Below are 115,343 nucleotides of genomic sequence, written 5' to 3'. Positions count from 1 at the left end.
AGAATAAAGGGTAAAACCGTCGTTTCGATGTTGATCCCCCCAGCATTTCCGCATAAAAAGGCACCGCCGCCGTAACGGATTTGCGGCAATAATGCGGAAAGAAGGGAACCACCGACGGTATCAATAACTGCCGCTACTGTCTGCTTCGCCAGCGGTTTGATTTTTTCTGGTTGCCAATCAGCTGGATCAGTGATTTTGGTTGCTCCTAGTGCCAATACCCAGTCTGCCTCTTTTTTACGAGAAAGTGCGACGATGTTTGTATAGCCTAACTTATGCAACAATGCGATGCTGATACTTCCGACACCTCCGGAAGCTCCGGTAATGACGATCGGCGCTTCTTTTTCAAGGGCAAGTTTTTCAAGTTCGGTGACAGCCAGTGCCGCAGTAAAGCCAGCAGTACCATAACGCATACTATCTTTAGCCGATAAGGTTTCTGGTCGTTTGATCAGCCAATCAGCCGGTACCCGTTGGTATTGGCTGAAGCCACCGGGATGAGAAACACCTAGGCCGTAACCTGTCAGCAGTACTTGGTCGCCGGTTGAAAAATCCGGACTTTGACTTTCAATGACTTCACCAGCCAAGTCGATGCCTGGTGTCATCGGATAAGTACGGATAACACCGCCATTTTCTTTAGCTGCTAAAGCATCTTTATAATTGACATCGGAATAAGCGACTTTGACAAGAACGTCTCCCTCAGGTAAATCTGTCAGTTTGCAGGTCTTTAAAGTGGCAGTAAATGTTGGTTCATTTGTTACGATATAAGACGAAAATTCTGTCATTCAAGGCAACTCCTTTAATGGTTTGAACTCATGATACCATAATCTGGTTGATTTTTAATCATTGTTGCGAAACAGATGATTATTCATGAGCCAATTTCTTCGTTAGAATGAGAGAAGAGCATTGAGAGCTACTGAATGAAAACGGCTAAATAAAGGCATTATGTGACAGCTGCCCATTGGCTGCAGCTCATTTAGTCAATAAGAAAGCTTCGAAAAATTCTCTTCAAAAAAGGTAAAAAAAGACTTGTTTTTTTTAGAAAAGTTTGTATACTGGAAAAAGTGAAATTAAACTTGAAGTTTACTATTAGCAAACTTTTTTGTGGGAATTTTTTACTATATTTTTGATCGAGGGGGAATGTAGATGGAGATTGGCGAGAAGCTCCGCAATTTGCGGGTCCAAAAAAATCTGACACAAGAAGAATTAGGGGAACGAACCGATTTATCCAAAGGGTACATCTCCCAATTAGAAAGGGATTTAAGTTCACCTTCAATGGAAACTTTTTTTACGATTTTAGAAGTCCTTGGAGTGACCCCGGAAGAATTTTTCCGTCAAGAAAATGCAGACCATCAAGTGGTCTATCGAGAAGAAGACAGTACGAGTTATTACGATGAAGAAAATGGCTATGAACTGCGGTGGCTGATTCCAGACTCGAATGAAAAAGAGATGGAGCCAGTCGTGTTGACTTTTGAGAAAGCCGGCGAGTATAAGACATTTGAACCTTCTTTAGCGGAAACATTTATTTATGTTTTGGAAGGAACGATTGCACTGAGCCTCGGGGAATCAGAATACAAAGCACGTAAGGGACAGTCCATTTATTACCAAGCAACAGAACCGCATCAATTGAGAAATATCGGCCGGCAAAAAAGTCGCGCCTTGATCGTTGTAACTGATTCTTATTTATGATTTAGGGGGAAAAAGTGTGGGAAAAACAATTATTTCGTTCAATAACGTGGTCAAGCGATTTGATGACGATGAAACCGTCTTGAAAAATGTTAGTTTTGATATTGAAGAAGGGCGTTTTTATACGCTTTTAGGTCCTTCAGGATGTGGGAAAACCACGATCTTACGGATCATTGCCGGATTTTCCGAAGCAACAGAAGGCGATGTTTACTTTGATGGCCAGCGTATCAACGATGTTCCGGCAAATCAGCGACAAGTTAATACTGTCTTTCAGGACTATGCGTTGTTTCCACATATGAACGTGTTCGAGAATGTGGCTTTTGGCTTACGGATCAAGAAGCTGCCGAAAGACGAAGTCACAAAGAAAGTCAAAGAAGCATTGCGATTGGTCCAACTTCCAGGTTACGAAAATCGTGAGATCAGTGAAATGTCCGGTGGACAGCGTCAACGGGTGGCGATTGCGCGAGCGATCGTCAATGAGCCGAAAGTTTTACTCTTAGATGAGCCTTTGTCAGCTTTAGACTTGAAATTACGAACAGACATGCAGTACGAATTGCGGGAACTGCAGCAGCGATTAGGAATTACCTTTATCTTTGTGACCCACGATCAAGAAGAAGCATTAGCGATGAGTGATGAGATCTTCGTCATGAATAAAGGAAAGATCATTCAAAGTGGGACACCGGTAGACATTTATGACGAGCCGATCAATCATTTTGTGGCGGACTTTGTCGGCGAAAGTAATATCGTGAATGGCACGATGATCGATGATAATTTAGTCGAGTTTGTCGGCAAACGCTTCGAGTGCGTGGATGGCGGTATGCGGGCGAATGAACCCGTTGAAATCGTGATCCGCCCAGAAGATCTAAGTTTGACCACCGCTGAGAAAGGGAAATTGATCGTTGAGGTAGACACGCAATTGTTCCGCGGCGTACATTATGAAATCATTTGTTACGATGAACAAGGCAATGAATGGATGGTCCATTCGACTAGAAAAGCCAAAGAAGGCAGCAAGATCGGTTTGTTTTTTGAGCCTGAAGACATTCATGTCATGCGTTTCAATGAATCAGAAGAAGATTTTGATGCTCGTTTAGAGAGCTACGAAGATTAGGAGGGAGCACATGACGAAAATGCGTCGTTTCTATGCAATACCCTATGTCTTTTGGTTATTGCTATTTGTTATCGCACCAGTATTATTGATCGTCTATCAGTCCTTTTTCGATATGGATGGGAATTTTTCACTGGTCAATTATCAAAGTTATTTAGGTTCCGGCAAGTATTTGATCATGACATTGAACTCCGTGTGGTATGCCTTTTTGATCACATTGATCACGTTGGTCATCAGTTATCCTACGGCTTACTTTTTGACAAAACTACGTCATAAAGACTTATGGTTACTGCTGATTATTTTACCTACATGGGTCAATTTGCTGTTAAAAGCCTATGCCTTTATTGGTATTTTTGGAATTCATGGCAGCGTCAATCATTTTTTGGAGATCATGGGTGTCGGACCAAAACAGATTTTGTTCACCGATTTTAGCTTTTTAACGGTAGCGGTCTATATTGAGCTGCCCTTTATGATCATGCCGATTTTCAATGCACTAGAGGAGATGAATCCTTCATTGATTAGTGCGAGCCGTGACTTAGGAGCGAACAGCTATGAGACTTTTCGCCGGGTCATTCTGCCTTTGTCATTGAACGGCGTCAAAAGCGGCATACAAGCAGTTTTCATTCCTTCTCTTTCACTCTTCATGCTGACACGTTTGATTGGAGGAAACCGTGTAATCACGTTAGGAACTGCGATTGAGCAGCATTTCCTTGTGACACAAAACTGGGGCATGGGTTCGACGATCGGTGTGATTTTGATTATTGCTATGTTCTTAGTGATGCTCCTGACAGGTGAGAAGAAAAAAGGAGGACAACGAAAATGAAAAAATTCCGCTGGTCAAATCTTTATCTTGTCGTTGTCTTTATCCTATTGTACGTCCCAATTTTTTATTTGATTTTTTATTCCTTCAATGATGGCGGTACAATGAATGACTTTACTGGGTTTACCTTTGAACATTACCAGTCCGTCTTTCAAGATACACGTCTGATGATCATTGTATTGAATACCTTTATGCTGGCATTTTTATCCGCCCTTTTAGCAACAGTGATCGGCACGTTCGGTGCGATGGGGATCTACTATACGAAAAAACGGCGAACACGAACAGCGTTGTTAAGTTTGAACAATGTCTTACTGGTTTCTCCAGATGTCATCATTGGTGCCAGTTTTCTGATTTTCTTCACGATGATCGGAAATTTGTTCCGCGGCTTTAGCCTAGGTTTTTTTAGTGTGTTACTGTCTCATGTGGCCTTTAGTATTCCCATCGTTGTTTTGATGGTTTTACCAAAGCTACAAGAAATGAATGATTCCATGATTGATGCCGCTCGTGACTTAGGTGCCAATAATCTGCAAGTCATCAAGAACATTATTTTGCCGTTTCTGACACCGGGGGTCATTGCCGGCTATTTCATGGCTTTCACTTATTCACTGGATGATTTTGCTGTGACGTTCTTTGTAACAGGGAATGGCTTTAGCACACTTTCTGTAGAAATCTATTCTCGTGCCCGTCAGGGGATCAGCCTAGAAATCAATGCCTTGAGCACATTGGTCTTTTTATTCTCAATGATTCTAGTCGTAGGGTACTACTTTATCAGCAAAGAAAATGTGTCGAAAAAACTACGTAAAAATCGGCGAGCGGAGGTGGCAAATCTGCGATGAAAAGATTACAATCTTTGGTCATAGGAATTGTCGCCATCATTTTGGTACTGCTGTTTGGTGTACGGGAGTTGGAACATTCTTCAGGAATGGCGGGCGCCAAAGTTTTGAATATCTATAACTGGGGTGATTATATCGATCCAGATCTTTTGAAGAAGTTTGAGAACGAGACCGGCTATAAGGTCAATTATGAAACCTTCGATTCCAATGAAGCGATGTTTACGAAAATTCAGCAAGGAGGAACGTCCTATGACATTGCCATCCCAAGTGAATATATGATCCAAAAAATGATGGAAGAGCACTTGCTGAAACCTCTTGATCACAGCAAGATCAAAGGGCTAGACAATATTGATCCCCGCTTCTTGGATTTAAGTTTTGATCCTGACAACCGCTATTCGATCCCATATTTTTGGGGGACTCTTGGTATCGTCTATAATGATAAATTTTTTGCTGAAGGTGAAATCAAGGAATGGGATGATCTGTGGAAACCAGAACTAAAAGACAGTATCATGCTGATCGATGGCGCGCGGGAAGTCATCGGTCTAGGGTTAAACAGTTTGGGATATTCATTGAACAGCAAAGACGACAAACAGCTTACAGCAGCCTTCAACAAATTGCGCAAAATGACGCCAAACATCAAAGCAATCGTAGCAGACGAAATCAAAATGTATATGGCAAACGAAGAAGCCTCTGTCGCTGTGACTTTCTCGGGAGAAGCAGCCGATATGATGTATGAGAATGAACATATCCATTATGTGATCCCATCCGAAGGATCCAATCTTTGGTTTGATAATATGGTTATTCCCAAAACGTCAAAAAATGAAGAAGGGGCCTATGCATTTTTGAACTTTATGCTTGAACCAGAAAATGCTGCTCAAAATGCTGAGTATATCGGTTATTCCACACCAAACAAAAAAGCACTCGCGTTATTGCCAGATGAAATCACGCAAGACAAACAGTTCTATCCTTCAGATGAGCTGATGAAGCATTTGGAAGTCTATGAAAATCTAGGCGCCCAATATTTAGGCATTTATAATGACCTATTTTTGGAGTTGAAGATGTACAGGAGATAATGGTAAAACTCAGTAAGAATGGGGATTTATCAACGTTCTAAAGAGCTAAAAATCGTCCTTTTTCTATCTGAGTTTTCCAATTTTCTACCAAAAGCGGCTTTTCAGCCGCTTTTTTTGTGTTATTTTATTTTTTCTACCACGTTTTTCTACCAGAGATACTTTGCTAGAAAAGCTTTGCGATAGAGATTTTTACCAGACGATGTTGAAAATAAAAAGACAGAAACGCTTGACCGTATATAGACGTTCATCTATATTGTATATAGATAATTATCTATATACAATTCAATAGGAGGTCCTCCATGGAAAACTATGAACAGATTGCTACCATCATGAAAGCCTTAGCTGATCCAAAAAGGCTGAAAATTGTTGACTTACTTTCTACAGCTGACTCTCTTTGTGCATGTGAAGTGTTGGAGCATTTTGACTTTACTCAACCGACATTATCACACCACATGAAGCTTTTAGAGAAGGCAGGAATTGTCAAAGTAACGAAAAAAAGTCAATGGCATCATTACGCTTTACAGGAAGATTTTGTTGAGGATTTCCTAGTAATTTTGAAGGAACTTCTTATCAAAGAAAAATCAATTAGCTAGTAAACGATAGGAGTCTTATGAATGAACAATGTATCTACGGAAGTAACTGAAAAACCTGCAATAAATTTTTTCGAGAAGTATCTAACAGTTTGGGTATTGTTATGTATGGCAGCAGGCATGCTAATCGGAAAGTTTTTACCTAGTGTCGCAGACCGATTAGAAAGCTATCAAGTATTAAATACAAATATTCCAATTGCCGTTTTAACTTGGGTTATGATTTTCCCAATGATGATGAAAATCGATTTTAAATCAATACTGAACGTCCGAAAAACATATCAGGGGATTATGATCTCTAGCATTACAAGCTGGCTAATTAAGCCGTTCTTGATGTTTGGCTTAGCCTCTTTCTTCTTTTATGTTGTTTTTAGCAATTTTATCCCAGCAGACTTAGCAAAAGACTATGTGGCTGGAGCGGTTTTGTTAGGGGCAGCGCCATGTACCGCTATGGTATTTGTTTGGTCAAACCTTACAAAAGGTGATCCAGCACATACCTTGGTTCAAGTATCAATTAACGATTTATTAATCATTGTCCTATTTGTACCAATTGTTTCTTTCCTTTTAGGAGTAAATAATGTGTTTGTACCATGGAATATTCTCTTTGCTTCTGTACTACTATTTGTGCTAGTACCGTTAGTTGGTGGGGCATTGACGAGATACTTCATGATAAAACGTAAGGGAATTGATTACTTTAACAATCGCTTCTTACCAAAGTTTGACTCCATTACAACGATTGGCTTGTTATTGACATTGGTAATCATTTTTACTTATCAGGGGGATATTATTTTAAACAATCCGTTTCACGTTCTCATGATTGCCGTGCCTTTAGTCTTACAAAATATTATTACCGCAAACTTTGCTTATTTTACTTGTAAATGGACAAAACAGCCTCATAATGTGGCAGCTCCAGCAGCTTTGATTGGTGCTTCAGACTTTTTTGAGTTATCGGTTGCCGTAGCAATTACGCTTTTCGGTGTCAATTCACCAGTTGTGCTAGTGACAACAGTTGGTGTTCTGACAGAAGTGCCTGTTATGTTGTTATTAGTAAAATTGATCAATGGAACGAAAGATTGGTTCCCGACAAAAGGAGAAAATGAATGAAAAAAATCTATTTCTTATGTACGGGCAATTCCTGTCGAAGCCAAATAGCGGAAGGATTTGCTAAAAAATACTTAGATGATTCTTGGGAGATTCGAAGTGCTGGCGTTGAAACTCACGGCTTGAATCCTAGAGCGGTGGCTGTAATGGAAGAATCTGGAATCGATATTTCGAATCAAACATCTGACTTGATTGATTTGGACTACTTTAATCAGTCCGATATGATTATTACTCTTTGCGGTGACGCAGCAGATAAGTGTCCCATGATTCCAAAGGAAAGCACACACCTTCATTGGGATTTAGTAGACCCTGCCAAAGCGAAAGGATCTGAGGCAGAAATTAGAAGTGCCTTTCGAAACACAAGAGATGAAATCAAAAAGAGAATGATTGAATTATCGCAGCAGTTAAATGTGTAATTCAAAAAGGGAGCGGGGTAAGGTATGTGGACTTGGATTAGCGACCAATTACTAAAAATGGTTTGGCTAAATGATTTGATGGGGAAATTAATTGAGCGTTTTGGGCTTTCGCTAGACATGTTGCATTTCTAATTGAGCAGAATATTCAACCGCTATCTATTCAAGAACGATTGGGCCATGCGAATATTCAAATTACTTTAGGAACTTACGGTCACTTATATGCAAAGTCAGATCAACAAGTAGTTAACGCGATTGATAATGTTCAAGAGGGCGCTATTCTTTCGAAAAATGACGATTTATTGCCAGTCTGAGTTTTCCACTACGCTACCAGAAGACAGACAAATGCTTTCGTACCAGTGTTTTTGGTTGAGTTGCTCCTGTTGAAGATGTATCGAAAGTAAGTATGCAGCTGATTGACTGATACAAGGGAAGGAAGCAAGTTTCAAAAATATCTTTCCCCATTATGTTTTAAAATAGTTACAGCTTCCTAGCGACCTGTAGAGAGACAGCAAAAGTCTTTGTCTACAGGTTTTTTGTCTTAGAAAAGAGTCGCTGAGACAATTGGAAGCAGCTGCCCTGCAGAAGAAATACTAAGCAGTACTAGGTCGAAACAAGAAATAGTCCCAAACAAAGCGCTATCCTATAAAAACTAAAAATACAATGCGTCAGTTACAGTAACTTTTTTTGAAAAGGGTCATGGGTTTATAGCCGTAGTTTTTAGAATGAATCAGCTAATTCGAAGATAATAATATGGAATTTTTCTAGAAATTATCGCATGAAATGACCCTTGATTGAGAACGCCATGAAAGGTGGGAGAAATGCAGTTGTGTATATAAGCGAAAGCTGTCTCTTCTTTCCAAAGAAGACTGGATGATTTTGGAATCTGATTTTCTTTGGCTTAAAGGGTAAAATAGTTTGTTTTTTTGGGAGATTAAATTTATACTAATTTTTATAGCTAATTTAGTGACTTGTTAAGTAGATACGAAACAACTCCTGAATTAGAAAACAAATGAATGGGAAAGCGAATGTTTGATGACAGCTATCATTCGCTTTGCTGAACCGTTTGCCTAAGGAGTGGAATGTTGTGCCAGATTTAGTAAAGTTTGTATTGGTTATCTTAGTTATTTGGGTTATTTATCAATTGGTTACTTCTGTTTTATTTAGCTTGTCGCAAAAAGCCGTTAAAAAACGACTGAAGAGTAATAAGATGACAGATCAACAACTTGTAAACTTGTATCATTCTGTTGCAAAGTCAAATCAATATAATACGATGCAAGCCATATTTTCTTATGGAATTTTTTACAAAAGTCATGAAAAACAAAGTAATGAAGTGTACAAGTTGTATCGAGATGAAATGGAAAAAAGAAACTTGCTATAAAAGAAATTTTAAGGTCACTTATTTTTCTGATAAGTAACATCAAACATAGATATGGCTAAAAATAGATCCTTCTTTGCAATTTTGTGAGGAGGGCTCTATTTTTTTGAGCAAACAAAATAAATAGGTGAATAAAAAGGGACTCTTTTTTTGATGGAACATCGTCTCTGCGTTTCTACTGGTAATAGTAGTGTAACAGTAGAATTTTTAAAGAGTCTAGCTAGATATGCAATGCTGCTTATCAAAGACAGGATTTCATAAAAATCTATGAATCTAGTTTGTTTAGGGGTATTATAAATATAGCAACAAAGTGGATAAACAATCTGGAGGAGGAAGCATGATTCAACAATTTTTGCAAAAATTTACACGAAAAACTGGGAAAGTAGAACAATCATTCGAAGTAGTATCTAAAGAACACAGAGAAATAAAAGGGCTTTCTTTTGAACAAAACGAAGATGAATCGATCGTTATGGACTTTTTGAATCATATGGACAGAGAGTATGACACAACACCTGCAGGACGGAAACAGCAAGGGGATGCCTTTGAGCAATTTTTGGCAGCGGTCTTTCGGCTAGCAAACTACGATGTTGAGATCACCAGAAAAAGCTATCTGCAAGGCAAACAGGTCTACACTGGTGATGACAATGTAGACTTGATTTTAAGCAAAGATGCGGAACGGATTGCTGTTCAAGCCAAACATTACCGCTTGAACACGAAAGCACCCAACTTGATCACGAAAGAGTTTGTCAATAAATATTCAGGAATCTCAGATAAAAATTGGACAAATAAACTTTTTATCACAACATCTTTATTTAATCCCCATGTTTATTTAGAGATCGAGAAGAATGAAAAAGCACAAAACATTGAATGGTATGACAGGTACGGGTTATTGCAGTTGTTGAACACATTGATCCCAGAAACAATGGAAAAGCACATGTTTTTAAATAGTTTGCCAGAACAAGTAGTCAAATGTCCGGAATGTGAATCAGGGTTTATTGTCCAAAAATGGAATAAGCAAAAATATAGCTATTTCAAAGGATGTACGATGTTTCCAGAGTGTGCCCATACGGAAAGTGTTTCATTCAGGCACACACGTAAAAGTTTTACTACGTCCTCAAAAGAACTAGATAATAGCATTTCTTCTTAGGATAACTGGTACTCTAAAAAGCTCATTTGTTGAACGAATCAGACACTTAGTAGAAGAAAGGAATGAAAAGATGTTTAATCTCGCTGTTCGTGGCCACGACTTAACCAAGGTTTGTGATCCACAAGATCTCGCTTGTCAAATCGCTGAAAAAGGCATCAAAAATGTTCAATTTGCACTAAATGCTTCATTTCCGGAACTTAGTGCTGCTGCCCAGATCAATCCGGGAATGGGGACTTTTTTTAAAAATGAATTTGGGCAACAGAATGTTCAAGTGGCATTGTTGAGCTGCTATAGTAATTTGATTCATCCAGATCCTCATGAACGAGAAAAGATTCTGCAGAAATTTGAACGCTATCTTTTTCATGCACGCTATTTTGGGGCGTCAATGGTTGCTTCGGAAACGGGTTCCGTTATTCCCACACTTGGTTACAGTGAAGAAAATTTCACAGATGAAGTTTTTGATGAGCTTGTAACTGTTGTCCAGCGGTTGGTAAAAACCGGGGAACGTTATCAAACAATGGTTGGGATCGAAGCGGGATTAAATCACCCCCTATTTTCCAATGACCGAATTCAGGAATTGATCGCAAGAGTTCCTTCTGATTTTCTGGGCATCGTCTATGACCCTACCAATCTCATCACTCCAGAAACGGCAAGTAAACAAGTAGAAATCGTTGCAGAGGCCTTTGAGAAGTTTGGTGAACGAATTGTCTGTCTCCACTTGAAAGACTACGTGATTGAAGAGGACCGCATTGTTTCTGTCCCTTTAGGAGAAGGAATCATTCCTTATCAAGCCATTTTACAAATCGTTGACCAATACAAACCTTATTGCTATGTCGTATTGGAGGGAACAAAAGACGAAGAAATCAAACGGGCGGTTGCTATGATAGAGGGGCTAAGCTGAATCGAATGAACCCATTGGCAAAAAAATCATTTGACGTCAAAGAAGTGATTGCCTCTAATCGCGAACACATTTAGAGAGCACGCTTATTTAAAAGAAGCGACAGCATAAGTTAGAATGGGACAAACAGACACTAGCGCATAATCCTGCCAATATTCTGAATTAACGCTCAAAATATGCGATGAGGATGTTTGTGTTCTGTCCCGTTAAACGTTAATCTGTCGCTTCTTTTTTTGTTGGGAATGATACGTTCTAATTGAGGCTGTTTTATTCGTTGATCTGCCAATGACGAATCCTATGGATCAGCTGTTCTTTCTCTTTTTCACTGGCAAAGGAATGGCGGGCGGCGGTCTCATTCAATAAGCGCAGCTCACTTTCCGACATTTGGCAGTGACGGGTCATGTGTATGTATTCATCAGTTAATGTTGTTTTAGAAACGGTGCGATTATCTGTGTTTAAGCAAAAATGGACCCCAGCTGTCAGCCATTCCCTGAAAGGATATTGGTGATAATCCGTGATGGCTTTGGTATGCACATTACTAGTAGGACAACCTTCAATACAGATTTGATTGCGGGAGACAAAATCTTGGGCTTTCTTATCCCCTTTCAAAATGATACCGTGGCCAATGCGTTTTGCACCGCTTTCGATTGCTTGATAAACATTACGGATACAGCCGCATTCACCGGCATGCAATGTCAATTGCACGTTTTGACCGTCTATGAAAAGTTGGTAAGTTTGCGCTAATTTGGGAACATAGTCATCTTCTTCAGGACCAGCTAAATCGATGCCAACGACTTTCTCTTCAGAAACAGACTCCGAAAAAATCTGGGAGATTGCAGCAGCAGACTCTTGCCGCATCCCGATGATCAAGATATTCCCTTTTAGCGGATAGATGGACTCCGCACGAGCGATTCCTCTAGCTACTGCTTGAATCGTTTGTGGGCAGGAAAGACCCTGTTCCATTGACTGACTAGGAGCAAAGCGGATTTCGATATACGCGACACCATCTTCAAACGCTTGTTCCATGACATCAAACGCTGCGGCTTCTAATGCAAATTCACTTTGGAGATAAGGAAGAACGAAATCAAAGCGTTCCAAGTACTCATTAAGATCAGAACAGTCTTGGGGGGCTTGCATCCGTTCTTCAAGGATCGACAGTTCTTGTGGGATAGGCAGATTTTGCTGATTGGCGATCTTAAGTAATGTTTCTGGACGAATCGATCCATCCAAATGGCAGTGCAATTCTACTTTAGGGAAGGCTTGGATTTGGCTTTTCGTTAACACGTCATTCCTCCTCGCATACGCAGGGTACGCTGAATTTTTTTATGTATGAATATAGCATAGATACGGGTTATGTGCTAGTGAAAAAAGGAAATTCTCATGATAAACACTCTCCCTCTCAAAAAAGCTTCTATAAAAAGCCTCTATAAAAAGCCTCTATAAAAAGCCTCTATAAAAAAGCTCCGGTCAAAAAAGCTCGTATCAAAAAAGCCGCTGCCATGGGAGGATTGTCCCATGGCAGCGTACGATTTTGTTGAGTTGGCACTTTTTTGCTGAGAAAACTAAATCAGCTCTGAGAGTTCGACGGCATCGATCGCCAGATCTTGTGCGGCTTCCTTCAACGTGAAGTGACCGTCAAATGCGATGACACCACGCGCCAGTGCAGCGTTTGTTCTTAATGCCTTTTCAGGATCGGCAGCCAATTGTTTAGCGTAGGGTAATGTGGCGATACTCAATGCCAATGTAGCAGTCTGTGGAACTGCGCCAGGCATATTGGCAACAGCATAATGGATCACATTTTCTTGGATGTAGGTAGGATCGTCATGAGTAGTGACACGATCTTCTGTCTCAAAAATGCCTCCTTGATCAATCGCAATATCTACAATCACTGATTTTTCTGCCATGGTTTTCACCATCTCACGAGTTACTAGATTTGGCGCTTTTTTGCCTGGCAGCAAGACGGCGCCAATCACCAAGTCTGCTTGTTGAATAGCGGCTTCAATGTTGAAACGATTAGAGAAGAGTGTCTGAACTTGTCCGTCAAATAGCTGGTCTAATTCTTGTAAGCGTGGGATGGATACATCGAGAATTGTGACTTGCGCACCAAGCCCTAACGCCATTTTCGCGGCATTGGTTCCGGCAACGCCACCGCCAATAATCGTGACCTGACCTTTTCGAACACCCGGAACACCGGACAGGAGGACTCCTTTGCCGCCATAGATTTTTTCTAAGAATTGTGCGCCGATCTGAACTGCCATTCGACCAGCAATTTCACTCATTGGAGAGAGGAGAGGCAGCGTCCCATTAGCCAGTTGGACATTCTCATAGCCAATCGCTCGAACCTTGGAGAACATGAGCGCTTTTGCTAATTCTGGATTGGCAGCAACATGTAGGTAAGTAAATAACAGCAATCCCGCTCTTAAGTAGGAATACTCTTCTGGCAGCGGTTCTTTGACTTTCATCACCATGTCAGCCGCCCAGACGTCTGCAGCGTTAGCAACGATCGTTGCGCCGACTGCTCGATAGGCTTCGTCTGAAAAAGTTGATCCGATACCTGCATTTGCTTCAACCAAGACCTCGTGCCCTTCTTGAACCAATTCATAGACGCCAGCTGGCGGCAAAGCTACACGATTTTCATTGTTCTTGATTTCTTTAGGAATTCCGATTTTCATATGCGTCACACCTTTCTTTCTTCTATTATAAAGGAAAGCGGATCCATTGTAAGGAGAAAGCGAAGATTTCTCAAGGTAGCCGTCAAGAGGCGCGGTCATTATCAACATGCATTGATGAGGACTATTTATAAAAAAACTACCTATAGAGTGTCAAGAAAGAGGTAATCGTGCTTGATCCTTCCTGACAACTTATAGGTAGTTTCTTTTTTATAAATTAGTACTTTCGTCCTCTGTAAATGTCCAAAAATGTAAACTTTGAGCAGCGATTTCTTCCAATGAATAGGACGTTAAATAATGTTTTTTTTCCGGCGTATCGTTTGGATCTAAAACAACCACATTTTCGTCTTGCATAGCAGCCAACACCATGATATGACCAGTATCTGTGAAATCTCCACTGGTCACAGAGACGATCACTGGCTGTCCAACTGCCAGATAATTGGCTACTTGCGCTGTGTCTGTGCCCAAATCGTGATACGAGTAACCAAAGGAATCCGCAAAATCAGAGAAAATCCGCCAATCGGTTCCTTGCCCATCGACATAGTAGCTATCTTGTGCCCAATCCAAAACTTCAAGCGGCGAAACATTATCCTCTCGCAAATAAGCGAGTACCATTGAAAGAGAGAGCAGGGCACAGCCATTATCGCTTAAAGTTTGCGTACCATCTGAACCATAGGAATAATCAGCCCATTCTTCATTTGTTTGTAGGTAAAGAGGCGTAGTCACTCCATTTTCTTGTAAATACTCGTTCGCTTGTTCATTGTAAGCTGCTTGATCAAAATCCATTTCATCCATCATGGGATATTCTTCATAATCTTGGCTGGAATAGCTCACATGAGAAAGTCGGATAAATGCAGCAAAAATCAATAATAAACCCAACAAAACAAGAAAAACATAACGCTTTCTTTGTTTCCCTTTTTTCTTCATAGCTTCCCTCCTGAAGTAGCGTGCCTTTTTTGCCTTACTTCAAGTAAAGCAGAGGGAATGAAGGTTGTCATCCGCCTGTGGACTGATTCGTGTCAGTTGTTTCTAGTTCTTCCAATTCCAGACTCGTGTTTTCCCAAGCTTCCATCAGCTGTTCTTGGGTGGCTTGGACAGTCTCCATTGCTTGATTCAGCGAAGACAAACGGACGTGGTCGTTCAATGCGTCAGGACGAGTCATCGCTTGTTCGATTTCTTCAAGCTCTGTTTCGGTTTTGGCTAGGTCTGCTTCAATTTGAGTGACTTTACGCTGCAATGAGCGAATGGCTTTTTGTTGTTCTTTGCTCTGGAAGAAAGATTGTTTGCCTTGTGAGATGGCTTTCTCTTGAACATCAGATTGCTGCATCGCAGCTAGTTCTGTTTCTTCCAGTTTTTTCTCCACGTAATAATCATAGTCCCCTAAATACAATTTGCTGCCGGTTTCAGATAATTCAATGACTTTGGTCGCGATTCGATTGATAAAGTAGCGGTCATGAGAAACAAAAAGCAATGTGCCTTCATAATCAATCAAGGCATTTTCGAGTACTTCTTTGCTGTCGATGTCCAAGTGGTTAGTCGGTTCATCTAAGATCAGGAAGTTGTCATGATCCATCGCAAGTTTTGCTAAAGCGACCCGTGCCTTTTCGCCGCCACTGAGCAATGTGATTGGTTTTTCAACATCTTCACCAGAAAAAAGGAAACTTCCTAAAATTGTGCGGATCTCTACTTCTGGCGTAGTGGGGTGCTCATCCCATAATTCTTTCAAGATTGTTTTTGTTGAATGGAGATCTGATTGGGTTTGATCATAATACCCAATTGAGACATTGGCACCTAGATGAACGTCACCGCGAATCAAAGGAATCTTGTGGATCAGTGATTTTAATAATGTCGATTTGCCAATTCCATTAGGGCCGACTAATGCAATGGCATCTTTCCGGCGAACATCCAAATCGATCGGCTCGGATAGAACAGTCTCTTGATAACCGATGGCTGCGTTGGCTACTTGCATTACCACATTGCCAGAAGGTTTACTGATTGAAAAAAGGAAATTTGCGGATTTTTCATCTCCTTGAGGCCGATCGAGCCGCTCCATTTTTTCTAATTGTTTGCGCCGGCTTTGCGCCCGTTTAGTTGTGGAGGCACGAACTAAATTACGCGCTACAAAGTCTTCTAATTTATTGATTTCTTCTTGTTGTTTTTCGAAAGCTTTCCATTCACTTTGCAGCTGCTCGGCTTTCAAAACCAGATAACGACTGTAATTCCCTTTGTAATGGTGCATTTTCCGTCGGCTAAGCTCATAGACCTCATTGACGACTTTATCTAAGAAATAACGGTCATGAGATACAATCAAAAGAGCACCGGCATACCCTTGAAGATAGTTTTCAAGCCAAGACAATGTCTCAATATCCAGGTGGTTAGTCGGTTCATCCAAAATCAAAATATCTGGCTTTTGCAACAGCATCTTTGCTAGTGCTAGACGAGTTTTTTGACCACCAGACAATGTTTCAATGGATTGCTCATAAAAAGTGCCGTCGAACTTAAAGCCGTGTAGAACAGAACGGATCTCATTTTCATATCCGTAGCCGTTTTTTTCGGCAAATTCATGTTGTAGCTGGTCATATTCTTTTAATAGACCATCATAATTGACTGCTGTCGGGTCTGTTTCTGAAATGGCGACTTCTAATGAGCGCATCCGCTGTTCCATCTGTCGAATGCCGGCAAAAGCCGTCAACATTTCTTCCCAGACTGTAGCAGTACTGTTTAAACCAGTGTCTTGGGCAAGATAACCTAGTGTCGCAGTTTTATTTTTGGCGATCGTTCCTTTATCGGGGCTTTCGATCCCGGCAATGATTTTTAACAGGGTCGATTTTCCGGCGCCATTTCTTCCCACAAGCGCGATCCGGGAATGGCTGGCAATCTCTAGGTTGATATTCTCAAATAAAACTTCAGCGCCAAATAGTCTGGCGATTTGATTTGCTTGTAATAGTATCATATGTATTCATTCCTATTCTTGAAGTCACTTGTCTCCTTGGTTGCAATACTATCAGTCTATCACATTTTGTGATAAACAGCGATTATGAAAAAAGAATGATTGTATCATTAAATAAAAAAAATTTCAAATTGTGAGCAATCAAATTGATTTTTGAGCAAACTATTTGATATGATAGCTACATCACACGTGAATTTTTCACAATGGGGGAGTATTTCTTGAAAGATCATCAAATTCCAAAGGCAACAGCGAAACGTTTGCCTTTGTATTACCGCTATTTACGCATCTTGCACAATGCTGGAAAGTTGAAGGTTTCATCTACTGAATTAAGCGAAGCTGTCCAAGTGGATAGCGCAACGATTCGTCGCGACTTCTCTTATTTTGGGGAATTGGGAAAACGCGGCTATGGCTATGACGTGGAAAGCCTGATGCAGTTTTTTGCTAAAACGTTGAATGAAGACCATATGACAAATGTCGCGCTAGTAGGTGTTGGTAATCTAGGTAGCGCACTGTTAAAATATAAATTCCATCAGAGCAATAGCATTCGGATCAGTGCTGCATTTGATGTGAATGAAGATATCGTAGGACGAATCGTGGATGGCGTTCCTGTCTATCCAATGAGCGATATGAAAGAACAAGTGAAGATCCAACAGATCGATGTCGCGATCTTGACGGTTCCCGCACAACATTCGCAAGACTTAGTCAATGAGCTTGTGAAAGCAGGGATCAAAGGAATCTTGAACTTTACGCCTGCGCGCATCACTGCACCAAAAGGTGTGCTGATCCAAAATGTTGATTTGACCAATGAATTACAAACACTGATTTATTTCTTGCATTCTGGCAACGTCTTAACGACAGATCAACCGGAAAACCACGAAACGACTGAATCAGAATAAAACCCAAAAACACTGTCTTTCCATCAACCTTCGCGTCTAGTAGGTGATGGAAAGACAGTGTTTTTTTATTTCATCAGTTGATCAAAAAGATCGTCATAAGAGATGGTCTCGGTTTTGGTCAAGGCAGTCCTATAGCGATCAATAATAGCAGCCAGCCTATTAAAATCAATGATTCGTGCTTCTCTGTGGCGTTCATCTCCTTGAAAATAAAGAAGGACGACAGGAGCAGTCAATGCTGAAAATTGGCCAGCCGCCTCTGGGACTTCCGCTACATTGACAGCATAAAGTGGAACATGCTTTTCTAAAGCTAATTTATTAAGACGAGGTTTGTCTGCTAAGCAGACACTGCAAGCCGGCTGTGAGAGATAAATAAGTGCCAATGGGGTTTCTTTTATCTTCGTCAGCAGTTCATCTAATGTATTCATTTGTATCATGCAAATTCCTCCAAGCAGATTCTCTGTCTAATGTACGTTTTGAGGGACAACTTGTCAAAGAAACTGCTGGAAAAGAATAAAAACTAAAGCAAGCTTTAAGGTGCCAGCAAAGACTGTAAAAAACATTGTGCATTGAGGCAAAAAAACGTATAGTAGTTCCAGCGCAATTATTTTTTTATAAAGAAGGTTGAATATATGTTACAAAGCTTACCTAATTCTGTTTTGCAGATGAGCGTGATCTTTCTCTCCATCGTCATTGAAGCCTTGCCTTTTGTCTTATTAGGCTGCTTGATTTCAGGGGCGCTGCAAGTTTTTCTGACGCCAGAACGAGTGACAAAAATCCTGCCAAAGAATAAATTGGCCTCCATTGCAATGGGGTGTGGTTTAGGCGTTTTCTTCCCGTCTTGTGAATGTGGAATCGTTCCGATCGTCAATCAATTCGTCAAAAAAGACGTACCAGTCTACACGGCTTTTGCTTTTATGCTGACAGCCCCTATTGTGAATCCCATTGTAATTTTTTCGACATTCATCGCATTTGGCAATTCAGCGAAGTTTGCCTTTTTGCGAGTACTTGGCAGCTTGTTGGTGGCAATGGTGGTAGGTGTTTGGCTGGCTTATTTCAGTAAGCGAGAGATTTTGAAAACCCAATTGATCACAGCTTCAGAGGATACCCATCAAGGACATCACCATGGGCATGCTCATGATACAGGTTCTGAGAAACGAAAATGGTCCCATCAAATACGGCATTTGTTGCAACACAGTATTGATGAATTCTTCGATACTGGTCGGTATTTGATCATTGGCGGATTGATTGCAGCAGCGATGCAGACGTATTTGCCAACGGGAATGATGTTGACTTTGGGTTCTACGAAATTCTTGGCGGTATTGGTCATGCTTGTTTTGGCATTGACGATGTCGCTGTGCTCTGAAGCAGATGCGTTTATCGGTTCTTCGCTGCTTAGTCTGTTCGGCGCCGGTCCAGTCGTGGGTTTTCTGGTCTTTGGTCCTATGGTGGACATCAAGAATCTTCTGATGATGAAACGATATTTTACCGGTCGTTTTATTGCAACAATGGTGGGATTAATTGCTGTTGTAGTCTCAATTTATGCATGGGTGGTGTAAACAATGATCCGTTTTTTGATTTTATCTGGATATTTTGAGTTGATGATGTACTTGCAGGTATCAGGAAAACTGAATCAGTTCATCAATGTCCACTATCGTTATCTAGCGATTCTTTCGATGATTGTCGCTTTATTTTTGGCATTAGTCCAGTTGTATTTTTGGGTCAAACAAACGCCTGATGAACATGAAGATGAGCATCACCATGGACTCGAAAAAAAATCTCAGCGCATCATTGCGTATTTCTTATTAGCATTGCCAATCATTGTTGGTTTGTTTTTCCCAACAGTCAGTCTGGATACGACCATTGTTGAAGCAAAAGGGTTTAATTTCCCGCTGAGTGAAGAGTCTGTCGGCGATCCCGAAATGAATACCCAATACCTTAAACCAGATACTAGTCTTTATTACAATAAAGATGATTATGACGAGCAAATGACGACTTCGTTAGCGAAGTATGCCGATAAACAAACGATTGCTGTCACCGATGAGAATTATTTGGAACTCATGGAATTGATCTATACGTATCCAAGTGAATTTATCGGGAAAAAAATCAGCTATGACGGTTTTGTTTATCATGCAGCGCAAGATGATCGTAATGAAATCTTTCTGTTTCGTTTTGGGATCATTCACTGTGTAGCGGATTCAGGTGTTTTTGGATTACGTGTTGAGTTACCTGAACAAACGGTTACCGAGAATGACCAATGGCTGCACATTGAAGGAACCATCCAGTCGCAATACTATCAACCCTTTAAACGAGATTTGCCAATGGTAGTCGTTGACCAAGAACAAACCATCGAGGCACCGGCTAACCAATATGTTTATCGATCATTCTAGCGAAATGAGAGAAATATCGGTTTTTTTGAAAAAGTTCACAAAAATATCATAAAGCTTTGTTATAATAAAGATAAACTAGTGCAGATGTTTGTAGTTTTACAAAACGTCGAGTACAATAGAAACGTACAATGTGCTAAAAAACAATATAAAGAGAGGTGTCGTGAAATGGGTTTTACAGATGAAACAGTACGGTTTGATTTTGATGATAGCCGCAAGAAAGAAATCAGTGAAACACTGGCTATCGTGTATCGTGCATTAGAAGAAAAAGGTTATAATCCAATCAATCAAATCGTCGGTTATCTCCTTTCTGGCGACCCGGCTTACATTCCTCGTTATCGGGATGCCCGGAACTTGATTCGTCGTCATGAGCGCGATGAGATTTTGGAAGTTTTGATTCGTTATTACTTAGGAAATCACGGGATCAACCTATAATGAGAGTCATGGGTTTAGATGTCGGTTCACGAACAGTTGGTGTAGCTGTTAGTGATCCTATGGGATGGACTGCGCAAGGGATCGAGATCATTCGAATCAACGAAGATGAAAATGACTTTGGCTATGATCGTCTTGGAGAATTAGTCAAAGAGTATGAAGTGACTCGTTTTGTGGTGGGACTGCCCAAGAATATGAATAACACCATTGGTCCAAGAGCAGAGGCTTCACTAGCTTACGGCAAGGCCATCGAAGAACGTTTTGATTTGCCTGTTGACTACCAAGACGAACGCTTGACGACTGTTCAAGCAGAACGAATGCTAGTTGAACAAGCCAACACATCTCGTGCCAAACGTAAGAAAGTCATTGACAAATTAGCAGCAGTAATGATTTTGCAGAATTATTTAGATGGTGCTGGAAAACAACTGTTTTAGTTTACAGAAAAGAGGAAAAAAAATGTCAGAACATACGCATGATCACAATCATGATCACAACCACGACCATGAAGGTCACGAACACATTACATTGGTCGATGATCAAGGCAATGAAACATTATACGAAATTCTTTTGACAGTAGATGGACAAGAAGAATTTGGACGCAACTACGTGTTGCTTTATCCAGCTGGAGTCCCAGAAGAAGAAGATGTCGAATTACAAGCCTATGCCTACGTTGAAAACGAAGATGGTACAGAAGGCGAATTAGAACAAATTGAAACAGAAGCTGAATGGGACATGATCGAAGAAGTCTTTAACACATTCATGGCTGAAGAAGAATCTGAATAAAGAATTGATGGCTGAACCTTTGATAGTCAAGGGTTCAGCTTTTTTATCTAAAAAACCGTCAGAAATGAAATAGCTCATTTCTGACGGTTTTTTTTTTGAATTTTACCACAGCCAGTTTTACATAAATCAGTTAACTAGAAAACAAAGTTTGTAGTTTTTGATGATGGACTTCTAGAAGGCGTTGATATAAATCAGTTTCGAAATCACTGTAATGGCAATAATCAAGGACCGTATATTTAAAAGGATCTAGGCCCTTCGGAATCAGCAAAGGTGACCCCAAGATGATAAAGTCATATTCTTCAGTGATTGGAAGTGTCAGCTGTTCGATAGCAACAAATGGGATCTTTTTGCCTAGGTTTAAGATCTCAGCGGAAATCAGATGCTCAGAAACATTGACAAAACCAACTTTCAACTTATAGTTTTCGTCGATTTCTGAATAATACGGATAAAGCAAACAAGCTTGGATGAAAGCTAATTCACTTACACAAGATTTCAGCCACGTATAATTTTTCCGTTGGGAAAATTTTTTCCAGAAGCCTTCGATTTTGATTGTCAAGATATGTAAGAGTGGGTACTTTTCTTTGATATACGAAGAAATAAACAATGTGGTCAAAGGGATTTTTTGTTTGAACAAGCTAAAGTTACCAATCGATAGGTAGATGTTCAAATATAGAGCTGGCTCATTTTCAAAATGAAACGTACCGATAAACGTCTGACAATGGTCTTGGAATTCGTCCAAAATCTCCTTGGGGTCATTACTTGGTTGCTGATAAGAATGTTGGATGATCGGCAGACGAATGTCTTGGTTGGAAGTCAGAAACGGCCAATAATAAAACAAATAGAACAAAGAGTTTACCTCCAAGAGGTCTAAACGCAGATTGGCGATCTTGAAGAAATCGTAAAAGAAGTTGAGGTCTGTACCACTTGGAATGAAAGAATCCCTTGATAAGTGATAGATATCAGTAAAGTGGCTGTTTTTGATCCTCAGCAAACAAATCAGACAATGGAGACTGGCTTGTTTTTTTCCTAAGTCAAACTTGTTCTTATGCTGTGCTTCTTCATGTTTATAAATCAATGCTCTCACTTCTTGGCTATAAGGAACTATGTCCAAACTTTCACCTAATGATACAAACCAAAAGAAATTAAAAAAGAGGATACGAATCAACATTTCGGAACCTGACAAGGTCAGATTCGATAAATTCAAGTTGATATTGTATTCCTTCAAATATTCAACCAGCTTTTTTGTTTGACGAAAACAGGTCGAGCGACTGATATAGTGCCGGTTACAAAAAGCAGCGAGATCGTCGTCCTCTTCTATTAGCATACTGAGCAACAATTTATAAGGAACACTTTCAGTTGAAAGGTAATGTTGGTATTGGGTGTATTGAACAAGTTGTTCATTGACGGTTAACTTATTTTTACTATGTAATAGCTTGATGGGAGTAAATTTTTCTAAATCATCTTGGATTGCGCTCAAGATTTTTTTGAAGCGTGCAGGGCCGTAATAAAAATCCAAGTTTTTCCGCACCTGATCTATGCTGTATTCCCCGGGTGAGAGTGTCATCAACTTGCCGTAGACACTCAATTTCGTTCTGGCATGATCATCTAACAAAATTTTTTCAATCAATTGATCACCTTCCTTTTTTTGTAATTATTATTATTAGCGTATTTAATTTCTCTTGTAAATACGTGTCTCAGATTTCTAACAAGTCTATACAAGGTTTAGAAATATTTCTATTTCACTTGTCTCAAAAATAGCGTTCAGCGAGTATGTTTTTTGAGAGAAAAGAAATAACCCACAATTTTAAATAACGATATCAATATTTTTTTTGCTTCCTTGTTAGCGTGTTTAATGGATATAAATAACTATAATTGAATATTTAGAAGCTGAAGGGGAAAGAATTAGAAATATTAGTGAATCTTTTCTTTTTTTTTATTATCTATTTGAATTTTAAAAAAATTTCGAAGGAGGCACTAAAAATGAAAAAGGGAAAGCATCTTGTCCTTCTTAGTTTGTTGGCCATCTTTTTCATCGCTTACTTATATTCTCAACACATAAACAAGGTAGTAGCAAATGATGAAGATGTTGTTGATGTAGTAGAGGTGTTGAAAAATGATTATGGAGAAGTGAGTATCAAGCAAACAGATGATCATTTGATCCTCTTTTATCGCTTAAATGAGTCAACACAAGAAAGACGATTTTTATTTCAGCTGCATGCCAAGGATGCAGCTGAAAACAATTTGCTTACTTCTTACACTTCTCAGGAATACCAAGAATATACAGATGAGAAGCAACAGAAATACATGGACGTCAGACAAATCAAAGGCGAAACACTTTGTCAGCGGCAATCGTTATGAAATAGGAGAAGAGGACTTTGTCGAGAGTGCTGCGGCTAAAGGACAAATGATCGTCGCTGGTTTAGAGGTCGGAGAGTATGTATTGGAGGAAGTCAAAGCGCCTGAAAATGCTGAGATGATTGCCGACCAAACAACTACGCTATTTACCATCATTTCAGGAAGTCAAATGCCTGTAGCAAAGACGGTAAAAAATGATACGACTAAAGTAGAAAAAGACACGCCCCAATTAGAAGGACAAGATGTAGCCATCGGTGAAGCAATCAACTATGAGATCACTGTCAATATACCTGATGGGATTGCCGATAAAGAGGAGGAGAGCAACAAGTATACCTCATTCAAATTGATCGATAGCCACGATCCTGCATTGACATTTATGAATCAGTCCAAGGGAGAAACAAGCTATGCACTCTATGATGGTGAACGTCTCATTGATACTAATAATTATCAGATCACTGAACATGCCAATGGTTTTACAGTAGCAATTGCGCCCACATATATCCCTTCCCTGACTCCAGGTGGAACGTTGCGATTCGTTTATTACATGTATTTGAATCAACTAGCAGATCCGACGAAAGGTTATAAAAACGAAGCAAATGTCGATAATGGTCACACGACAGATCAAACACCACCGACTGTTGAGGTTCTGACAGGGGGAAAAAGATTCATAAAAGTAGATAAGGCAGTGATTGAGCTACGGCCATTGGCAGGTGCATCGTTTGTCGTACGCGACGAAAATTCGGCGACCGCGAACTATTTGATCATTGATCCAGTCACAAAAGCAGTGGCGTGGACGAATTCTCCGGAGAAAGCAACAACTTTCAATACAACGAACGATGGATTAGTAGACATTACAGGATTAGCTTATGGAACCTACTATTTGGAAGAAACCAAAGCACCGAATAGCTATATCAAATTAAATGAACGAATTGCTTTCAAAGTAGATGCACAATCTTATGCGGTGGCGAATGAATTGGTTACTCCAGAAAAAGTACCAAACAAACAGAAAGGAACATTACCAGCAACTGGCGGCGAGGGAGTTACTTTGTATATTGGTTTAGGTGTCGTTTTATTGACGATAGTAGGTGTCTACTGGATAAAAAGATATAAGGCTTAGTGTCAAACGAAGAACGAATGGATAGCTGAGGAGAATGAAATGAAGCAAAAAAAAGGCATACTTTAGATCTAATCATGCTATTGGTATTTTTTATCGGTATCCTCAGCTTGGCGTATCCCTTTGTTAGCGATACATTGAATGACTATCTCGATCAACAAATCATCAAAAACTATCAGAAAAAAGCAAAATCTGAACATGCGTCAGTGATTGCTGAGTTGAACAAGCAGATGCGTGAAGCAAATGAAAAAATGGCATCAAATGAACCTAAGACAGAAGCAGACCCATTTTCCAAGGAAAAAAAGGAAAAGCAGAACTCGCTGAAATCTTATATAGAAGCACACACGATAGGTGTTTTGACGATCCCAAAAATCAATGTCAATTTACCAATCTTTGATCAGACGACAACAAAACTATTGGAGAAAGGGGCCTGTCTGCTCGAGGGAACTTCATATCCAGTCGGAGGAGTATCGACGCATGCGGTACTTTCTAGTCACCGAGGATTACCACAAGCAAAACTCTTTACAGATCTACCTCGGTTACAGATAGAGGATCGCTTTTATATCGAAATCAATGGTCAATATCTTGCGTATCAAATCGATCAAATACAAACTGTCGCGCCGACAAAAACAGAAACACTTCAGATCCAAGATAACCAAGACCTGGTCACACTAGTTACTTGCACCCCTTATATGATCAATAGTCACCGTTTGCTGGTTCGCGGACACAGGGTCGCAGTTGAGCAAGAGGAAATAAGCGCGTCATTGTCAAAAGTGCAGCAAGCAAAACGAACGACCTTTTTACTCGTGACTGGTTTGATCGTTGTCCTTTTGATGCTGTCTTTGGTGATGGTGATAAAACATTTTACAAAAGTTAAAAATACATGTAGTTTTAAAAACTAGATGAAAAAGTTTTGGTAATCAGATAGTTTTTCGAGTATAATGGAGTCGAAGAAATGAAACGGAGTGGATCAAGATGGAGATAGAATTTAGTCGAAAGTATCAAATCATCAATGAAGTATTAAATGCAGTGACCCATGGGATCGCAGCGTTGTTAAGTTTGTTTTGCTTTAATTTGCTGATGGATCGCGCCCATACCACCTTAGATTATGTCGCTTTTGCGATTTATGGAAGTTCGCTTTTTCTGCTTTTCTTTTCCTCTACGTTATTTCATAGCCTGATTTTTACGAAGGCAAAGAAAGTTTTCCAAGTATTCGATCATTGCTCGATCTATCTCTTGATCGCTGGTACGTATACCCCATTTTGCCTCTTAGTCGTACAGGGAATGGCTGGGTTGATCTTGCTTAGTGTCATTTGGACCACCGCAGTAATAGGGATTATTTACAAATCTTTGAGGTTGACAAAAATGAACAAAGTATCGAAAGTTTCAACGATCATCTACAATGTGATGGGGTGGGCAATCATTGTTGTCTTACCTAAGCTCTATCAGAATATCGATTTGACCGGATTACTACTGTTAGTTGCTGGAGGAATCGCTTATTCTGTAGGCTCGCTCTTTTATAGTATGAAAAATAGACGATTCACCCATGTAATCTGGCATTTGTTTGTCATGTTAGGTGCAGCATTGATGTTTTTTGCGATTTACGTAAGTAATTAAGACGTTGTGCATGATGAAATAAGAATGAACAAATTGTTGGGACATAGGTTCGTTACACTCTCAAAAAAATAGAAGCACTCGAAAATGGTTTATTTTTCGAGTGCTTCTTGTTTGAAAAGGGAATGCGAGGAAATCCTTTATGACTAAAGCAAAAACGTGCCGAGCAATTTAGCTCAGCACGTTTTTTTACCTTATTCTTCTACTATTTTAGCTGATGCAGGCAAGCAGCGGTTGACGGCAATCGCAACGGCCATCCCAATGAAACTATCGATCACCCGGTTAAAGGCATAAAGATAGGATTCAGTTTGGGGAACCATAAATAAAATCGTCAATAGGGTAGCACAGGCACCGACCGTTCCTTCGTGATAGTCGAATTTCACTAATAATGCGATCATCAGCATGATAACGAAAGGAATCGATAGCAGCTGAACAAGGTGTGTGTAGCCAAAAAATTTAAAAATTCCGATACAGATGATCGATGCTAATGCGCCAAAGGTATTTCCAGCAATCCGATGCCGGCCGTATTTGACAGTAGTCCCATGATCTTCTCTTAAGGTAAAGACAGCGGTGATCGTTGAAACAACGTATGTCTCACGCTGTAGAAGAAAACTTAGAAGAATACAAATGAAGACGCTGATCCCCGTTTTTAGATTTCGCAAACCAAATTTTAATCCGAATAGATTCAATAATGCCATCCTTTCATAAGAAATCATCTTAACCCTTTCAAACGAATCATATCATACCATAAGCTGTATTTGCTAGTGAAAAAAAGTCCGAAAGGTTGCTGCAAAGGCTTTTCTTTGTGAAAAACCTTCGTGGCTCTCCTGGAGAATACGTCAATTAGCTTGAGAGTGATCAAAAAAGAGTGAATACCATCGTTGGAGCGAATCAGTTGCTTGGCTGACCAAACAAGCGTAACATAATATTGTAAACGTTATCTTATTGGAGAGCAGGGATAGGGATGGAAAAAATTTATCAAGCAAGTACGGCAGAAGGCGCAGTCGATTTTATCAACATGCGTGATTTAGAAGAGGCAGCAAAAGAAGTGATTCCCAAAGGAGGCTATGGCTACATCTCTAGCGGTGCGGGAGATACCTTCACTTATCGAGAAAATGAACGCGCATTCAATCATAAGCTGATTATTCCTCATGTCCTCAAAGACATTGAATTACCAGACACCAGGACTAATTTTTCCGGTGATACATTAAATGCACCGATTATCATGGCTCCGGTGGCCGCTCATGGCTTGGCCAATGTCAATGCGGAGAAAGCCTCGGCAAAAGGAGTTGCGCGCTTCGGTACAATTTACACAGCTAGTTCTTATGCTTCCTGTACGCTAGAGGAAATTCGGGCAGCCGGCGGAGAACAAGCACCTCAGTGGTTTCAATTCTATATGAGCAAAGATGATGGCATCAATCGGGATATTTTGGCGATGGCGAAACGCAATGGTGCCAAAGCGATTGTTTTAACGGCGGATGCCACAGTTGGTGGCAACCGAGAAACGGATCGCCGTAACGGCTTTACCTTTCCATTGGCTATGCCAATTGTGCAAGCTTATCAGTCTGGAATCGGACAAACAATGGATGCGGTATATGGCTCCTCCAAACAAAAACTGAGTCCTCAAGATGTGGCGTTCATTGCGAAGGAATCTGACTTACCTGTTTATGTCAAAGGGGTTCAATCAGAAGAAGATGTAGCACGTGCGTTAGATGCTGGAGCACAAGGGATTTGGGTCTCAAATCATGGTGGCCGTCAGTTAGATGGTGGACCAGCTGCTTTTGATTCTTTACAGATCGTAGCAGATGCCGTCGCTGGCAGAGTTCCGATCGTCTTTGACAGCGGTGTTCGCCGTGGGCAGCACGTCTTTAAAGCAATCGCCTCTGGTGCTGATCTAGTGGCGATTGGACGTCCAGTGATTTACGGATTAGCGTTAGGCGGTTCAACAGGCGTTCAGCAAGTGTTCGATTTCTTCAAAAAAGAATTAGAGATGGTAATGCAATTAGCAGGGACTCAAACGATTGCAGATATTCGCCAAGCGAAACTACGGGACAATCATTATATGTAATAAAAAATAGTAATAAAAAGAGCCTTCCTCTGCCGCACGCAGCCAGAAATTCAAAGAACTGAAACCTTTGAAAGCCACGGCAGCGGGGCTTTTTTTATGGCTTTTTTGTATCTGGGTTGATTATAGGAAATCACCGGTATCAAGAACGAACTGCTACGATTTATTTGATAGTAACAGTGTATATGATTTTGAAAAGGAGAGAAAACCCTGTACACTTAAATTAACGAAATCAAAAAGGAGAGGGGAAAATGATTCCAAAAATCATTCATTATTGCTGGTTTGGGGGCAATGAATTAGGGGAAAGCGAACAGAAATATATCGAAACCTGGCGCAAATTTTGCCCAGACTATGAGATCAAACGCTGGGATGAATCAACGATCGATCTTTCAAAATTTGGTTCTTACTTACAAGAAGCCTACAAACAAGAAGAATGGGCCTTTGTTTCTGACGTTGTTCGTTTGTATGCATTAGTGACAGAAGGCGGCATTTATATGGATACCGATGTCGAAGTGGTGAAACCATTAGATGATCTATTAAACTATGAGGCATTTATGGGATTTGAGATCGAAACCAAAATTTCCACCGGTATCATCGGTGCAGTGCCTCATCATCCTTTCATGGAAGAATGGTATCATGACTATGATGATCGTGAATTTGTGCGAGCAGAAAAAACGGAAGATGTAGTAACCAACGTCATTCGAGTCACTGAATTGTTGCAGGAATATGGTCTGCAACTAAACAATCAGCGTCAAACGGTTAAAGGGGTAGAAATTTTCCCGCAAATGACTTTCTCGCCAAAAAGTTATATTACCGGCGAAGTTGAGGAAGATCCAACTACTATGGTGATCCACCAATTTTCCGGATCTTGGCTATAAACAGTTTTTTACTGATCCGATAGTTCGTCAAGCAGAATCCCAGCAACAGTTGAATGGGCGCCTGCTGACGAACTATTTTTTATTGTCTTTGGCAATGAATTATGCCACAATAGAACGAAATGAAATGGATCGGAGTGAGAGTTTATCATGGGAATTATCCAATGTACACCGGCTGACCTTGTTGAGTTGAAAGCCATCAGTATTGAGACGTATCAGGACACATTTGCCCCATATAATACGGAAGAAAATATGCAAGCTTATTTAGAGGCTGCTTATCATTCAGAAAAGTTGCACAAAGAACTGAAAAATCCGCAGTCTGCTTTTTTCTTTTTGCAAGAAGAAGCAATTGCTGGTTATCTAAAGCTTAATTGGGGAACAGCTCAAACTGAGCCGATTGCACCAGAGGGACTTGAAGTTGAGCGGATCTACATCCGAAGTGACTACAAACGCCGCGGCTATGGTCAGCAATTGTTGTCTTTTGCGGAAGAGTTTGCCAAGGCAAAACAAAAGACGTCTTTGTGGTTAGGCGTATGGGAACACAATGCCAATGCATTGGCTTTTTATAACAAGATGGGCTTTCGACGAGTAGGCAGTCATTCTTTCTTCATGGGGGATGATGAACAGACCGATTATTTAATGGAAAAACAAATATGAAGAGAGTCACTCTTCTTAGATTCGTTGTTGTTGAAAAATCAAAGTCGAAAACCTGTCGATGAGAGATGCCATTAGTGACTTCGAAAGAGGGAGCAAGAGGAGGATGAAAATTCCTTTTCAATTAATAGAGCTTCCAGTATAGTAGTAAATGACTAACTAAAAAATGAAAATTATGGTGACAGATGAAGGAGACAAGAATGGGACAACAAAAAACTGAAAGTGTATTATCACGATTTTTAAAAGGAGTCGTTATTGCTTTAGGATTTATTTTGCCGGGGGTCTCCGGTGGAGTTCTAGCAGCAATTTTAGGGATCTATGAACGAATGCTGCGTTTTATGGCACATTTAACGAAAAACTTCAAAGAAAATCTGCTCTTTTTCTTGCCAGTAGGGATCGGCGGGATCGTTGGGATCGGGCTTTTATCGAAACCGTTAGAATGGCTGCTGCAAAATTATCAGATTGTCGTCTTATGGGGATTTGCCGGAGCCATTATTGGTACATTGCCTGCACTTGCAAAAGAATCGACTCTTAAAAGCAAACGAACTATGGGGGATTTGTTTTGGTTCTTTGGTACAATGATCATCGGTTTCTTATTTCTTTATTTCATGGGTGATATTCTAGGAACGATCCCAGCAAACTTTTTAGGATTTGTTTTGGCCGGCGGATTGATTGCATTAGGTGTGTTGGTGCCTGGATTAAGCCCATCTAACTTATTGCTCGTATTAGGTTTGTATGATCCGATGTTGAAAGGCTTCAAGGGGTTCGACATTTTAGGCGTCTTCTTGCCGATCGCAATTGGTGGTCTACTCGTGATGCTGCTGTTCTCAAAATTGATGGAGTGGCTCTTGGAGCATTATCATTCGAAAGTCTATCACTTTATTTTGGGAATTGTGATTGCATCAACAGTATTAATCGTCTTGCCACCAGTGGCTGATTATAGCGGATTTACTTGGCTGACTGCGGTCAGCGGTGTGATACTGTTTGTTTTAGGGTACTGGTTAGGGGCTTGGATGAGTAAATTAGAAGAAAAATATAAATAACCACTGCGTGGACAAAAAAACAATCGGTCAGATGATCGATTGTTTTTTTATGGAATAGAAACCGAGGCAACCTTTGTCTGAATAGCGACGTTCACACGTACTATCCTCACTCCCCCTTGGAAGATAATCATGAAACGTCGCTGGAAAAAGGGGACAGGATCGAACGGGACAACTTACATCTGATCGCTAAGCGCCCAAATTTAAAAAAGGATATATATATAAAAGAGGTATCGGACGATCCTGCCCAATACCTTTGTCATAGTGAAATAAGCAGACCAAAGCGTGTTGATTTACCTAAAAAGAGGTAGAAATCACCCAGAAAATTGGGTACAATAAACACGTTGATGTACTGCATTGACTATGGCAAACTTGATGGTCAGTTGCTGCTGACAAATCAAGGCCCTATTCCTTAGTTGCCGCTAAGGGATGGGGTGCCTTTTTTGGTTTCTATTCGCTTTTATTTTATAGAAAGCGAGGGTATAAATCAAGGGAACGTTTCCATATTTAATGAAAAAATGCAAGTGTTTTATTAGAAAAACGTGAAAAGATAACAGAATTCTGTGAGATTTGTCAATAAAAGTCAATATTTATTTATTGATATGAGAAAGACTGAAAAAAAAAATTTTTTCCTGGGAGAGCCAAGCCATCAAAGTGATGATTTGGCTCTTTTTTGTCGCTTTTTTAAGGGGGGCACTTACGAGTCCTTTATTGTGTTAGGCGCAAAAGTTTACCAACTTAACATGAACTTTTCATAACGCTTACTGGATGTTAACGATTGCTTGATAGGATGGAGTAAATGAGTAATGAGGTGAAAAGATGAATCATGATAGGCTAAATGTACTTATTGAAAAGAGACTGCCCCATATCCCTGCAAGGGATTGTAAACGAAACACCTCCAAAAGCAAACGGATTTTGGATCCTCAAAAAAGTATCCGGTTCCAACGTGGACTTGCTAAGAAAAAGATGCTAAATGGGCTAGCTATAATAGTAATTAGGAAATGGCTTTTGAGAATCAGCAAAGACCGACAGATGGGGGTGACAAGCTATGTCTATTAAATCGCAAATAACCGAAAAGCTGCTTTTACTGGTTTTGGATGGCTGCCGATACGATACCGCGGTTGAACAGATGGGGATCTTGAATCATCATGTGGATTATAAACAAGCACAACTGATCAAAGTCCATGCTGAAATGCCTAGCAGTGCTCGGCCATTGTATGAAGTGTTGGCTACTGGTGTACCAAGCTACCGGAATGGGATTCTGACCAATGCTGATGGTCAACATTCCAAAGAACTCTCGATTTTTGATCTTGTCAAAGCTGCCGGCGGAAGTACTGCAGCTGCAGCACATTATTGGCAAAGTGAATTATTCAATCAAGCACCTTATGAAATCAAACGAGATCGTATTCAACACGACCACAAAAAAAGTATCCAACATGGAATCTTTTATAGTGAAAACCAGTATCCCGATTCACATGTGTTTGCAGATGGACATTATTTACTGCACACGTATCAGCCGAATTTGTTACTGATACATTCCATGAATATCGATGCCGCGGGACATCGTTATACGGCTGTTTCAAAAGAATACCGAAAAGCCGTAAACCAAGCAGACCAATTGATTGGCCTGTATTTGCACGATTGGTTGGCTGCAGGTTATCAAGTGATTGTTACTGCGGACCACGGGATGGATGAATATGGGTTGCATGGCGGAAGCATGGCTGCTCATCGCGAAGTCCCCCTCTATATTTTTTCAGATATTTTTCCGCCAGACTGTGGGATCGAAAAAATGAATCAATTAGAGTTGGCACCACTGATTTGCAGTTTATTAAAAATCGATACTTCTGAACGCATGCAGATTGGGCGCAGCTGATTTGTAGAAACGAACAAAGCCGCTAAAGTCAGGTGCTCAAATTAGGGCATCATTGCTAGAGGTCTATTTGGTTTGGCTTAACGGGCATAAATAGATGGCTTATATCAGATGAATAAGCAAAAAAGTAATCGATTGTTGTTCCGCTACAGAGAACTGTGCCATGAGTGAAAATAAACGGACATTGTAAATGAGAGAAAGTGGCTGCCGCGTCTTGGAAACTGTGAGAGTGCCTAGGTACTATAGCAGCAGTTGCGATCGTTAGAATTTATTGGGTTTTGTTTAGATCCGGTCGTTCCGTCTGTTTGTTGACTGTTTATGGGACCGTCTTTTTTAATTAGAACAAGGCAACGAAGTGCTGCTATTCTTTGCACTTTTAGACAAACGACTTTATTTGTCTAAATCTGTGAAAAATAGCGGTTGTTATTTTTGTCACAAATAGAAGATACTGCTACCATGGATTTGTACCAATATTAGGAGGGGATCATATGAGATATACAAACGGAAATTATGAAGCTTTTGCAAGAAGCAGAAAACCGAAAGATGTCGAAAAGAAACAGGCCTATATTGTTGGTGGCGGATTAGCTGGATTAGCAGCAGCAGTCTTTTTGATTCGTGACGGACACATGGAGGGAAAGAAAATCCATGTGCTGGAGGAGCTGTCTCTTTCAGGCGGCTCACTCGACGGCAAATTTATTCCTCATGATGGCTTTGTCACTCGAGGCGGCCGTGAAATGGAAAATCATTTTGAATGTTTATGGGATTTATTCCGTTCGATTCCATCATTGGAGGTAGAAGATGCCTCCGTCTTAGATGAATTTTATTGGTTGGATCATGACGATCCAAACTCATCCAATTGTCGGATCATTCATGATCGTGGCCAACGAGCAGCAGATGACGGAGAATTCACTTTATCAGCAGCAGCCCAAAAAGAGTTGGTCCAACTATTTATGACTTCAGAAGATCAGCTTGTTGGCAAACGGATCGAGGATGTTTTTGGAGACGAGTTCTTTGAATCAAACTTTTGGCTTTATTGGTGTACGATGTTTGCTTTTGAAAAATGGCATTCTGCCATCGAAATGCGTAGATATGTTTTAAGATTCATTCACCATATCAATGGATTGCCTGATTTCACGGCTTTGAAATTTACTCGTTACAATCAATATGAATCGTTAGTTAAACCATTATTAGCTTACCTTGATGCACAAGGTGTCGATTTCCAATATGAAACCAAAGTCATGAATATTGACGTGAAGATCACTGAAGGAGAGAAAATCGCCCAAAGTATCACACTGATGAAAAATGGCAAAGCCCAAGAAATCACTTTGACAGCAGATGATCTGGTGTTTGTAACAAACGGCTCAATCACGGAGAGTTCGACTGAAGGGGATCACCATACACCTGCCCCTATTACTCATGAATTAGGTGGCAGTTGGAATCTTTGGAAGAACTTGGCTGCTCAATCTCCTGAATTTGGTCGCCCAGAAGTCTTTTATGACAATCTGCCAGCAGAAAGCTGGTTTGTATCAGCGACAGTCACATGGCAAAACTTTGATATTGAACCTTATATTTCTCGTTTGACAAAACGGAAATTACGGACAGGAAGAGTAGTGACCGGTGGGATCGTCACTATCAAAGATTCAAATTGGCTGATGAGTTTTGCGACCCATCGTCAACCTCATTTCAAAGAGCAAGGCGATCAACAAACGGTGACTTGGGTTTATGGTCTATTGTCTAATACACCAGGAAATTATATCAAAAAACCGATTGAACACTGTTCCGGACAAGAAATCGTTCAAGAACTATTGTATCACTTAGGTGTTCCAGAAGATGAAATTCTACGGATCTCTAATGAATCATGTTCAGCGATCCCTGTGTATATGCCTTTCATCACTTCTTACTTCATGTTGCGGGAACCTGGAGATCGTCCGCTTGTGATACCGAATGGTTCACGAAACTTAGCCTTCATCGGCAACTTTGCCGAAACGCAACGTGATACCGTCTTTACGACTGAATATTCTGTACGAACGGCGATGGAAGCTGTCTACCAATTGTTAGCTATTGAACGAGGCGTTCCAGAAGTCTTTGCTTCCGCCTATGATCTGCGTACATTGGCCAATGCGATTTACTATTTATCGGACAAGAAAAAATTGACTGAGATGGAGCTGCCATTTATCGAACGCAAATTAGTAGAAGGATTTGTTAAGAAGACGAAAGATACCTATATCGGCGAAATCCTTGAAAAAAATCATTTAGTTTAACACACTTGAATGCTGTGACATCCGTTACTTAAAGACAGGATACCCGAAAGAACCAGAGAGGCCATTAAACGGCCTCTCTTTTCTTCGAGGTTACGTATGTCTGACGGATGGCACTGTTTTTTTGGGAACGATTTCCATGCTGTAGACCCCCCTGTGTGATGTACACAAGAGTAGCGAAAAATAAGGGAACCGCTATCAAACAAATTGCTTCTTTTTAATAATACAGAGTGTTATTCTGTTATATTTCTATTGAACTTTTTCACTCTGTTTGGTATATTGGTTGTTAATTAAAAGCTTTTTTTGCTTTTAGTACAGAAGCTATAATTGTTACGATGAAAGGCGGGAGATTTATGGAAGATGCGACCTATTGGGCAGAGCAATTAACGCAGAAGAAAATCAGTTTTTCGGAATTGACAGCTAGGATCGAAGAAAAAATTCAGCAAGTTGAGCCAACGTTAAATGCGCTTGTTTCTTTTGATCGGCAAGCAGCAATTAAGCAGTATGAACAAAATCCGCAAACAAAAGCGGCTTTATTCAGCGGGCTGCCAATACCACTTAAAATATTGGGTCAAAGTAAAGCGGGGTGGCCGGCCACATCGGCGGCTGCATTGTTTGCAAATGCAAAAGCAGAGCAGACGAGTGCATTTGTCAACGGGCTGGAACAGCTAGGATTGATTCCTTTGGGACAAACCAATGCTCCGGAATTTGGTTTCAAAAATGTTACCGATCCAGTATTGTACGGTCCAACACGCAATCCGTGGCAGTCCGCCTATTCGGCAGGGGGATCCAGCGGTGGAGCGGCGGCCGTCGTAGCGGCTGGACTATTTCCATTAGCTGCTGCTAGTGATGGAGGCGGTTCCATTCGTATCCCAGCTTCTTTCAACGGACTAATTGGGTTAAAACCGACGCGAGGAACTATGCCAGTGGGACCTCAAGAATGGCGTAGTTGGCAAGGTGCTTCGATCAATTTTGCATTGACGCTTTCTATGAGAGATACGGAACGTTTGTTTTATGGATTACGAACGTCTCAACCGGCGGCTCCCTATCAGGCACCTAGAATCGAATGGAAACATCATGGACCCAGTCAGAATCGAACACTGAGAGTTGCGTACACAACCGAGTCTCCAGCCGGGAGTCCAGTTTCACAAACTGCTGTCTTAGCTGTCAAGAAAGCTGTCGCATTTTTGGAAGATCAAGGACATCAGGTTACAGAAATCCGTTATCCTGTTGACGGTCAAACGATGATGGCAAGCTATTATCGTATGAATGGTGGAGAGACAGCAGCAATGTTTGCCGAGATCGAGGCAATGCTGCAACGACCAGTGGAACAGAAAGATATGGAGCTGATGACTTGGGGGCTGTACCAATATGGCAAAAAATTAGCGGCTGCCGATTATATCCAGGCATTGCAATATTGGGATCAGCTGGCAGTAACGATGGAAGCTTTGTTTGCAGATTATGAGTTGTTTTTGACCCCTGCAACAGCACAAACGGCGCCATTGATTGAAGAGGATTTGCAAAGTGATACGATTCGAAGCGAACTGCAAGAGATAGAAAGACGAACAGCTGCTGCTGCCGGAGACTTGATTTATCAGATGTTCGACAAAAGTTTGGCACTGACGCCCTATACGCAATTGGCCAATCTAACGGGCCAACCTGCAATCAGCCTTCCAACAGCTGTTAGTGAGGAAGGTTTGCCATTGGGAATTCAGTTTATGGCATCAAAAGGCCGTGAAGATTTACTTTTTCAAGTGGGTGAATTGTTTGAACGATGGGAGCAATTTCATTTACCCAAAAAATAACTGTCGATGAATGACGGTTCAAGAATGATTTTCTAGGGGGATAAAGATGGAAACAATCAAAATAAACAAGTGGAAAAATATCGTTGTACTAGGTGCCTTTGTGATGTTGTTAGGTGCTTGCGGAAGTAAGGCTAAAGAGGACAATAGTTTAAGTCGTGTTCAAGAGTCAAAAGAATTGACTGTTGCTACGTCAGGTACGTTATTTCCTTCCTCTTATTACAATGATGACAATCAATTAGTTGGCTATGACGTAGACGTTGCAAAAGAAGTAGCCAAGCGGATGGGTGTTTCGATCCAGTTCAAAGAATACAATGTAGACGGACAAGTGGCGTCCTTGACTAGAGGGGAAGCGGACTTTGCCGCAAATGATTTCGGTCTCAGCGGAGACCGTGGAGATAAGTTTCGTCTGTCTGAACCAATCAAGTATTCATTTGATAGTATGATCGTGCGAAAAAGCGATGATTCTGGCATTGCCTCTCTAGATGATTTAGCAGGCAAAAAAGCAGCGGGAGAACCCAATACAAGCTACATGAAGTTAGCCGAAGAATATGGTGCGAAACTTGTGACCTATGATAATGCCACGAATGACCAGTATCTGACAGATGTGGCAAACGGACGGACCGATGTGATCCTTAATGATTATTATCTGCAAAAGATGTCGGTGGCAGCTTTGCCAGATATTCCAGTTAAAATCTTGGAAGATGTCTACTTCAATCCGAACGAAACAGGCTTTCTTTTTGCGAAAGACAACCAAGCACTGCATGACGAAGTCGATCGTGTTTTAAAAGAGATGAAAGCAGACGGGACGTTAAAAGAAATTTCCGAAAAATACTTCCAAACAGATGTATCTGTACCATCTGACAAAGAGATCCAAAAGGTTGAAAAGTAATGTATATCCCAACTCTTGATCTTCCACTGATGTGGGAGTCGCTTCCTTTTTTACTGACAGGGTTATCCTATACGTTAGGGATTGCCATTGCTTCTTTTCTCGCAGGAAATGCGTTAGGTTTATTGCTGACTTTTCTGGGGATGCTTCAAAACCCTTGGGTAAGAAGGATCGTTCGAGGCTATATCTCCTTTCTGCGAGGAGTACCCGCATTGGTGCTGTTGTTTTTGCTCTATTTCGGATTGCCGTATCAATTACCCGCATTGACAGCTGCCATTATTTGTTTTAGTTTGACTAGCAGTGCTTTTATTGGAGAAATTTATCGAGGATCGATCGCCGGAGTGGATCGCGGGCAATGGGATGCAGCGTATGCTCTGGGATTGAGTTTTTCTAAAACATTACGGTTGATCATTCTGCCTCAGGCATTTCGCATATCGGTCCCAGCATTAAGCAATGTCGCGATGGACCTGTTGAAAGGAACCTCGTTAGCGGCAATGATCACGATCCCGGACATTTTTCAAAAAGCCAAAATTGTTGGCGGCCGGACGTTTGATTATATGTCGATGTACGTGTTAGTGGCGATCATTTACTGGTTGCTGTGTATCGGGATCGAAGCGCTCCAACATCGCTTAGAAAAACGATTTGCTGACCGCTTTGAAAGTCAAAAAAGCTGATCGTCAAAAAAGTAGCTAAAAAAATTCGCTGGTTGGATTATTTATGAATCAATCTCTTTGTTTGTGGTACACTTTACAAAAAAGGAGTTTGGACAATGAAATATGAATGGCGAAAACAAGAAAAAGCTTACTATTTACCAAAAGAACCACAGCTGATCGAAGTGCCTGCTTATCAATTCATTACGTTGACTGGCGAAGGAAACCCTAACCGTCCTGAATTTTCCGAGCAAATCAGTGCACTTTATATGATGGCCTATGGATTGCGCATGGGATTGAAAAAAGGCTCCTTCGGCAATACGCCTTTTGAGTATACGGTATACCCGCTAGAAGGCGTATGGACTTTACCTGAAAAACCACAAGGACCGATTGCTAAAGAAGAGTTGATCTATAAAATCATGATTCGGCAACCGGAACAAGTAACTGCTGATTTAGCCGCCGAACAGTTGACACAAATCATGAAGAAAAAAGAAAATCGTTTTTTGGAACGAATTCGTTTCGAAGAATACCAAGAAGGCTGGTCCGTGCAAGCTTGTCACATCGGTCCTTTTGACACAGAAACAGAAACGTTTGCGAAAATGCAAGACTATTGCGAAGCCCACGATCTATCAATTGTTCCCACGATGGGCAATTATCAGCATCGGGAGATCTATCTGTCAGATCCGCGAAAGACAGCACCAGAAAAAGCAAAAACAGTCTTACGCTGGCGGGTAGCCAAAACAAACAAAGAATCCGCTTGATCCATTTAACCGTTGGTGTACTTAATGAAAACACGTAATGAAAAGAGAGAGAACCGCGCTTAAGCGATTCTCTCTCTTTTACTACTCATCTTTTAAGTAGTCTTCACTGGTGAATTCACTGTGAAAATACTTGCCTTCGTCGCCGTAATAGGTATTGTACCGTTGCTTGAATTTGCGGAATCCATACACCACTAATACTTTTAAGAGACAGTAGATCGGTATTCCGAAAATGACACCTACGATCCCCATCAAATCCCCCATAACTAATAAAACAACGAGAATCGTGATCGGATGGATCTGCAGACGATCTCCCATTACACGAGGAACGACCAAGTCACCATGAAGCAGCTGTACGGCGAACCAAGCAATCAGGAATTTGATCAGCATTCCTGTTGAATCTTGTGCTGCGATGAAAAGGGCCGGGAAGAAGACGATAAATGGACCGATATATGGAATGATACATAAAATTCCGGCAGCGATCGCCAAGATACTTGCATATTCTAAACCAATCAGCAAAAAAATCACCCAATAAATTCCGCCTAAAATAAAGGAAGAAATAATCTGTCCTTTCAGAAAGGCACCAACTTGTAGGTCAGCGATCTTTACGATCGTGTTGAAATCTTTACGAAATCGCGGTGGTACGATTGACAGGAGAGAATAATAAAACTTGTTTGGATTTCTTAGTAAGAAAAAAGCAATGATCGGACCTGTAAACAATGCGATAAACAACGTTGAGATCGTCGAAAAGATACTGCTAAGCCCTGCAGCACCGGTTTGCCAATAGTCACCAATGAAATCCATGATATTGTTGGCAACTTTTTGAAGAGTATCCGTGATCTGATCGATCTGAGCACCAAATGGCGTATTCGCTAGGAATGAGTCAGCGTTTCGCTCGAAATCAGCAATCAAATCTGGGAATTGATTGATCAAATCGGTTGTTTGTTTTTGGATGATTGGATAAAGCTGAAACCCAGCCAAAACGATCACTAAAAGAATCAGAAGATAGATCCCGCCAATGGAAACAATGCGGGGAATCTTTTTCGTTTCTAAGCGATCAACTAACGGATTGAACAAATAATACAAGATCAGGCCGAATAAAAATGGTGGAATAAGAGTAGAAATAATGACAAAAAAAGGATCAAAAAGAAACGAGATTTGTTTAAGTAAAAAAGCAGCGATCGCACAGAGAATGATCAATCCCAGTACATAATAGCTGGTTTTTCCTCCTAAAAATTGGATTAAACGGTTTTTTTTCATAGAAGAGCCTCACTTTCTTAGCCTCATTATAACGAAAGCAGCACTTTCTGTAAAAAAAGAGCGAGTCAAACCAATTTTATTTTTTACTTTTGCTTATTTGATTCGTTTATAGATATGTAAGGGCGCCACTTACGAAGCAATCAAAATACAATAGAGGAGGAAAAGAAGCGATGAAGACCAAAACCACCACAAGGCTGACGATTCGAATCCAAGCACCAGATGCAGAAAAAACTGTCAGTCAGACCGTCAATCAAGTCATGAATGCTCCAGAGGAGGCTAAGATGTTAGCGTTTGGTGAAGCCATGGCAGGATTTTCTAAGAATGCGTCTTTGGCTGGCGTGGTAGAAACGATCCAGAATGAGTACGTAAAATAACGAAAGGAGAGAAAGCGATGAAAAAGCTTCATGCATTATTTTTGACTAGCGAGGGCAAAAAACACACATTGCAGCCAAAAGTTTTTGATGAAGAGATAACGGCAGAAGCAGCACGAACAGCAATGGAGAATATTACAAAAATCGGTATCTTTGAATCAGATGGTGTCCGTTATTACAATGAGCTGTCTGGCGCCAAAATCGTAGAGACGATTGAGACGCCATTGTTTTGAAATAAGTTGAAGTAGAACGTTCATCAAGAAATGCTCGACAATCAAAAGGGACTGTGCCATAAGTCAGTATCCAACAAGTTAAACCGAATAATAGTCTGTTGCTAGCATAGATTCCTCTGACTTTTGCGACGAGGAGTCCCTGCACCGCAGGAGCAATAATCATTAATGTTCGGCTAGTGTTACTTGTAGGAGACTTATGGCACAGTCCCTTTATTTGGTGACGGCAGTTAATGTACAACGTCCGACAGCCGTTTTCGTGCCATCGGATTGTCTGATCGTAGCTTGCCAAGTTTGGATCTTTCCACCGATTCGATCAGGGACAGCTTCCACAGTAACAGTTCCTTGTTTGACCGCTTTTAAATGATTGACTTGTAGATCAATCGCGGCGGCAAATTGGTCTTCAGCTACGGCTTGATTTGCCCCCAGACTACAAGCTGTTTCAATCAAGACGGCATTGATACCACCGTGCAGAAGACCAAAAGGTTGTTTATGCTGATCGGTGACCACTAAAGATAACCGAACCTGAGTAGCGGTTGTTTCTTCGATCTGGATGCCTAAATAGTCAAGTAAGTTCATAGAGTTCCTCGTTTTCTGAGAATTTGATGATTTGATTATAACAAACGTTTGACAGAAAGCAATTTCTAACGAAATTCGCTCAGAAATGTGTATAATGGAAACATGTGACATAAGGAGGAACCTGTAATGAGAGAATGGAAAACCTTAAAAGAATACGATGAAATTTTATTTGAACAGCATGGTAAAGTGGCGAAGATCACGATCAATCGTCCAGAAGTCCACAATGCCTTTACACCGAAAACGGTGTTTGAAATGATCGATGCTTTTTCAATCAGTCGCGATGAACCTGGCATTGGTGTGATCATTCTAACAGGAGCTGGCGACAAAGCTTTTTGTTCTGGCGGCGACCAAAAAGTTCGCGGACATGGCGGCTATGTTGGTGAAGATCAAGTTCCTCGTCTCAATGTGCTGGACTTGCAACGTTTGATCCGGACATTACCAAAACCGGTGATCGCTATGGTCAAAGGTTGGTCTATTGGAGGCGGAAACGTGCTGCAGCTGGTTTGTGATCTAACGATCGCGGCAGATAATGCGAAATTTGGTCAAACAGGACCGAATGTCGGCAGTTTCGATGGTGGCTACGGTTCAGGCTATCTTGCTCGAACGATTGGCCACAAGAAAGCCAAAGAAGTTTGGTTTATGACGAAACAGTATACAGCAGAAGAAGCTTTAGCAATGAACTGGATCAATACAGTCGTTCCTCTTGATCAAGTGGAAGATGTGACGATGGAATGGGCAGAAACGATGCTGCAAAAAAGCCCATTGGCTTTGCGCATGATCAAAGCCTCAATGAATGCCGATACAGATGGGCTAGCCGGAATCCAACAACTTGCTGGCGATGCGACCTTATTGTATTACACAATGGATGAAGCAAAAGAAGGCCGCGATGCGTTTAAAGAAAAACGTCAGCCTAATTTCGACCAATTCCCTAAATTCCCTTAATGAATGGTAGTTGGCTGCAACGGCAAGCACAACTTCATCCAGAACGACCAGCTTTTTATTGGCAAGATAAAAGCTGGTCGTTTGCTGCCTTGCAAAAAGAAGTCACGGCTTATGCTTGCTATTATGAACATCGGATTCCTCAAACAATCGAGCGAGTAGCGATTTTAAGCAATAACTCTCCTGAGATGTATTTCACGATTTTGGCACTTTGGGAATTAGGAAAACAAATTCAGTTCTTAAACACTCGATTGACTGAAAAAGAGCTGTACTATCAATTAACCGATGCTGCCTGTCAGTGGGTAGTCACCAATCGATCGCTTTCCTTGCCGAGAATCAAGTTCCTGCCTTTTGGCAAATTGCAAGAACGTTTTTTTTCTGCGCCGATTTCGATTTACCAAAAAACACAAGTTGCATCGATCATGTACACTTCTGGCACGACGGGTAATCCCAAAGGAGTGCCTCAAACATTTGGCAATCATTTTGCCAGTGCACAAGCCACGCAGATCAACTTGTCGGTGACTGCTGACGACTGCTGGTGTTGTGTCGTTCCGTTGTATCATATTAGCGGTTTATCAATTTTGTTGCGTTCCTTGATTTTAGGGATCAGTGTTCGATTATATGATCGATTCGATGCGCAGCAAATCGCATCAGACCTAGCTGCTGGTAAAGGAACGGTGCTCTCGTTAGTGACCAAAATGCTGATCGATATTTTGCCTTTGACTGGAGACAATGGTTACCCTTCATTGCGCTATATTCTTTTAGGTGGTGGTCCGATTGCCAGATCAGTCTTGATGCAATGCCAAGACAAGTGCTTATCAGTTATTCAATCCTATGGGATGACTGAAACTTGTTCGCAAGTCGTTGCTTTGCCTCCAGATAAAGCCGAGGAAAAAATTGGTTCTGCTGGATTACCATTAGCCCAAGTCAATTTGCGGATTCAGTCGCAGTCTTTGAAAGAATCTGTTATCGAAAAAGAAGGAAAACTGGGGGAAATCCAGTTGCAAGGACCTGCGATCGTTACGTGCTATTTGAATGATCGCGGGTTGGAGCAGTGGACGCAGGATGGCTGGTTTGCCACCGGTGATCTTGGCTATTTGGATTCTGAAGGGTATTTGTATGTGGTATCTCGTTTGAGCGAATTGATTATTTCCGGTGGCGAAAATATTTATCCAGCTGAAGTTGAACAGGCATTAGTTAGCCACCCTGCAATTGAAGAAGCGGCAGTGGTGGGCGAGCCAAGTGGAGTGTGGGGACAAGAGCCAGTTGCTTATCTTACACTCAAAGAGCCGATTACATTACCAGAATTGATCGCCTATCTAACCCCACAGCTTGCTCGGTACAAACACCCCCGTCGCTATTATCAAGTAAAAGAAATGCCGCGTACCGCTAGCGGGAAAATAGTAAAGCGTGTATTGCTGACAGAAGAAAGAGTGAACTACATTGAACAGCAAATCAAAGAATGAGTATCAACATGCATTAGCTGCTGGCAAAAAGGTGTTTAGTCATTATTACCCACTTGCACCTTGTGATTTTGTTCAGTTATATGCTGCTGCCAGTCAATTTATTGGTGAACGTTATTTTTGGCGATCATCAGATCAAGCAACCTGTTTTTTGGGTATCGGCAGTGTGAAACGGTACGCGAACCCATCATTGATTGATTTTGAGCGGCAGCGTCGAAACCTTAAAAAGCAGCATTTTCAACCAAATACGGACCAAATGGCTGCTACATTATTAGGGGCTTTTGCTTTTGATGAACAAAGCCAAGGAGCAGCAGAATGGGGCACAATCGGCAATGGTCTTTTTGTGTTGCCGAAAATTCTTTTTAGAAAAATAAATGATGTGTATGGTGTGATCTTGACCGTCGAAGCGAAGGATACGAATGACATGGAAACGCTGTTCGGACAGTTTGCTGATTTACAACAACTCGTTGAGCAATGGGGAAAGCAAGCACAACAGCCTGTAGGGGCTTGTTTGTTGCAGCAAACAGAATTAGACGTACCACAATGGGTAAAAGCGGTCGATGAGACAGTCGCTGCGATCCGCTCTGCAAAAACGCCTTTGGAGAAGGTTGTTTTAGCTCGGCGAATGAAAATCACTACTAAGAAGGAGATTGATTCCTTTGCGGTGTTGGCCAGTCTTGCAGAGCAACAAACCAATACCTATCTCTTTGCTTTTGAAGACGAGGTTTCGTTTATTGGTGCCACACCGGAGCGCTTGTTAAAGGCGACTGCCAGTCATTTCGAGACAGTCAGCATTGCAGGGTCTGCGCCTCGAGGCAGCACACCAGCAGAAGATCAGCAAATAGCTGATGCATTATTAACTGATCCCAAAAATACCCATGAGCATCAAGTAGTTGTCAATCGTCTGGAGCAGGCGTTGTCTTCCTTATTGGCGGAAGGGTTCCATTCAGAGGCGCGATCGATCATCAAGAATCGCGACATTCAGCACTTATTCGTGCCTTTGTCTGGCAAGCGGAAGCCCGCTGTTTCTTTTTTAGAAGCAGTGGCTAAGCTGCATCCAACACCAGCCCTAGGTGGGGAGCCAAAAGCTGATGCGCTGGCATGGATTCGTAACCACGAACCTGCGCGTCGGGGATTATATGGTGGACCAATCGGGTGGATAGGTATCCAAGAAGATATCGGAGAATTTGCAGTAGCGATTCGTTCTGGTGTTTTTCATGGGACAGAAGGCATCCTTTACGCAGGATGCGGGATCGTCGCCGATTCTGTTGCAGAAGAAGAGCGCCAAGAGACAGCCTTGAAATTCCAACCTATGCTAAGAGGAGTGATAGAGAATGAATCAGCAAGTCATGACTGACTACTTGTTGGCAGCAATCCATGGGTTTAAAGCCGCTGGAATAAAGCGAGCGGTGATCAGTCCCGGATCGCGGTCGACACCGTTGGCATTGCTTTTGCATCGGGATCCAGAAATCACTTGTTGGATCGATGTCGATGAACGTTCAGCAGCTTTTTTTGCGTTGGGAATGACCAAAGTCGATTTGCAGCCGACACTTTTACTATGTACATCAGGTACTGCTGCAGCCAATTACTATCCAGCAATTTGTGAGACGGAAGCCACAAATTTTCCATTGATCGTCTTAACTGCTGATCGGCCACCGGAACTACGTGGTGTTGGTGCACCGCAAGCCATGGATCAGCAAAGTCTGTATGCTTCTCATGTAAAAAAAATGGTAGAAATGACTGTGCCGGAGAATACACCCAACATACTGAAGTACAGCTTTTGGCAGGCTGCCACGACAACGATCGAAGCATTAAAGCAGCCACGTGGTCCCGTACACCTGAATTTTCCTTTGCGGGAACCATTACTGCCTGACTTCACGCGGACTTGTTCGATCCAACAAAATATCGCTTACCTCCCTACACAGCAATCGCTACCTGCAGCTGTATTGACAGAACTGGCACCATTGTTTATGAAAAAAGGGCTCCTAGTGGTAGGTGAAAGTTTGACACCTTCTGAAGCAGAAACGCTGCATGCGCTTGCCAATCATCTTGGCTGGCCTCTAGTGGGGGATCCACTGACAAATTTGGCCACTTGCGGGGAAACGTCGGCTCATTTTCTCCCACAGGCTGATTTGATTTTTCCACAACTAGATGCGGACTTTATTCCCGAAGTCGTTATTCGTTTTGGTCGCTTGCCAGTGACCAAAAATGTCTTGCTTTGGTTAAGCGGTCTGCCGGAAGGCATCGACTGGCTTTTCGTGGATGAATCTGGACAGTGGCAAGATCAATTGCATCGCTCAGCCTTTTTGCTACAGCTTACGATAGAGGATTTTGTGGAGCAAGTAAGCAAGTTGCCTAGCAGACCACAACCAGAATGGTTTCAGCCATGGCAAAAGCTGCAAGCCGTCGCTGAGGAAGCATTGGCAACGACTCATTCTTTAACGGAGTGGAATGAAACTGCTGCTGTACGGATCTTGCAACAAACATTGGGACATGATGCCCAATTGCTCTTAGCAAATAGTAATGCGATCCGCTTTGTTGATCGATACGGAACGGTTACAGGTAGTGCTTACCAAGTATTTGGCAATCGCGGTGTGAATGGTATCGATGGGTTGATATCGACCGTTGCTGGGATCGCAGCTGCCAGCCAAAAACCGACCTATTTATTGATTGGCGATCTAGCTTTCTTTCATGATATGAATGGGCTGCAATTGCTCAAACAATATCAGCTGCCAGTCACGATCATTTTACTGAATAATAACGGTGGGGGGATTTTTTCCTTCTTATCGCAAAATACCTTGTCAGAAAGTGACTTTGTGCCGCTATTTGGCACCCCGTTGGATCTTGACTTTCAGCAAGCTGCAAAACTTTATGGCGCGAAATGGCACGCTCCAGCAACTTTGACTGATTTTGCCTCCCAAATCGAGCAATCATTAACGACGCCTTGTTTTCAGATCATTGAAGTAGTTGGCCTGCAAAAAGATCCTGTGATCGCTTGGCAAGCGTTGCAACAGGAGTTTCAGGAAAGGATCTCCAATGAAAATAAACGTTAACGGTGTGAACTATTTGTATCAGTGGTATCGACCTTATCTGGCTGATCTGCCGACCCTCGTAGTTCTGCACGGATTTACTGGCACTTCAGATTCTTTTCGCCCAGTGTTTGCTCAAGAAACGTCCTTCAATGTCTTAGCAATCGATTTGTTGGGTCATGGTGGTTCCGCCAGTCATGTGCACCCGTTACGCTATGAGATGATTCAGATGGTAACGGATCTGGCAGAATTGGTGGATCGTTTAACGGTTGACCGTTATTATCTTTATGGCTATTCAATGGGTGCTCGTACGGCATTGGCATGGACGGTTGCTTTCCCAGACAAGATCGCTGGCTTGATCATGGAGAGCGGCTCTCCGGGACTGGAATCAGAATCTGCCCGCAGTCTTCGCCGACGCAATGATCAACGTTTGGCGATACGATTGATTCAGCAACCGCTGGTTGACTTTGTTGATTATTGGCAAGAACTGCCATTGTTTGCTAGTCAAAAACGATTACCAAAGGAAATACAGCAGCAAGTACGAGCGACGCGTTTGAGCCAACAGGCGTTTGGTTTGGCGATGAGTTTGTACTATAGCGGAACAGGAACACAACCTAGCTTCTGGCAAAATTTGGCAGACATTCAGTGCCCATTTCTGGTTCTCACTGGAGAATGGGATGAAAAATTTTTCCTGATCGCTAAAAAAATGCAGCAGCAACAACCAGCGTTGACTATCCTCTCGGTGTCAAAAGCCGGTCATTGCGTGCATTTGGAATGTCCAGATGTAGTGGCAAATGAAGTGCATGCTTGGTTGACCGCACACTGATATTGGAAAAGGAGAGCGCGTATGAAAATCGTCAAAGCAGAACGGATTGCTTGTCGACTCCCATTGAGGCAGCCTTTTGAGACGAGTTATGGTCGCTTGACGGAAAAAGCATTTGACCTGCTTGTACTGACCGACCAAGACGGAACCGTAGGTGTTGGAGAATTGGTGGCTTTTCAGCAACCAGATTATATTGAAGAAACGTTGGCTTCAGCTCGAGAAGTCATTAGCAAGTTCTTATTCCCATTGCTGACAGGAAACATCGATCATCCGCGAGATGTTTGGACGTTATTTCAAACAGTTCAAGGAAATTTTATGGCCAAATCAGCAGTTGAAACGGCGATTTGGGATTTATATGGCCGCCAAAAACATTGCAGTCTGACCTCTTTTTATCCAACAACAAGAGACAAGCTTGCTGTAGGGGTCAGTGTGGGGATTCAAGCATCCACAGAACAGCTAGTCGCACAAGTCGCTGATTATGTAGCGCAAGGATATCAGCGAGTAAAAATCAAAATCAAGCCGGGAGTCGACTTAGAGCCGTTGACAGCCGTTCGGGAAACCTTTCCCGAGCTATTGCTGATGGCTGATGCGAACGGCGCTTATGAAGATCAACCGGAAAAGATTCTCGCATTAGATGAATTGGGGCTGGCAATGATCGAGCAACCGTTGAAGATCCGGGATCTAGTGGGGCATCGCCGTCTGCAGAAGCAGTTAAAGACGCCGCTATGTTTAGATGAAGATATACGTACTGCAGAAGATGTCGCTGTTGTTGCCTCATTAGATAGTTGCCGAGCAATCAATCTAAAAATTCCGCGAGTGGGAGGAATCACCGAAGCGATGCGAATTGTTTCAGCCTGCCAACATTATGGATTGGATGTCTGGCTAGGTGGAATGTTCGAATCAGGAGTGGGACGAGCGTTGAATCTGCAGTTTGCCAGCCAAGCTCCCTTCCACTTCCCTGGTGATCTATCTGCTTCTGATCGTTATTTTTACGATGACATCGTCACTGAACCTGCGAAGATCAAAAATGGCTGTCTTCAGGTGCCTGTTGGTGTGGGAGCGGGCTTCACACTAGATGAAAAGAAAATAGCTGACTATTGTGTTTCCCGTACTCGTTTGTTAGGTTGAACTTTAGAAATAGTTTTTGATCAGCAGATCAATTATCAAGCAGCAAAAAGCACCTTCTCGCTTTTAGAGAGGGTGCTTTTTGCTGTTATTTGGATAAAAGGGCGTGCAAGCGCCTGTTGCTAAGCCTGTTCTTTAAATTCTTTCTCAATTTGCAAACGGCGAACTTTCATTGTTGCTGTACGAGGGATCTTTTCAAAGTCCCAGAGAATTGGCTGATTCAAACGAGGAAGATCTTCTACTGCTTGCCACCAAGCTGTCCAATCCATTTCACGGTTTGGTGCTAAGGCAATGATCGGTTGCGGTGAATTTTCTTTGTCACGAACGATGACCACTTCAGCTAGAAAATCCAATGTATCTAAAAGCAGATCTTCTAAAGCTAAATTACTATCGATGGATTCAATCAGATCCACTTGGCGGTCTTTCAAGAATAAATGCCCTTCTTCATTCATGCTGCCATAATCGCCGCTATCCCACCAATCTCCATAAACATTCTCAGTAAAACGCTGATCTTCTTTATAATAAGTCAATGCCCGTCCTTTGGATAGGAAGTGGATATGTCCGTCTGTATTTGCAGGCAACTCATTGCCGTCAGCATCTGCGATTCGTGCTTTGGTCAAATCGCCTAAACCAATCCCCATATCGCGAGCATCATTTGATTGTATACTTTCTAGCGTATGTGCTTTCAGGATCATTGGGCCGCACTCGCTTTGGCCGTATACTTGCAAGAAGATGGCATCTTGATTGGCAGAAGTTTGTAAGAAAGCTGCCATTGTTTGATTATTGATGGCATCGAATGTGGAGTGATAATACCGTATTCCAGCAAAAGCTTCAGGATGTTCTTCTGCAACGAATCGCCATTGCACGAAGTTATTTGGGTGTGTCTCTAAGGCAATCGGTGGATTCTCTTTCAACATCCGAACGACGTGAGGACCATTCGCACTAGCAAGAGGCATCATTGGAAAGCCCATAGACATCAAAGAAGAGATCCCAATATTGAAGCGAGAATGAACCGGTGAAATATGGAACGCCACTAATTTTGTTTCTGCGATTTTTGTGAAGACAGTTCGCTGCCACTTTGTCCGCCACCCCATAGAATTGGCCGAGTGACAAATCAATTTTGGTATTCCTGTTGTGCCTGAGGTGTGGGTCATATAAGAAATTTGATCGTGAGGCAATTCGGTTTGGCCAACAGGTTCAGCTGGTTGCAACAATAGATTGCGGACAGCAATCTGCTTGTTCGGGCTGCTGTTTTTGACAGCTGCCACTCGGTTTTCTGTCTCTTCATCAAAAAGGATATAAGGATCTTCTAAGCGGTCAACAAAGACTTCGATCGTTGAAGCTGGAAAATGATAAGAAATCATTGCTGGGACAGCGCCTAAATAAGCAGCAGCTGTAGCTAAAAGATACGTATCAAATTTTGATGATTTATAGATAATGATTTTATCTCCGGCTTGGACGCCAAGGTGGGCAAGTTGATACGCCCGCTTTAAGATTATTTCATGACTTGAATGATATGTGCTGCGGTAACCCAATTCAGGAAAAGCTGGCAAGATCTCATCATGAATGATTGGGACGTCTGGATAAGCCTCCGCCGCATCGCGGTAATTGGTATAAAGATTCAATGGTTGATACGCTAAAATAGACAAAATAACACACTCCTTTAAATTGATGACGGTGTTTTGTTAACTTCGATGGTTAATAAAGTCACCTTTCTCAAACTATGGTTCATTTTAACATAGCGTTTTTTTAAGAATAGTTACTTTGGGATTTTTTTCACATAACGTCTTAAATCAACTGACTTACAAGCCGGGTAGGGCTATTTTGAGACAATCAAGTTTGATTAGTGATACTCGATTGGTATGTTTTGATTGGCACAAGGGCAACCGAGGATAGTTAGAACAAAAGATTCTATTGCGAACATCAGCAGGACGATAGTTGTCAGTATGTCTTTTTATTGCTATCATGAAAAAAAAGACAAAGGAAGATCCTGATGGCCAAAAAGATACAAAATAAAAAACATGTTTCGCTTCCTCGATACCAGCAGATCGCTGTGGAGATCGCGGAAAGAATCGTGGAAAATCGCTACGAAGTTGGACAAAAGGTTCATGCCCGTTCGACATTAGCCAGTAACTTCAATGTGTCGCCAGAAACAGCCCGTAAAGCAATCAATGTCTTGGTCGATTTGGGGATCATGGATGTCCGTCATGGGAGCGGCGCGTATATTGCCTCAAAAGAAAAGGCGCAATCTTTTTTGGATCAGTACAAAGATGTTCAATCGATCCAAGAGATTCGTAAAGACATTTTAGAAAGCGTTGAACGGCAACAACAAGAGCTGGATAATTTTTCGGAACTATTGAATGTTTTGGTTCGGCAAACGAAAAAAGTGCATAATATGAGCCCTTTTCTGCCATTTGAATTGTTATTGAAAGAAGATGCCCAGCACTTAGAGAAAAGTGTCCACGAGCTGAATATTTGGCAAGTAACGGGAGCAACCATCGTGGCAATCCAAACGGAACAAGAGTTATTGCTCTCACCAGGCCCTTACGCCAAGTTTAGTGCCGGCAATACGATTTATTTTGTCGGAAATGAGTTGGCACTACAACGTATGACGAACTTTTTTTATCCACAAGACTCCGCTAATTGAAGAGCGAAAGATTCCATTTCTAAGAAGAGATGGAATCTTTTTTTGACAAAGTGACCACATGCTGTTAGTATAGTATGGTCACTTTCGTGAAATTTTTCAGAAAAAGGAGTCAGTATAAGTGAGTAAAGTTAAAGTTGCACATTTAACGAAAATCTTTGGCAAGAAGAAGCAACAAGCGTTTGCCATGATTCAAGAACAACGCAGCAAGAATGAAATTCTAGAAAAAACTGGGGCCACTGTTGGCGTCTATGATGTGAATTTTGAAGTCAATGAAGGAGAAATCTTTGTGATTATGGGACTTTCTGGTAGTGGGAAGTCAACCTTGATCCGTTTATTGAATCGGTTGATCGAACCATCCGGTGGAGACATTTATATTGATGGGGAAGACATTGCGAAGATGAGTAAAGAAGAATTACGTGAAGTCCGACGCCATAAGATCAACATGGTTTTCCAAAGCTTTGGTTTGTTCCCTCACCGAACGATTCTTGAGAATACAGAATATGGCTTAGAGGTGCGAGGGGTTCCCAAAGAAGAGCGAGTAGCCAAAGCTGAAAAAGCTTTAGCTAATTCTGGGCTATTATCTTTCAAGGATCAATATCCTGATCAACTGTCTGGTGGGATGCAACAACGGGTTGGTCTGGCGCGAGCATTAGCAAATGATCCAGAGATCTTATTGATGGACGAAGCATTCTCTGCGTTAGATCCGTTGATTCGTCGTGAAATGCAAGATGAGTTGTTAGAATTACAAGCCAATGTCCAAAAGACAATTATTTTTATCACTCATGATTTGAATGAAGCCTTGCGAATTGGTGATCGCATCGCTTTGATGAAAGATGGGCAAATCATGCAAATTGGGACAGGAGAAGAGATTCTGACCAATCCTGCGAACCAATATGTGAGAGATTTCGTCGAAGATGTCGATCGCTCGAAAGTTTTGACGGCTCAAAACATCATGGTACCAGCACTAACGACAAATATCGAAATCGATGGGCCAAGCGTTGCGCTAAATCGAATGCGTAAAGAGGAAGTTAGTATGTTGCTGGCGGTAGACAAAAAACGTCATCTAAAAGGTAGTTTGACAGCCGAGTCGGCTCGCGAAGCACGCAAAAACAATTTGACCCTAAAAGAAGTCATCGATAAAAATGTACAAAAAATCGACAAAGATATGCTAGTGACGGATATTTTCAATTTAATTTATGATTCCCCGACACCGTTAGCGGTGGTTGAAAATGATCGTCTGATCGGTGTAGTTATTCGAGGCAGTGTGATCGAAGCACTGGCAGAAACGGATTCATCAGTGACAGAGGAAGGAGTGGTCGTCAATGGGTAATTTTCTTCAACAAACGATTCCAGTTGCTGATTGGGTAGAGTCCTTTACAGATTGGCTAACAGGAACTTTTAGTGGGCTCTTTTCCGCATTGCAGTCTTTTGGTCAGTTCGTGATGGATGGAATGACTAATACTTTGCTTTTTGTGCCACCACTAGTCATGATCTTGCTGCTGACAATCGCTGCATTTTTTGTTTCAAGTAAAAAATGGGGGTTGACGGCATTTACATTTGTCGGGCTACTGTTTATCTACAATCAAGGTTTGTGGACTGATTTGATGAATACTGTCACATTGGTTCTGCTCTCTAGTCTGGTATCGATCATTATCGGTATTCCCCTCGGAATCTTAATGGCAAAAAGCGAAAAGGCGCAAAGCATCGTTACGCCAATCTTAGATTTCATGCAAACGATGCCTGGCTTCGTCTATCTGATCCCAGCAGTCGCTTTCTTTGGGATCGGCATGGTACCAGGGGTTTTTGCCTCAGTGATTTTTGCATTGCCGCCGACTGTACGGATGACTAATTTAGGAATCCGTCAAATTTCTCGTGAATTAGTCGAAGCTTCGGATTCCTTTGGGGGAACTGGCTGGCAGAAATTGGTCAAGTTAGAATTGCCATTAGCGAAAAGTACGATTTTAGCAGGTGTCAATCAAACCACGATGCTTGCTCTTTCAATGGTAGTGATTGCTTCGATGATCGGTGCCCCTGGTCTTGGACGAGGTGTCCTATCTGCACTGCAGCGGGCACAAGTCGGAAATGGATTTGTGAGTGGGGTTTCATTAGTGATCTTAGCGATCATTATGGATCGGTTTACCCAAAACTTGAATAAACCCGCTCATAAGAAAAAAGCCGTGTCCGCGAAAAGCCGCAAGCAAAAACGTCTCTTTGGCGGGATCGCTGCCGCAGCTGTTGTTGCGCTGATTGGTGCTTCTGTAGCTTTTGGTCGTGTTTCAGACAATAAAGGAACAGTCAACTTAGCATATGTCGAATGGGATACAGAAGTGGCTTCCACTCATGTGGTAGCTGAAGTGTTAAAAGAAATGGGCTATGAAGTCAAGACGACACCATTAGACAATGCGATCATGTGGGAATCTGTGGCTAAAGGCGAAGTTGACGGGATGGTAGCTGCCTGGTTGCCTTCGACTCACCAAGCTCAATATGAACAATATAAAGACCAAGTAGAAAATCTAGGACCAAACTTAGAGGGAGCTAAACTGGGAATTGCAGTTCCTAGCTACATGGCAGTTGACTCTATCGCAGATCTATCGGATGAGGCAGGAAAAACGATCACGGGAATTGAACCAGGTGCAGGTGTGGTCGCTGCTGCTGAAAATACAGTTGCAACATATGATAATCTTTCTGATTGGAATGTGGCGACATCTTCTTCCGGGGCAATGACTGTGGCGTTAGGACAAGCCATCAAGAATAAAGAAGACATTGTGATCACTGGCTGGTCGCCTCACTGGATGTTTGCAAAATATGATTTGAAATATCTAGATGATCCTGAAGGAACGATGGGAGAAGCAGAGAGTATCAATACGATGGTACGCCAAGGATTAGCTGATGATCTGCCAGAAGTTTATGAAGTACTGGATAAATTCAATTGGACACAAGAAGATATGGAAGAAGTCATGCTGTCAATCAACGATGGAACTTCTGCTGAAGATGCTGCAAAAGATTGGGTAACCAATCACCCAGAAGAAGTGGCAGCTTGGACGAAGTAAGTCAATGAAGCATGAAAGGATCAGATAAATAAACAAAAAAAGAAAGTTTCGCATCTAGACTCGGTGGCCGAGTTCAGGTGTGAGACTTTCGTTTTTTTCACTATCTACTGACTGTCTACTGATAGTAGCCAGCAATTTTTTGTGCTTTTTCAGTATTGGCGAAATGCAGTTTGGTATACTTCGCTAATAAAGGCATTCCGCCTTTTTGCAAAAGCTGAGCAGCGACCTGATCGGATTTGCTGCCGGCACCCGAAGGAAGCTGTAATCCAACTTCTTGTGAGGCCTTCTCTAGTTCCTCCAGAAAAACAGTGCGGCATAGAATGGAGGCCGCAGCCACTGCTAAATGATATTGCTCCCCTTTTGTTGCAAAAAACAATTTTTCTGTGATTTGATTTTTTTCTGATTTTAGATAGGTACGGTAATTTTTTTCGCTAGTGAATTGATCAATCAAGATAGCATCCGGTGTTTTTGGTGCGATTTTTTGCAACAGTAGCCGAATGGCTTGATTGTGTAGCGCAACTTTCATTCGAACGGTGTTGTATTTAGGTTGGATCTCATTGTATTTAGTTGGTTCAACTGTCAGTAATTGATAAGGCACAAGTTTTTTTATTTTTGGGGCCATTGCCCGAATTTGTGGATCAGTCAACATTTTGGAGTCTTTGACACCTAATGCTTTCAATGCGGGTAGCTGATCTTTACTGGCATAGACAGCGCAAACGACTAAAGGACCAAAATAACTGCCATTGCCAACTTCATCACTACCAACGACACTCCACTGTGAAAAGTCAGCAGGCAAGGAGGATGAAGGAGCCTTGTTGTTCGCATTTGCTGTTTTGGACAAGTCGGCAGAATTGCTCCAACGAGCTGCTTCAGCTTCTGCACCACTACCTTGAAACATCACTTTACCAGAAGTATAAGCGGTGATGGTCGTTTGTTCTTTTTTGGCAACAAACACGGTATAAGGAACTTTTTTATTCAACAGCGCTTGCTGATAGAAGTTCATCATTTCTGCGATAGTTTTTTGAGATACTTTAATGACGATATTACTCATTGTCTTCCTCCGATATACATACTGGTTATCTGAATAGAACATCTTCTTAGATTCTACCATAGGTAAAAATTTTACGAAGCCTCTTTCTAAAAAAACGATTGGCATGGAAATTACACTAGAAATCACGTATAATAGGTAGGAGTTTGCGATACGCGTGCAGAAAGTGATAAAATAGTACAGAACAGCAATGGGAGGAATCTTTCCTATGACGGAGCAAAAGAAACGTTATAAAGCAGTAATCGCCAATCAAAGCTACACGATTATTGGGCGTGAAAGTAAACAACATATGGATATGGTAACGAAATTAGTCAATGACCAATTGACAGAAATCATGGGGCTGTCTTCTCAAGTCGATAAAGAGCAAGCAGCAATTCTATTAGCAATCAATGCGATTTCTGATCAGTTGAAAAAACAAGAGCAAGTATTAAGTTTGCAAAATAAGGTAGAAGAGTTACGCAGTCAAGCGATTAAGGCGACCGAACTAGAGAATCGGATTAAGCGAATCGAAGCGATTGAGTCTGAAGCGCGCCAAGTATTGGATGAGACAGGTCGCGGAGATGTGGAGATCCATAATCATGTGGAAGCTCAACAAATATTAAATGAACAACGTAAGCGCAAAATCCAAGAAAAAGCAGCTCATGGTTAAGTAGGCGCGGAAAGGACTCTGAAATGATAGGATTTTTGGTTCTGGTTCTTTTGTTAGCGGCATTTTATGGTGGCGCGCGGCGAGGGACTTCATTGCAGCTGGTCTCCGTTTTAGGATACCTTTTTTCTTTTTTAGTTGCAGTGGCAAATTACCAAGCTTTGGCAAAAAAAATTGAATTATATGTTCCTTATATGTCTGTGACCGCAGACTCAAAGTTGGTCTTTTATAACCTAGATCTTGCTCTAGACCTAGACAAAGCGTACTATGCAGCTGTCGCTTTTATTATGATCCTTTTTGCTGGCTGGTTAGTGACAAAATTGATTTGCATTTTTGCAAATGGACTGCGTTTCAAACGTCTGCGTTTTTTGAAAGGCTATGATTGGGTCGTAGCAGGGATCTTGAATACGCTATTAGTTTACCTGAATATCTATTTCTTTTTTATGATCCTCTCGATGATTCCTTTAGCGACTATCCAAAATTTGTTTGATAAGAGCAGCACGGCACACTTTATCGTTGAAAGTTCGCCAATCATTTCTGATTACTTTTATCGTTTGTGGATCACTAATGTGATTGGTTAGTATAAGGCAGCTGGTCATTAGACCCATGCTGCTTTTTTTCTTAAGTAAAAAAATGAAAAAGTAGGTGAGACTATGAATAAAAAAATTCTTGATGTTTTAGCTTTCGATCAAGTAAAACAATTGGTTGGGCAGTATCTAGTGACCGCCCAAGGGAAAGAAGAATTAGCTCAATTAGCGCCATCAGCAGATGCTCAGCAAATTTCCACTTGGCTGGCTGAAACAGAAGATGCGTTAAAAGTACAGCGATTGCGGGGCGGTATTCCTGTACCAAAAATTGAAAATATTCGTCCGCAAATGAAGCGAATCGAAATCGGAGCGGACCTTAATGGTTTAGAATTAGCGCAAGTAGGTCGAGTGTTGGTGACAGCCAATGAATTGAAGCGTTTCTTTGAAGATCTATCAGACAGCGAAATCGAGTTCGAGCGACTGTATGAATGGGAAAAGCAGTTAGTAACGCTGCCCACGCTTAGCCGTCGCCTGAAAGAAGCAGTGGATGAAGACGGTCGGTTGACTGACGAAGCATCTCCAGAGCTACGTGTCATTCGACAAAATATTCGTCGTTCTGAACGAACGATCAGAGAAACGTTAGATAGTCTCGTACGTGGCGGAAATGCCAAGTATTTGAGCGATACCATTGTCACGATGCGAAATGAGCGTTATGTGATTCCGGTGAAGCAAGAATATCGTGGCGTGTTTGGCGGGGTCGTGCATGATCAGAGTTCTTCTGGGCAGACATTATTTATTGAACCAAAACAAGTGGTGGATCAGAATAATCGACTGCGCCAACATCAAATCGCTGAGCGTACGGAGATTGAACGAATCTTAGCGGAACTTTCTGCAGAGCTAGCTCCTTATCAACGCGAAATTCTGCACAACGCCTATGTGATCGGGATGATGGACTTCATGAATGCCAAAGCACGTTTTGGGAAAGAATTGCAGGCAATCGTGCCGGCTATCAATACAGATAATCATGTCGTTTTCAAACAAGCACGTCATCCGCTGATCGATCAAGAAAAAGTCGTACCGAATGATATTGCTATTGGTGAAGACTATCAAGCGGTGGTAATTACCGGTCCGAATACTGGTGGGAAAACAATCACCTTGAAGACGCTGGGATTGCTTCAAATCATGGGGCAATCTGGATTGCCGATTTTAGTCGATGAAGAGAGCCAAATGGGCATTTTTCAAGAAATTTTTGCTGATATTGGGGATGAGCAATCCATCGAACAAAGTTTATCTACCTTCTCTTCTCACATGACGACGATCGTCGATGTTCTCAAAAAAGTGGACCATACAAGTTTAGTTTTATTCGATGAACTGGGAGCTGGGACTGATCCGCAAGAAGGCGCGGCGTTAGCGATTGCTATTCTTGATGAACTTGGTGCACGCTCTGCCTATGTGATGGCGACGACTCATTATCCGGAATTGAAAGTGTACGGTTACAATCGTGCCAATACCATCAATGCTTCAATGGAGTTTGATGTCGATACCCTAAGCCCAACATATCGTTTGCTGATCGGTGTGCCTGGTCGCAGTAATGCTTTTGAAATCTCCAAACGTCTGGGCTTGGACACCCAGATCATTGAGCAAGCCAAGCAAATCATGGATGGCGAAAGTCAGGACTTGAATGAGATGATCGCCGACTTAGAAAACCGGCGCAAGATGACCGAAACAGAGTATTTGGAAATGCGGCATTATGTAGAAGAAGCGGAACGGCTGCAAAAAGAATTGAGACAAGCATATAACTTTTTCTTTGAAGAACGCGAAGCAGAACTAGCAAAAGCCCGCAAGAAAGCAAATCAAATCGTTGAAGAAGCAAAAGAGGAATCGGAAAAAATCATTTCGGATATCCGCAACATGCAATTGAGCAGCGGACAGAGCCATGTCAAAGAACATGAGTTGATCGCAGCCCGCACAAAATTGTCTGATCTTCATCAAGAAGAACATTTGCAAAAGAACAAGGTCTTGCAAAAAGCCAAAGCTGCGAAAACGTTGAAGGTCGGCGATGAAGTGTTAGTTACTTCCTATGGTCAGCGAGGAACTTTGATCAAAAAGATGGGACAATCACAATGGCAAGTGCAATTGGGAATCTTAAAAATGACGCTGCCTGAATCAGATCTACAGCCGGCAGCACCTGTCAAAGAACCTGTGCAGCGCGTCGTTCATACCGTCCGTTCAGCGGAGTCTTCGCATGTTCCTAATCAGCTGGATCTTCGTGGCAAACGCTATGAAGAGGCATTGAATGAAGTTGATCAGTATCTCGATGCGGCGATTCTTGCTGGTTACCCACAAGTGACGATCGTTCACGGAAAAGGGACGGGGGCATTACGGCAAGGAATTACGGAATATTTGAAAAATCATCGTAGTGTCAAAAGTTTTGAGTTTGCACCGGCAAATCAAGGTGGCAATGGGGCGACCATCGTAAAATTTAAATAATCGTTAAGGCTTCTTACCTTTTGTAAGCAGAGGATTTTAAAAAAGCACGTGAACATGCTATACTTTTTTTAGCAATCAAATGGAGGCGAACAATATGGCAAAAGAAATTACAGATAAAACTTTTTCAGAAGAAACCGATAAAGGCTTAGTACTTATTGATTTTTGGGCAACATGGTGTGGTCCATGTCGGATGCAAGCACCAATCTTGGAACAATTAGCAAATGAATATGAAGAAGACGAATTAAAAATCGTCAAAATGGATGTGGATGAAAATCCTGAAACGCCAGCTTCATTTGGTATCATGTCGATCCCTACGCTATTGTTGAAAAAAGATGGTCAAGTGGTAGATAAAGCCGTTGGTGTTCATACCAAAGATCAATTGAAAGAAATGGTAGCAAGCCACATGTAAGAAAATTTTATAGTAAGCAGCGATCTTAAGCGATCGCTGCTTTTTTTTTGAGTAGTTTTAAGCGAGGATTTATTCTTGCAATGGTATAATGAAAGTGTGAATATGGGGAGCGTCTACTTTCTATGGAGTGCTTTTATTTGAAAAGGGGGATGAAAAATGAAAAAGAATAGAGGATGGGGGTACCGGCTGCTCTGTATCATTTCCTTGGTCAGTGCACCGCTTGTATCTGCAGGTGCGACCTACGCGGAAACAATTGATACAGGAACTTCTTCAGTCAATCAAGTCACCGAATCAACCACCAATACCAGTAGGACGACAACCGAAACGACTGACTCAACAACTGCGACATCGTCTACAATAGACACGTCAACTTCCGAAGCGAGTACCAACAGTTCGACTGATAGCTTTGGGGAAACAACTACAAGTAGTTCAGAAATAACTGTTTCTTCCACAGAAGAAACGGATACTTCAGAAGCGAATCCAGTCATCACTGTTAAGGAATTAGCCAATTCAAATCGCTATGTCAAAATCAACACTTTCACAGCGACTACAACGGAGTCGCAAGCAATGGATAGTCGTCAGGTTTTATATACCCTCAATCAATTGCAACTAACAGCCACAGGATCAATTACTGAACTTGCGGGTCACGTTTATAAAAGTGTCAAACAGTACCAAGATACAGCGACGAAAAAGAAGTATAGTGAACTACTTGATGAACAGAATCACGTGATTGGTATTGTTGAAGCAGAGTCTGTCACGACAGCAGATGGGGTGTTTCAGTCAGAAAAAAAATATGCTACTGTTCAAAGTGGCAATTATCCTTTATGGGAGTCAATTTTTTTTGATAAACAGTTAGGCACGACAAAAACAATCAATCGACAAACGTTTCAAGTAAAAGAAAGTTTCAAACACGGAAACGGCTCGACCTATTATGCTCTGTACACGGATAAGAACCAATTTATTGGTTGGATTAATGCCAAAGGAGCCGCGGATGCCAAATCACCTGGAGGCATATGGCAATCTGAATCAAAATACGCCACGATCATCAGTGGCAACTACACATTATGGCAAAATTTTGATTGGTCAGCCAAAAAAGGAACGACAGCTGCTTTGAATGGAAAGACCGTCAAAGCCACAGGAAAATATAGCCATGTTAATGGTGCAACGTATTATTCGTTGTATGACAATAAGAACAAGTGGTTAGGTTATATCAACGCTGCCGGTGTCAAAACGACATCAAATGCACAGGGAGCTTACCAGGCTTACGGTAAATATGTTACTCTAACAAAGAAAAATTATACAATTTGGGGTAATTTTAACTGGTCGAGCAAAAAGAACACTACCTCTTCATTGTATGGAAAAACTTACCAGGCTAAAGGAAAATATGAACATTGGAACGGATCAACTTACTACTCATTGTCTGATTCTACTGGCAAATGGATCGGCTATTTGAATGCTGAAGCCGCTACTGTGGCTAATAATCAAGGTGGCATATGGCAGAGTGAAAACAAGACGATCCGGATGAAAAGTAAGAACTATACATTGTGGCAAGATTTGAATTTTTCTAAGAAGAAAGCTTCGAGTGGCAATTATATGAACAAAAATATCAAAGTCACCGGAAAATATCAGCATTATAACGGTGCGACCTATTACTCATTGTATTTAAACAATACATGGATCGGCTATATCAATGCTACAGGTGTCACAAATACTCATGTAATCCATTCGCAGAGCAATATTAGCCGTTATGTGATCGTCAACAATGCCAGCGGGAATTTTCTGAATGCTGCTGATCCTAACAGCAGCAAATTAGGAAAAAAGAGTAATTATAAAGGGTATATGGCGAAAGCAACCAAATTAGCCAAAACGAGTGATGGCAATTATCTGTATCTGGTTTCACCAGCAGGGAAAATCGGGTGGATCAAAGAGAATCAGACGTATAGCGTGAATGATAAATTCTGGATGTACACTACTGGTGGCAAGTACCCCTCGCTAAATGTCAAAAATTTAAACATTCATGTGTCCATCAGTAAGCAGCGAGTTTACATTAAGTCAGGCGACAAAGTCATTTATACCATGCTTTGTTCCACGGGGACAGTTTTTACGCCGACACCGTTAGGTAATTTTAGAATTCAGCAGGAGAAAGGCTCCGCCTTTTCAGGAGCGGCTTATTACCGTTCTTTCAAAGATCATGGTGTCTATCTATTCCATACCGTTCCAACAAGCATTGCTTGGTCAACCAATTCATTTAGTTCGGTGGAAGGCAAAAAACTAGGACAGCGAGCTTCTCATGGCTGTATTCGATTAGCAGTCCCTGATGCTAAATGGTTCTATTACAACATGCCTTACAACACTCCCGTAAAAATCGTTAACTGATTCTAGCTGCTGCATCCTTTGAATAAGGATGCAGCAGTTTTTTTGTAGCGAAAAGAGTTGTTGATTTGCACTTCACTAATTAGAGTTGAAAGTTTTTATCTTCTGAATAGAGATCAAGGCCTTTTTGATATTTTACTTTTTGATATTTTGATAGAAGTTAGATTTGTAAAGTGGGTCAATTGACTAAAAACTGCCCTTTGAAAGCTGTGTCGCCCGTTTGGGAAAAGGATTTCTCTTTTGAATGACTGACATGTCCGTTCGAAGCTTGATAGGGAGCATCAATCTCGAATCCCTAGTTGCTAACTAAGGTAAGTATAAAGCGGTCAACTAAGTGTAAATAGTTCTGAAATACGCCGATAGATAATCAGAAAACTACCCAAATCCGGGAGAAAATTGCTTACAAAAAGAGATTGACACTTATTATATCATTCGATAATATATCAGTAAGTGATATAGTTTCCTAGGATGGGGGAAAACACATGGATGAACCATTGACCGATTCAACTTATTTGATTTTGTTAGCTTTATTAAAGCCAAAACATGGCTATGTGATCATGAAGCAAATCAATGAATTAAGCCAAGGTACCTATGAAATCGGTCCGGCAACAATGTATACTATATTGAAAAAATTGACCAAAAATGAAATGATCAGTTTAGAAAAGACGACAGATCGTAAAAAAATCTATCAGATCACAGCCAAAGGAAAAACGGCTTTAGAAAAGGACATTCAGCGACGAAAACATTTCTTTGAGATTGGTGAACAGATTATGGGTGAGTTGGGGGGACTGGCAGATGAGCAAACGTAAGACAAAATATTTGTATTCATTAGGTGTTGCCTATTATCCAGAAAAAGAAATGATGCGGCTGCAAGAGCAAGCAGCAAAAGGTTGGCAGTTTGTGCATATGAATCAGTTCGGTTTTTTGAAGTTTATTCAAAGCCAACCACAAGAGAAGAAGTTTGCTGTCGATTTTTTTCAAGGAGACAAATCTGATGTTGATGAATACTTGGCAATGTATGAAGCCGGCGGATGGGAGTATATTAGTTCCTACAAAAACCGTTACTACTATTTTCAGGCTCCTTTAGAGACACCAGCTATTTTTAGTGATCAGCAAAGCTATCAAGAACGAATCGATAGTGAGGCACGCTATCTTATGAAACGTTCTTTTGGCATAACAGGTGTTGGCTTGGTTATTCTGCTTTTGATTTATCTCCTCGCTCGCTGGCTAGTACTTACCTATAATGAGATACTAGGTTTCTCATATGGTGTTGCAGTTGGGCTGATTTGTGCGCCTCTTGTCATCGGTGTGGTGTCATTTCTCATGCGTCGCTTGTACAAGAACCGCGCCTCTTTTTACAAAGAACCAGAGAAACTAGCTAAGCGGCAACACGTGTTACGGGATACGCTGCTCTTTATGGGAGTCGGCGCATTAATTGGAAGAATTATCGGCTTTTTAGCCGGTTATTTATACTAACTTAAAAGACAAGGAAGGTGAAATTGTGTTAGAAGCAAAGAATTTAGTGAAAACATTTGGGGACTATCGGGCAGTGGATCAATTGTCCTTTCAAATCAACGATGGCGAGATCATGGGGCTGATCGGTCAAAATGGTGCTGGTAAAACCACGACATTCCGATTGATTCTAGATTTCTTACGGGCTGAACAAGGAGAAGTACTATGGAATGGCCATCAAATCACAGAAAAGGAATACAATTTGATTGGTTATTTGCCAGAAGAACGGGGACTTTACCCTAAAGTAACCATCCAAGATCAACTGATTTATTTTGCACGCTTGCGTGGAAAAAAGAAAGAAGAAATTGAACCTAAGATCGACGAATGGATGGAAAAATTCCAAGTAAAAGGGAAAAAGACAGATAAAGTTAAATCATTATCGAAGGGGAATCAGCAAAAAGTCCAATTGATCGCAACATTGATTCATGAACCTAAATTAGTCATTTTGGATGAACCATTTAGCGGATTGGACCCTGTCAATGCTGAGTTGCTGAAAGATGGCATTATTGAACTAAAAGAAAAAGGGTCTTGTGTCATTTTTTCTAGTCATAACATGGATAATGTTGAGAAAATCTGCGATTATTTGATCATGCTAAGAGATGGTCAAACGGTTCTCAACGGAAAAGTTCATGAGATCCGTGAATCGTTTGGGCGGACGAAAGTCTTCTTGGAATCTTCATTGTCAAAAGAAACCATCCTAGCAGTTGAAGGTGTCGAAAAAGTTCTTCATAAAGAAGATGGGAGTTATGACATTACATTATCGCATCCTGAAGTCGGTCGCACATTGTTTGATTTGGCCACAGCTGATGGCTATATCCCGATGTTTAACCAACAACCGCCGACATTAGAAGAAATCTTTAAGAGAAAGGCGGGAAAAGACAATGAGTAAATTTTGGGTGATCGCGCTCGATGTGTTTAAGAAAAACGTGAAATCGATCTCGTTTTTGATCATGATATTGATTCCATTTATTGCATTGGGCATTATTTATGTGGTAGGAATTTTTACCGATGGAATGAACAGTGCCGATAAAATTGCTGTTTATGCGAATGAACCAGCTATTGCACAAACAATCGCAGCTCAGAAAAATGAAGACTATCAATTTGAAGTGGTGGATTCTGAAGAAGCTGGAAAAAAACAATTAGCGGATGAAAAGGTCGATGCATTCTTGATCGTTACTTCAGAGGCCGACAGTATCAAAGGTGAATTATTGAGTGAATCTTCTATGGGACAAACCACAGAGTTGACGGTTCAGCAATTATTGTCTGGGTTGCAAGCCTCGGGACGTGCCGCAGCACTCGGATTAAATCAGAAGCAAGTGGCTAGTTTAAGTGAGCCAGCAAACTTCAGTAAACAAAAAGTTTCTTTCACCGAAGATGGCAAAATGGAGCTTGGGGAAGACAATAGTTCGATCCAATACATTGTGAGTTATGTCGGAACAATTATTTTATTCATGTTTATTTTGACTTACGCTCAAATCATTGCCCAAGAGATTGCTTCCGAAAAAGGGACCCGGATCATGGAAGTTATTTTGTCCAGTACGAGAGCACAGGTTCACTTTTATGCCAAATTAACCGGTGTAATTATGGTCGCATTAGCTCAGTTATTGGCTTACGCCGGTATCTTTGCTATCAGTTATTATTGGATCAAAGACATTTCAATGGTCAAAGATGTATTAGCCAATTTCTCAATTGATGGATTATTCGGTCCATTCTTGATTTACTCGGTCATCTTTGTCCTATTAGGAATTTTGATTTACTCTGTCCTGTCTGCTTTGTGCGGTTCATTAGTCAATAAAGCAGAGGACACTGCCAAGGCGATCATTCCTGTCACTTACCTTTCTTTAGCCGGTTATATGTTAGGTTTGATTCTAGGCGGTACAGATCCTAACAATATCATTTTGCGGGTCACTTCTTATATCCCGTTTTTATCTTCATTTATCATGCCAGTCCGATTGGCTAACGATACAGTAGGTATCGGAGGCGCGGCAGTCTCTGTAGCCATCTTAGCAGTAAGTACATTGGCATTGATGCTGATCTCAGCAAGAATGTATAAGTCAAACGTACTGATTTATAACGATAACGGCATTTTGGCTTCATTGAAACAATCTTTCGTTTTGATGAAGAATGAAAAATGACCAGCCAACAAATTCTCCGATTAGTTAGGCTTCAATAAAGAAACCGATGAAAAGCTTGTGCTTTCTGATTACCAAATGGTATCCAGAAAACCCTCTGCTTTTCATCGGTTTTTTTCTACGTAGAATTAGGTAAAGTAGCTTTAATGAGTCAAGACCGCCAATTGATCAAGCTAGTATCCAATCAGCCTTTAATTACTAACTATTAAAGCTAAACGAGTCATTTAAACTACTAGTTTCAAATATAACCAAGTCTTTTTTCAATCAGGCATTGCCTCTGCTAGCGAAATCTTTGTTGGCATAATGTCAAAACTGATGAACAAAGTAGTCGAAAATTTGCTGTTCTGAAGCAATTTCTTGTGCGGTTAATTCAGGATGCCATTGGATCCCTAAAATCGGCGCCGCAAAGGCAGAAGTTTCAATGGCTTCTACGATACCGTCAGGGGCAGTTGCGATCACTTGGAAATCTTTTGCAACATCTTTAATGGCTTGATGGTGAAATGAATTCACTTGATAGGTGGTTCCTAATAATTTTCCTAAACGACTGTCAGCAACGATCTCAACGGCATGAGTAGGAAAGCGAAAGGGTGTCGGTGCTTGCACATGCTTGATGGTTGGTTGCTCGACCAATGACAAGTCTTGATAGAGGTTGCCTCCGAAAGCAACATTCAATAGCTGCATGCCACGACAGACACCAAAAATTGGTTTTTCTTGTGCGACAGCTTCTTTGATCAACGCCAATTCAAATGCGTCTCGTTCAGGATGTGTACCTTGGATCAGTGGATGCATCTCTTCGCCATAATAGCGAGGAGTCACATCATGACCCCCTGCCAAAAGTAATTTATCAATCTGGGCAACATATTGGGCGGCATTTTCGGGAGCTCCCATGGGTAAAATAAGGGGAAGGCCAGAGGCTTGTTGAATCTGTGTCACAAAATTTCTCGGGGTATATGTAATCCAATGGGCTTCCCCATCAATCATCGTTCGTTCGTTGCCAGCAATTCCAATCACTGGTTTCATAAGCATTCTCCTTCCAGCTGTTTTGACAGCAGTAATGAATAAAAAACTGTGACAAAAGGAAAACAAAGGAAGCTATCCGAACTGACTTTTTCCACGAAATTGCGAGGACCTACTAGAGAGTAGATGCAATTTCGTTATCGTTCGGATGCTCCATTTGTTGCTGCACTTAAGTCACAGTACTTTTTTATTTTTCGCGAATCACTTCTATTTTGTAGCCATCTGGGTCTTTCACGAAATAGTAAGAAGGAGAAGTACCAGGCAAGCCTTTTAAGTCAGTAACATCAAAACCAGCTGCTTTATGCTGCTCGTGAAGTTTCTCTAAATCATCGGTACTGATCGCGATATGACCATAGCCGTCACCTAGATCATAGCCGGGATGATCATAGTTATAAGTTAATTCTAATTCATAATCATCTCCTGGTAATGTCAGGTAAACCAACGTAAATTTGTTTTCTGGAAAATCACGACGGCGCGATTCTTCAAAACCGAATGCTTCTTGATAAAATGCAAGTGATGCTTCAAGATCTTTCACTCGCACACAAGTATGTGCCATTTTCATTTGTCATTCATCCTTTCAATTGTGGTAAGCCTATAATAACATAACCCGATTTTTTGTGGTAAGAAAAGTGCACCCCGTCAAGTTGCAGCTTGTCGCCAGTGGCTTCCTAAGGTAGAATGGAAAGAAAGAGATGATGGAGGGAAACATGGGGAACAAGGAGAAAGTGTTTGGGCAAAAAGAGCCGGGGGCTGACTATATTTCACGATTCGGTGCCTATGTCGTGATTCCGAATGAACACCAACAAGTGATTTTGGTCCAAGCGCCAAATGGCGCCTTTTTTTTACCAGGAGGGGAGATTGAACCCGGTGAATCGAAGGAAGAAACGATCAAACGGGAATTGGTCGAAGAAGTAGGATTTGCAGGAAAGATCGCCAGTTATTTAGGGGAGGCGGTTGATTATTTTTACTCGCGACATCGAGAAACGTATTACCATCATCCGGCCTATTTTTATTTGATGACTGATTGGCAAAAAATAGGTGAGCCAACAGAACAACACAACCAACTTTCGTGGCATACACCAGAAGAAGCCATTCATTTATTGAAACGCGGCAGTCATGCCTGGGCAGTGAAACAATGGGTAAATCAAAAAGACAACGATCATGCATAAAGGCAGTGATCGTTGTCTTTTTTACTCTTTTATTTTAGTTCATTTAACACATAGTCATTGATAACTTTAGCTACACCATCTTCTTCATTGGAAGCAGTGATGACGTCGGCCGCTTGTTTGACATTTTCTGTTGCATTAGCCATTGCAACGCCAAGACCCGCATATTCGACCATCGTTAGATCATTTTCGTTATCACCAATCGCCATGACTTCTGCTTGTGAGATACCTAGTTCCTCAGCTAGCTTCTGAACCGCAGCCCCTTTATGAGCTTTCTTATTCAAGACTTCTAAGAAAAATGGCGCACTTTTGACGATATTGAAACGCTCAGTCAATGAAGTTGGCAATTGTGGAATAATAGCATCGATCAATTCAGGCTCATCGATCATCATCATTTTGATGATATTCAGATCCGCAGTCATTTCTTCCGGTGTACGATATTTCAAAGGCATATTGACCAAAAAGGCTTCATAGACGGTATAAGGACTGATGTCTCGATTCGCTGTGTACATCGTATCTTGGGTTTCCACATGCAAATGAACCCCTAATTTACGGGCAGTCATTTCTACTTCTAAGTATTCTTCATGCGTCAATCCGAATTCAGAAACGATTTCTTTTGTTTTAGTCTTCTGTACGAGAGAACCATTATATGTGATTACGTAGTCCGTTTCTGAAAACAAGTCTAGTTCACTTAATAAATCTTGGACACCTGTTAAGGGGCGGCCAGTACATAAGACGATTCGAACACCCTGTGCCTCCGCAGCTTTTAGTGCTTGGTACACTCCAGGTGTGATTTTTCGATCATTGTTCAGTAACGTGCCATCGATATCGATAGCAATCAGTTTGATGCTCATAACTTCCTCCTAGTTGTTCGTATTGATCAAGGCACCATTGCGAATATGTTTCGCAAACTCTTGATACGTATCCCAAAATAAATCATAGTGATTTTGTAGTGCGGGGTCAATCATTTCTTTTGGGAAATAAAAGCGCTGGTCTCCTTGTGTTTGACCAGCAAGTGCAGCTACTAGTTGACTAGCCTTGGATAATTCCACTAGGGAGCCGTCTTTTTCTTGCAGTTCGATTTGTGTCCGATGCATGCCGGAAGTTGGGCGATAAAAGTCATAAGGTAAATCGAAACTAGAATTGATTGCTGTGTAATAGTCGGGGTTAAAACCGACTTTTTCGACAAGAGATTGCAGTTCATGAATCAATGGCAATTGAGTGTCTTCTTCAAAACGTGCAGACTTCAGCGGTTTGCGGTTCAAGAATCGTTTGGCTAAATCACTAAGAATCGGATCATTTTCTTCCGTCCACTGAGTGAAGTAAGTATTCAAGACGCCATCGTCTAGTTTTAGGTATTCTTCCAAAGTAAAGTGCTGTTTAAGAAAGGGCAGCAAAAGCTGGGAATGCGATTGGAAAATTTCTTCATGTTCTTGATACAATTCGGCAGCGCGATTTAGTAAATGTGCCAAGATAACTTCCATTCCCCGAGAACTGGCATGGAAATAGACTTGGACATACATTTGATAGCGGCTGACAATATAATCTTCTACCGCATGCATGCCACTCATAGAAAATGCGATCCCGCCAGCATAGGGACGAATGACTCGCAGAATACGTGTCAAATCAAATGTGCCGTATTCCGTTCCCGTGAAGTATGCATCCCGCAGTAAATAATCCATGCGATCCGCATCGATCTGACTGGAAATCATTTGCACCACTTGTGGGTTTGGGTATGTCTTAGTAATAACACTGGCCACTTTTTCAGGAAAACCTTCTTCCACACGATTGAGGATTTGATAGACTTCTGTTTCTGGAGAAGTAATGATCGCTACAGTGATGGCTTCGTGATCGGTATGAAAAATATGTTCAAAAGTGTGAGAATAAGGGCCATGGCCAACATCATGCAACAAAGCAGCACAAAGCGTGACCAATCGTTCCCGGTCATCCCAGCCATCAGACCCAACTTTTTCAACTGGGAAATTTCGTTGAAACAAATCACAGATGCGGCGGCTAATTTCGTAAACCCCTAACGAATGTGAGAAGCGACTATGTTCAGCACCATGAAAAGTAAACGAAGAAGTTCCTAGTTGTTTGATTCTTCGCAGGCGCTGTACTTCTTTCGAATTGATCAAGTCCAAGATCACTTGATGCTGCACATGCACATAGTTGTGTACAGGATCACGGAATACTTTTTCAATAGCAAGTGTTTGATACTTATATGGGATGCTCATTGTGAACTCTCCTTTATCGGTTGATTTCGTTGATACATATTGGTCATACGAGCCTCTAGTAATGCCGCTTGATCATTTTTTTCAACCCATTCGGATGCAGTCACAGGTCTGAGAGAGGACTTAGTTAGCCGCATCAAGGCCTCTTGCAGTCGTGAGGCAGCTTCTGATACAGAGAAAGAACGCTGAAGCACATCTTGGAGTGTTGTCATACTGGTAGGTTCAACGGCGGGATAGCCATTAGTACCAAACTGCTCTTTCAAGCTTCTTTGATAAAACGTTCTTACTACTTCTCCTCGATAGTGTTGGTCGCCGTTGACACTAAGGTACATCATGACTGCAATTCCTGCTTTGATCCTGCGCTGGGCAGTCCCTGCGATTTTCTTTCCGTCCATACTCAAGTCAAAGGTACCGGGACAATAAGAGTTTGGGATTTCATAGGCCGCAATTTCTTTTTCGGGAAATGCTTCTCGCATCAAGTCGACCATTCGCTGATAAGCCGCATCTGTAGTAGCAGCTAACATTTTTGGGAAAATCCACGATACATTCAGAACACCGGCATCGTTGATGACCCCAAGCCCGCCTGAGTTGCGGATGATTGGTTGAAAGCCAGCAGTCGTCAAAGCGGATATTCCTTCGGTGAAATAAGGCACTCGGGTATCTTTCATTCCTAAAATCATAGTATCAGGCAACTGCCAAAAGTGTAAAAATTCCTGATGATGAACGCCTGCATATTCACTCAATACATCGGTCAATGCAAACGGTAAAAAACGATTCTCGGTAGTTTGGGGATCAAATGGCAACATTTGATCAATCATTTCAATGGTCACGGTAGGCTTAGACTCTCCTTCAATAATAAGATCTCCTACTATTATATATGAAGATCATGAAAAAACTTAATCAAAAAGCTAAGAAAACGTTCTATAGTGGATGTTTTAGCTGAAATGATTGACAAAAGAGGGGAAAAAAGGAAAAATGAAACTGAAATCTGCTAAGGAGGCACACTATCATGAGGGAATTGTCACAAGGAATTCCGATTTCGATCCATTTAACGACAAAGGTCGAACAAGCGGGAGAAACACAAGATTTTTTGTTTGATTTACAAGGACAGGCGGTCAAAATCGGCGATACGCTGTATCTGAGATACAAAGAGATTCAGCCAGAAGGAGCCGAAGTACCAGTGACGATGAAAATTATGCCAGATGGCGTGATCCAACTGATTCGCTCGGGAGAAATGCGAACACGCTTGAAATTCGCTTACAAAGAACGTTTAGAAACAAGTTATCAAACGCCTTACGGCACGATGCATTTCCATACATATACAAGTCACTTACATGTGAGTCTGAAAGATCGTCCTTATTCAGGTAAAGTCGATGTCCATTATGATTTATTTATGATGGAAGACAAAGTGGGAGAATACAAACTTTCTTTGGAGTTTACTGCTTAAATAAATGCAAATTTTGAAAGAATAAATTGCAATTTGTCTCACATTTTTGTATGATTAGGAGTAGACTGTGAAAGGACGTGTCCCGTTTGGAAATTAATGTATTTGAAGGTGTAAATAAAAACGAATTGTCAATGATCGAAGTTGCCCATGCGATTTTAGAGCAACGCGGTGACGTGATGGATTTTTCTGATTTGGTCAACCAAATCCAAAACTATCTAGAAACTTCGGACAGCGAGATTCGTGATTCTTTGGCGCAGTTTTATACAGACTTGAATATCGATGGCAGTTTTATTTCTTTGGGAGACAATCGCTGGGGATTGCGTTCATGGTATGCGATCGACTCAATCGATGAAGAAGTCAACCACGGAATCGATGATGAAGATGAAGATACACCGCGTCGTCGCAAACGTAAGAAAGTGAATGCCTTTATTAGTGACGATGAAGACGCGATCGATTATAACGATGATGACCCAGAGGATACTGATTTGTCTGATGACGATGAAGAGGATCTTTTTGACGATGATGACGATGAGGATGAAGAAATCTCCGCATATAACTCAGATCTGCAAGAAATTGGTGCAGACAATAACGATGATGACGAAGAGGAACTACCAGGGAACATTGAAGAAGATCTAACGATCATCGATGATGATGAAGAAGACGAATTTGATGACGAGGAAGAAGAGGAATAGGCCTCTTCTTTTTTGTGTTTAGCAAAGGCAACAGCGTATGGAAGATGGCAAGAGCTCAATCAAAATAAAAAAAACGGAAGTGCTGTCAGCACTTCCGTGGTTTTTTGAATTATCCCTTGAGATAAAGTATACTATAAATGAAATGAAAAACGCGCCTTGAGGGAATCGAACCCCCGTCTCAAGAACCGGAATCTTACGTGATATCCACTACACTAAAGGCGCGAAGCACAAATAACAGTTTAACCAATTTTCTCAGAAAAAACAAGAGGTAAAATGATGAAATTTCAACAACAATTTTCGCAACAACAAAAACAGACACAAAAGTTGGCGATGACGCAGAAATTACAGCAGTCGATCCAAGTGCTGCAATTTTCATCAGATGAACTGCTTGCTTTCGTAGATAATCAGGCATTAGAGAATCCCCTGATCGATTTAACGGACCATGAATATCCGACGAGTTATACTCAAGGCAGTGGGACATCTGAGCAATTCAATGAATATTTGAATCAGATCCCAAATAGAGGAAGTTCGCTCTTTGAGTATTTGATCGATCAAATCCATTTAAATTACCGAGACACCTTTCTACGCACCGTCGTGTTATTTCTAGTGGAATATATTGATTTGAATGGATTTTTGACCATTGATTTGGTGAAGGCTGGTCAAATGATCGGAGCTTCAGAGATTCAGATGCTCGATGCCTTGACACTGATTCAGCAGTTGGATCCAGCGGGTGTCGGCGCACGAGATCTACGAGAATGCCTCATGCTTCAAACTGAACGGGACGATGCTGCGCCAGAACTCGCCTATATCGTTCTTGAAGAATGGTTCACGGAATTAGCAGAGCGCAAGTGGGACAAAATAGCGAAAAATCTAGCAGCTTCGCTTTCAGAAATTCAGAAGGTGTTTGACTATATCCAAACGTTGACTCCAACACCAGGGGCGGCCTTTGGGTCTACAGATGGTTTGTATATCATCCCAGATTTGCGAGTTACGATTACTGAAGGCCAGCCAGTGGTTACCTCTAATCGACGAGCAATGCCGGAAGTCCGTTTCCAACAACACTATTTTGATCAATTAAAACAAAGTGGCGATGCTGAGGTAAAGAAATATTTAGACAACAAAGCCCAAGAATTTGAATGGCTAAAAAAGACTCTCCAGCAGCGAGGAGATACCATCTATCGAGTGGGAGAAGCGATCGTTCATCATCAGCAAGACTTTTTTTTACAAGCTGACCGACCATTGAAGCCATTAATCCTCAAAGAAATCGCTGACGAATTAGGTATTCACGAATCGACAGTCAGTCGTGCCGTCAATGGGAAATATTTGGAGACAGAATTTGGTGTTTTTGAACTGAAGTCCTTCTTTGGTCAAAAAGTGTCCACCCAAAGTGGAGAGGATGTCACCACGGAGGCAATCAAGCGACGTTTGGCAGCTTTGATCAACGAAGAGAATAAGCAGAAGCCGCTTTCTGATCAAAAATTGGCTGATTTGTTAAAAGCGGAAGAAGTGGAAATTTCTCGACGGACTGTTGCCAAGTATCGTGAGGCTCTTAATATTCCTGGATCTTCTAAACGAAAGCGGTTTGATTGATTTTTCGATACAGTTCTTGTTCTGATCCAGCTATTGAAGAAAGATTCAACAAGAATGACGGCAAAAAGTCCAATGACCCCACCTCTTATACATAAGAAGACAGGTAAGCAATTTGGGTTTCATATAACCGTAGCAAAGGCAGGGCTACTTGTGATAAATAGCTCTGCCCGCTTTTCATAGGCGGTCGCTGATCCTTTTGCTCGAGTTTTTCTTTGTTGATTTCTTTTACTAGTTTGAAAGCTATTTTTGGCTGTGATAAGAATCCGCTTTACGGTTAAAAAAGTTTGGAGAATCATTTTTTATAATTGAAATAGTTGCATGAGGCGTCCAGAAGTGCTACTATTATTGGTGTAAGAGATGAATTAAATTTTTTTTGGAATAGATGGGTCATTTTAAGTCATTGTAGGACAAAAAAAGTCCAACGGGAGGATGCAAAATGCTCGATGAATTGAAATTGATTGAGGCAATCACCCCGGATATCCTCGCGGTGCTTCAAGAACGTTACCGTATTTTACGGACTATCTATTGGATGCAACCAGTAGGGCGGCGGACATTGTCTGAAAGCTTAGCAATGACGGAACGTGTGTTGAGGTCTGAAACGGATATCCTCAAAAAACTTAAATTGATTGATTCGTCTAAAAGCGGTATGCAATTAACGGCCTATGGCGAAGAAATCTATACAAAAATCGGCAGTTTGATGGATCAATTGTTTGGCATGCATCAAACAGAGAAGCGGTTATCCGAGTACTTCGGGATTGATCGTTGCTTGATTGCCAGCGGTGATGGGGACCGTCAACCGAAAGTGATTGCTGAATTCGGTCAGCTGCTTAATGAGTCGTTAGACTTATTGCTGCCAGATGGTGAGAATACGATCGCTGTGATGGGCGGTACGACAATGGCAAAAGTTGCCGAAGAACTAGGCAATCTTGAAACTGGCAAACGCCATAACTTGTTTGTCCCAGCCAGAGGGGGCATCGGAGAAGCAGTCAATGTTCAGGCAAATTCAGTCGGATCAGTGATGGCGATGCGTACCAATGGTAATTATCGTTCCCTATTTGTACCGGAACAATTAAGCACTAACACCTATGAATTTTTGTTGAAAGAACCAGCGATCCTTGATGTCTTAAACTTGATAAGTCAAGCAAATTGTGTTATTCATAGTATTGGACGAGCACTGCATATGGCAGCTCGAAGAAAGATGTCAGAAAAAGAGATCCTGATGCTGAAACAAAAGAATGCAGTAGCGGAATCCTTCGGTTATTTCTTTAATGAAGCAGGCGAGGTCGTTTATAAAATTCCTCGTATCGGACTGCAGTTGAAGGACTTGCAGAACGTGCCGATCATTTTCGCAATCGCAGGCGGTAAATCAAAAGCCAAAGCGATCAATGCATACATGAAAAATGCACCAAAACAAACATGGCTCATCACAGATGAAGCCTGTGCCAATGAGATTTTAAAAGGGGCAACCCTTTAAAATAAATATTTTTATGATTTTCATAAGGAGGAAATCTTAAATGACAGTTAAAGTAGGTATTAATGGATTTGGACGTATCGGACGCTTAGCATTTCGTCGTATCCAAGAAGTAGAAGGAATCGAAGTTGTGGCTATCAACGACTTAACAGACGCTAAAATGTTAGCACACTTGTTAAAATATGATACAACACAAGGACGTTTCAACGGTACAGTTGAAGTTCATGAAGGATCATTCAACGTGAACGGAAACGAAATCAAAGTTCTAGCAAACCGCAACCCTGAAGAATTGCCTTGGGGCGAATTAGGTGTTGAAATCGTGCTAGAATGTACTGGATTCTTCACTTCTAAATCAGCTGCTGAAAAACATTTAACAGCTGGTGCAAAACGTGTAGTTATCTCAGCTCCTGGCGGAAACGATGTACCAACAATCGTTTACAACACAAACCACGAAACTTTAACAGGTGATGAAACAGTAATTTCTGGTGCTTCATGTACAACTAACTGTTTAGCTCCTATGGCTAAAACATTGAATGACAAATTTGGTGTGATCGAAGGCTTGATGACTACGATCCATGCTTACACAGGTGACCAAATGACTCTAGACGGACCACACCCTAAAGGTGACTTCCGCCGTGCGCGTGCTGCTGCAGCAAACATCGTTCCTAACTCAACTGGTGCTGCTAAAGCTATTGGCTTGGTAATTCCTGAATTGAACGGTAAATTAGACGGAGCTGCTCAACGTGTTCCTGTTGCAACTGGTTCATTAACTGAATTAGTTACAGTTCTTGACAAAGAAGTAACTGTTGACGAAGTAAACGCAGCAATGAAAGAAGCTTCAAACGAATCTTACGGTTACAACACAGACGAAATCGTTTCTTCTGATATCGTTGGTATGACTTACGGTTCACTATTTGATGCAACTCAAACAAAAGTTATGACTGTTGGCGACAAACAATTAGTTAAAACTGTTGCTTGGTATGATAACGAAATGTCATACACTGCACAATTAGTACGTACTTTAGAATACTTCGCTAAATTATAAGATTTGCGTCGTACATTCATTTAAACCATCGCAAGAGAAAGCGGGGAAGCAGCGCGCTTCTCCGCTTTTTTTAACAATTACATTAGGAGGAATCTGTTCATGGCTAAAATGACAGTTCAAGATATCGATTTAAAAGATAAAAAAGTTCTTGTGCGTGTGGATTTCAATGTTCCATTGAAAGACGGTGTGATCGGTGACGACACTCGTATCAAAGCAGCACTTCCAACAATTAATTACGTGATCGAAAATGGCGGAAAAGCAATTCTTTTCTCTCACTTAGGTCGTGTCAAAGAAGAAGCAGATAAAGAAGGCAAATCTTTAGCACCAGTAGCAAAACGTCTAGGCGAATTGTTAGGCAAAGAAGTGACTTTCGTTCCTGAAACACGTGGGGAAAAATTGGAAGCAGCAATCAACAACATGAAAGACGGCGATGTTGTTGTTTTCGAAAACACTCGTTTTGAAGATGTTGACGGCAAAAAAGAAAGCAAAAACGATCCAGAGCTTGGTAAATATTGGGCTTCTTTAGGGGATGTTTTTGTCAATGATGCATTTGGTACAGCTCACCGTGCCCATGCTTCAAACGTCGGAATCGCTTCTACAGGAATCCCAACAGTTGCTGGATTCTTAATGGAAAAAGAAATCAAATTTATTGGTGAAGCAGTCGAAGAACCAAAACGTCCAATGGTAGCGATTCTTGGTGGTGCGAAAGTATCTGACAAAATCGGTGTCATTGAAAACTTGATTCCTAAAGCAGACAAGATCTTGATCGGTGGCGGAATGACTTATACATTCTACAAAGCAAAAGGAATGGAAATTGGTAACTCTCTTGTTGAAGCGGATAAAGTTGAGTTGGCAAAAGAATTGATCGAAAAAGCTGGCGATAAACTTGTTTTACCAGTTGACTCAATCACAGCTGCTGAATTTTCAAATGATGTTCCAACAGAAGAACATACTGGTGATGTTCCTGAAGGTCAAATGGGCTTAGATATCGGACCTGAAACAATTGCATTGTTCGCTGAAACATTAAAAGGTGCAAAAACAGTTGTTTGGAACGGACCAATGGGTGTGTTCGAAATGTCAAACTTTGCTAATGGTACCATCGGTGTTTGTGAAGCAATCGCAAACCTTGAAGATGCAACAACAATCATCGGTGGTGGAGATTCAGCTGCAGCTGCAGAACAATTAGGTTTTGCTGATAAATTCACTCACATCTCAACAGGTGGCGGTGCTAGTTTAGAACTTCTAGAAGGTAAAACTCTTCCTGGATTAGCAGCAATCAACGACAAATAATCAAGCAACGACGCGGCTGCGTTGCAATAAGCAGCCGTGACCCTTAAATAACAAAGGAGTGCCAGAAAAATGCGCAAACCAATTATTGCCGGAAACTGGAAAATGAATAAAACTGCGAAAGAAGCAAAAGAATTTGCTGAAGCAGTCAAAACAAAAATTCCTAGCAACGATAAAGTAGATTCTGTTATCGGAGCACCAGCGTTGTTCTTGGAAACATTAGTAACAGCTGCAGAAGGTACAGAATTAAAAATTGCTGCTCAAAACAGCTACTGGGAAAATGAAGGTGCCTTTACAGGAGAAACTTCACCAGCTGCTTTAGCTGACTTAGGTGTTGACTATGTAATCATCGGTCACTCAGAACGCCGTGAATATTTCCATGAAACTGACGAAGACATCAACAAAAAAGCGAAAGCAATTTTCGCAAATGGTATGATCCCAATCCTATGTTGTGGTGAATCTTTAGAAACTTATGAAGCTGGAAAAACAGCTGAATGGATCGAAGGACAAATCACTGCCGGTTTAGAAGGATTGACAGATGGCCAAGTCAGCAATCTAGTCATTGCTTACGAACCAATTTGGGCGATCGGTACAGGTAAATCAGCAGATGCACAAATTGCTGATGAAATCTGTGGTGTTGTACGTCAAACAGTTGAAAAATTATACGGTAAAGAAGTTTCTGATGCTGTACGTATCCAATACGGTGGTTCTGTAAAACCTGAAAATATTGCAGAATACATGGCAAAAGAAAATGTAGATGGAGCATTAGTTGGCGGCGCAAGCTTGCAAGCTGATTCATTCCTAGCATTGTTGGATGCAGTAAAATAATTTCATTCTCATGAAAATATTGTTTGCAGAAAACAGCTTTTTTCACTACAATTAAGATGTTCGCAAGGGAGATTCCCTTAAGATAAAACAAACTCAAAGGAGAGACAAAACATGTCAATTATTACTGATGTTTACGCACGCGAAGTCCTAGACTCACGTGGTAACCCAACTATCGAAGTAGAAGTCTACACAGAATCAGGTGCTTTCGGCCGTGGAATGGTTCCTTCAGGAGCTTCAACAGGTGAACACGAAGCAGTTGAATTACGTGATGGCGACAAAGCTCGTTATGGTGGTAAAGGTGTAACGAAAGCAGTTGACAATGTAAATAACGTCATTGCTGAAGCAATCATCGGCTACGATGTACGTGACCAAATGGCTATCGATAAAGCAATGATCGCTTTAGATGGAACTCCTAACAAAGGCAAATTAGGTGCTAACGCAATTCTTGGTGTTTCTATTGCTGTTGCTCGTGCAGCTGCTGATTATTTAGAAGTACCTTTATACCACTACTTAGGCGGATTCAATACAAAAGTATTGCCAACACCTATGATGAACATCATCAACGGCGGATCTCACTCAGATGCTCCGATCGCTTTCCAAGAATTCATGATCTTGCCTGTAGGCGCACCTACATTCAAAGAAGGTCTACGTTGGGGTGCTGAAGTATTCCATGCATTGAAATCAATCTTATCTAAACGTGGTTTAGAAACATCAGTAGGTGACGAAGGTGGTTTCGCTCCTCGTTTTGAAGGAACTGAAGATGGTGTTGAAACAATCTTAGAAGCTATCAAAGCTGCTGGTTTAGAACCAGGTAAAGACGTTTACCTAGGATTTGACTGTGCTTCTTCTGAATTCTACGAAAATGGCGTGTACGACTACACGAAATTTGAAGGCGAAAACGGTGTGAAACGTACAGCTGCAGAACAAGTTGACTACTTGGAAGAGTTAGTTAACAAATACCCAATCATCACAATCGAAGATGGTATGGATGAAAACGACTGGGATGGTTGGAAACTATTGACTGAACGTCTAGGCGACAAAGTTCAATTAGTTGGTGACGACTTGTTTGTTACAAACACTGAAATCCTTGAAAAAGGAATCAAAAACGGTATCGGTAACTCAATCCTAATCAAAGTAAACCAAATCGGTACATTGACTGAAACATTCAATGCGATCGAAATGGCTAAAGAAGCTGGTTATACTGCCGTTGTTTCTCACCGTTCAGGTGAAACAGAAGATTCAACAATCTCTGATATCGCAGTTGCAACAAATGCTGGCCAAATCAAAACTGGTTCTCTTTCACGTACTGACCGTATTGCTAAATACAACCAATTACTACGTATCGAAGACCAACTTGGTGAAGTTGCTGAATACAAAGGCTTGCAAGCTTTTTACAACTTGAAAAACAAATAATCTTTCGATGATTACATTGCTCTGAAAGAGCAGCGGTTGATTTAACAACCGCTGTGATTTCAGAGCTTTTTTGCTGTCTGGATTAAGTGATTTGAATCAAGACTTATTTTTCTCATGGAACAGAGAGCAGTCTTTTCTTCTTTATTTTCTTTTTCTAAAAAAAGAAATTATAGTTCTGGTTTAGCGAAACTCTATAATAAAAGAAAAAATAAATTTAGGAGAAATACATGGTGTATGATTATCTAATCGTTGGTACAGGACTATTTGGCTCGGTTTTTGCTTATGAAGCAGCTAAACGGGGACACTCGGTGAAAATGTTGGAAAAACGAGCACATATTGGTGGCAACTGTTATACAGAAAAACAAGTCGGAATTGACATACATAAATATGGTGCGCATATCTTTCACACATCGAGCAAAAAAATTTGGGACTACGTCAATCAGTTTGCTGATTTTTATCCCTATATTCATGAACCTATTGCAAACTATAAAGGTGAGCTATATAATCTCCCCTTCAATATGAACACGTTTTACCAATTATGGGGAACCAAAAGACCAGATGAAGCTCGCATCAAACTAATGGCTCAAATTGAAAAGACAGGAATAAAAAGACCCCGAAATTTAGAAGAACAAGCTCTTTCTTTGGTGGGGACAGATATTTATCATAAGCTGATCAAAGGCTATACGGAAAAACAGTGGGGACGAGGATGTGCTCAGCTACCTTCTTTTATTATTAAAAGACTGCCGGTCCGGTATACATTTAACAACAATTATTTTACGGATACTTTTCAAGGCATTCCAAAATTGGGCTATACAGAAATGATTCAAAAAATGCTTTCAAATCCACTGATTGAAGTTTCTTTAGAAACTGATTTTTTTGCAGACCGTACGCGTCATGAAGCATCAACCAAGAAGATTGTTTATACTGGAATGATTGACCAATATTTTGACTATTGTTACGGGGAGTTGGCCTATCGTTCTTTACATTTTGAAACTGGAACATATGATACAGATAATTATCAAGGAACAGCAGTTATGAACTTTACAGACAGTCAAACGCCCTATACGCGAATCATTGAGCATAAACATTTTTGTCCAGTTGTGACAAAAAAAACAGTTGTCACGAAAGAATTTCCAAAAACTTGGCGGAAGGGAGACATTCCTTACTACCCAATTAACGATCAAATCAATCATGCTCTGTATCGCAAGTATGAAAAATTAGCGCATCAGCAAAAAAAATGTTTATTTGGTGGGCGTCTAGCAAACTATCGTTATTATGATATGGATGATACGATTGCAGCCGCTTTAAAACTAGTCAAACATGAATTTCAAGCAGAGTGACTTCTTTTATGGAAGAGGTTGCTCTTTTTTGTCCCGATTCTGGGACAAAACGTAACTTTTTTACTAGTTATGAAATAATGAATTGTCCTATCTTTTAAAAATAGGACTAGGGGAAGCTTATAAAAATAGTTTTATGAAAGGGGAGAAAAATAAACGTAATGAGTAAAAAGAATAATTATCGAAAGTTGCTACGCTCCAATAAGAGTGAACGCTACAAGATGTATAAAAGCGGAAAACATTGGGTCTATGCAACGATCACTTCTTTTACTGGCATTGCTGGATTGAGTATCACACCAATCGTGGCGCATGCTTCAGAAATCACACCGCCTTTAGATGCAAGCAAAGAAGCAAATGCCGAGAACGTCTTGGCAAATAAAACGAATGCCAAAATTCCTGCTTCATCGACGCAAGAAAGTGAGGCTACTTCACAATCTGAAAGCATGCGTCCATCGGAAAGTTTTTCTGAATCCGAAAGCAACACCCAGTCACAAAGTGCGACAGAGTCAACGAGTGTAACAGAATCACAGAGTATCAGTGATTCAGAAACTGAAAACAATGCTACCAGTATCGAGGCATCTCAAAGTGTTTCTGAATCAATGAGTCTTTCGGAAGAGAAGAGCGGATCTGAATCAGAAAGTTTGAGTATCTCTGAAAGCGCCTCGATTTCTGAAAGTGGCTCATTGTCGTCAAGTGCCTCAGAATCGACAAGTCTATCGTTGTCACAATCGACAAGTGGCTCTCATTCAACTTCAGTAAGTCAAAAGAACCAACCAAAACAAACTGTTTCCGAAAAAAATAAAGTGGAGTCACAAAAAGCACAAGATCTCTTCGATCAATTAGTACCCAAGAAAGTACAAGCGTCGGTTGACACCACGACGAATGCATTAGAAATTGTTGTCAAAGATGGCAAATCACCAAGCACATCTTTGATTCGGGCAGCACAACAATATGCTAGTGCCAATAATTTGATTGCTAGTTTTGCCATCACCACCCAATCAGGGCAGATTGTTAAAATCAATGTTTCTGCGGATCCAGATATGGGCCGAGAAGAATTTGAGCAGGCAATCAACGATGGTAACAAAACCAATTCACCTTCTGGGGTGACGGTTGATGTTCCGGACCAAGTGAAAAATAAGGAATTATACAAGCAAACAGCTATTGCTAATGGCACTTATGCAGCAGTGAATGACTGGGCTACGCTGAAAGCAGCATATGGAAATGCTTCGATTACCTATATTGAGGTAACCGCTAATATTACGGCAGCTACCAATGTGGCTACCCGTGATTTAGGATGGCGGGCAACGAGTGTGATTATTGACGGTAATGGGTTTACAGTCAATATGGCAGGAGCAGCATTTAATGTAGGGACAAGTTCTACAGTTCGCGGTTCTATCTTTACGATCACAGATGTGAATTTGATTCATTGGCAATCAGGTACCAACTCAGGAGACAGTGGCACAGGTAATGCAGATGGAGTGATCGATTCACGATCAGCAACCGGAGGTTATGGGTACTGGTACTTCAATATCAATAATGTGACTCTCGAAGGCCGAGATGGTGTTAGCGGGACAGATACCTCATACCAACCACGACGATTGCTGGATGCAGAGGACAGTCACGTTACTTTATCAGGTAAAGTCATCGCAAATGTCAAACAAGAATTGATGCAAATTGGTGAAGTAGCAATCGCTAACGGAGCCCATGTAGAGTTGAATCGGACAGCTGGTACTACCGGCTACTCCATGTTTTACTATATGGCAATCCGTGGCAATAATGCGAGTGATACAGGATTCAATCACACCTTTAAAGTGGGCGATGGCGCGACAATTATTGGAAACGAGCTAAGTACCTATAACAGCAACAACTATCCCCTTGTCTATTATGGATTTAACTCAATTACTGTCGGAGATGACGTAACTTGGAAACAAGACGGTTTCCAAATGCTACTCGATTTTTCTCGTTACTCGGGAAGTCAATCAAATGACCGAACCGCAACTTTTGGTCAAAATCTGCAAATGACGGCAACTCGTACAGTAGGTTCCAACTCGCTAAACGTCACGAATAGAGCGGTTGTTACATTTAATGCAGGAACGGTACTTGATCTGCAACAATGGAATGCCAACACTGTTGTGAACGTGGCTTCCGGTGCAACAGTTCGCTTTATTTCACCGCGGGCATTGCACTTAGCCCGTCTAACTTCTTCAGGAGCTGTTTCGGCAGGTCGATTGATTACCGGTTCGGGAACATTTGTCATGAATAATTCTCAGATCAGTACATGGCAAGGCAGCAGTAGCCAAACCGCTGCTCCAGAAGGCAACCGTAACTTAAAATTCGTGGAAATGACTATTTCAGGTTCGACAACAACTATTAAAGATACGGCTGGAAATGTTACTACATCTAACATTGTAGACACTTCTACCCGTGAATTAGCGACTGTTGCGATTGCGCCAGGAACCGTAACCGTAAATTATGTTGATCAGTACGGCAATATTATTAAAACTGTTGATATGCCAATTGATCCAGACGTTAATTACATTGGTGAGTATCTTGATTTGCAAACATTGGAGTATGCCAATGAGTTAATGCCTGAAAATTATATGTGGGCAATCGGTACCCAAGTTGCTAGTTCAGCTAAAAATGATGGTCAAAGCGGCGGAGATAGTACGACTAATGCCGATAATGGGGACAGCTATGGGCAAGCGACGGTTGCGATTGTTCCAATGGAGAACACAAATTATACTTATAATATTTATGTATATGGTGTTGCCAATCATTCGGTTCAGTACCAATATGTCGACGTTAAGACTGGTCAAGTAATCTCTTCTGAGTATATGAATGCTGGTACCGAAGCTTCCGGAACAGATAGAATTCCTGCAAACTACGGGAATGTTATCGATTGGACAAATAGTTACTATACTTCGACTAATTTGCCACCAGGTTACTATTATGCAACAGGTGCCGTATTGAATGGCAATGTACAGCCTGGATCTACTACAGTTGGAACTGAAGCGAGTCTGACAACCATTTACGTTGCAGCAGACACACAAACTGTCAATGTAACTTTTGTTAATTCAGATGGCCGTCCATTACAAAACCAAGTTGGCACAGTTGCTATCAATGGGACGACTGGTCAAGAACTAAGCTATTCTGACTTAATCGCAGATTACCTAACTCAAGCTGGTTATTATGCAGATCAAACTGGAACATTTGTTTTTGATAGTACTAGTAATAATGGCAGTACAACAGACAGTGATCAACAATTTATTACGATCACTCTTTATCCATCCTATCAAGAAGTCGGTGTCGTTGGTAATAATCAACCTGAATCAGATCCTGCTACAGGGGAAGCATTTGAGCAAATCCCAGGAACTGTCACTGTTGGAAAATATGGTACTTCCGGTGTTTCAAATGAAAGTTTCACTCTTGGGGTGACAGATGCAGATTTAGAGAGAAATGGGTATATCTATACGGTTACAGGACCAGATGGAGTAGTCTACAATACATTAGCGGAAGCTATGGCTGCCAATCAAACTTTTGATACTACCAGCAATGGAGCATCTCAAACGGATTCTTCGCCACAGATGTTTACGGTCAATTATGAACAAGACCCGGTATCATTGTCTACGTCCGAGTCTATTTCGGGAAGCGAATCATTATCAGAATCCATTGTTACTTCTACTTCTGAGTCAGAAAGTGTTTCTCTTTCTCAATCAATTTCAGAAAGTGACTCATTATCAGAATCGATCTCTGTTAGTGATTCAGAATCAATTTCTACATCAATTAGTGCGTCTGTTTCAGTATCAGATTCAGAGAGCAACTCAGTGTCATTGTCTATTTCAGAAAGTGAATCTGACATGAATGACTCGACTTCTGAATCATTGTCAGCATCAATCTCTACTTCAACTTCTTTAAGTGATTCAGAATCGGTTTCGATTTCATTGAGTGACTCAGAGTCAACGTCTCTTTCTATCAGTGAATCTGTTTCGGTATCAGACTCAGAAAGTGGTTCGTTATCTACATCTATTTCAGAAAGCGAATCAATGTCTCTATCAATTTCTATTAGTGATTCAGAATCGTTGTCAGAATCCCTATCTGAAAGTATTTCAACATCTATTTCATTATCGGATAGTGATTCAATGTCAGAAAGCCTTTCGGCATCAGAATCGTTATCTATATCAGCTAGTGTATCAGAGTCTGATTCGGAAAGTGATAGTTCCAGCTTAAGTGCGTCTGTTTCTGGATCATTGAGCAACAGTACAAGTGATTCTGAAAGTTTATCTTTATCAGAGTCAGTATCAGTTTCACTCTCGGAATCACTAAGTGAATCCACGTCACTATCTCTGTCAGAAAGTGACTCAGTATCAGAAAGTATTTCAGCATCAGAATCATTATCTGTCGCTATCAGTGAATCGGATTCTTCTTCCCTCAGTGAAAGCATTAGTTTGAGTGAATCTATTTCTGATTCGTTGAGTGCAAGCATGAGTTTATCCGAAAGCTTATCGGAGTCAGAATCGATCTCAAATTCAATTAGTACGTCGATGTCATTGAGCATTAGCGATAGTAATAGTGAGTCTAGTAGTGAATCAGCCAGCTATAGCGGCAGTACGAGTGTAAGTAATAGCGATTCAACAAGTGAAAGTATTTCTGCAAGTAATTCACTATCAGTAAGTATCAGTGAGTCAACCAGTTTGAGCACATCAATCAGTGATTCATCCTCATTGAGTACAAGCATTTCTAACTCACTAAGTGCGAGCGAATCTGCAAGTTACAGCAGTAGTACGAGCGTAAGTAACAGTGATTCGACAAGTGTGAGTACGTCAGTTAGCGAATCAACATCTACAAGTATCAGTGACTCAATCAGTGCCAGCATATCAACTAGTGATTCTTTATCGGTAAGTATTAGTGATTCAACGAGCTTGAGTACCTCACTTAGTGATTCATCCTCAGTGAGTGTCAGCGTTTCGACATCACTAAGTGCAAGTGAATCAACAAGTTACAGCGGCAGTACGAGTGTAAGTAATAGCGATTCAACAAGTGAAAGTATTTCTGCAAGCAATTCACTATCAGTAAGTATCAGTGAGTCAACCAGCTTGAGCACCTCACTTAGTGATTCATTGTCATTGAGTACAAGTATTTCCGCCTCACTAAGTGCGAGTGATTCTGCAAGTTACAGTGGCAGCACTAGCGTAAGTATCAGCGAGTCAGCAAGCTTAAGCACATCAATCAGTGATTCATCATCATTGAGCACAAGTATTTCTGCATCATTAAGCGCGAGCGATTCTGCAAGTTACAGCGGTAGTACGAGCGTAAGCAACAGTGATTCGACAAGTGCAAGTACGTCAGCTAGTGAGTCAACATCTGCAAGTATTAGTGACTCAACAAGCATAAGTACGTCGATCAGTGACTCTATGTCATTGAGTACAAGTATTTCCACATCACTAAGTGCGAGCGATTCTGCAAGTTACAGCGGTAGTACGAGCGTAAGTAACAGTGACTCGACAAGTACAAGTACATCAATCAGCGATTCGTTGTCTCTGAGCACAAGCATTTCTGCATCACTAAGTGCGAGCGATTCCGCAAGCTTCAGTGGTAGCACAAGTGTAAGTAACAGTGAGTCAACAAGTACAAGCACTTCGATCAGTGATTCATTATCAGTAAGCACAAGTATCAGTAATAGTGAATCCGCAAGTGCAAGTACGTCAATCAGTGATTCATCCTCATTGAGTACAAGTATTTCGGCATCACTAAGTGCGAGTGATTCTGCAAGTTACAGCGGTAGTACGAGCGTAAGTAACAGTGAGTCAACAAGTACAAGCACTTCGATCAGTGATTCATTATCAGTAAGCACAAGTATCAGTAATAGTGAATCCGCAAGTGCAAGTACGTCGATCAGTGATTCATCCTCATTGAGTACAAGTATTTCGGCATCATTAAGCGCGAGTGATTCTGTAAGTTACAGCGGTAGTACGAGCGTAAGTAACAGTGAGTCGACAAGCGAAAGTACGTCAGTCAGTGATTCATTGTCAGTAAGCACAAGTATTTCCGCATCATTAAGTGCGAGTGATTCTACAAGCTACAGTGGTAGTACGAGCGTAAGTAATAGCGAGTCCACAAGCGAAAGCACGTCACTAAGTGATTCTTCGTCGCTAAGTACAAGCGTAAGCAACAGTGAATCAACAAGTACAAGTACGTCGATCAGTGATTCATTATCTGTAAGTACAAGTATTAGTAACAGTGAATCAGCAAGTGTGAGCACATCAATCAGTGACTCCATGTCATTGAGCACAAGTATTTCCGCATCGTTAAGTGCGAGTGATTCTGCAAGTTACAGTGGCAGCACAAGCGTAAGTAACAGTGACTCGACAAGTACAAGTACGTCGATCAGTGATTCATTATCTGTAAGTACAAGTATTAGTAACAGCGAATCAGCAAGTGTGAGCACATCAATCAGTGACTCCATGTCATTGAGCACAAGTATTTCCGCATCGTTAAGTGCGAGTGATTCTGCAAGTTACAGCGGCAGCACAAGTGTAAGTAACAGTGATTCGACAAGTGTGAGTACGTCGATCAGCGATTCGCTGTCTCTAAGCATGAGTATTTCCGCATCATTAAGTGCGAGTGATTCTGCAAGCTACAGCGGCAGCACAAGTGTAAGCAGTAGCGATTCAACAAGCGAAAGTACGTCAGTCAGCGATTCATCCTCATTGAGTACAAGTATTTCCGTATCACAAAGTACGAGTGATTCTGCAAGCTATAGCGGCAGCACAAGTGTAAGCAGTAGCGATTCAACAAGCGAAAGTACGTCAGTCAGCGATTCATCCTCATTGAGTACAAGTATTTCCGTATCACAAAGTACGAGTGATTCTGCAAGCTATAGCGGCAGCACAAGTGTAAGTAACAGTGACTCGATAAGTACAAGCACATCGCTAAGTGATTCATTATCTGTAAGCACAAGTATCAGTAACAGCGAATCAGCAAGTGTGAGCACATCAATCAGTGATTCATCCTCATTGAGTACTAGTGGTTTGGTTTCACAAAGTGCGAGCGACTCTGCAAGCTACAGCGGTAGTACTAGTGCAAGTATTAGTGAATCAACAAGTACAAGTACGTCAGTTAGCGATTCGCGGGCTAGTGAAAGTCAAAGTTATAGCAGTAGTACTTCAGCCAGCTTGAGCCTGAGCACAAGTGTCAGCACTTCAGTCAGTGATTCTGCTTCAATTAGTTCAAGTATCAGCAACAGTGAATCGAATAGTATGAGTACGTCAATCAGTGATTCACGTTCTAGTATGAGTGAAAGCTATAGCAGCAGTACTTCGGCAAGTATTAGTCAAAGTACTAGTGACAGTTCTAGCTACAGCAGTAGTACCTCAGCAAGCATTAGTGCAAGCACTAGTGATAGTACAAGTATTAGTAATAGTGCTTCTGTAAGTATGAGCGAAAGTTTGAGTATCAGCACATCAATAAGTGACTCGTTGTCAATCAGTGCAAGCTTGAGCAATAGCGATAGTCTTTCAGAAAGTAGATCATTTGCAAGTGAAAGTCAAAGCTACAGCAGTAGTACTTCTGCAAGTCTGAGTCTCAGCACAAGTACTAGTATTTCATTGAGTGATTCATCGTCAACTAGCATGAGCAACAGTACCAGCTTGAGTACTAACTTGAGTCAATTGACAAGCGACTCGCTTTCCGAAGGGATTAGCTTAAGTAATAGTCTAAGTAATAGTTTCAGTAATAGTACTTCAGCTAGTACGAGTTTGAGCTCAAGTACAAGTCTAAGTGAACAACTATCTCAATCAGTAAGTGCCAGCGAGTCACGGAGTGATAGCGTCAGCTATAGCAGCAGCACGTCAATTAGTACGAGTGAAAGCAGCAGTACTAGCTTGAGCGAATTACTATCTCGTTCAGCCAGTGCCAGTGAGTCGCGGAGCAATAGCTTAAGTCAAAGCACAAGTACTTCCTTTAGCGGAAGCAGCAGTACTAGCTTAAGTTTAAGTGAAATGAACTCTCAATCAACAAGTGCTAGTGAGTCACGGAGTGATAGTGTAAGCAACAGCATGAGCACTTCAATCAGTGATAGCTTGAGTGCAAGTACTAGCTTAAGTGATTTACTATCTAGATCAGAGAGTGCGAGTGAATCGCGAAGTGACAGCCTGAGCTATAGCGGCAGCACATCGATCAGTAACAGCTTAAGTTTAAGCACGAGCCAAAGTGATTTAGTATCTAGATCTGAAAGTGCAAGCGAATCACGTAGTTTCAGCACGAGTGATAGTGCTAGCACATCGATCAGCAATAGCGCTAGTGCAAGTGACAGCTTAAGTGATCTATATTCAAGATCGAATAGTTCTAGCCTTTCAACAAGTGACAGTACAAGTACCAATGATTCTGTCTCAGCAAGTGCTAGTGAAAGCACTAGCACCTCACAATCAATTAGTACGAGTCTAAGCGAATCGGCATCAATCAGTACGTCGCTTAGCGAAAAACAAGAAGTGATTGAGTCTCAAAGTGTGAGTGCTTCAACAAGTGATTCACAAAGTTCGAGTATAAGTGAATCAGTTAGCGTCAGCATCAGTACTAGCGAAAGCGAGCGGAATAGTACGGTGGTTTCACCTAGCGAATCAACTTCGATTAGTGAAAGTATTAGTACGAGTGAAAGTTTCCGAGATTCTGAATCGGTTAGTGCAAGTGACAGTACAAGTTTGAGTCAATCAATGAGCACTAGCGACCAAGTCTCTGCTTCTGAGAGTATAAGCGACAGCTCCAGCACTCGTGATTCTGAGTCTGAAAGCGCAAGTATTTCTACGGAAGAAAGCCGCAGTTTCAGTACAAGTGAGTCAATTTCTGCAAGTGAAAGCACATCGATTAGTCAAAGCGAAAGTGCAAGTATGAGTGAATCAGCCAGTGAAAGTACAAGTACGAGTGAATCAGCCAGTGAAAGTACAAGTACGAGTGACAGTGAACGTGACTCAATGTCGAATAGTGCAAGTGTAAGTGATTCGAACTCAACAAGTGAAAGTCTAAGTGTGAGTGAATCAGCTAGCGAAAGCACAAGCATCAGTGATAGTGAACGTGACTCAATGTCAAGCAGTGCTGAGACAAGTGAATCTGGCTCTACAAGCGATAGTACAAGTGCTAGCAACTCTGCTAGTCTGAGTGAAAGCTTTAGTGCTTCTGATCGGGACTCCGTCTCTATGAGCGCAAGCGAATCAATCAGCGAAAGTACAAGCGTTAGTGAATCTGCTTCGTTAAGTACAAGTGATGTCAACTCTGAAATCGTCAGTGACTATCATAGTAATAGTTTGTCTGAAAGTCTTTCAGAACTACAATCGCAATCAACTAGTCAAGATCATTCACTTTCAGAAAGTGCATCAATCAGCGGATCTACTTCAACTCCTACAAATTCCGAGCAGAATAATGCAACGAACGGAAATACAGGAACGTCACAAGGCAACATAGGAGTGGGGGGACATGCGACTGGAGCCACTCTTCCTAAGACTGGTGAATCTGATGCAAGCGGTAGTCAAATGTCTCTTGCTGGAATTGCCGCGCTGTTAGCTGCGATTGCTTTAATGAAAAAGAAAAAAGATGCAGCAAAGCGTGAAACGGATTAATCAGTTCCTTTCAGTTTATGAAGGGCTGGGATAAATTTCCTAGCTCTTCTAAAATGATAGAAGTGTTACTACTCAATAAAAAAGCGTCATAGTTAGATTTTCCTAACTGTGACGCTTTTTTATTCGCTATAGCCGATTATGGAAATTCAACATCGAATGAACCATCTTCTGTTTTTACCAACTCGGATAATAATAAATTTCTGATTGCTTCTAGATAAATTGCTTCACGCATTTGAGTGAAAGAACGGTGTGCCTCTACTTGAAACTCATAGATGGGACGGTGTTGTCCCCAGTTTCTTCCATTGATGACTGTTTTCAATTGTTGCAAGTTGTCTGATTGTTCGATCCAAAGAGTATCCAACGCTTTTAAAAGAACAATTCGCTTGAAGAACAGCTGCTGGAAACTGTCTGGCATGAATTGCTGAATGTGAGTCAAACGATCTGAAATCAGAGCTAATAAGAATTTTTTGACGGTTCGTTTATTAAATTTATCCAGTTTCTCGATTTCAAAAATATCAAAATTATAGTCCAAATTATTAAAGATGAAATCAAGGATCGCTTGTTTATTTAGATTCTCTTTCTTAGTGATGAATTGATTGATTGCTTCTTCCATGCATTTGTTGAAGATTTTTTCTAACTCAACTGGCGTGCCTGTCATGATACTGTTCCTCATGCTGTACATTTTGTCTCTTTGAATGGTGATGATTGAGTCAAATTCTAGCGTTGTTTGACGTCCAGCAATTTCTTGATTTTTGCGATTGCTTTGAGACTGATTGATCAATTTATTGTATTTTTTCTTTTTTAATGGCTTGAAACCATTGGCTGATTTTTCTTGTTCAGTTAATAGTTCTCGTTCCTGGGCTGCCCATTTAGGTGCACTTTCAACAACGATTTTATCCTCCATGGATACATAAAAAATGCTATCACCAGGGTCTCCTTGACGTCCGGAGCGCCCCCGCAGCTGATTATCGATTCGGTCACTGGTCATTCGTTCGGTTCCAACTACTAACAGACCGCCGTTTTCCCGCGCGTCTTGTTCAAGTTTAATGTCTGTACCGCGTCCAGCCATTGAAGTGGCTACTGTTACGGCCCCTTTTTTGCCCGCTTCTGAGATGATCCAGGATTCTTTGGTCGCTGTTGTAGCATTTAAAAGGTTATGAGGAATTCGATGCTTTAAGAGAATCAGAGAGTATAAAGTCGACATTGAGACCGATCCTGTTTCAATCAGAACGGGACGTTCTTGGATCAAAGCATTTTTTACTGCTTCTAAAGAAGCCATGATCTTTGACTGATTGGTAACATATACGAGGTCCTGATGATCTTTTCGGCGAATGGGTTTATTCGTTGGAATTTCGATTACGTCAATATTATAAGTTTCACGAAATTCGTCAGCGTCTGTTTTGGCTGTCCCGGTCATTCCGGATAAAATCTTGAATTTTCGGAAGAGATTCTGATAGGTAATGGAGCCCATGGATCGGCTTTCCGTGGTGATCTTTACCCCTTCTTTGGCTTCGATTGCTTGATGAAGCCCAGCTTGTAGTTTTGTTCCGATCAACTTGCGCCCATTTGCTTCGTCAAGTAAAAGAATTTCATTGTCTTCCACAACATAGTCTTTGTTTAAGTGCAAGAGATAATTGGCCCGCAAGGCAATGACTAAATGGCGGTAAAGATTTTTCCATTTTTCTGAAAGAATGTTTTCGATACCTAAGTAGTCTTCTGCTTTTTGAATACCTGTTTCTGTAAACCAGGCGTGGCGCTTATTTTCGCTCCTTAGGTAGTCTTTCCCTTCAATCAGGCTCTTTACAAACCAGTCAGATAGCGTAAAAAAGTTGGACTGGACTTTGGGAGCTCCTGAAATGATCAATGGTGTTTGAGCCATATCGAGTAATATTGCATCGATTTCATCAATCAGTACATAATTGAAGTGGGTAACGTATTGTTCATCTGGAGAAACGGCCAAGTTGTCAAACAAGTAGTCAAATCCCAATGCGCTATGGGTAGTATAGACAATGTCTGCTGCATAGACGACCTCTTTGTCGACTTCTTCTCCTTCATCTTCATGTTCGGGGACTCCAGCAGCCACGGTTAGTCCTAGAAAACGATAGACTTTCCCGGTTTCTTCAATATCCCGCAATGCTAAATAGGTATTGGAAGTAATCAAAAAATTTCCTTTGCCTCCCAGACCGTGTAAGTACATCAGCATGGTGGCTGTCAATGTTTTTCCTTCACCGGTTTTCATCTCAGCAACATTGCCATAAAAAAGAGCAATCGCGCCAAGAATTTGGACAAAATAAGGTTCCATTCCTAAGACACGACGGTCTGCTTCGACAACTACAGCATAGGCTTGTGGGAGTATACTCTCTAACTTTTTTCCTAGTTCGAGTTGTTGACGAAAAAGAATAGTTTGCATTTGTAATTCTTGATCCGACAATTGCCGATACTTGTCTGCGAGATTTTGAACCTTTCTCGCTAACCGCATATATTTGCGAAATTTTTTATCTTTCATTTTTGCTGATCCTTCCCCAAAAAATTGATAGTGTTAGCAGATTAATTTGTGTTACTGGCTAATTTAGCACGAATCATTACGTCCTCTAGTTCAAAAAGATAATCCCGCATCAAATCATTGGCTTCTAAAAAAAAGACGATTTTTCCCTTCGGAGCAGCTAGTTTCATTTTTTTGGACGCAATAAGTGGTTCCTTGTTTTGATCAAGCAACGCTTCACCAGAACTTGTTACGAAGTGAAGGGAAAACGTATAGGTTTTGGTGGTGTCCATATTATAGTAGGGAAATTCCCCATGATAGATGGACTCTTGATCAGCTACCTCCAAAGTATCTTCAGTCCGTAAAACGACAGCTTTCAAGTCTAATCTAGGACTAGGTTCATTGTCAGGAGTCCTTGATTCTGCAGTCTGTGTTTCATTATTCGTCAAAGTATCTTTCAAAAAAAAGATACCTCCTAACAGCAAAACAAGAGGTATGATGAGTTCAATTAGTTTCTTCATATGAAATCCTTCTTTTTGGGGATGTTTCTACGGAATTTTCTCCCCTTTTTTTCCAATCCTCGTCATTCTCAGATGATCATCTAAAAATGAAGCGTTGTTTTCTTATTTGAATTTAAAACGATGATACCACAATGACTAACACCACCTTTTCATTTTTTTTTTCGTTTCAACAAAAAAACAAATAAAAAAGGGGGATTTAAACTTGCTATTATTTTGTTAATCCTTACAGATGAAAAAAAGTAAGAAAAATTGGAGATGAAAATGAAGAATCAAAAAGAACTCATTCGTAGGATCATCGCGAGTTTCTTCCTGTTGTTCATCGTTGAGATAGGAAAGCATATTCCGATTCCTTTTTTTATTTCAGAAAAGATACCAGAGGAATCAACTAGCTTGATTCTGAAATTCTTAGCAACATCAACCGGTGGAAATTTCACTGTTCCAACGCTTTTTTCTTTAGGAATGGGACCGTATATGACTGCTCTGATCATCTGGACAACGATCAGCATGATTGATACAGAAAGTATCGGAAATCTTTCCACAAAAAGAATCGGCTATATTCAACGTTGTTTGACTCTTTTATTTGCTGTCCTTCAAAGTTGCGCATTAGTGTTAAAATTTCGTTCATCAATGATCGATCAAAAAGCTGTTGGGGGATCCGTTGTCCTGTTGTTTTTAGGAGCAGTCCTTATTTTGACTGCTGGAGGATTGTTCGTTGCGTGGCTAGCCGATATCAATATCGACAAAGGAATCGGTGGTCAAAGCTTGTTTATCGTTCCAGGTCTATTGATGAACATCCCAGCCATGTTAATTTCGGGACAAACAGAATCCGTCCACTTGAGTCAAAATTTTATGATTGGTTTGGTTATAGTGACTTTAATCTTTATTTATCTAACGCTTTTCCTTTACAGTGCAGAATACCGCATCAATATTGAACGGACAGGTATTGATAGTCGCTTCAACAATTCGTATATTCCCATTCGTCTTTTGCCTGCAGGAGCGATGCCGTTTATGTTTGCGGTAACCGTCTTTTCAATGCCGCAGCTTTTACTCTTGAATGAAAAGTGGGGAGACACAGGCTTTTCGAATTTTATTACGACTTACTTTTCATTTAATAATGTGCGGGGTGTTTTCACTTATGGTCTGATTCTCTATGTTTTAGGTTATGGATTTAGTTTTATTAACGTTCGACCTTACGATATAGCCAAAAATCTTAAAGAGACAGGAGACTATATTTTAAATATTGCACCTGGTAAACAGACGGAGATATATATATTGAAGCGATTATCTACGGTTGCATTGCTTGGCAACAGTTATCTTGTGATCATTTCAATGATTCCGTTATTGATTGGGTTGCAAAATCAGATCATTTCCAACTTAGCTTTTTATTTTGGAAGTATTTTTATGTTGATCATTATTTTAGAAACTATCACAAATGAAATACGCTTCCTCTTTTCCAGACGCACTTACCGGATTTTTTAGAGGATGTTAGGAGGCAATTCTTTGAATTATTTTATTCCCGATTGGACGACCAGCAGCGGCAATTTAGAAAGTGACTACATGATGAATGTCATTCAGCTTTTCAAGAACAATCGAGAACCGTACCACTTATTGTTATTGGAACATATCCCGTTTTTGCGCTATAAAATGCATGCGTATGGGTTAGAAGCAGCTCAGATGACTTCGCTTTACGATCGCTTGCAAGATATTCACAAGATCAATGGGTTTCCTTTAGATGTAGATGACTTGCCTCTTTCTCACAATGTGGAGAAAGTCTATACGCCTTTTGGTATCACGTTGATCAAGGAAGATCAACCATTTGGTGAAATTCGTTTCAATGCTTTTGGCTTTGCGGAACAAATGTATTTAATGACGGACCCTTACCGACAAATTCTCTTCTTCGATGATCGAGGATTTATTTCTGCAAAATCATTGCAGACAGACAATGGGGAACAAGTAAAGAGGATTTACTATAACGAATCGGGAATGGAAAAATGTGTGGAATACTTTGGAGAAAATCCGCATGTTGAGCTGATTGATTCTCAAAGAATTGGACTAAAGAAAAGTCAGTATCGAAGTATGGAGGATCTTCTCTTAGAAATGATGAATCAATTTCAATGGAATAGTGAATCCGAAGATCAACTGATCTGTTTGGCAAATGAGCGGAATCTGCGATTGGTCAAAACGAATGAGCAACGAAAGCGAGTGATTCAGATCGTTTCTGATGCTCACCAACTTTCAAAGTGTGCACCAGAGGAAAAAGCAGAATTGTGGGCAGCCGAAAATAAAATTATTACTGATTCCACTAGTAATCAAACAGCGCTCTTGTCTTTAATGAGACTTTCCGGTGTCAATGACCCATCTCGTATACAGCGCATACCTATTTACACAACTTCTTTCCATCTAGGCAATAGCAACTCCATTCCGCAGCTGGTTCTTTATTGGAACGCCGGTGAGCTTAATGAAGACGTTCTGAGAATCCATCACTTATTGCTGCAAAAAGTCATTCAAAATGATCGTTATGACTTAATTATCGAAACGACGACATTCCAAAGCGAAGTCGTTTTACGTGAAGCACAAAAAGAAATGGTTGATACTCACTTTGGTGTCGATAGTGAATCTGAGGAGTATCAGAAGGTACTGAAGTATTTTGAAGCAAAAAAAGCCAAGAAGTTATTTAAAACAGATGAAGAGGCGATTGAAGAGATTCGAGAAAGCGAAAACTGGAGAAATCTGGTAGAAGCAGTTGATGTCAACTTCAGGATTCACTTTCGATTGGATTCTCACCTCACGACGATTCGACAGGATTTTAATGAGACACGTTTGTATATTGATTTGTCTGCTGAAGTTGATGTGCAGAAACAAGCATTGGCAGTAAGCGCAGGAATTCCTCAGCTCGTTCGGAAGAAAACCGATTATGTTGATGACCAAAAGAATGGGCAAATCATTGGTCAAATCAGAGACCTAGATCCAGCAATTGCTTTTTATATGGATGATTTAAACAATTGGAACCAAGCACTAGTAGAAAATATCAGTTATATTGAACGATTTAGCGAAGAAAATGTCATCAAACAATGGAGGGATCTGCTCTATGGCGTCGTCTAAACAAATAAAGATATTCCATATTGCGGCTGCAGCTGTTTCTTCAGAGTGGCAAAAACAGCTTTCTTCTTTGTTTGTTTATCAATGGCTTCCGTTAGCCTATGATTTCAGAAAAGATGAGCAGGAACTGCAGCTGTTCGAGAAAGACAAATATAACAGCAAGTACCATCGAGCCCTTTTTCTACTAGAGAAAGATGCGTTGATTCTTGAAGACAAGGAGCTATTGGAACAACTGCCAGCCTATCAAATCTTTTACGAAAAAAACTGTCAGCTGTCTCCCGAAGTTCAAGCGCTCTTCACATTAAAAGCAGCAAAACTGTTTGATGAACAACAGTTGGAAAATGTTTTTAGTAGCATCAATGAACAATTTTCAGCGAAGCAGCAAGGATATAAGTTATCGATGGATCACATGAAATTTAATAAAGATGTATCGTTGCAAATCACTAAAGAAGGACATGCAGCTTGTCAGGTAAAGGCACAATTGACACCAGATTATCAGCAAATCACTACTTGGAAAATGACGAACCTGATCCCTAAAGAGGAACGGACATGTTTTTATCCCGAGATCGCAAATATCCAAGGAGAGGCGATACTGAAGATCAAACTTTTTTTCATCAAAGAAAACACAAATCAGGTCATTCAAGTGATTGAGATCGCCCACGATCGCATCATAAATGGGGATCCGATTTACTTCAAATTGGATCAACAGGCATACATCAACGTCTCATTGTATGCCAAAGGAAATCAAGGACAATTTACGATCGGACAAATGCACTTGCGACGAGCAATGGCAGATGAAAGTGTCATGATTCCAGGGGGCGGCCGGATCCGGGATGATGAGCATCTGGGCGGAGAAGTGATCTATTACTTTAATCCAGGAGACCTAAAACCTCCATTAGCGGTTTATTTTTCCGGATATCGCTCTGCTGAAGGATTCGAAGGACGTGGAATGATGGGGAGCATGGGCTGTCCTTTTTTGCTGATTGGTGACCCCCGTCTAGAAGGAGGAAATTTCTATCTAGGCAGCCAGAAATTTGAACAAGAAATCGTAACAATCATATTAGAAAAACTAGCATTGTTGGGATTTCAAAAATCGGATCTCATTTTGTCTGGATTGTCGATGGGCACTTTTGGCGCTCTTTATTATGCGAGTGATTTGAGTCCAAACAGTGTCATCGTGGGGAAACCGTTGACGAATCTTGGATCTATTGCACTCAATGAACGCATCAATCGGCCAACAGGATTTCCAACTTCATTGGATATGCTGCTTTACAATATTGGCTTTGTTTCAGAAGAAGCAAGTAGTCAATTGAATGGACGTTTCTGGGAAAAGTTTAAAAGTGGAGACTACAGGCAAACGACATTTGCTATCGCCTACATGAAACAAGACGATTATGACATGGAGGCATTTCCAATGTTATTTGAATTTCTAAAAAACAATTTTCCCATGACTCGTGTTCTATATAAAGGCATGATCGGCCGTCATAACGACAATAGTCCCGCTATCAACAATTGGTTTTTGAAACAATACAAGAATATTCTTGTGCATACATTTCATCGGAATATCAAGAAAATTTTATAAGAAATGGGGGAGTCGATGAATCGCATGTACCGTATCAAGTGGGGGATCGACTTTAATGATAATTACAATTATGGCGCAAAAATAGCCTACACATCCTCTGGTGACGTCGCTTATTCTTCACCTCTGATGCCTCCTGGCGTCAGTATTAAGTCCTGGTATTCGAAAACAGAATTTCACAGTAGTCGAAAATCACCTATGTTGCCGATGTTGCTGCCTGGACACGAGTACGAGTTATCACTTCATGCTGAATTCGATCGTAAAGAAGCAGTCCAGCTGCTGGTGGAATTTTTTGATAAAGACGGCTTTTTTCTTGAAAAACTGGTCTTCGAAACAACTCAAGAGAGCTTCCGTTTTCCACAAAACGCCACTGATTACCAAATTCATATGGTAAACAAAAAGCACCAACAGATTCTTTTTAAGGAATTGGTTTTATCTACTAAGGAGAACCAAGCTTTGGCGGTGGTTCCTATAGGAGCAAACTCAGGAGCAAACATTGTTGCAGTTACTCCGTTGGTGGGGGAAAGTGCTGCATTATCGGTCGTATTCGAAAAACAGAATAGTTATGTCAAAGAATATTCACTTCCTGATTGTGAAGCGGGATTATTTATTGAACCCGGTGTTACGGCTGCTTCATCGTTTTTGGAAGTTTTGCTTGAACAAATCTATCAGCGAATCGATAATCCTGATCAACTCACCCTTAAAATGGGACAAAATTTTTCTTTACTGGAATCCTGTTATCACGATGATTTTTCTATACTGGCTTTATTATTTGCAAAACCAAACAAAGAAACTGAGTCAACTGAGCTTATGCATCGTTTGCAGAAAAAAATCGTACTTAATCGAAGGGCACTGAATGTATTAGAAAATTTAAAAGAAAATAGAAAAAAATCAACCTAAATAAAAGGGGGACATCATGAATTTTTTTGTAAATAAAGCAATGGGAATCGGCAATTCTGGTGTGGAACATGCACAGTTCTACCGTGCTGCTTGTTTTGATAGAAAAAATATTCCGTATAAATATATTTTTATGGAATTAGTAAAGAATCTTCATGAAGCGATGGCAGCTTGGAAGATACCAGACAATAAAGTCATCTCCATGTGGGAATATTTTGCCCTAGAAGGTGACTATTTAAGACAAGGAGCTAAAGCGAATTTTACCGCGAAACAGGATCTCTTGGTAGACGCCACGAACACGCATAGGATTAAAGAAACCATCACATCATCAGGATTGAAAATCGTTGAGCACATGGAAAAATCCCCTAGCCGAAAAAAAGAAGGGTTATTGCTAGTTTCAGATTATCGGGTAGAGATTTTTGACTATCGAACGAATCAAAGAAAAATCATGTACAGCTATCGCAATGATCCTCATCGAGGAAGAGTGATGACGAATATTCACTTGTTTGCTTTTAAGGGCAAACATCGCTTCTTTAGAAATGAAGTCTTGCTGCAACGCTTTTTCTTTAAACAATTGATGGAAGAGTTCCCAGAAACCAAAACTATCATCATTGATCGAGGAGAAGAAAGTGAGGCCGCCTTATATGATCATTGTCCTCCAGAAATCAAATTGATCGAAATAGTACATGCTGATCATTTATCTGATCGTGATGTACCTCGTGCGCCTCTTTGGAACAATTATTATGAATATGCATTGACGCATTTAGAGCAAGTTACTCACATCGTTGTTGCGACAGAATTGCAGAGACAAGATCTACTGATCGATTTTCCAAACGAATCCGAAAAAATTGTGACGATCCCTGTGGGGGGGATTCGCGATATGACAGAAGAATCATTTGAAAAAGGCAAACAACAGGCGGAGAAGTTTGTGACGGTCTCTCGCTTGGCATCTGAAAAGCACATTGATCTTGTGATACGTGCAATTGCTGCAGCAAAAAAAGAACATCCAACGCTCTCTTTAGATATCTATGGTCAAGGCGGAGAAGAAAGCAAGTTGAATGCAATAATCAAGGAGCTAAATGCAGAAGAATATATTCAATTAAAAGGCCACTCCCATGCGATCAATGAGGTATATCCCAATTACGATGCCTTTATTTCTGGCTCTTTTTCAGAAGGATTTGGATTGACCTATATCGAAGCATTGAATGCGGGATTACCAATTGTGACGTACAAGGCACGTTTTGGGGCGATGGAGTTGATCAAAGAAGGGGTCAACGGGTATTTGAAAGACTTTTCCAGAAATGATGATACCTACAATGTCCAGCAACTAACAGAAGGAATTCGTCAGTTAGTCGCTACTGATTTAAACCAACTTAAAGCCAACACCCGCAAGTCTGTCCGGATGTTTCAAGACTCGATAATTGCAGAGAAATGGAGTGAGTTGATCGATGCATTATGAATTAGTCACTGTGATCCGACCCAATGACCGGATATGGATGACACAAAAATCACGAATCAAAGAAGGAAACCAAGTGTTGTCTATCTCACCAAGTCCAAATTTTCAAGCGATGCTTCAAAAAGAAGCGGTGCAGGGAATAAATATTTTAGATCAAGTCACACAACGGAGCCACGATCCAGAAACCTTTTTATTTTTTAACCAAGTCCCAACGGCTTATTGTACAGAAGTCTATATGAACGAAGATCGTACCATTTCGTTGATTACAGACGGGGATGAAATAGGCAAAGTGAGCTTATACCCTATGACTAGAAGACATGTCAAAGAGGTACGGTACTTCTATCCGGATGGTACGATAGACTTCATTGAAGAATATGCCGCTGACGGGAAATTGTTCTCAACTATTTATTATTGTAACGATCAGGTCCAAGAGATTGCTTTTTTCAATGATCAGCAGCAAAGCATCTTGAATTATTACTTTTATCAGGGAGCAATCAACTTGGTCACGATTCGTGATACTGCAACATTGAAGGTAACCCAGAAATTTAATACAACACTTGATTTCATTCGGGAACAGTTAGCTTTGCGGTTAACAGAAAATGATACCGTGGGAATTTCATACATGGGATTAGAATTGTTCGCTTTAGCAACATCTAATTCAAGAAATACCCTGTATCTAGAAGAGTCGCCTCTTGATGGCAAAGGGAATATCAAAGGAAATTTAATGAGTATTTTAGATGATCACATCCCTTACATCCATAGGGTGGAAGTGGATCAGAAGAATTATCAACTATTGGCAAATAAGAATGTTTGCATGGACAAAGTTGTCTTGAAAGGATGAAGACGAAATGAAGAAAATGAAGGTCAATGAATTGTATGAGCAAATCATGTCATTAATCAAAGAAAACAGCGGATCCATGCTCTCTTTTGAGAATGAGCAGGAGGAAGCAAAGCGCATCCTGCATCAACAAAAAGAATTGATTGATCAATTGATTCAGATCAATCAAGAGATGAAAGCAATGATCAATAAGTCAGAAAATGACATCGATCTAAATGAGATCCAAGCGTTAAAAAAACAATTCAATGCGTCTTTTGAGCAGCAACAGGAAGAGCAAAACAGATTGCAAATGATTTATGAAAAACTCTTTTCTGCTTACGAGGTTGAAAAGCAAATGCTTCGGACGTATTTCTTGAATGAAACCGATCAGATCATTGATATGTTGACCTCAACCGTAGAAAGACAGGATAGCGAAGTGAGTCAATTGAGTCAAGAGCTGATTCATGAATTGCGTTCATTAGAAGAAACAGAAGTAGAAGCTAATACAGGTGCAGAGGAAAACGAACCAACAGAAAACGTTGCAGAAATGAGTGAGTCGCTATAGCTGGCAACTGATCAAATCCAATAGTTAAACACTGTATTCTTCATAGTTGTTAGCTGGAAATAAACTGGGGAGAGGTGATTTCGTTGGCAAATAATCAGTTAGATAAAACGATTCAAGCAGGATTTCAAGAAGAACGAGAAAACGTAAGAGATCACTCGGAAGAGAAAAAAAAAGGGAAAGCTGTCACCATCGTGCTTTCCTTGGTTATGTCGATCGTGATCCTTGGATCGTTGGTCTATTCTTTGTTGGAAGCATTACAGAAGTAAAAATTGGAAATAGGTCCTGCATTTTAGAAAAAAGGATTTGAAAAATATGGAAACTAGATTACTAAGCGTTTGTCGATTAATCAGTACGATCAACCCAGACTTAAAGATACCTGATACATCAGTAGTTGCTGTCAATATTGATCGCGAGAAATTAGAAGAAATCCGCAAATGTAAAGGTCTATCTGTTAAGTCTTTTGAAAGAAAGATTGGGTTATCTTGCTCACGATACTATAGGTGGGTACAATATGAAATCGACCTGCCTTTCGAAATGGTTGTTGGAATCAAGAAAATGTTGAGCATATCAGATACCGAATTGTTAGACATGTTTGCTATGTCAACAGATGAACAACTTCATCTATTAAGTGTACTGATTTATAGCTCTTTATCAACGAAAGAGGACATGTTCGTCACCTTTCTCAAAGTCAGAAAAGAGTTAGAAAAATTTCGTCCTGCTACTGAGGATAATGTGATGTTTAAACTTATGCTGGCCTATTCTGACCTCGTGTTCGGCTGTATGAACCAGAAAGTCCCACAAGCAAGTTTAGAGATGCTTGAAACATTTTTTCTCGGAACTGATTTTTATACATTGTTTGATAGTCTCTTATATTTGGCTACGTTGCGCATCAAACATCGCTATGGATTGCAATCCTCTTCTTTAGAAAAACAAATGTTTCTGTTAGAAAGCTGTCTATTAAAGAAAATAAATGCAACTGACTTTACTGAACTGCGACCAGTTTTAGTAGGAGCCGTATTGGATTTGTCGGAATGTTTGGTAGATATGCAACGCTGTGAAGATGCCATTCAATTGCTTCAACATGCGAGTCGTTTAATGGAAGAACATTGGCATATTGATGTCTACAATCAAACGGTTCTAAAGCTAGTCAAATATCTGATCCTTACAAGGAATACTTCGCAAGAAGATCCAGCTGTGCAACTGTTTTCCAAAAATTTGAAAGGTGCAGAATGGTGCTTACCAAAAGATGAAGTGATGTTTGTGCGAGCAATGATGGAAAAGGAGATGGGGCAAGCGTGAATCGGTGGGTGACGACGATCATTGAATCGAATGCAGCAGATTCAGTCAAAAAGGCGAAAGCAGATGTTTGTGACATTGCCAAGGGGATGGATTATCAGCCTTTATATATTTATCGTTATATCGATGAGAATGAAGATGATTACGCACTTACCTCGAGGATTGATGGCATTACAGCTGGTGTTGCCAATCAAGATATGGTGGTCTACCAATATCCAAGCTATAATGGTGCCCATTTCGATCGGATGTTTTTACAAAGAATGAAGCAAAGAGGGATCTATACGATCTTATTCATCCATGATGCTGAGATGTTGCGAGGGAAAGTCGACTTTGATGAAGCTGCTCTTTTCAACGAAGCCACATTATTAATCGTTCATAGTCAAGCTATGCAGACAGCTTTAGTCGAACGAGGAGTGATCCGAAAAATGGTCCAAAAACCGTTTTTTGACTATCGACACAAGGAAGTAAGTGTCAGTCATGAGCGGCCAGAAAAACGAGTTGTCTTTGCAGGGAATTTAGCAAAAACCCTTTTTTTACAGCAATGGCCCAATCGCACTGAAATTCTCGTATATGGTGAAAAGAATGATCGCCCTTTTGGCGCAAATGTCCATTATTGTGGTGTATTTGAGCAAGAAGAATTGATTCGCAAGATGGAGAAGAATGGCTTTGGTCTTGCGTGGGATGACAAATTGCCAGCTGGTGGTGACTATCAACAGTACACGAAGTATAATGCGCCTCACAAAATTTCATTGTATCTCTCATTAGGCATCCCTGTCATTGTATGGCAACAAGCAGCCATAGCAGAGATGGTACAGAAACTAGGACTTGGGATTGTTATCGCTGGGATTGAAGAAATTGACCATAAATTAGGTGAGTTAACAGATGAAGAAATGCTGCGAATGAAGAACAATGTTCTTTCATTTAGTTGCTTACTGCGATCGGGAATATTTACTAGGACTGCACTAGTGGATTCAGAAGTAAAAATACTCCTAAACAAAGGGGCAAATCAAGAATGACACAATCGATGATCACAAAGAAATTATCCGCAATCGTCCAGATCAGCGAGCTAGACCAGATGCTAGCAGAGATGAATCAAACGATCGAACAACGGGATAGTAAAATTGAGCGATTAAAGCAAATGATCTCAGAAAAAAAACAGTCCACCATTGGGTATCGCGATTTTTTTATTCTGAAGAACTGTCAAGATGAGCTGAGAGATCTCTGTCAAAAAATTGACTTGCAGCGGGTCAAAGTCAATGATCTTTTGGAACATGTACGCAATACAAAAGCGATTTTCAACGATTTGTTTTTTTTAGAAACAGAAGTCAACGAACAGGCGAAGAAAATACAAGAACTGTCAAATGCATTCTTTATTCAAGCGGAGACAAAAGAGTAGCGGCTGAAACAACAACAGAATGTTTGGGGAGCAAGAAATCATGACAAATAGGGAAGTTAGGAGGATTAGTGTGGACAAAATCATTGCATTAGACATTGATGAATTTCGAGTAGGCGTCGTTGGCTATGGTTATCAAGATGTCAGAAGTTCTGTTTATTCAGAAGTCAAAAAAAATAATCTGCAGTATCTTTTAGGAAAGAATAATGAACCGACCCACTCCAAAAACAAAGTTGGGGAACGAATTCTTCTCGGGGGAAGCGAGCAAGAAATTACTTGGGGCTTCGACAAGTTATATAGTCGACGTTCGAAGGCTTACCAAACCTTTGGAAATCCATTGGCAGCCATTGGAGACCAAAATTTTAAGACATATATCAAAACGATACTTTCTTATTTAGTAGAGAAGAGAACCTTGCTTTTCACTGAAATTGCAAAGGATTGCTTTAGCTGCTCATTGTGCATTGGCGTAGCAACAGAAAGTTTTGACCAGCTGGCTGAAATCGAGAGGCAACTGGCAGATGAATTCGAGACAGTCGTTAATGGTACCCACTATCGGATACGAATCGAACGAGTAAAACTGATTCCCAAATCGCTGGCTGTGATTTTTGAAAGTAGGCGAAACGATATTCATTTAATGTTAGGCGTTGAAGAAATTCTGGCGGGATTGACTTATGTGTTTGAGATTAATGATCATTATCTAACTTGTGACAGTTATGAAAATGGCGAACTGATCAAAAGTACAAAAGTTACAGACGGCTTGTATGAATTAGCCGGCAACGTGGTACAAGCTTACCAAGAAAATGAGGGAAATCATCCCACGCCAACTTTTGATTTGGATGCTGGGGTAATCTACGATATGCTGGTCACAACGAAGAAGAACAATCCATTTATTGTGACGATCAATGGACGTCAGACCGTCGATTTAACCGAAATCGTTAAAAAAGAGCTGACGGCTTTGACGGATCAATTCATTGATTATGTCAATAGTGATCAGGATGTTCAATATGCGGATACAATACTGATCCGGGATATTTCTGCAGGAACGATCAATGAAAACACAGTGAATCAGGTATTAGCTAAAATGGGGCTATCTTGTAAAGTGTTTAATAATAAAAATGCGCTGGGAATGTATTTATTTGGGGAATTGTTCTGGCAAGACCAACCGAAGACTTCGGCTGATCGCTTTGAGGATAGCCGTCCATCAGCTATGAATCATGGTTTTTCAGAACCGGAAGTGCGTGCAGAATCTGCACCAATCGAAGAGTACGTCGAATCAACTAACCAAATTGATTCCGAGCTATCAGAAGTTACCGAGCAAAAGAGTCATTATCGAAGCTCATCTGTGGAAGCAATTTTTGCAGAACAGTCAGAATTGCTTAAATTCTTGATCAATGATGACAAGGAGCCTTCCATTTAGCAATGAAAAAGAGAATTTTGATCGATAAACGATCAAGATTCTCTTTTTCTTGTGGTTGGATTTTTTTGCTTAAATCCGATACTCGAATAGGGCAAGAATTGGTCATCGGCAATCATCTATCAGCCAAACTGTCGCAGATGAATGAAGGATCATTCTGTGCTTTAATCTTCTTCGGAGGTTTACTCCTTCTGATTGCTGGTATCTTCAGCTACCGTCACCGTAAAAAAAATCTTTGGGGAAAATCAATTTATCTGGTTCAGAAATGTTTTTTCTCAAAGGTTTTTGATTACTGGTTATTTTATAAGGACACCTAAAATCTGTTTAAATTTTTGGCTCATTTGTTGTGCAGATGGTACACTAGAGTCAAGGGAGGGATCCTATGCTTTGGCTGATAATTGTACTTATTGGACTGATTGCTGGGTTATACTATATTTACCGAACTGCAGTCCTAAAAAAAGGTGTACGTTATTTTGTATCTGCTCTGATCATGCGCAATAACCATTGGTATGAAAAAGAAGGCAGAAAACAACTTGTTCCTTCGGGACAGCGATCACAGGAAGCACCTTCAACTTTCTGGCAAGAAGGGTCCGAATGTACCCTTACTGCAACGGATGATGTTCTGTTACATGCACGGGTCTTTGATCAGTGTGCCAAAACATGGGTGATTTGTCTTCATGGCTATCGCAGTTCTGGACAAGTCGATTGTCAAGATGCCGCGGAACGCTTGTGGCAAGCCGGACACAATATCTTAGTGCCAGATCTTCGCGGACACGGGCAAAGTGAAGGGCTTCAAATCGGGTTAGGCTGGTTGGATCGCTTAGATCTGATTCTCTGGATCGAGAAATTAGTTGAAAAAGATGCGCAATGCCAGATTTTCTTGTATGGTCAAGGGATGGGGGCCGCAACAGTCCTCTTAGCGAGTGGAGAAGTATTGCCTATTCAAGTTCGAGGATTGATTGCAGACAGCAGCTATACCTCGATCTATAGTTTGATACGAGCCAATTTACCGCGTCTTTCTGGATTACCCGTCAAACGGTTCCTGCGTATGGCAAATCGTTACAGTAAACAATTAGTAGGGTACCCATTTCTACAGATCTCTGTCACACGCCAACTAGGCAGTAACCATTTACCTGTTTTATTTTTACATGGTTCTGAAGATCCATTTGTCTCAGCAGAAGAAACAGACACATTGATGGAAGCAACTGCTGGGGAAAAAAAACGAGTCATTTTTCCAGAGATGGGCCATCTTCAAGCGGTCACAGAAAGTCCAGAATATTGGCCGACTATTCTACAATTTATCCAGGCAACAGAGTAATAGTGCATTTGAATTTTTTTAACTAGAAAGGAATGTGAAAAAATGGAAATCAAAGAAGAAAACAAACGTTTTGCCTTATACGATGACGGCAAGGAAATAGGAGAAATCACCTGGCAAGAGGCGCCAGACGATGTGTTGGTGGTTGATCATACATTTGTTGATTCTGCGTATCGCGGTCAGAAGTTAGCACAAAAGTTACTGAATGCGGTGGTAGAAAAAGCGCGCCGCGAAGATCGAAAAATCATGCCAGTTTGTTCATTCGCTGTCAAAGAGTTCAAAGAAAAATCAGAATATGATGATGTATTGGCTCGCTGAATTTCGGTAGAAAATGATTGAGACAACAGTCGTGCAACAACGATCTTTATGTTGCTGTACGGCTAGTGTCTTTTTTTGTTCCGGGATTTAGTAGTTGTCTTGTTTGGATGCAGGGAACATCGCCATAGCATCAATAAAATATACTGGAAAAAAGGTCCCGAATGTGGTAAAGTTAAAAGGACGATTCTAGCAAGCAAGGAGGAGCTATCGTGTACAATATATTATTAGCAGCAGTGATTGTGATTTCTGTGATCATGTTTATTACGATTATGATGCAACCAAGCAAACAAAATAGTGCTGCCAGCGCGTTTACGGGTGGAGCAGACCAATTGTTCGGTAAACAAAAAGCGCGTGGATTTGAAGCGGTAATGCAACGTTCAACTGCCATTTTAGGCTTTGTATGGATGGTCTTGCTATTTCTTTTGGCCTATTTGTCATCAAAATAATTGGATGAAATTTGGAACCTCTCGGCTGCGAGGGGTTTTTTCTTTGCCAAAAATCTTATGAACGCATTTATCGTTGAAATCATCGAACTATGGTAGAATTGGACGTGAGGTGAAACGAAGAAATGAAGAATTTTAACCAACCAAAACCAGTGTTTTCTCCCCACGGAGATCGGGCAGTGATTTTGTTCCATGCTTATTCTGGTAGTCCCAATGATGTGCGGATGCTTTGCCGGTTTTTAGAACAAAAAGAGTATACTGTTTATACACCGATGTTTTCGGGTCATGGGACAACAAACCCTGAAGATATTTTGAATCAAGGAATTCAACAATGGCGAGCAGATGCCAAAGCAGCGATTGAATTTTTGAAAGAAAAAGGTTACCAAAAAATTGCTGTGTTGGGATTGTCAATGGGAGGCATCTTTGCCATGAACAGTTTGACACAAGCGGAACCTGCGCTAATCGGTGGTGGGCTATTCTGTTCACCGCTCTTTGAAACAAAGAATGATGTGCCGCGAAATTTTGAAAAATATGCAGAAATGATTCTGCAATACTCTTCTTATTCATCCGAAGAGCAGCAAATGATTTTGGCTCGCGTACCGCAACAAGTCAGAGATCAGCTGCTAGAAATTGAATCGATTGGGCAAGAAACAGCAACTAATCTTGACACGATCGATGTGCCTGTTTTTCTTGCACAAGCAGGAAGAGACCGTATGATCGATCCCCAGACGGTTTTTCGCACAGCAGCAGCATTGTCTCATGTGCCCTACACATTACAGTGGTATCCACATAGTGGACATGTAGTGACTGTCGGCCCAGAACGAAAAAAATTAGAACAAGATGTTTGGGCTTTTCTGGAAAGCCTCGCTTGGGAAGGGTAAAAAATGAAAGAGACGATTAGAACAAAAATTATTCAGTTCATGGAAGAAAGCCGCAAGAAAAGCTTTTCCATGGAAGAAATTGCCGAAGCATTGCAACTGCAAAAAAGCGAGGATTTCAAAAATCTTGTTCAAACAGTAGCCGCAATGGAACGAGAGGGGAGCATTCTCTTCAATAAGAAAGGCAAAGTCAAATTGCCAATGCAGCGAGTCTTAGTTGAAGGAACATTCCGAGCAAACGAACGAGGCTTTGGATTTGTGAGTATCGATGAGGAAGAAGAAGACATCTATATTCCTAAAGAATCGACTGGCTATGCGATGGATGGAGATACAGTTGCTATCGACATACTTCATGCTGCTGATCCTTTTTCCGATAAAGGGGCAGAGGGCAAAGTCGTTGAAATCCGCAAACGGGCAGTCACACAAGTTGTCGGTGAGTTTACACTCTTTGATGAAGCGGAGATCCAAGAAACAGACCTCTATGGAGTCGTTCAGCCAAAAGATAAAAAAATGAATGAGTTAAAAGTATTCATCGGTGCAGAAGGCGTTCGTCCGGTAGATGGCAGCATTGTGATCGTTGAGATCACTCACTATCCGGAGAAAGGCTACTCTAAAAGCTTAGAAGGACTAGTCAAAAAAGTAGTTGGTCATAAAAATGATCCTGGAATGGATATTTTGTCGATCGTCGTAGCTAACGGCATTCCGACAAAGTTTGAAGAAGCAACATTAGCGGAAGCTGATGCAGTTCCTGATGCCATTGATCCGGCACAATTCCCAGAACGTCGTGACCTGCGGGAACAATTGATTGTCACGATCGATGGGGCAGATGCGAAAGACCTTGATGATGCGGTCACCGTTCGTAAATTAGCCAACGGCAACTTTTTCTTAGGGGTCCATATCGCAGATGTTTCTTATTATGTGACAGAAAACAGTGCCCTAGACAAGGAAGCTTTTGAACGAGGCACCAGTGTCTATCTGACCGATCGGGTCATTCCTATGATCCCTCAGCGGCTGTCAAATGGTATCTGCTCACTGAATCCTCACGTTCCGCGGTTGACAATGAGTTGTGAGATGGAAATCGATTCTTCAGGTAAAGTGATCAAACATGAGATTTTTCAAAGCATCATTCAAACAACAGAACGAATGACTTATCAAGCAGTAAATGAAATCTTGGAAGACCAAGAGCCTGAGACAATGGCGCGTTATGCCTCGCTTGTTCCGATGTTTAAGGAAATGGCTGAATTGCATCAAATCTTAGAAGCGATGCGCGTTCGGCGGGGGGCAGTTTCTTTTGAGGATCGTGAAGCCAAAGTATTGGTTGACGAAGCAGGGCATCCTCAGGACATCCTTCTTCGCGAACGAGGAGTTGGCGAACGATTGATTGAGTCCTTTATGCTGGCTGCTAATGAAACAGTGGCAGAGCATTTCAACAAACGTCGATTGCCGTTCATTTATCGGATCCATGAAGAACCAAAAGAAGAAAAAATGCGGCGCTTTTTTGATTTTGCTTCTGCGTTAGGAATTGTTGTCAAGCAGACAAAAGGCTCCATCACGCCCAAAGATCTACAAAAAGTCGTGGAAGATGTTGCAGATAAACCTGAAGCGATGGTGGTCAACACCATGCTGTTGCGAAGTATGCAACAAGCAAAATATTCTGAAGATAACTATGGGCATTATGGACTGGCTGCAGACTACTATACCCACTTCACATCACCGATCCGCCGATACCCCGATTTGATCGTTCATCGGCTGATTCGTTCATACAGTACGGATCCGTCAGAAAGCAATCAAGAAAAGTGGGAGCAGAACCTTCCAGATATTGCTTTACACAGTTCACAAATGGAGCGAAGAGCAGTGGAAGCAGAACGTGAAGTAGATGCTCTTAAAAAAGCTGAATTTATGGCCGATAAAGTAGGAGAAGAGTTTGACGGGATTATTAGCTCAGTAGTAAAATTCGGACTTTTCGTGGAGTTGCCGAATACCATCGAAGGGTTAATCCATATTACTGCATTGAAACAAGATTACTTCCATTACTTGGAAAACCACCTCGCATTAGTAGGTGAACGTACTGGGCAAACGTTTAAGATCGGACAAAAAGTTCGCATCAAAGTGATCAAAGCGGATCCAGAGACTCGCGAAATCGATTTTGAATTGATTGAAGCAGAAGAAGTCGTACGAATCCAACAGCCTAAAAAAAAGCAAAATAAAGAAAACAAACAGCGAAGACAAACCTCAGATCGACAGAAAAAAGAAAATTTACGGGGAAAATCTCCTCGTAAAAAGAAAAAAAACGGAAATTCAAAAAAGAAACCTTTCTATAAAGGAATTAAGAAAAAGTAGGAGGGATGACCGTTGCCTAAGGGAGAGGGCAGACTAATTGCCCAAAACAAAAAAGCTCGTCATGACTACACGATCCTTGATACGATCGAAGCAGGGATCGTGCTGCAAGGGACTGAGATCAAATCGATCCGCAACAGTCGGATCAATCTAAAAGACGGCTTTGTTCGTATCCGTAATGGAGAAGCCTATTTGTATAATGTTCATATAAGTCCCTATGAACAGGGGAACATTTTTAATCATGATCCTTTGCGTACAAGAAAATTGTTACTGCATAAAAAGCAGATTGCTTGGTTGATCGGTGAAAGTAAAAATACAGGAATGACCATTGTTCCGCTAAAAGTTTATATCAAAGATGGTTATGCCAAAGTTTTGATCGGCTTAGCCAAAGGAAAACGCGAATATGACAAGCGAGAAACCCTAAAACGAAAAGATCAGGAACGGCAAATTGATCGTGCTCTTAGAAACTTTTAATCTTCTAAGAAGTTCTTTTAGAATCATTTAAAGTGTATTGCTTTGAGATTAGGGAAAAATTTGGTAGCATTTAAGGCAAAGGTACTGATGTACCAAGCTTTTCATGAAATTTCACGACAGTGTTTCAATTAATTTTTTTTCGAATTTTGGCAGAAAAACTTTTTTGTCTAATTTTCTTGAAAATACTTTGAAATTTTCTTGTCGTGGTGGTATGATACCGATTGTTATGAGAGGAAACGCATTGTAACACCAGATATTTTCTGGAGATGACAGGAAAAGAGGTGAGAAAGATTGGATGAAAAATCGCTTATGTTTCACATCGGTCCGATTTGGTTTGATGGAACTGTAGCAATGATGACAATCATTTCTTGTATAATTGTTTTTTTGGTGGTGTTCATTTGTACACGAAATTTGCAAATGAAGCCAAAAGGGAAGCAGAACTTTATTGAATGGGTCATTGATTTTGTTCGCGGAATCGTAGCTGACAATATACCAGGATCGCAAGTGAACAACTTTCATTTGCTGGGTGTAACAATGTTTCTTTTTGTGTTTGTGGCGAATGAAATTGGGCTGGTCACAAAGATCGTGACAGCTGATGATGTCTCTTTATGGAAGAGTCCCACAGCGGATCCTTTTGTCACCTTGACACTTGCACTTATGGTTATTAGTTTGACACATTTCTTTGGTATCAAAACGCTTGGTTTCAAAAACTTTATGATCAATTCTTACTTGAAACCAGTTGGTTTCTTATTACCATTGAAAATTATCGAAGAATTTACAAATGTTATTACTTTGGGCTTACGGCTTTATGGGAATATTTTTGCTGGAGAGGTCTTGTTAGGGTTGATAGCGAATATGTTCACAAGTCTAGGTTGGTGGTCATTGCCTATCGCGATGCCGCTTGAAATGATTTGGATTGGCTTCTCATTGTTTATAGGCGCCATCCAAGCCTATGTATTTGTCACATTGACCATGGTATTTATGAGCCACAAAATCGTGGCGGAACACTAATCAAAACAAACACTTTTAGGAGGAAAAACAATATGAATTTCATCGGAGCAGGATTAGCAATTATCGGAGCAGCAATTGGTGCAGGTTATGGTAACGGACAAGTAATCGCCAAAACGATCGAATCAATGGCACGTCAACCTGAAATGTCAGGTCAATTACGTTCAACAATGTTTATCGGGGTAGCGCTAGTCGAAGCTGTGCCTATTTTGGGGGTAGTTATCGCGTTGCTATTAGTCTTCCAAGGCTAAACGTGAAAAAGGCAGAAACGAACAATGCACTCGTTTTTGCTTTTTTAAATGAGAGAATTACTTTCAGAAAGGAAGAGTCGTTATGCTAAATCACTTGGTTCTAGCAGAAGTAAAAAATGCTATGCTTGGCAATATTATTCTTGTCAGCGGCTCAATTCTTCTTTTGCTATTCTTGTTGAAACACTTTGCATGGGATGCCATTAGTAGCATGATGCAAAAACGGGAAGAAAAAATCGCCAATGATTTGGATTCAGCGGAACAATCCCGCTTGAATGCAGCGAAACTGGAAAAAGAACGCCAAGAAAAATTGGCCAATTCCCATTCAGAAGCTGCGGAGATCATCAAAAGCGCCAAAGACAGCGGAGAATTGAGTCGCCAAAATATTTTGAACGAGACCAAAGAAGAAGTTTCTCGTTTGAAAGAAAAAGCTCACTCAGATATCACGCTTGAAAAAGAAGCTGCGTTAAAAGAAGTCAAAGATGATGTTGCAGATCTTTCACTTCAAATCGCAGAAAAAATCTTGGGCCGTGAATTGACTCCCGAAAATCATGAATCTTTAATTAATCAATATATCGAAGGATTAGGTTCAGTCAATGAAACTCGATAAATTTACTGTAGGTAAACGCTATGGCAAGGCGTTGTTCGAATTGGCGATGGAAGAACAACGAGCTGAAGCTGTTTATCATGAGTTGATGACACTACGTCAGATTTATCAAGAGATTCCGATGTTTGGCCAAATCGTGACCGATAATCGTTTGGATTCTCATAAAAAAAGAAAACTTGTTGATCAGTTATTTAATAACTTTGATGGATTAGTCAAAAATTTTCTTGAGATCGTGTATGAATATAATCGTATGGACGACCTATTGCTGATCATTGATGAGTATGAACGCCGCTATGACGAGCAGCAAGGTTTAGTCAGGGGTACGGTGACCACAGCAGTTGCATTGTCGTCAAGTCAAAAAGAACAATTGTCGAAACAAATCGCACAGACGCTCGGCTACCAGAAAGCAGTGCTTTCAGAAAAAGTTGATCCAGCCATTTTAGGTGGAGTCATCGTGGAAGCCAATCATCAAGTGATCGACGGTAGTATTAAGAGCCAACTGGATTATCTGCGACAACAGATCGGCAGATAAACAAGAGATAAGAGGTGAATCGGATGGCCATCAAAGCAGAAGAAATAAGTGCCTTGATCAAAGAACAAATCAAAAATTATCAAAATGAACTTTCTGTAGAAGAAATTGGAACAGTCACATACGTAGGGGATGGGATCGCCCGGGCTCACGGATTAGAAAATGCGATGAGTGGAGAATTGCTTGAGTTTTCAAACGGTTCTTACGGTATGGCCCAAAACTTGGAATCCAACGATGTAGGGATCATCATCTTAGGTGAATTTGAATCCATTCGTGAAGGTGACAAAGTAAAACGTACTGGAAAAATCATGGAAGTTCCTGTTGGGGATGCCTTGATTGGACGAGTAGTGAATCCGTTAGGACAACCAATCGATGGCTTAGGTCCAATCGATACAGATAAATCTCGTCCGGTAGAAGCAGCTGCACCTGGTGTTATGCAACGTAAATCCGTTTCAGAACCAATGCAGACTGGATTGAAAGCCATTGATGCTTTAGTTCCAATCGGACGCGGACAACGTGAATTGGTCATTGGTGACCGTAAAACAGGGAAGACAACCATCGCAATCGATACGATCATCAACCAAAAAGGTCAAAATATGATCTGTATTTATGTAGCGATCGGTCAAAAAGATTCCACGGTTCGTGCACAAGTAGAAACATTGCGCCGTTATGGTGCGCTTGACTATACGATCGTGGTATCAGCCGGTGCTTCTCAACCTGCACCACTATTATATATCGCCCCTTATGCTGGAGCAGCAATGGGTGAAGAATTCATGTATAACGGTAAAC

104 protein-coding genes, 1 tRNA gene and 2 pseudogenes (2 of these 107 cut by a window edge) are annotated in these 115,343 nt (G+C 41.0%); 87 read left to right on the top strand and 20 right to left on the bottom strand.

Features of this window, described 5'->3' with window-relative positions; genetic code table 11:
* Positions 1–779, bottom strand: the 5' portion of a protein-coding gene (locus DVW06_RS05060; protein WP_124018650.1) for an acrylyl-CoA reductase family protein. 211 nt of this gene lie to the left of the window's left edge; 779 of the gene's 990 nt are visible here — the first part of the coding sequence; it begins with the start codon at positions 777–779; its stop codon lies beyond the left edge, outside the window.
* Between the two features lie 361 nt (positions 780–1,140).
* Here DVW06_RS05060 and DVW06_RS05055 point away from each other — a divergent pair, with 361 nt between their 5' ends.
* The 12 genes and pseudogenes from DVW06_RS05055 (at position 1,141) to DVW06_RS05000 (ending at position 11,038) form a co-directional block, all read left to right on the top strand.
* Positions 1,141–1,683 (top strand): helix-turn-helix domain-containing protein, encoded by a 543-nt coding sequence (locus DVW06_RS05055; protein ID WP_003127476.1) that lies wholly within the window; start codon positions 1,141–1,143, stop codon positions 1,681–1,683.
* Positions 1,684–1,699: 16 nt separating this feature from the next.
* Positions 1,700–2,788, top strand: coding sequence for an ABC transporter ATP-binding protein (locus DVW06_RS05050; protein WP_003127477.1), 1,089 nt, complete (start codon positions 1,700–1,702; stop codon positions 2,786–2,788).
* A gap of 10 nt (positions 2,789–2,798) precedes the next feature.
* The gene (locus tag DVW06_RS05045) at positions 2,799–3,608 is read left to right on the top strand and encodes an ABC transporter permease (protein WP_021149310.1); all 810 of its coding nucleotides are present in this window, start codon (positions 2,799–2,801) and stop codon (positions 3,606–3,608) included.
* Positions 3,605–4,441 carry an ABC transporter permease gene (locus tag DVW06_RS05040; protein WP_003127479.1) on the top strand — a complete coding sequence of 279 codons (837 nt, stop codon included), beginning with the start codon at positions 3,605–3,607 and terminating at the stop codon, positions 4,439–4,441. The genes DVW06_RS05045 and DVW06_RS05040 overlap by 4 nt, the downstream gene beginning before the upstream one ends.
* Positions 4,438–5,511 (top strand): ABC transporter substrate-binding protein, encoded by a 1,074-nt coding sequence (locus DVW06_RS05035; RefSeq protein WP_003127480.1) that lies wholly within the window; start codon positions 4,438–4,440, stop codon positions 5,509–5,511. Before DVW06_RS05040 ends, DVW06_RS05035 begins: the two co-directional genes overlap by 4 nt.
* 299 nt (positions 5,512–5,810) lie before the next feature.
* The gene (locus tag DVW06_RS05030) at positions 5,811–6,104 is read left to right on the top strand and encodes an ArsR/SmtB family transcription factor (protein ID WP_005471753.1); all 294 of its coding nucleotides are present in this window, start codon (positions 5,811–5,813) and stop codon (positions 6,102–6,104) included.
* 21 nt (positions 6,105–6,125) lie between these two features.
* On the top strand, positions 6,126–7,202 hold the full coding sequence (gene arsB, locus DVW06_RS05025; RefSeq protein WP_029487212.1) for an ACR3 family arsenite efflux transporter: 1,077 nt from the start codon (positions 6,126–6,128) through the stop codon (positions 7,200–7,202).
* Positions 7,199–7,615 carry an arsenate reductase (thioredoxin) gene (arsC, locus tag DVW06_RS05020; protein ID WP_003127483.1) on the top strand — a complete coding sequence of 139 codons (417 nt, stop codon included), beginning with the start codon at positions 7,199–7,201 and terminating at the stop codon, positions 7,613–7,615. The genes arsB and arsC overlap by 4 nt, the downstream gene beginning before the upstream one ends.
* Positions 7,616–7,731: 116 nt before the next feature.
* Positions 7,732–7,926: pseudogene (locus tag DVW06_RS05015) on the top strand (site-specific integrase); the annotation flags it as partial.
* A 773-nt stretch (positions 7,927–8,699) separates the two neighbouring features.
* Complete coding sequence (locus DVW06_RS05010) at positions 8,700–8,993, top strand: hypothetical protein (RefSeq protein ID WP_005471757.1); 294 nt, start codon at positions 8,700–8,702, stop codon at positions 8,991–8,993.
* A 334-nt stretch (positions 8,994–9,327) separates the two neighbouring features.
* Complete coding sequence (locus DVW06_RS05005) at positions 9,328–10,137, top strand: restriction endonuclease (protein WP_137264475.1); 810 nt, start codon at positions 9,328–9,330, stop codon at positions 10,135–10,137.
* A gap of 70 nt (positions 10,138–10,207) precedes the next feature.
* Entirely contained in the window at positions 10,208–11,038 is an 831-nt protein-coding gene (locus tag DVW06_RS05000; RefSeq protein ID WP_041119543.1) for a sugar phosphate isomerase/epimerase family protein, read from the top strand.
* A gap of 264 nt (positions 11,039–11,302) precedes the next feature.
* On the opposite strand, the gene add is transcribed toward DVW06_RS05000, so the two are convergent.
* The 4 genes from add to DVW06_RS04980 form a co-directional block, all read right to left on the bottom strand.
* Positions 11,303–12,319 carry an adenosine deaminase gene (gene add, locus DVW06_RS04995; RefSeq protein ID WP_137264474.1) on the bottom strand — a complete coding sequence of 339 codons (1,017 nt, stop codon included), beginning with the start codon at positions 12,317–12,319 and terminating at the stop codon, positions 11,303–11,305.
* Between the two features lie 278 nt (positions 12,320–12,597).
* Positions 12,598–13,707 carry an alanine dehydrogenase gene (gene ald / locus DVW06_RS04990; RefSeq protein ID WP_113850129.1) on the bottom strand — a complete coding sequence of 370 codons (1,110 nt, stop codon included), beginning with the start codon at positions 13,705–13,707 and terminating at the stop codon, positions 12,598–12,600.
* A 207-nt stretch (positions 13,708–13,914) separates the two neighbouring features.
* Positions 13,915–14,631, bottom strand: coding sequence for a C39 family peptidase (locus DVW06_RS04985; RefSeq protein ID WP_137264473.1), 717 nt, complete (start codon positions 14,629–14,631; stop codon positions 13,915–13,917).
* Between the two features lie 67 nt (positions 14,632–14,698).
* A complete protein-coding gene (locus DVW06_RS04980) occupies positions 14,699–16,657 on the bottom strand; it encodes an ABC-F family ATP-binding cassette domain-containing protein (RefSeq protein ID WP_137264472.1) in 1,959 nt (652 codons plus the stop codon).
* A 215-nt stretch (positions 16,658–16,872) separates the two neighbouring features.
* Between DVW06_RS04980 and DVW06_RS04975 the strand changes: the two genes are divergently transcribed.
* A complete protein-coding gene (locus DVW06_RS04975) occupies positions 16,873–17,550 on the top strand; it encodes a redox-sensing transcriptional repressor Rex (protein ID WP_003127492.1) in 678 nt (225 codons plus the stop codon).
* A 65-nt stretch (positions 17,551–17,615) separates the two neighbouring features.
* Here the strand turns inward: DVW06_RS04975 and DVW06_RS04970 are convergent, their stop codons facing one another.
* Complete coding sequence (locus DVW06_RS04970; protein ID WP_003127493.1) at positions 17,616–17,984, bottom strand: thioredoxin family protein; 369 nt, start codon at positions 17,982–17,984, stop codon at positions 17,616–17,618.
* Between the two features lie 195 nt (positions 17,985–18,179).
* Here DVW06_RS04970 and DVW06_RS04965 point away from each other — a divergent pair, with 195 nt between their 5' ends.
* From DVW06_RS04965 to DVW06_RS04945, 5 genes are all read left to right on the top strand, one after another.
* Positions 18,180–19,106, top strand: coding sequence for a permease (locus tag DVW06_RS04965; RefSeq protein ID WP_003127494.1), 927 nt, complete (start codon positions 18,180–18,182; stop codon positions 19,104–19,106).
* Between the two features lie 3 nt (positions 19,107–19,109).
* A complete protein-coding gene (locus DVW06_RS04960; RefSeq protein WP_029487208.1) occupies positions 19,110–19,937 on the top strand; it encodes a TIGR03943 family putative permease subunit in 828 nt (275 codons plus the stop codon).
* A gap of 165 nt (positions 19,938–20,102) precedes the next feature.
* Positions 20,103–20,369, top strand: coding sequence for an IreB family regulatory phosphoprotein (locus DVW06_RS04955; RefSeq protein ID WP_003127496.1), 267 nt, complete (start codon positions 20,103–20,105; stop codon positions 20,367–20,369).
* Positions 20,369–20,800, top strand: coding sequence for a Holliday junction resolvase RuvX (ruvX, locus tag DVW06_RS04950; RefSeq protein ID WP_005471772.1), 432 nt, complete (start codon positions 20,369–20,371; stop codon positions 20,798–20,800). Before DVW06_RS04955 ends, ruvX begins: the two co-directional genes overlap by 1 nt.
* Positions 20,801–20,822: 22 nt before the next feature.
* Positions 20,823–21,149: a DUF1292 domain-containing protein gene (locus DVW06_RS04945; RefSeq protein ID WP_003127498.1), complete on the top strand. Its 327-nt coding sequence runs from the start codon at positions 20,823–20,825 to the stop codon at positions 21,147–21,149.
* A gap of 130 nt (positions 21,150–21,279) precedes the next feature.
* Here DVW06_RS04945 and DVW06_RS04940 read toward each other — a convergent pair whose 3' ends face one another.
* Entirely contained in the window at positions 21,280–22,776 is a 1,497-nt protein-coding gene (locus tag DVW06_RS04940) for a helix-turn-helix domain-containing protein (protein ID WP_137264471.1), read from the bottom strand.
* Positions 22,777–23,129: 353 nt separating this feature from the next.
* Between DVW06_RS04940 and DVW06_RS17410 the strand changes: the two genes are divergently transcribed.
* From DVW06_RS17410 to trhA, 4 genes and pseudogenes are all read left to right on the top strand, one after another.
* Positions 23,130–23,507: a hypothetical protein gene (locus DVW06_RS17410; protein ID WP_003127501.1), complete on the top strand. Its 378-nt coding sequence runs from the start codon at positions 23,130–23,132 to the stop codon at positions 23,505–23,507.
* Positions 23,452–24,621, top strand: a pseudogene (locus tag DVW06_RS04935) (SpaA isopeptide-forming pilin-related protein); the annotation flags it as partial. The gene DVW06_RS17410 and the pseudogene DVW06_RS04935, both read left to right, overlap by 56 nt.
* A gap of 74 nt (positions 24,622–24,695) precedes the next feature.
* Entirely contained in the window at positions 24,696–25,520 is an 825-nt protein-coding gene (locus DVW06_RS04930; protein ID WP_003127503.1) for a class C sortase, read from the top strand.
* A 73-nt stretch (positions 25,521–25,593) separates the two neighbouring features.
* The gene (gene trhA, locus DVW06_RS04925) at positions 25,594–26,235 is read left to right on the top strand and encodes a PAQR family membrane homeostasis protein TrhA (protein ID WP_124018654.1); all 642 of its coding nucleotides are present in this window, start codon (positions 25,594–25,596) and stop codon (positions 26,233–26,235) included.
* Between the two features lie 191 nt (positions 26,236–26,426).
* Here trhA and DVW06_RS04920 read toward each other — a convergent pair whose 3' ends face one another.
* Positions 26,427–26,948 (bottom strand): FUSC family protein, encoded by a 522-nt coding sequence (locus DVW06_RS04920; RefSeq protein WP_003127505.1) that lies wholly within the window; start codon positions 26,946–26,948, stop codon positions 26,427–26,429.
* A 248-nt stretch (positions 26,949–27,196) separates the two neighbouring features.
* Between DVW06_RS04920 and DVW06_RS04915 the strand changes: the two genes are divergently transcribed.
* The 10 genes from DVW06_RS04915 to DVW06_RS04870 all read left to right on the top strand — a co-directional run bounded on the left by DVW06_RS04915 (position 27,197) and on the right by DVW06_RS04870 (position 39,096).
* The gene (locus tag DVW06_RS04915; protein ID WP_003127508.1) at positions 27,197–28,300 is read left to right on the top strand and encodes an alpha-hydroxy-acid oxidizing protein; all 1,104 of its coding nucleotides are present in this window, start codon (positions 27,197–27,199) and stop codon (positions 28,298–28,300) included.
* Between the two features lie 248 nt (positions 28,301–28,548).
* A complete protein-coding gene (locus tag DVW06_RS04910; RefSeq protein WP_003127510.1) occupies positions 28,549–29,175 on the top strand; it encodes a glycosyltransferase family 32 protein in 627 nt (208 codons plus the stop codon).
* A gap of 147 nt (positions 29,176–29,322) precedes the next feature.
* On the top strand, positions 29,323–29,829 hold the full coding sequence (locus DVW06_RS04905; RefSeq protein WP_005471780.1) for a GNAT family N-acetyltransferase: 507 nt from the start codon (positions 29,323–29,325) through the stop codon (positions 29,827–29,829).
* A gap of 197 nt (positions 29,830–30,026) precedes the next feature.
* On the top strand, positions 30,027–30,869 hold the full coding sequence (locus DVW06_RS04900) for a DUF368 domain-containing protein (protein WP_003127514.1): 843 nt from the start codon (positions 30,027–30,029) through the stop codon (positions 30,867–30,869).
* A gap of 1,051 nt (positions 30,870–31,920) precedes the next feature.
* Entirely contained in the window at positions 31,921–32,739 is an 819-nt protein-coding gene (locus DVW06_RS04895) for an alkaline phosphatase family protein (RefSeq protein WP_174784168.1), read from the top strand.
* A gap of 485 nt (positions 32,740–33,224) precedes the next feature.
* Complete coding sequence (locus DVW06_RS04890; protein WP_123866891.1) at positions 33,225–34,997, top strand: oleate hydratase; 1,773 nt, start codon at positions 33,225–33,227, stop codon at positions 34,995–34,997.
* 350 nt (positions 34,998–35,347) lie between these two features.
* Positions 35,348–36,799 carry an amidase gene (locus DVW06_RS04885; protein ID WP_003127518.1) on the top strand — a complete coding sequence of 484 codons (1,452 nt, stop codon included), beginning with the start codon at positions 35,348–35,350 and terminating at the stop codon, positions 36,797–36,799.
* Positions 36,800–36,845: 46 nt separating this feature from the next.
* Positions 36,846–37,688, top strand: coding sequence for a transporter substrate-binding domain-containing protein (locus DVW06_RS04880; RefSeq protein WP_003127519.1), 843 nt, complete (start codon positions 36,846–36,848; stop codon positions 37,686–37,688).
* Positions 37,688–38,359 (top strand): amino acid ABC transporter permease, encoded by a 672-nt coding sequence (locus DVW06_RS04875; protein ID WP_137264468.1) that lies wholly within the window; start codon positions 37,688–37,690, stop codon positions 38,357–38,359. The genes DVW06_RS04880 and DVW06_RS04875 overlap by 1 nt, the downstream gene beginning before the upstream one ends.
* 95 nt (positions 38,360–38,454) lie before the next feature.
* The gene (locus DVW06_RS04870) at positions 38,455–39,096 is read left to right on the top strand and encodes a GyrI-like domain-containing protein (protein WP_005471783.1); all 642 of its coding nucleotides are present in this window, start codon (positions 38,455–38,457) and stop codon (positions 39,094–39,096) included.
* 81 nt (positions 39,097–39,177) lie between these two features.
* Here DVW06_RS04870 and DVW06_RS04865 read toward each other — a convergent pair whose 3' ends face one another.
* The gene (locus DVW06_RS04865; RefSeq protein WP_005471785.1) at positions 39,178–40,353 is read right to left on the bottom strand and encodes an AI-2E family transporter; all 1,176 of its coding nucleotides are present in this window, start codon (positions 40,351–40,353) and stop codon (positions 39,178–39,180) included.
* A gap of 170 nt (positions 40,354–40,523) precedes the next feature.
* Here DVW06_RS04865 and DVW06_RS04860 point away from each other — a divergent pair, with 170 nt between their 5' ends.
* Together DVW06_RS04860 and DVW06_RS04855 are read left to right on the top strand one after the other, a co-directional pair.
* Complete coding sequence (locus DVW06_RS04860) at positions 40,524–40,727, top strand: hypothetical protein (RefSeq protein WP_003127523.1); 204 nt, start codon at positions 40,524–40,526, stop codon at positions 40,725–40,727.
* Between the two features lie 17 nt (positions 40,728–40,744).
* The gene (locus tag DVW06_RS04855) at positions 40,745–40,957 is read left to right on the top strand and encodes a DUF2922 domain-containing protein (protein WP_003127524.1); all 213 of its coding nucleotides are present in this window, start codon (positions 40,745–40,747) and stop codon (positions 40,955–40,957) included.
* A 210-nt stretch (positions 40,958–41,167) separates the two neighbouring features.
* Here the strand turns inward: DVW06_RS04855 and DVW06_RS04850 are convergent, their stop codons facing one another.
* On the bottom strand, positions 41,168–41,533 hold the full coding sequence (locus DVW06_RS04850; protein ID WP_003127525.1) for a PaaI family thioesterase: 366 nt from the start codon (positions 41,531–41,533) through the stop codon (positions 41,168–41,170).
* A gap of 126 nt (positions 41,534–41,659) precedes the next feature.
* On the opposite strand from DVW06_RS04850, the gene menB reads away from it, so the two are divergent.
* The 6 genes from menB to menC are packed head-to-tail and all read left to right on the top strand — an operon-like array spanning position 41,660 to position 48,915.
* Positions 41,660–42,475, top strand: coding sequence for a 1,4-dihydroxy-2-naphthoyl-CoA synthase (gene menB, locus DVW06_RS04845; protein WP_003127527.1), 816 nt, complete (start codon positions 41,660–41,662; stop codon positions 42,473–42,475).
* A complete protein-coding gene (gene menE / locus DVW06_RS04840; protein WP_137264467.1) occupies positions 42,475–43,938 on the top strand; it encodes an o-succinylbenzoate--CoA ligase in 1,464 nt (487 codons plus the stop codon). Before menB ends, menE begins: the two co-directional genes overlap by 1 nt.
* Positions 43,916–45,292 (top strand): isochorismate synthase, encoded by a 1,377-nt coding sequence (locus DVW06_RS04835; protein ID WP_137264466.1) that lies wholly within the window; start codon positions 43,916–43,918, stop codon positions 45,290–45,292. Before menE ends, DVW06_RS04835 begins: the two co-directional genes overlap by 23 nt.
* Positions 45,270–46,988 carry a 2-succinyl-5-enolpyruvyl-6-hydroxy-3-cyclohexene-1-carboxylic-acid synthase gene (menD, locus tag DVW06_RS04830; protein WP_137264465.1) on the top strand — a complete coding sequence of 573 codons (1,719 nt, stop codon included), beginning with the start codon at positions 45,270–45,272 and terminating at the stop codon, positions 46,986–46,988. Before DVW06_RS04835 ends, menD begins: the two co-directional genes overlap by 23 nt.
* Complete coding sequence (gene menH, locus DVW06_RS04825) at positions 46,972–47,790, top strand: 2-succinyl-6-hydroxy-2,4-cyclohexadiene-1-carboxylate synthase (RefSeq protein WP_003127531.1); 819 nt, start codon at positions 46,972–46,974, stop codon at positions 47,788–47,790. The genes menD and menH overlap by 17 nt, the downstream gene beginning before the upstream one ends.
* A 21-nt stretch (positions 47,791–47,811) precedes the next feature.
* A complete protein-coding gene (menC, locus tag DVW06_RS04820) occupies positions 47,812–48,915 on the top strand; it encodes an o-succinylbenzoate synthase (protein WP_003127532.1) in 1,104 nt (367 codons plus the stop codon).
* Positions 48,916–49,034: 119 nt separating this feature from the next.
* Here the strand turns inward: menC and DVW06_RS04815 are convergent, their stop codons facing one another.
* On the bottom strand, positions 49,035–50,561 hold the full coding sequence (locus DVW06_RS04815) for an AMP-binding protein (RefSeq protein ID WP_003127533.1): 1,527 nt from the start codon (positions 50,559–50,561) through the stop codon (positions 49,035–49,037).
* Between the two features lie 344 nt (positions 50,562–50,905).
* On the opposite strand from DVW06_RS04815, the gene DVW06_RS04810 reads away from it, so the two are divergent.
* The 3 genes from DVW06_RS04810 to DVW06_RS04800 all read left to right on the top strand — a co-directional run bounded on the left by DVW06_RS04810 (position 50,906) and on the right by DVW06_RS04800 (position 54,609).
* Positions 50,906–51,559: a GntR family transcriptional regulator gene (locus DVW06_RS04810; protein WP_003127534.1), complete on the top strand. Its 654-nt coding sequence runs from the start codon at positions 50,906–50,908 to the stop codon at positions 51,557–51,559.
* Positions 51,560–51,677: 118 nt separating this feature from the next.
* Positions 51,678–52,889: a quaternary amine ABC transporter ATP-binding protein gene (locus tag DVW06_RS04805; RefSeq protein WP_003127535.1), complete on the top strand. Its 1,212-nt coding sequence runs from the start codon at positions 51,678–51,680 to the stop codon at positions 52,887–52,889.
* Positions 52,882–54,609 (top strand): ABC transporter permease/substrate binding protein, encoded by a 1,728-nt coding sequence (locus DVW06_RS04800; RefSeq protein ID WP_086269470.1) that lies wholly within the window; start codon positions 52,882–52,884, stop codon positions 54,607–54,609. Before DVW06_RS04805 ends, DVW06_RS04800 begins: the two co-directional genes overlap by 8 nt.
* A 115-nt stretch (positions 54,610–54,724) precedes the next feature.
* On the opposite strand, the gene rnhC is transcribed toward DVW06_RS04800, so the two are convergent.
* The gene (gene rnhC / locus DVW06_RS04795) at positions 54,725–55,660 is read right to left on the bottom strand and encodes a ribonuclease HIII (RefSeq protein WP_003127537.1); all 936 of its coding nucleotides are present in this window, start codon (positions 55,658–55,660) and stop codon (positions 54,725–54,727) included.
* 205 nt (positions 55,661–55,865) lie between these two features.
* Here rnhC and zapA point away from each other — a divergent pair, with 205 nt between their 5' ends.
* From zapA to DVW06_RS04750, 9 genes are all read left to right on the top strand, one after another.
* Complete coding sequence (zapA, locus tag DVW06_RS04790) at positions 55,866–56,306, top strand: cell division protein ZapA (RefSeq protein WP_003127539.1); 441 nt, start codon at positions 55,866–55,868, stop codon at positions 56,304–56,306.
* 23 nt (positions 56,307–56,329) lie between these two features.
* Positions 56,330–56,884 (top strand): CvpA family protein, encoded by a 555-nt coding sequence (locus tag DVW06_RS04785; protein ID WP_003127541.1) that lies wholly within the window; start codon positions 56,330–56,332, stop codon positions 56,882–56,884.
* 72 nt (positions 56,885–56,956) lie between these two features.
* A complete protein-coding gene (locus tag DVW06_RS04780) occupies positions 56,957–59,320 on the top strand; it encodes an endonuclease MutS2 (protein ID WP_137264464.1) in 2,364 nt (787 codons plus the stop codon).
* Between the two features lie 94 nt (positions 59,321–59,414).
* Complete coding sequence (gene trxA / locus DVW06_RS04775; RefSeq protein WP_021149372.1) at positions 59,415–59,729, top strand: thioredoxin; 315 nt, start codon at positions 59,415–59,417, stop codon at positions 59,727–59,729.
* Positions 59,730–59,885: 156 nt separating this feature from the next.
* On the top strand, positions 59,886–62,105 hold the full coding sequence (locus DVW06_RS04770) for a L,D-transpeptidase family protein (protein WP_113850119.1): 2,220 nt from the start codon (positions 59,886–59,888) through the stop codon (positions 62,103–62,105).
* 479 nt (positions 62,106–62,584) lie between these two features.
* On the top strand, positions 62,585–62,911 hold the full coding sequence (locus DVW06_RS04765) for a PadR family transcriptional regulator (protein ID WP_137264463.1): 327 nt from the start codon (positions 62,585–62,587) through the stop codon (positions 62,909–62,911).
* The gene (locus DVW06_RS04760) at positions 62,898–63,578 is read left to right on the top strand and encodes a DUF2812 domain-containing protein (protein ID WP_113850118.1); all 681 of its coding nucleotides are present in this window, start codon (positions 62,898–62,900) and stop codon (positions 63,576–63,578) included. The genes DVW06_RS04765 and DVW06_RS04760 overlap by 14 nt, the downstream gene beginning before the upstream one ends.
* A gap of 25 nt (positions 63,579–63,603) precedes the next feature.
* Positions 63,604–64,503, top strand: a complete 900-nt coding sequence (locus tag DVW06_RS04755; protein WP_137264462.1) for an ABC transporter ATP-binding protein — start codon at positions 63,604–63,606, stop codon at positions 64,501–64,503.
* The gene (locus DVW06_RS04750) at positions 64,496–65,749 is read left to right on the top strand and encodes an ABC transporter permease (RefSeq protein ID WP_137264461.1); all 1,254 of its coding nucleotides are present in this window, start codon (positions 64,496–64,498) and stop codon (positions 65,747–65,749) included. Before DVW06_RS04755 ends, DVW06_RS04750 begins: the two co-directional genes overlap by 8 nt.
* 303 nt (positions 65,750–66,052) lie before the next feature.
* Here the strand turns inward: DVW06_RS04750 and DVW06_RS04745 are convergent, their stop codons facing one another.
* On the bottom strand, positions 66,053–66,766 hold the full coding sequence (locus DVW06_RS04745) for a gamma-glutamyl-gamma-aminobutyrate hydrolase family protein (protein ID WP_005471805.1): 714 nt from the start codon (positions 66,764–66,766) through the stop codon (positions 66,053–66,055).
* A gap of 184 nt (positions 66,767–66,950) precedes the next feature.
* Positions 66,951–67,325 (bottom strand): lactoylglutathione lyase, encoded by a 375-nt coding sequence (gene gloA, locus DVW06_RS04740; protein WP_003127551.1) that lies wholly within the window; start codon positions 67,323–67,325, stop codon positions 66,951–66,953.
* A gap of 145 nt (positions 67,326–67,470) precedes the next feature.
* Here gloA and DVW06_RS04735 point away from each other — a divergent pair, with 145 nt between their 5' ends.
* On the top strand, positions 67,471–67,932 hold the full coding sequence (locus DVW06_RS04735; RefSeq protein ID WP_005471806.1) for an NUDIX hydrolase: 462 nt from the start codon (positions 67,471–67,473) through the stop codon (positions 67,930–67,932).
* A 29-nt stretch (positions 67,933–67,961) separates the two neighbouring features.
* On the opposite strand, the gene yidA is transcribed toward DVW06_RS04735, so the two are convergent.
* The 3 genes from yidA to DVW06_RS04720 are packed head-to-tail and all read right to left on the bottom strand — an operon-like array spanning position 67,962 to position 70,990.
* On the bottom strand, positions 67,962–68,783 hold the full coding sequence (gene yidA / locus DVW06_RS04730; protein WP_003127553.1) for a sugar-phosphatase: 822 nt from the start codon (positions 68,781–68,783) through the stop codon (positions 67,962–67,964).
* A gap of 9 nt (positions 68,784–68,792) precedes the next feature.
* Positions 68,793–70,163 carry an HD domain-containing protein gene (locus DVW06_RS04725; RefSeq protein ID WP_003127554.1) on the bottom strand — a complete coding sequence of 457 codons (1,371 nt, stop codon included), beginning with the start codon at positions 70,161–70,163 and terminating at the stop codon, positions 68,793–68,795.
* A complete protein-coding gene (locus DVW06_RS04720) occupies positions 70,160–70,990 on the bottom strand; it encodes a lipoate--protein ligase family protein (RefSeq protein WP_137264460.1) in 831 nt (276 codons plus the stop codon). Before DVW06_RS04720 ends, DVW06_RS04725 begins: the two co-directional genes overlap by 4 nt.
* 179 nt (positions 70,991–71,169) lie before the next feature.
* On the opposite strand from DVW06_RS04720, the gene DVW06_RS04715 reads away from it, so the two are divergent.
* A complete protein-coding gene (locus DVW06_RS04715; RefSeq protein ID WP_005471808.1) occupies positions 71,170–71,607 on the top strand; it encodes a DUF1934 domain-containing protein in 438 nt (145 codons plus the stop codon).
* An 86-nt stretch (positions 71,608–71,693) separates the two neighbouring features.
* A complete protein-coding gene (gene rpoE / locus DVW06_RS04710; protein WP_005471809.1) occupies positions 71,694–72,299 on the top strand; it encodes a DNA-directed RNA polymerase subunit delta in 606 nt (201 codons plus the stop codon).
* A 150-nt stretch (positions 72,300–72,449) separates the two neighbouring features.
* Here the strand turns inward: rpoE and DVW06_RS04705 are convergent.
* Positions 72,450–72,521 (bottom strand) — tRNA-Arg (locus tag DVW06_RS04705).
* 54 nt (positions 72,522–72,575) lie between these two features.
* Between DVW06_RS04705 and rpoN the strand changes: the two genes are divergently transcribed.
* The 8 genes from rpoN to DVW06_RS04665 all read left to right on the top strand — a co-directional run bounded on the left by rpoN (position 72,576) and on the right by DVW06_RS04665 (position 90,878).
* The gene (rpoN, locus tag DVW06_RS04700) at positions 72,576–73,889 is read left to right on the top strand and encodes an RNA polymerase factor sigma-54 (protein WP_137264459.1); all 1,314 of its coding nucleotides are present in this window, start codon (positions 72,576–72,578) and stop codon (positions 73,887–73,889) included.
* Positions 73,890–74,325: 436 nt separating this feature from the next.
* On the top strand, positions 74,326–75,363 hold the full coding sequence (locus DVW06_RS04695) for a sugar-binding transcriptional regulator (RefSeq protein WP_003127560.1): 1,038 nt from the start codon (positions 74,326–74,328) through the stop codon (positions 75,361–75,363).
* A 40-nt stretch (positions 75,364–75,403) separates the two neighbouring features.
* Positions 75,404–76,405: a type I glyceraldehyde-3-phosphate dehydrogenase gene (gene gap, locus DVW06_RS04690; protein WP_003127561.1), complete on the top strand. Its 1,002-nt coding sequence runs from the start codon at positions 75,404–75,406 to the stop codon at positions 76,403–76,405.
* 99 nt (positions 76,406–76,504) lie between these two features.
* Positions 76,505–77,695: a phosphoglycerate kinase gene (locus DVW06_RS04685; protein ID WP_003127563.1), complete on the top strand. Its 1,191-nt coding sequence runs from the start codon at positions 76,505–76,507 to the stop codon at positions 77,693–77,695.
* Positions 77,696–77,764: 69 nt separating this feature from the next.
* Positions 77,765–78,520: a triose-phosphate isomerase gene (tpiA, locus tag DVW06_RS04680; RefSeq protein WP_003127564.1), complete on the top strand. Its 756-nt coding sequence runs from the start codon at positions 77,765–77,767 to the stop codon at positions 78,518–78,520.
* Between the two features lie 111 nt (positions 78,521–78,631).
* On the top strand, positions 78,632–79,933 hold the full coding sequence (gene eno / locus DVW06_RS04675; protein WP_003127565.1) for a surface-displayed alpha-enolase: 1,302 nt from the start codon (positions 78,632–78,634) through the stop codon (positions 79,931–79,933).
* A 227-nt stretch (positions 79,934–80,160) separates the two neighbouring features.
* The gene (gene glf / locus DVW06_RS04670; protein WP_005471813.1) at positions 80,161–81,273 is read left to right on the top strand and encodes a UDP-galactopyranose mutase; all 1,113 of its coding nucleotides are present in this window, start codon (positions 80,161–80,163) and stop codon (positions 81,271–81,273) included.
* A gap of 158 nt (positions 81,274–81,431) precedes the next feature.
* Positions 81,432–90,878 carry a pectate lyase-like adhesive domain-containing protein gene (locus tag DVW06_RS04665; protein ID WP_137264458.1) on the top strand — a complete coding sequence of 3,149 codons (9,447 nt, stop codon included), beginning with the start codon at positions 81,432–81,434 and terminating at the stop codon, positions 90,876–90,878.
* Positions 90,879–91,014: 136 nt separating this feature from the next.
* On the opposite strand, the gene secA2 is transcribed toward DVW06_RS04665, so the two are convergent.
* Together secA2 and DVW06_RS04655 are read right to left on the bottom strand one after the other, a co-directional pair.
* Entirely contained in the window at positions 91,015–93,384 is a 2,370-nt protein-coding gene (secA2, locus tag DVW06_RS04660; RefSeq protein WP_137264457.1) for an accessory Sec system translocase SecA2, read from the bottom strand.
* Between the two features lie 41 nt (positions 93,385–93,425).
* Positions 93,426–93,881: a hypothetical protein gene (locus DVW06_RS04655; protein WP_005471818.1), complete on the bottom strand. Its 456-nt coding sequence runs from the start codon at positions 93,879–93,881 to the stop codon at positions 93,426–93,428.
* 261 nt (positions 93,882–94,142) lie between these two features.
* Between DVW06_RS04655 and DVW06_RS04650 the strand changes: the two genes are divergently transcribed.
* From DVW06_RS04650 to atpA, 24 genes are all read left to right on the top strand, one after another.
* Positions 94,143–95,360: an accessory Sec system protein translocase subunit SecY2 gene (locus tag DVW06_RS04650; protein ID WP_137264456.1), complete on the top strand. Its 1,218-nt coding sequence runs from the start codon at positions 94,143–94,145 to the stop codon at positions 95,358–95,360.
* Between the two features lie 21 nt (positions 95,361–95,381).
* Complete coding sequence (asp1, locus tag DVW06_RS04645) at positions 95,382–96,983, top strand: accessory Sec system protein Asp1 (RefSeq protein WP_237440909.1); 1,602 nt, start codon at positions 95,382–95,384, stop codon at positions 96,981–96,983.
* Positions 96,970–98,562, top strand: a complete 1,593-nt coding sequence (gene asp2, locus DVW06_RS04640) for an accessory Sec system protein Asp2 (RefSeq protein WP_005471824.1) — start codon at positions 96,970–96,972, stop codon at positions 98,560–98,562. The genes asp1 and asp2 overlap by 14 nt, the downstream gene beginning before the upstream one ends.
* Before the next feature lie 15 nt (positions 98,563–98,577).
* Positions 98,578–99,459, top strand: coding sequence for an accessory Sec system protein Asp3 (gene asp3, locus DVW06_RS04635; protein WP_137264454.1), 882 nt, complete (start codon positions 98,578–98,580; stop codon positions 99,457–99,459).
* A gap of 16 nt (positions 99,460–99,475) precedes the next feature.
* Entirely contained in the window at positions 99,476–100,915 is a 1,440-nt protein-coding gene (locus DVW06_RS04630; RefSeq protein ID WP_003127567.1) for a glycosyltransferase, read from the top strand.
* A complete protein-coding gene (locus DVW06_RS04625) occupies positions 100,905–101,753 on the top strand; it encodes a DUF2963 domain-containing protein (protein ID WP_003127568.1) in 849 nt (282 codons plus the stop codon). Before DVW06_RS04630 ends, DVW06_RS04625 begins: the two co-directional genes overlap by 11 nt.
* Before the next feature lie 7 nt (positions 101,754–101,760).
* Positions 101,761–102,294 (top strand): hypothetical protein, encoded by a 534-nt coding sequence (locus DVW06_RS04620; RefSeq protein WP_003127569.1) that lies wholly within the window; start codon positions 101,761–101,763, stop codon positions 102,292–102,294.
* Positions 102,295–102,377: 83 nt separating this feature from the next.
* Positions 102,378–102,560 (top strand): hypothetical protein, encoded by a 183-nt coding sequence (locus DVW06_RS04615; RefSeq protein ID WP_005471830.1) that lies wholly within the window; start codon positions 102,378–102,380, stop codon positions 102,558–102,560.
* Between the two features lie 46 nt (positions 102,561–102,606).
* A complete protein-coding gene (locus DVW06_RS04610; protein ID WP_137264453.1) occupies positions 102,607–103,593 on the top strand; it encodes a helix-turn-helix domain-containing protein in 987 nt (328 codons plus the stop codon).
* On the top strand, positions 103,590–104,606 hold the full coding sequence (locus DVW06_RS04605) for a sugar transferase (RefSeq protein WP_003127573.1): 1,017 nt from the start codon (positions 103,590–103,592) through the stop codon (positions 104,604–104,606). The genes DVW06_RS04610 and DVW06_RS04605 overlap by 4 nt, the downstream gene beginning before the upstream one ends.
* Positions 104,603–104,986 carry a hypothetical protein gene (locus DVW06_RS04600; RefSeq protein WP_137264452.1) on the top strand — a complete coding sequence of 128 codons (384 nt, stop codon included), beginning with the start codon at positions 104,603–104,605 and terminating at the stop codon, positions 104,984–104,986. The genes DVW06_RS04605 and DVW06_RS04600 overlap by 4 nt, the downstream gene beginning before the upstream one ends.
* Positions 104,987–105,056: 70 nt before the next feature.
* A complete protein-coding gene (locus DVW06_RS04595; protein ID WP_005471836.1) occupies positions 105,057–106,400 on the top strand; it encodes a hypothetical protein in 1,344 nt (447 codons plus the stop codon).
* A gap of 2 nt (positions 106,401–106,402) precedes the next feature.
* Complete coding sequence (locus DVW06_RS04590; protein WP_029487190.1) at positions 106,403–106,714, top strand: hypothetical protein; 312 nt, start codon at positions 106,403–106,405, stop codon at positions 106,712–106,714.
* 65 nt (positions 106,715–106,779) lie between these two features.
* Positions 106,780–107,715, top strand: coding sequence for an alpha/beta hydrolase (locus DVW06_RS04585; protein ID WP_137264451.1), 936 nt, complete (start codon positions 106,780–106,782; stop codon positions 107,713–107,715).
* A 12-nt stretch (positions 107,716–107,727) separates the two neighbouring features.
* Positions 107,728–108,030: a GNAT family N-acetyltransferase gene (locus DVW06_RS04580; RefSeq protein WP_225585961.1), complete on the top strand. Its 303-nt coding sequence runs from the start codon at positions 107,728–107,730 to the stop codon at positions 108,028–108,030.
* 209 nt (positions 108,031–108,239) lie between these two features.
* The gene (gene secG, locus DVW06_RS04575; RefSeq protein ID WP_137264450.1) at positions 108,240–108,476 is read left to right on the top strand and encodes a preprotein translocase subunit SecG; all 237 of its coding nucleotides are present in this window, start codon (positions 108,240–108,242) and stop codon (positions 108,474–108,476) included.
* 122 nt (positions 108,477–108,598) lie between these two features.
* Positions 108,599–109,354, top strand: a complete 756-nt coding sequence (locus DVW06_RS04570) for an alpha/beta hydrolase (protein WP_137264449.1) — start codon at positions 108,599–108,601, stop codon at positions 109,352–109,354.
* Positions 109,355–109,357: 3 nt separating this feature from the next.
* Positions 109,358–111,691, top strand: a complete 2,334-nt coding sequence (rnr, locus tag DVW06_RS04565; RefSeq protein ID WP_137264448.1) for a ribonuclease R — start codon at positions 109,358–109,360, stop codon at positions 111,689–111,691.
* A gap of 12 nt (positions 111,692–111,703) precedes the next feature.
* Entirely contained in the window at positions 111,704–112,162 is a 459-nt protein-coding gene (gene smpB / locus DVW06_RS04560) for an SsrA-binding protein SmpB (protein ID WP_137264447.1), read from the top strand.
* Between the two features lie 291 nt (positions 112,163–112,453).
* Positions 112,454–113,173: a F0F1 ATP synthase subunit A gene (gene atpB, locus DVW06_RS04555; protein ID WP_003127582.1), complete on the top strand. Its 720-nt coding sequence runs from the start codon at positions 112,454–112,456 to the stop codon at positions 113,171–113,173.
* 32 nt (positions 113,174–113,205) lie between these two features.
* Positions 113,206–113,421: an ATP synthase F0 subunit C gene (gene atpE / locus DVW06_RS04550; RefSeq protein WP_003127584.1), complete on the top strand. Its 216-nt coding sequence runs from the start codon at positions 113,206–113,208 to the stop codon at positions 113,419–113,421.
* Between the two features lie 82 nt (positions 113,422–113,503).
* Positions 113,504–114,028: a F0F1 ATP synthase subunit B gene (gene atpF, locus DVW06_RS04545; protein WP_003127585.1), complete on the top strand. Its 525-nt coding sequence runs from the start codon at positions 113,504–113,506 to the stop codon at positions 114,026–114,028.
* Entirely contained in the window at positions 114,015–114,557 is a 543-nt protein-coding gene (gene atpH, locus DVW06_RS04540) for an ATP synthase F1 subunit delta (protein WP_096710941.1), read from the top strand. Before atpF ends, atpH begins: the two co-directional genes overlap by 14 nt.
* A 23-nt stretch (positions 114,558–114,580) precedes the next feature.
* On the top strand, positions 114,581–115,343 hold the beginning of the coding sequence (atpA, locus tag DVW06_RS04535; protein WP_003127587.1) for a F0F1 ATP synthase subunit alpha. 794 nt of this gene lie beyond the right edge of the window; 763 of the gene's 1,557 nt are visible here — the first part of the coding sequence; the start codon lies at positions 114,581–114,583; its stop codon lies off the right edge, out of view.

This window comes from Enterococcus sp. ARL09-542 (assembly GCF_005234805.1).
GTDB lineage: Bacteria > Bacillota > Bacilli > Lactobacillales > Enterococcaceae > Enterococcus_D > Enterococcus_D gallinarum.
Note: the sequence above shows the minus strand (reverse complement) of the source record. Positions and strands in the feature narration are given on the sequence as shown.

Excerpts from the sequence above, each read along its gene's own strand:
- DVW06_RS04590 (WP_029487190.1), top strand. The coding sequence starts at position 106,403 with ATGAAAAAGAGAATTTTGATCGATAAACGATCAAGATTCTCTTTTTCT.
- DVW06_RS04885 (WP_003127518.1), top strand. The coding sequence starts at position 35,348 with ATGGAAGATGCGACCTATTGGGCAGAGCAATTAACGCAGAAGAAAATC.
- atpE (WP_003127584.1), top strand. The coding sequence starts at position 113,206 with ATGAATTTCATCGGAGCAGGATTAGCAATTATCGGAGCAGCAATTGGT.
- DVW06_RS04625 (WP_003127568.1), top strand. The coding sequence starts at position 100,905 with ATGCATTATGAATTAGTCACTGTGATCCGACCCAATGACCGGATATGG.
- DVW06_RS04620 (WP_003127569.1), top strand. The coding sequence starts at position 101,761 with ATGAAGAAAATGAAGGTCAATGAATTGTATGAGCAAATCATGTCATTA.
- DVW06_RS04980 (WP_137264472.1), bottom strand. The coding sequence starts at position 16,657 with ATGATACTATTACAAGCAAATCAAATCGCCAGACTATTTGGCGCTGAA.
- DVW06_RS04745 (WP_005471805.1), bottom strand. The coding sequence starts at position 66,766 with ATGAAACCAGTGATTGGAATTGCTGGCAACGAACGAACGATGATTGAT.
- ald (WP_113850129.1), bottom strand. The coding sequence starts at position 13,707 with ATGAAAATCGGAATTCCTAAAGAAATCAAGAACAATGAAAATCGTGTA.
- secA2 (WP_137264457.1), bottom strand. The coding sequence starts at position 93,384 with ATGAAAGATAAAAAATTTCGCAAATATATGCGGTTAGCGAGAAAGGTT.
- DVW06_RS04810 (WP_003127534.1), top strand. The coding sequence starts at position 50,906 with ATGGCCAAAAAGATACAAAATAAAAAACATGTTTCGCTTCCTCGATAC.
- DVW06_RS05055 (WP_003127476.1), top strand. The coding sequence starts at position 1,141 with ATGGAGATTGGCGAGAAGCTCCGCAATTTGCGGGTCCAAAAAAATCTG.
- arsB (WP_029487212.1), top strand. The coding sequence starts at position 6,126 with ATGAACAATGTATCTACGGAAGTAACTGAAAAACCTGCAATAAATTTT.
- menC (WP_003127532.1), top strand. The coding sequence starts at position 47,812 with ATGAAAATCGTCAAAGCAGAACGGATTGCTTGTCGACTCCCATTGAGG.
- DVW06_RS05000 (WP_041119543.1), top strand. The coding sequence starts at position 10,208 with ATGTTTAATCTCGCTGTTCGTGGCCACGACTTAACCAAGGTTTGTGAT.
- DVW06_RS04945 (WP_003127498.1), top strand. The coding sequence starts at position 20,823 with ATGTCAGAACATACGCATGATCACAATCATGATCACAACCACGACCAT.
- gap (WP_003127561.1), top strand. The coding sequence starts at position 75,404 with ATGACAGTTAAAGTAGGTATTAATGGATTTGGACGTATCGGACGCTTA.
- DVW06_RS05040 (WP_003127479.1), top strand. The coding sequence starts at position 3,605 with ATGAAAAAATTCCGCTGGTCAAATCTTTATCTTGTCGTTGTCTTTATC.
- atpF (WP_003127585.1), top strand. The coding sequence starts at position 113,504 with ATGCTAAATCACTTGGTTCTAGCAGAAGTAAAAAATGCTATGCTTGGC.
- trxA (WP_021149372.1), top strand. The coding sequence starts at position 59,415 with ATGGCAAAAGAAATTACAGATAAAACTTTTTCAGAAGAAACCGATAAA.
- DVW06_RS04880 (WP_003127519.1), top strand. The coding sequence starts at position 36,846 with ATGGAAACAATCAAAATAAACAAGTGGAAAAATATCGTTGTACTAGGT.
- yidA (WP_003127553.1), bottom strand. The coding sequence starts at position 68,783 with ATGAGCATCAAACTGATTGCTATCGATATCGATGGCACGTTACTGAAC.
- rnhC (WP_003127537.1), bottom strand. The coding sequence starts at position 55,660 with ATGAGTAATATCGTCATTAAAGTATCTCAAAAAACTATCGCAGAAATG.
- DVW06_RS04920 (WP_003127505.1), bottom strand. The coding sequence starts at position 26,948 with ATGATTTCTTATGAAAGGATGGCATTATTGAATCTATTCGGATTAAAA.
- DVW06_RS04750 (WP_137264461.1), top strand. The coding sequence starts at position 64,496 with ATGAGTAAATTTTGGGTGATCGCGCTCGATGTGTTTAAGAAAAACGTG.
- DVW06_RS04900 (WP_003127514.1), top strand. The coding sequence starts at position 30,027 with ATGGGACAACAAAAAACTGAAAGTGTATTATCACGATTTTTAAAAGGA.
- DVW06_RS04865 (WP_005471785.1), bottom strand. The coding sequence starts at position 40,353 with ATGAAAAAAAACCGTTTAATCCAATTTTTAGGAGGAAAAACCAGCTAT.
- zapA (WP_003127539.1), top strand. The coding sequence starts at position 55,866 with ATGACGGAGCAAAAGAAACGTTATAAAGCAGTAATCGCCAATCAAAGC.
- arsC (WP_003127483.1), top strand. The coding sequence starts at position 7,199 with ATGAAAAAAATCTATTTCTTATGTACGGGCAATTCCTGTCGAAGCCAA.
- DVW06_RS04985 (WP_137264473.1), bottom strand. The coding sequence starts at position 14,631 with ATGAAGAAAAAAGGGAAACAAAGAAAGCGTTATGTTTTTCTTGTTTTG.
- DVW06_RS04970 (WP_003127493.1), bottom strand. The coding sequence starts at position 17,984 with ATGATACAAATGAATACATTAGATGAACTGCTGACGAAGATAAAAGAA.
- DVW06_RS04785 (WP_003127541.1), top strand. The coding sequence starts at position 56,330 with ATGATAGGATTTTTGGTTCTGGTTCTTTTGTTAGCGGCATTTTATGGT.
- DVW06_RS04665 (WP_137264458.1), top strand. The coding sequence starts at position 81,432 with ATGAGTAAAAAGAATAATTATCGAAAGTTGCTACGCTCCAATAAGAGT.
- DVW06_RS04955 (WP_003127496.1), top strand. The coding sequence starts at position 20,103 with ATGGGTTTTACAGATGAAACAGTACGGTTTGATTTTGATGATAGCCGC.
- DVW06_RS04930 (WP_003127503.1), top strand. The coding sequence starts at position 24,696 with ATGCTATTGGTATTTTTTATCGGTATCCTCAGCTTGGCGTATCCCTTT.
- DVW06_RS04650 (WP_137264456.1), top strand. The coding sequence starts at position 94,143 with ATGAAGAATCAAAAAGAACTCATTCGTAGGATCATCGCGAGTTTCTTC.
- atpH (WP_096710941.1), top strand. The coding sequence starts at position 114,015 with ATGAAACTCGATAAATTTACTGTAGGTAAACGCTATGGCAAGGCGTTG.
- DVW06_RS04875 (WP_137264468.1), top strand. The coding sequence starts at position 37,688 with ATGTATATCCCAACTCTTGATCTTCCACTGATGTGGGAGTCGCTTCCT.
- DVW06_RS04765 (WP_137264463.1), top strand. The coding sequence starts at position 62,585 with ATGGATGAACCATTGACCGATTCAACTTATTTGATTTTGTTAGCTTTA.
- DVW06_RS04685 (WP_003127563.1), top strand. The coding sequence starts at position 76,505 with ATGGCTAAAATGACAGTTCAAGATATCGATTTAAAAGATAAAAAAGTT.
- DVW06_RS04600 (WP_137264452.1), top strand. The coding sequence starts at position 104,603 with ATGACACAATCGATGATCACAAAGAAATTATCCGCAATCGTCCAGATC.
- DVW06_RS04960 (WP_029487208.1), top strand. The coding sequence starts at position 19,110 with ATGATCCGTTTTTTGATTTTATCTGGATATTTTGAGTTGATGATGTAC.
- trhA (WP_124018654.1), top strand. The coding sequence starts at position 25,594 with ATGGAGATAGAATTTAGTCGAAAGTATCAAATCATCAATGAAGTATTA.
- menD (WP_137264465.1), top strand. The coding sequence starts at position 45,270 with ATGAATCAGCAAGTCATGACTGACTACTTGTTGGCAGCAATCCATGGG.
- menE (WP_137264467.1), top strand. The coding sequence starts at position 42,475 with ATGAATGGTAGTTGGCTGCAACGGCAAGCACAACTTCATCCAGAACGA.
- DVW06_RS04585 (WP_137264451.1), top strand. The coding sequence starts at position 106,780 with ATGCTTTGGCTGATAATTGTACTTATTGGACTGATTGCTGGGTTATAC.
- asp3 (WP_137264454.1), top strand. The coding sequence starts at position 98,578 with ATGAATCGCATGTACCGTATCAAGTGGGGGATCGACTTTAATGATAAT.
- DVW06_RS04800 (WP_086269470.1), top strand. The coding sequence starts at position 52,882 with ATGGGTAATTTTCTTCAACAAACGATTCCAGTTGCTGATTGGGTAGAG.
- DVW06_RS04910 (WP_003127510.1), top strand. The coding sequence starts at position 28,549 with ATGATTCCAAAAATCATTCATTATTGCTGGTTTGGGGGCAATGAATTA.
- DVW06_RS04870 (WP_005471783.1), top strand. The coding sequence starts at position 38,455 with ATGAAATATGAATGGCGAAAACAAGAAAAAGCTTACTATTTACCAAAA.
- DVW06_RS04965 (WP_003127494.1), top strand. The coding sequence starts at position 18,180 with ATGTTACAAAGCTTACCTAATTCTGTTTTGCAGATGAGCGTGATCTTT.
- DVW06_RS04715 (WP_005471808.1), top strand. The coding sequence starts at position 71,170 with ATGAGGGAATTGTCACAAGGAATTCCGATTTCGATCCATTTAACGACA.
- glf (WP_005471813.1), top strand. The coding sequence starts at position 80,161 with ATGGTGTATGATTATCTAATCGTTGGTACAGGACTATTTGGCTCGGTT.
- DVW06_RS04735 (WP_005471806.1), top strand. The coding sequence starts at position 67,471 with ATGGGGAACAAGGAGAAAGTGTTTGGGCAAAAAGAGCCGGGGGCTGAC.
- rnr (WP_137264448.1), top strand. The coding sequence starts at position 109,358 with ATGAAAGAGACGATTAGAACAAAAATTATTCAGTTCATGGAAGAAAGC.
- DVW06_RS04855 (WP_003127524.1), top strand. The coding sequence starts at position 40,745 with ATGAAAAAGCTTCATGCATTATTTTTGACTAGCGAGGGCAAAAAACAC.
- DVW06_RS04725 (WP_003127554.1), bottom strand. The coding sequence starts at position 70,163 with ATGAGCATCCCATATAAGTATCAAACACTTGCTATTGAAAAAGTATTC.
- menH (WP_003127531.1), top strand. The coding sequence starts at position 46,972 with ATGAAAATAAACGTTAACGGTGTGAACTATTTGTATCAGTGGTATCGA.
- DVW06_RS04630 (WP_003127567.1), top strand. The coding sequence starts at position 99,476 with ATGAATTTTTTTGTAAATAAAGCAATGGGAATCGGCAATTCTGGTGTG.
- DVW06_RS04905 (WP_005471780.1), top strand. The coding sequence starts at position 29,323 with ATGGGAATTATCCAATGTACACCGGCTGACCTTGTTGAGTTGAAAGCC.
- DVW06_RS04770 (WP_113850119.1), top strand. The coding sequence starts at position 59,886 with ATGAAAAAGAATAGAGGATGGGGGTACCGGCTGCTCTGTATCATTTCC.
- DVW06_RS17410 (WP_003127501.1), top strand. The coding sequence starts at position 23,130 with ATGAAAAAGGGAAAGCATCTTGTCCTTCTTAGTTTGTTGGCCATCTTT.
- DVW06_RS04860 (WP_003127523.1), top strand. The coding sequence starts at position 40,524 with ATGAAGACCAAAACCACCACAAGGCTGACGATTCGAATCCAAGCACCA.
- DVW06_RS05045 (WP_021149310.1), top strand. The coding sequence starts at position 2,799 with ATGACGAAAATGCGTCGTTTCTATGCAATACCCTATGTCTTTTGGTTA.
- DVW06_RS04570 (WP_137264449.1), top strand. The coding sequence starts at position 108,599 with ATGAAGAATTTTAACCAACCAAAACCAGTGTTTTCTCCCCACGGAGAT.
- DVW06_RS05005 (WP_137264475.1), top strand. The coding sequence starts at position 9,328 with ATGATTCAACAATTTTTGCAAAAATTTACACGAAAAACTGGGAAAGTA.
- DVW06_RS04760 (WP_113850118.1), top strand. The coding sequence starts at position 62,898 with ATGAGCAAACGTAAGACAAAATATTTGTATTCATTAGGTGTTGCCTAT.
- DVW06_RS04655 (WP_005471818.1), bottom strand. The coding sequence starts at position 93,881 with ATGAAGAAACTAATTGAACTCATCATACCTCTTGTTTTGCTGTTAGGA.
- gloA (WP_003127551.1), bottom strand. The coding sequence starts at position 67,325 with ATGAAAATGGCACATACTTGTGTGCGAGTGAAAGATCTTGAAGCATCA.
- DVW06_RS05035 (WP_003127480.1), top strand. The coding sequence starts at position 4,438 with ATGAAAAGATTACAATCTTTGGTCATAGGAATTGTCGCCATCATTTTG.
- DVW06_RS04610 (WP_137264453.1), top strand. The coding sequence starts at position 102,607 with ATGGAAACTAGATTACTAAGCGTTTGTCGATTAATCAGTACGATCAAC.
- asp2 (WP_005471824.1), top strand. The coding sequence starts at position 96,970 with ATGGCGTCGTCTAAACAAATAAAGATATTCCATATTGCGGCTGCAGCT.
- rpoN (WP_137264459.1), top strand. The coding sequence starts at position 72,576 with ATGAAATTTCAACAACAATTTTCGCAACAACAAAAACAGACACAAAAG.
- tpiA (WP_003127564.1), top strand. The coding sequence starts at position 77,765 with ATGCGCAAACCAATTATTGCCGGAAACTGGAAAATGAATAAAACTGCG.
- DVW06_RS04890 (WP_123866891.1), top strand. The coding sequence starts at position 33,225 with ATGAGATATACAAACGGAAATTATGAAGCTTTTGCAAGAAGCAGAAAA.
- DVW06_RS05030 (WP_005471753.1), top strand. The coding sequence starts at position 5,811 with ATGGAAAACTATGAACAGATTGCTACCATCATGAAAGCCTTAGCTGAT.
- DVW06_RS04915 (WP_003127508.1), top strand. The coding sequence starts at position 27,197 with ATGGAAAAAATTTATCAAGCAAGTACGGCAGAAGGCGCAGTCGATTTT.
- DVW06_RS04850 (WP_003127525.1), bottom strand. The coding sequence starts at position 41,533 with ATGAACTTACTTGACTATTTAGGCATCCAGATCGAAGAAACAACCGCT.
- eno (WP_003127565.1), top strand. The coding sequence starts at position 78,632 with ATGTCAATTATTACTGATGTTTACGCACGCGAAGTCCTAGACTCACGT.
- ruvX (WP_005471772.1), top strand. The coding sequence starts at position 20,369 with ATGAGAGTCATGGGTTTAGATGTCGGTTCACGAACAGTTGGTGTAGCT.
- DVW06_RS04695 (WP_003127560.1), top strand. The coding sequence starts at position 74,326 with ATGCTCGATGAATTGAAATTGATTGAGGCAATCACCCCGGATATCCTC.
- menB (WP_003127527.1), top strand. The coding sequence starts at position 41,660 with ATGAGAGAATGGAAAACCTTAAAAGAATACGATGAAATTTTATTTGAA.
- DVW06_RS04780 (WP_137264464.1), top strand. The coding sequence starts at position 56,957 with ATGAATAAAAAAATTCTTGATGTTTTAGCTTTCGATCAAGTAAAACAA.